The sequence below is a fragment of the Chryseobacterium piperi genome (assembly GCF_002285635.2).
In the GTDB taxonomy this organism is placed as follows: Bacteria; Bacteroidota; Bacteroidia; order Flavobacteriales; family Weeksellaceae; genus Chryseobacterium; species Chryseobacterium piperi.
The window spans coordinates 1,384,112-1,499,454 of record NZ_CP023049.2; the positions used below are offsets into that span (position 1 = coordinate 1,384,112).

At 36.3% G+C, this 115,343-nt stretch carries 87 protein-coding genes, 1 tRNA gene and 1 pseudogene (2 of these 89 running past the window's edge); 28 read left to right on the forward strand and 61 right to left on the reverse strand.

Annotated elements, in window-relative coordinates; genetic code table 11:
* A protein-coding gene (locus tag CJF12_RS06150; protein ID WP_034687682.1) for an NAD(P)-binding domain-containing protein crosses the window boundary here: on the forward strand, window positions 1-31 show its end. 467 nt of this gene lie to the left of the window's left edge; only the last 31 of its 498 coding nucleotides appear in the window; its start codon lies beyond the left edge, outside the window; the stop codon is at window positions 29-31.
* A complete protein-coding gene (locus CJF12_RS06155; protein ID WP_034687683.1) occupies window positions 12-398 on the forward strand; it encodes a DUF1932 domain-containing protein in 387 nt (128 codons plus the stop codon). Before CJF12_RS06150 ends, CJF12_RS06155 begins: the two co-directional genes overlap by 20 nt.
* A gap of 26 nt (window positions 399-424) precedes the next feature.
* On the opposite strand, the gene CJF12_RS06160 is transcribed toward CJF12_RS06155, so the two are convergent.
* Window positions 425-1,285, reverse strand: a complete 861-nt coding sequence (locus tag CJF12_RS06160; RefSeq protein WP_051887400.1) for a helix-turn-helix domain-containing protein — start codon at window positions 1,283-1,285, stop codon at window positions 425-427.
* Between the two features lie 285 nt (window positions 1,286-1,570).
* Here CJF12_RS06160 and moaA point away from each other — a divergent pair, with 285 nt between their 5' ends.
* From moaA to CJF12_RS06185, 5 genes are all read left to right on the forward strand, one after another.
* Window positions 1,571-2,557, forward strand: a complete 987-nt coding sequence (moaA, locus tag CJF12_RS06165) for a GTP 3',8-cyclase MoaA (RefSeq protein WP_034687685.1) — start codon at window positions 1,571-1,573, stop codon at window positions 2,555-2,557.
* A gap of 2 nt (window positions 2,558-2,559) precedes the next feature.
* Window positions 2,560-3,762 (forward strand): molybdopterin molybdotransferase MoeA, encoded by a 1,203-nt coding sequence (locus CJF12_RS06170; protein WP_051887401.1) that lies wholly within the window; start codon window positions 2,560-2,562, stop codon window positions 3,760-3,762.
* A gap of 653 nt (window positions 3,763-4,415) precedes the next feature.
* The gene (moaC, locus tag CJF12_RS06175; protein ID WP_034687687.1) at window positions 4,416-4,892 is read left to right on the forward strand and encodes a cyclic pyranopterin monophosphate synthase MoaC; all 477 of its coding nucleotides are present in this window, start codon (window positions 4,416-4,418) and stop codon (window positions 4,890-4,892) included.
* Window positions 4,873-5,481 carry an NTP transferase domain-containing protein gene (locus CJF12_RS06180; RefSeq protein WP_034687689.1) on the forward strand — a complete coding sequence of 203 codons (609 nt, stop codon included), beginning with the start codon at window positions 4,873-4,875 and terminating at the stop codon, window positions 5,479-5,481. Before moaC ends, CJF12_RS06180 begins: the two co-directional genes overlap by 20 nt.
* 3 nt (window positions 5,482-5,484) lie before the next feature.
* Complete coding sequence (locus tag CJF12_RS06185) at window positions 5,485-6,543, forward strand: HesA/MoeB/ThiF family protein (RefSeq protein WP_034687691.1); 1,059 nt, start codon at window positions 5,485-5,487, stop codon at window positions 6,541-6,543.
* Between the two features lie 26 nt (window positions 6,544-6,569).
* On the opposite strand, the gene CJF12_RS06190 is transcribed toward CJF12_RS06185, so the two are convergent.
* From CJF12_RS06190 to CJF12_RS06250, 13 genes are all read right to left on the reverse strand, one after another.
* Window positions 6,570-7,103: a DUF488 domain-containing protein gene (locus CJF12_RS06190; protein ID WP_034687693.1), complete on the reverse strand. Its 534-nt coding sequence runs from the start codon at window positions 7,101-7,103 to the stop codon at window positions 6,570-6,572.
* Window positions 7,104-7,126: 23 nt separating this feature from the next.
* A complete protein-coding gene (locus tag CJF12_RS06195) occupies window positions 7,127-8,044 on the reverse strand; it encodes a bestrophin family protein (RefSeq protein WP_034687695.1) in 918 nt (305 codons plus the stop codon).
* A gap of 12 nt (window positions 8,045-8,056) precedes the next feature.
* Window positions 8,057-9,307, reverse strand: a complete 1,251-nt coding sequence (locus CJF12_RS06200; protein WP_034687697.1) for an L-lactate MFS transporter — start codon at window positions 9,305-9,307, stop codon at window positions 8,057-8,059.
* A gap of 112 nt (window positions 9,308-9,419) precedes the next feature.
* The gene (locus CJF12_RS06205; RefSeq protein WP_034687699.1) at window positions 9,420-9,899 is read right to left on the reverse strand and encodes a molybdopterin-dependent oxidoreductase; all 480 of its coding nucleotides are present in this window, start codon (window positions 9,897-9,899) and stop codon (window positions 9,420-9,422) included.
* A 72-nt stretch (window positions 9,900-9,971) separates the two neighbouring features.
* On the reverse strand, window positions 9,972-12,374 hold the full coding sequence (locus tag CJF12_RS06210) for an FdhF/YdeP family oxidoreductase (RefSeq protein WP_034687701.1): 2,403 nt from the start codon (window positions 12,372-12,374) through the stop codon (window positions 9,972-9,974).
* A 23-nt stretch (window positions 12,375-12,397) separates the two neighbouring features.
* Window positions 12,398-12,748: a DUF7009 family protein gene (locus tag CJF12_RS06215; RefSeq protein ID WP_034687703.1), complete on the reverse strand. Its 351-nt coding sequence runs from the start codon at window positions 12,746-12,748 to the stop codon at window positions 12,398-12,400.
* A gap of 95 nt (window positions 12,749-12,843) precedes the next feature.
* The gene (gene fdhD / locus CJF12_RS06220) at window positions 12,844-13,728 is read right to left on the reverse strand and encodes a formate dehydrogenase accessory sulfurtransferase FdhD (RefSeq protein WP_034687705.1); all 885 of its coding nucleotides are present in this window, start codon (window positions 13,726-13,728) and stop codon (window positions 12,844-12,846) included.
* 55 nt (window positions 13,729-13,783) lie between these two features.
* Complete coding sequence (locus CJF12_RS06225; RefSeq protein WP_034687707.1) at window positions 13,784-14,200, reverse strand: molybdenum cofactor biosynthesis protein MoaE; 417 nt, start codon at window positions 14,198-14,200, stop codon at window positions 13,784-13,786.
* Between the two features lie 6 nt (window positions 14,201-14,206).
* The gene (locus CJF12_RS06230) at window positions 14,207-14,449 is read right to left on the reverse strand and encodes a MoaD/ThiS family protein (RefSeq protein WP_185097175.1); all 243 of its coding nucleotides are present in this window, start codon (window positions 14,447-14,449) and stop codon (window positions 14,207-14,209) included.
* A gap of 2 nt (window positions 14,450-14,451) precedes the next feature.
* Window positions 14,452-15,207 carry a sulfite exporter TauE/SafE family protein gene (locus tag CJF12_RS06235; RefSeq protein WP_034687709.1) on the reverse strand — a complete coding sequence of 252 codons (756 nt, stop codon included), beginning with the start codon at window positions 15,205-15,207 and terminating at the stop codon, window positions 14,452-14,454.
* A gap of 135 nt (window positions 15,208-15,342) precedes the next feature.
* Window positions 15,343-16,056 carry a sterol desaturase family protein gene (locus CJF12_RS06240; RefSeq protein WP_051887403.1) on the reverse strand — a complete coding sequence of 238 codons (714 nt, stop codon included), beginning with the start codon at window positions 16,054-16,056 and terminating at the stop codon, window positions 15,343-15,345.
* Window positions 16,057-16,172: 116 nt separating this feature from the next.
* Complete coding sequence (locus CJF12_RS06245; RefSeq protein ID WP_034687710.1) at window positions 16,173-17,171, reverse strand: SDR family oxidoreductase; 999 nt, start codon at window positions 17,169-17,171, stop codon at window positions 16,173-16,175.
* Between the two features lie 388 nt (window positions 17,172-17,559).
* Window positions 17,560-17,997, reverse strand: coding sequence for a M15 family metallopeptidase (locus CJF12_RS06250; protein ID WP_228423535.1), 438 nt, complete (start codon window positions 17,995-17,997; stop codon window positions 17,560-17,562).
* Here CJF12_RS06250 and istA point away from each other — a divergent pair.
* Together istA and istB are read left to right on the forward strand one after the other, a co-directional pair.
* Complete coding sequence (istA, locus tag CJF12_RS06255; protein ID WP_228423525.1) at window positions 17,974-19,632, forward strand: IS21 family transposase; 1,659 nt, start codon at window positions 17,974-17,976, stop codon at window positions 19,630-19,632. The two genes, CJF12_RS06250 and istA, sit on opposite strands and share 24 nt — an antisense overlap.
* A gap of 41 nt (window positions 19,633-19,673) precedes the next feature.
* The gene (istB, locus tag CJF12_RS06260; protein WP_095591070.1) at window positions 19,674-20,417 is read left to right on the forward strand and encodes an IS21-like element helper ATPase IstB; all 744 of its coding nucleotides are present in this window, start codon (window positions 19,674-19,676) and stop codon (window positions 20,415-20,417) included.
* A gap of 91 nt (window positions 20,418-20,508) precedes the next feature.
* Here the strand turns inward: istB and CJF12_RS06265 are convergent, their stop codons facing one another.
* The 14 genes from CJF12_RS06265 to CJF12_RS06330 form a co-directional block, all read right to left on the reverse strand.
* Complete coding sequence (locus CJF12_RS06265; RefSeq protein WP_034687883.1) at window positions 20,509-21,072, reverse strand: tetanus/botulinum neurotoxin; 564 nt, start codon at window positions 21,070-21,072, stop codon at window positions 20,509-20,511.
* Between the two features lie 247 nt (window positions 21,073-21,319).
* The gene (locus tag CJF12_RS06270; protein ID WP_034687881.1) at window positions 21,320-21,748 is read right to left on the reverse strand and encodes a M15 family metallopeptidase; all 429 of its coding nucleotides are present in this window, start codon (window positions 21,746-21,748) and stop codon (window positions 21,320-21,322) included.
* Window positions 21,749-21,925: 177 nt separating this feature from the next.
* Window positions 21,926-24,550 (reverse strand): RICIN domain-containing protein, encoded by a 2,625-nt coding sequence (locus tag CJF12_RS06275; protein WP_095591071.1) that lies wholly within the window; start codon window positions 24,548-24,550, stop codon window positions 21,926-21,928.
* A 403-nt stretch (window positions 24,551-24,953) separates the two neighbouring features.
* Complete coding sequence (locus CJF12_RS06280; protein WP_034687877.1) at window positions 24,954-26,120, reverse strand: hypothetical protein; 1,167 nt, start codon at window positions 26,118-26,120, stop codon at window positions 24,954-24,956.
* A gap of 17 nt (window positions 26,121-26,137) precedes the next feature.
* On the reverse strand, window positions 26,138-29,467 hold the full coding sequence (locus tag CJF12_RS06285) for a terpene synthase family protein (RefSeq protein WP_131329601.1): 3,330 nt from the start codon (window positions 29,465-29,467) through the stop codon (window positions 26,138-26,140).
* Between the two features lie 28 nt (window positions 29,468-29,495).
* The gene (locus CJF12_RS06290) at window positions 29,496-33,899 is read right to left on the reverse strand and encodes a hypothetical protein (RefSeq protein ID WP_034687872.1); all 4,404 of its coding nucleotides are present in this window, start codon (window positions 33,897-33,899) and stop codon (window positions 29,496-29,498) included.
* 681 nt (window positions 33,900-34,580) lie between these two features.
* Window positions 34,581-42,200 carry an RICIN domain-containing protein gene (locus tag CJF12_RS06295; protein ID WP_095591079.1) on the reverse strand — a complete coding sequence of 2,540 codons (7,620 nt, stop codon included), beginning with the start codon at window positions 42,198-42,200 and terminating at the stop codon, window positions 34,581-34,583.
* A 67-nt stretch (window positions 42,201-42,267) separates the two neighbouring features.
* Entirely contained in the window at window positions 42,268-46,758 is a 4,491-nt protein-coding gene (locus CJF12_RS06300) for a M91 family zinc metallopeptidase (RefSeq protein WP_034687193.1), read from the reverse strand.
* A gap of 637 nt (window positions 46,759-47,395) precedes the next feature.
* A complete protein-coding gene (locus CJF12_RS06305) occupies window positions 47,396-47,761 on the reverse strand; it encodes a response regulator (RefSeq protein ID WP_034687191.1) in 366 nt (121 codons plus the stop codon).
* Window positions 47,762-47,800: 39 nt separating this feature from the next.
* Complete coding sequence (locus CJF12_RS06310) at window positions 47,801-48,373, reverse strand: chemotaxis protein CheB (protein WP_034687189.1); 573 nt, start codon at window positions 48,371-48,373, stop codon at window positions 47,801-47,803.
* Window positions 48,360-49,208 carry a CheR family methyltransferase gene (locus CJF12_RS06315; RefSeq protein WP_034687186.1) on the reverse strand — a complete coding sequence of 283 codons (849 nt, stop codon included), beginning with the start codon at window positions 49,206-49,208 and terminating at the stop codon, window positions 48,360-48,362. The genes CJF12_RS06310 and CJF12_RS06315 overlap by 14 nt, the downstream gene beginning before the upstream one ends.
* Entirely contained in the window at window positions 49,209-49,574 is a 366-nt protein-coding gene (locus tag CJF12_RS06320; protein WP_034687183.1) for a response regulator, read from the reverse strand.
* A 14-nt stretch (window positions 49,575-49,588) separates the two neighbouring features.
* Entirely contained in the window at window positions 49,589-53,200 is a 3,612-nt protein-coding gene (locus tag CJF12_RS06325; protein WP_034687181.1) for a response regulator, read from the reverse strand.
* 6 nt (window positions 53,201-53,206) lie between these two features.
* A complete protein-coding gene (locus CJF12_RS06330) occupies window positions 53,207-54,673 on the reverse strand; it encodes a hybrid sensor histidine kinase/response regulator (RefSeq protein ID WP_034687179.1) in 1,467 nt (488 codons plus the stop codon).
* 419 nt (window positions 54,674-55,092) lie between these two features.
* On the opposite strand from CJF12_RS06330, the gene CJF12_RS06335 reads away from it, so the two are divergent.
* Entirely contained in the window at window positions 55,093-55,596 is a 504-nt protein-coding gene (locus CJF12_RS06335; protein WP_034687177.1) for a DinB family protein, read from the forward strand.
* Between the two features lie 153 nt (window positions 55,597-55,749).
* On the opposite strand, the gene CJF12_RS06340 is transcribed toward CJF12_RS06335, so the two are convergent.
* On the reverse strand, window positions 55,750-56,370 hold the full coding sequence (locus CJF12_RS06340) for a helix-turn-helix transcriptional regulator (protein ID WP_034687175.1): 621 nt from the start codon (window positions 56,368-56,370) through the stop codon (window positions 55,750-55,752).
* A 214-nt stretch (window positions 56,371-56,584) separates the two neighbouring features.
* Between CJF12_RS06340 and CJF12_RS06345 the strand changes: the two genes are divergently transcribed.
* The 3 genes from CJF12_RS06345 to CJF12_RS06355 all read left to right on the forward strand — a co-directional run bounded on the left by CJF12_RS06345 (window position 56,585) and on the right by CJF12_RS06355 (window position 58,072).
* On the forward strand, window positions 56,585-57,085 hold the full coding sequence (locus tag CJF12_RS06345; protein ID WP_034687172.1) for a DUF2480 family protein: 501 nt from the start codon (window positions 56,585-56,587) through the stop codon (window positions 57,083-57,085).
* A gap of 6 nt (window positions 57,086-57,091) precedes the next feature.
* The gene (locus tag CJF12_RS06350) at window positions 57,092-57,655 is read left to right on the forward strand and encodes an NADPH-dependent FMN reductase (protein WP_034687169.1); all 564 of its coding nucleotides are present in this window, start codon (window positions 57,092-57,094) and stop codon (window positions 57,653-57,655) included.
* Between the two features lie 66 nt (window positions 57,656-57,721).
* Complete coding sequence (locus CJF12_RS06355; protein WP_034687167.1) at window positions 57,722-58,072, forward strand: 4Fe-4S dicluster domain-containing protein; 351 nt, start codon at window positions 57,722-57,724, stop codon at window positions 58,070-58,072.
* 95 nt (window positions 58,073-58,167) lie between these two features.
* Here CJF12_RS06355 and CJF12_RS06360 read toward each other — a convergent pair whose 3' ends face one another.
* The 5 genes from CJF12_RS06360 to CJF12_RS06380 all read right to left on the reverse strand — a co-directional run bounded on the left by CJF12_RS06360 (window position 58,168) and on the right by CJF12_RS06380 (window position 71,118).
* Window positions 58,168-62,022, reverse strand: a complete 3,855-nt coding sequence (locus CJF12_RS06360) for a TIM-barrel domain-containing protein (RefSeq protein ID WP_034687165.1) — start codon at window positions 62,020-62,022, stop codon at window positions 58,168-58,170.
* Between the two features lie 260 nt (window positions 62,023-62,282).
* The gene (gene putP, locus CJF12_RS06365) at window positions 62,283-63,779 is read right to left on the reverse strand and encodes a sodium/proline symporter PutP (RefSeq protein ID WP_034687163.1); all 1,497 of its coding nucleotides are present in this window, start codon (window positions 63,777-63,779) and stop codon (window positions 62,283-62,285) included.
* A gap of 251 nt (window positions 63,780-64,030) precedes the next feature.
* Entirely contained in the window at window positions 64,031-65,833 is a 1,803-nt protein-coding gene (locus CJF12_RS06370) for an amidohydrolase (protein ID WP_051887380.1), read from the reverse strand.
* Between the two features lie 1,315 nt (window positions 65,834-67,148).
* Window positions 67,149-68,123 carry an IS110 family RNA-guided transposase gene (locus CJF12_RS06375; RefSeq protein WP_051887338.1) on the reverse strand — a complete coding sequence of 325 codons (975 nt, stop codon included), beginning with the start codon at window positions 68,121-68,123 and terminating at the stop codon, window positions 67,149-67,151.
* 430 nt (window positions 68,124-68,553) lie between these two features.
* Window positions 68,554-71,118, reverse strand: a complete 2,565-nt coding sequence (locus CJF12_RS06380) for a M1 family metallopeptidase (protein WP_034687745.1) — start codon at window positions 71,116-71,118, stop codon at window positions 68,554-68,556.
* Between the two features lie 390 nt (window positions 71,119-71,508).
* On the opposite strand from CJF12_RS06380, the gene CJF12_RS06385 reads away from it, so the two are divergent.
* Window positions 71,509-74,190 carry a M60 family metallopeptidase gene (locus CJF12_RS06385; RefSeq protein ID WP_051887405.1) on the forward strand — a complete coding sequence of 894 codons (2,682 nt, stop codon included), beginning with the start codon at window positions 71,509-71,511 and terminating at the stop codon, window positions 74,188-74,190.
* Window positions 74,191-74,860: 670 nt separating this feature from the next.
* Here the strand turns inward: CJF12_RS06385 and CJF12_RS06390 are convergent.
* From CJF12_RS06390 to CJF12_RS06405, 4 genes are all read right to left on the reverse strand, one after another.
* Complete coding sequence (locus tag CJF12_RS06390; protein WP_034687743.1) at window positions 74,861-75,298, reverse strand: hypothetical protein; 438 nt, start codon at window positions 75,296-75,298, stop codon at window positions 74,861-74,863.
* 297 nt (window positions 75,299-75,595) lie between these two features.
* The gene (locus tag CJF12_RS06395; RefSeq protein ID WP_084675692.1) at window positions 75,596-75,814 is read right to left on the reverse strand and encodes a nuclear transport factor 2 family protein; all 219 of its coding nucleotides are present in this window, start codon (window positions 75,812-75,814) and stop codon (window positions 75,596-75,598) included.
* Between the two features lie 24 nt (window positions 75,815-75,838).
* Entirely contained in the window at window positions 75,839-76,228 is a 390-nt protein-coding gene (locus CJF12_RS06400) for a helix-turn-helix domain-containing protein (RefSeq protein WP_034687739.1), read from the reverse strand.
* A 233-nt stretch (window positions 76,229-76,461) separates the two neighbouring features.
* Window positions 76,462-77,067 carry an REP-associated tyrosine transposase gene (locus CJF12_RS06405; protein WP_034687737.1) on the reverse strand — a complete coding sequence of 202 codons (606 nt, stop codon included), beginning with the start codon at window positions 77,065-77,067 and terminating at the stop codon, window positions 76,462-76,464.
* 749 nt (window positions 77,068-77,816) lie between these two features.
* Here CJF12_RS06405 and CJF12_RS06415 point away from each other — a divergent pair.
* Window positions 77,817-80,150: a TonB-dependent receptor gene (locus CJF12_RS06415; RefSeq protein WP_034687736.1), complete on the forward strand. Its 2,334-nt coding sequence runs from the start codon at window positions 77,817-77,819 to the stop codon at window positions 80,148-80,150.
* A gap of 3 nt (window positions 80,151-80,153) precedes the next feature.
* Window positions 80,154-80,963 (forward strand): DUF4249 domain-containing protein, encoded by an 810-nt coding sequence (locus tag CJF12_RS06420; protein ID WP_034687734.1) that lies wholly within the window; start codon window positions 80,154-80,156, stop codon window positions 80,961-80,963.
* A gap of 96 nt (window positions 80,964-81,059) precedes the next feature.
* On the opposite strand, the gene CJF12_RS06425 is transcribed toward CJF12_RS06420, so the two are convergent.
* From CJF12_RS06425 to CJF12_RS06475, 11 genes are all read right to left on the reverse strand, one after another.
* Complete coding sequence (locus CJF12_RS06425) at window positions 81,060-81,686, reverse strand: FMN-dependent NADH-azoreductase (RefSeq protein ID WP_034687732.1); 627 nt, start codon at window positions 81,684-81,686, stop codon at window positions 81,060-81,062.
* Between the two features lie 61 nt (window positions 81,687-81,747).
* Window positions 81,748-82,332: a Crp/Fnr family transcriptional regulator gene (locus CJF12_RS06430; RefSeq protein ID WP_034687730.1), complete on the reverse strand. Its 585-nt coding sequence runs from the start codon at window positions 82,330-82,332 to the stop codon at window positions 81,748-81,750.
* A gap of 196 nt (window positions 82,333-82,528) precedes the next feature.
* Window positions 82,529-83,509 (reverse strand): alpha/beta hydrolase, encoded by a 981-nt coding sequence (locus CJF12_RS06435; RefSeq protein ID WP_034687727.1) that lies wholly within the window; start codon window positions 83,507-83,509, stop codon window positions 82,529-82,531.
* 69 nt (window positions 83,510-83,578) lie between these two features.
* Window positions 83,579-84,265 carry a type 1 glutamine amidotransferase domain-containing protein gene (locus CJF12_RS06440; protein WP_034687725.1) on the reverse strand — a complete coding sequence of 229 codons (687 nt, stop codon included), beginning with the start codon at window positions 84,263-84,265 and terminating at the stop codon, window positions 83,579-83,581.
* Window positions 84,266-84,546: 281 nt separating this feature from the next.
* The gene (locus CJF12_RS06445) at window positions 84,547-85,548 is read right to left on the reverse strand and encodes an IS110 family RNA-guided transposase (protein ID WP_034683537.1); all 1,002 of its coding nucleotides are present in this window, start codon (window positions 85,546-85,548) and stop codon (window positions 84,547-84,549) included.
* Window positions 85,549-85,914: 366 nt separating this feature from the next.
* The gene (locus tag CJF12_RS06450; protein ID WP_034683331.1) at window positions 85,915-87,369 is read right to left on the reverse strand and encodes a SusD/RagB family nutrient-binding outer membrane lipoprotein; all 1,455 of its coding nucleotides are present in this window, start codon (window positions 87,367-87,369) and stop codon (window positions 85,915-85,917) included.
* Between the two features lie 17 nt (window positions 87,370-87,386).
* Window positions 87,387-90,350, reverse strand: coding sequence for a SusC/RagA family TonB-linked outer membrane protein (locus tag CJF12_RS06455; RefSeq protein WP_034683036.1), 2,964 nt, complete (start codon window positions 90,348-90,350; stop codon window positions 87,387-87,389).
* Between the two features lie 10 nt (window positions 90,351-90,360).
* The gene (locus CJF12_RS06460; protein ID WP_034683039.1) at window positions 90,361-91,617 is read right to left on the reverse strand and encodes an alkaline phosphatase family protein; all 1,257 of its coding nucleotides are present in this window, start codon (window positions 91,615-91,617) and stop codon (window positions 90,361-90,363) included.
* Between the two features lie 222 nt (window positions 91,618-91,839).
* Window positions 91,840-92,178, reverse strand: a complete 339-nt coding sequence (locus tag CJF12_RS06465; RefSeq protein ID WP_131329519.1) for a hypothetical protein — start codon at window positions 92,176-92,178, stop codon at window positions 91,840-91,842.
* Between the two features lie 47 nt (window positions 92,179-92,225).
* The gene (locus CJF12_RS06470; RefSeq protein ID WP_051887232.1) at window positions 92,226-93,263 is read right to left on the reverse strand and encodes a hypothetical protein; all 1,038 of its coding nucleotides are present in this window, start codon (window positions 93,261-93,263) and stop codon (window positions 92,226-92,228) included.
* A 69-nt stretch (window positions 93,264-93,332) separates the two neighbouring features.
* A complete protein-coding gene (locus CJF12_RS06475; protein WP_131329521.1) occupies window positions 93,333-94,001 on the reverse strand; it encodes a hypothetical protein in 669 nt (222 codons plus the stop codon).
* An 859-nt stretch (window positions 94,002-94,860) separates the two neighbouring features.
* Between CJF12_RS06475 and CJF12_RS06480 the strand changes: the two genes are divergently transcribed.
* Window positions 94,861-95,256 carry a VOC family protein gene (locus tag CJF12_RS06480; protein WP_034683048.1) on the forward strand — a complete coding sequence of 132 codons (396 nt, stop codon included), beginning with the start codon at window positions 94,861-94,863 and terminating at the stop codon, window positions 95,254-95,256.
* A 107-nt stretch (window positions 95,257-95,363) separates the two neighbouring features.
* On the opposite strand, the gene CJF12_RS06485 is transcribed toward CJF12_RS06480, so the two are convergent.
* A complete protein-coding gene (locus CJF12_RS06485; RefSeq protein ID WP_034683051.1) occupies window positions 95,364-95,738 on the reverse strand; it encodes a winged helix-turn-helix transcriptional regulator in 375 nt (124 codons plus the stop codon).
* Window positions 95,739-95,916: 178 nt separating this feature from the next.
* Between CJF12_RS06485 and CJF12_RS06490 the strand changes: the two are divergent.
* The 6 genes and pseudogenes from CJF12_RS06490 to CJF12_RS06515 all read left to right on the forward strand — a co-directional run bounded on the left by CJF12_RS06490 (window position 95,917) and on the right by CJF12_RS06515 (window position 102,352).
* Window positions 95,917-96,549, forward strand: a pseudogene (locus CJF12_RS06490) (NAD(P)H-dependent oxidoreductase).
* Between the two features lie 398 nt (window positions 96,550-96,947).
* Window positions 96,948-97,931, forward strand: a complete 984-nt coding sequence (locus CJF12_RS06495) for an aldo/keto reductase (RefSeq protein ID WP_034683055.1) — start codon at window positions 96,948-96,950, stop codon at window positions 97,929-97,931.
* Window positions 97,932-98,027: 96 nt separating this feature from the next.
* Complete coding sequence (locus CJF12_RS06500) at window positions 98,028-98,948, forward strand: helix-turn-helix domain-containing protein (RefSeq protein ID WP_034683060.1); 921 nt, start codon at window positions 98,028-98,030, stop codon at window positions 98,946-98,948.
* Between the two features lie 100 nt (window positions 98,949-99,048).
* Window positions 99,049-99,945, forward strand: a complete 897-nt coding sequence (locus CJF12_RS06505; protein WP_034683064.1) for an SDR family oxidoreductase — start codon at window positions 99,049-99,051, stop codon at window positions 99,943-99,945.
* 81 nt (window positions 99,946-100,026) lie between these two features.
* On the forward strand, window positions 100,027-100,944 hold the full coding sequence (locus CJF12_RS06510) for a helix-turn-helix domain-containing protein (protein ID WP_034683068.1): 918 nt from the start codon (window positions 100,027-100,029) through the stop codon (window positions 100,942-100,944).
* 373 nt (window positions 100,945-101,317) lie between these two features.
* Window positions 101,318-102,352 (forward strand): serine hydrolase domain-containing protein, encoded by a 1,035-nt coding sequence (locus tag CJF12_RS06515; protein WP_131329523.1) that lies wholly within the window; start codon window positions 101,318-101,320, stop codon window positions 102,350-102,352.
* 18 nt (window positions 102,353-102,370) lie between these two features.
* On the opposite strand, the gene CJF12_RS06520 is transcribed toward CJF12_RS06515, so the two are convergent.
* The 6 genes from CJF12_RS06520 to CJF12_RS06545 all read right to left on the reverse strand — a co-directional run bounded on the left by CJF12_RS06520 (window position 102,371) and on the right by CJF12_RS06545 (window position 108,150).
* Window positions 102,371-102,766, reverse strand: coding sequence for an ACT domain-containing protein (locus tag CJF12_RS06520; protein WP_034683071.1), 396 nt, complete (start codon window positions 102,764-102,766; stop codon window positions 102,371-102,373).
* Window positions 102,767-102,822: 56 nt separating this feature from the next.
* Entirely contained in the window at window positions 102,823-104,628 is a 1,806-nt protein-coding gene (locus tag CJF12_RS06525; protein WP_051887234.1) for a serine hydrolase, read from the reverse strand.
* A 95-nt stretch (window positions 104,629-104,723) separates the two neighbouring features.
* Window positions 104,724-105,149, reverse strand: a complete 426-nt coding sequence (locus CJF12_RS06530) for an HIT family protein (protein ID WP_034683076.1) — start codon at window positions 105,147-105,149, stop codon at window positions 104,724-104,726.
* A 54-nt stretch (window positions 105,150-105,203) separates the two neighbouring features.
* On the reverse strand, window positions 105,204-107,048 hold the full coding sequence (locus CJF12_RS06535) for a GMC family oxidoreductase (RefSeq protein ID WP_034683079.1): 1,845 nt from the start codon (window positions 107,046-107,048) through the stop codon (window positions 105,204-105,206).
* A 51-nt stretch (window positions 107,049-107,099) separates the two neighbouring features.
* Window positions 107,100-107,450, reverse strand: coding sequence for a UBP-type zinc finger domain-containing protein (locus CJF12_RS06540; RefSeq protein WP_034683082.1), 351 nt, complete (start codon window positions 107,448-107,450; stop codon window positions 107,100-107,102).
* Between the two features lie 100 nt (window positions 107,451-107,550).
* A complete protein-coding gene (locus CJF12_RS06545; protein ID WP_034683336.1) occupies window positions 107,551-108,150 on the reverse strand; it encodes a DUF6624 domain-containing protein in 600 nt (199 codons plus the stop codon).
* 193 nt (window positions 108,151-108,343) lie between these two features.
* On the opposite strand from CJF12_RS06545, the gene CJF12_RS06550 reads away from it, so the two are divergent.
* On the forward strand, window positions 108,344-109,372 hold the full coding sequence (locus CJF12_RS06550) for a rod shape-determining protein (protein ID WP_034683085.1): 1,029 nt from the start codon (window positions 108,344-108,346) through the stop codon (window positions 109,370-109,372).
* A gap of 294 nt (window positions 109,373-109,666) precedes the next feature.
* Here the strand turns inward: CJF12_RS06550 and CJF12_RS06555 are convergent, their stop codons facing one another.
* Window positions 109,667-110,260 carry a dihydrofolate reductase family protein gene (locus CJF12_RS06555; protein ID WP_034683088.1) on the reverse strand — a complete coding sequence of 198 codons (594 nt, stop codon included), beginning with the start codon at window positions 110,258-110,260 and terminating at the stop codon, window positions 109,667-109,669.
* A 34-nt stretch (window positions 110,261-110,294) separates the two neighbouring features.
* Complete coding sequence (locus CJF12_RS06560) at window positions 110,295-111,170, reverse strand: alpha/beta fold hydrolase (protein ID WP_051887235.1); 876 nt, start codon at window positions 111,168-111,170, stop codon at window positions 110,295-110,297.
* Between the two features lie 283 nt (window positions 111,171-111,453).
* On the opposite strand from CJF12_RS06560, the gene CJF12_RS19870 reads away from it, so the two are divergent.
* Together CJF12_RS19870 and CJF12_RS20015 are read left to right on the forward strand one after the other, a co-directional pair.
* The gene (locus CJF12_RS19870; RefSeq protein WP_157759844.1) at window positions 111,454-111,597 is read left to right on the forward strand and encodes a bacteriocin-like protein; all 144 of its coding nucleotides are present in this window, start codon (window positions 111,454-111,456) and stop codon (window positions 111,595-111,597) included.
* Window positions 111,598-111,621: 24 nt separating this feature from the next.
* On the forward strand, window positions 111,622-111,768 hold the full coding sequence (locus CJF12_RS20015) for a bacteriocin-like protein (protein WP_165569113.1): 147 nt from the start codon (window positions 111,622-111,624) through the stop codon (window positions 111,766-111,768).
* Between the two features lie 92 nt (window positions 111,769-111,860).
* Here CJF12_RS20015 and CJF12_RS06565 read toward each other — a convergent pair.
* The 3 genes from CJF12_RS06565 to holA form a co-directional block, all read right to left on the reverse strand.
* Window positions 111,861-111,945: transfer RNA gene (locus CJF12_RS06565), tRNA-Ser, on the reverse strand.
* Between the two features lie 216 nt (window positions 111,946-112,161).
* Complete coding sequence (gene trxB / locus CJF12_RS06570) at window positions 112,162-113,103, reverse strand: thioredoxin-disulfide reductase (protein WP_034683096.1); 942 nt, start codon at window positions 113,101-113,103, stop codon at window positions 112,162-112,164.
* A gap of 298 nt (window positions 113,104-113,401) precedes the next feature.
* On the reverse strand, window positions 113,402-114,439 hold the full coding sequence (gene holA, locus CJF12_RS06575) for a DNA polymerase III subunit delta (RefSeq protein WP_034683104.1): 1,038 nt from the start codon (window positions 114,437-114,439) through the stop codon (window positions 113,402-113,404).
* 6 nt (window positions 114,440-114,445) lie between these two features.
* On the opposite strand from holA, the gene CJF12_RS06580 reads away from it, so the two are divergent.
* Window positions 114,446-114,880: a type I restriction enzyme HsdR N-terminal domain-containing protein gene (locus CJF12_RS06580; protein WP_034683108.1), complete on the forward strand. Its 435-nt coding sequence runs from the start codon at window positions 114,446-114,448 to the stop codon at window positions 114,878-114,880.
* A 256-nt stretch (window positions 114,881-115,136) separates the two neighbouring features.
* Window positions 115,137-115,343, forward strand: the start of a protein-coding gene (locus tag CJF12_RS06585) for an HAD family hydrolase (protein WP_034683112.1). It continues 408 nt past the right edge of the window; the window shows 207 of its 615 coding nt (coding positions 1-207); its start codon is at window positions 115,137-115,139; its stop codon lies beyond the right edge, outside the window.

Consider the following 115,343-nt stretch of genomic DNA (forward strand, 5'->3'; position numbering starts at 1 on the left):
CACCATAAAGGATGCAGGCGAAAAAAAATGAAGCAGCATCTGCCTATAAACTATTATTCTCAATGGTCAACAAAGGGATGAATGCTTTATTTTTTGAAACCATGACTGCCGCAGCCCATTTTGGTATTCTCGATGAATTGAATGACAGTCTTCAGAAGTTTCTTCCGGGAACCTATGAGGATCTTATGAAGACCACACCTACCTATCCACAGCATATTTTCAGGAGAATAGACGAGATGAAAGGACTCACGGATATGCTCAATACAGAAAGCCAGCCTAATATCATAGCTGCTGCAACTGCAGAGACTTTTGAAAGGATATATCAATCCGGCATCTTTAAGAATGAAAAACCTGAAACCGTTGTTGAAACTTTTCAAAATTTCAAAAAATTGATTTAGAACTTAAGAAGCGAGTCGGATATCCACTAGCTTTTCTTCAACATTTCTCTATAAGCTTTAGGTGTAAGTTTTGTTCTTGACCTAAAGAAATAAGAAAAATAGGAGAAGTTCTGAAATCCTAATTCAAAAGCAATCTCTTTAATCGATTTGTCTGAACTGTACAGTAACCGCTTTGCTTCTAATAAAGTCCTTTCTTTTATAAATTCCAGCGGAGACATTTTATAATTTTTTCTGCATACAATCCCCAGGTAGTTCGGAGTAATGCATAATTCTTCTGCATAAAATCCGATACTCTTTTGAGTTTTAAAATGACGATCGACTAAAGAATGAAATTTAAACGCAAGACTTTCAGGGTCCGCTAAAGCAGAATCTCCGTATAAATGCTGAATCCATAAATTAACCATCAGCGCAATAAGCCTAACCCTTGCATTAAGCAATTCAGGAAAAACAACTTCGGAAAGCAACTCTTTTTTTATCGTCAGGAATTCTGCACTAAACTTTTCGTAGGTTTCATCATTCGGATGAATCATTTCACATTGATTAAATGATGAAAAAGTTTGTTTTAGAGGAGGTGAGAATGTCTCGATAATAGAATCTTTAATGATTAGCCTTCTCCCTTTGGAATTAGGAGATAAGCTCCACACAAATTTACGCCTGGGAAGATGGATAAAAAGCTGCTTAGGTTTTAAATGGTATTTATTGGTATCCGTAATGCATGTCCCTTCTCCTTCGTCAAGAAGGATAATCGTAAAAGAATTATCAGGAAAAATATTCAGTTCAGATGAGCTTACAATATCCTGATAAACCACATATAATCGTTGGGCCTGATCAGAAGACAGATTGGGGATAAAAGGGCTTGCATCAAATATATCTTTATTTTCACTCATTATAGCTCAATGACTAGGTATAATAATTTTATGGAATAAATGTACATTTTTTCTCTCAGTTTCTAAGGAATCCGGGGTACAGATCCTTTCCGACAAGAAATTGCAATAATAGCATTATTAAATCATAAAATCGGACACCATTTATATCACAAATTGTGAGATGTATATTGAATATTAAACATTATATTTCGTAATTTCATCAATCCAATAAACAATGATTACATTTGTAATGGTTCTTCTCTCATTAGAATTAAGAGAAACTTTTTTGATCAAAAATTAAATGTGATGCTAACGGACAAACACGGACGAAAAATTAATTATTTACGACTTGCAGTAACGGACCGCTGCAATCTTCGGTGCACCTACTGCATGCCGGAGGAAGGTCTCGACTGGCTTAGCCGTAAAGAATTAATGACTGATGAAGAGATGCTAAGAATTTGTTCTGTTTTTACGGAAATGGGAGTCGATAAAATAAGGATCACCGGAGGAGAGCCTTTCATCAGAAAAAACTTTATTTCACTTCTTGAAAATATTGCTCACCTGAACGGGCTTGATCAACTTACAATAACCACCAACGGTCTTCTGACAGAACCCCATGTTCCTAAATTAAAAGAACTGGGAATTACATCTGTTAATCTTAGTTTAGATACTCTTGATAAAGACCGGTTTTTTGCTATTACACGACGTAACAGCCTGGATAAAGTATTAAAAACCATAGATACTCTTTTGCAAAATGAGATCCATGTCAAAATCAATGCGGTAGTTATGGAAAACAGCAATATTGAAGATCTTATTCCGCTAGCAAAGCTTACGGAGGATCTCAATATCGATGTGCGATTCATAGAGGAAATGCCTTTTAACGGGGGAAGTCATGAGACTTCTTTAGAATGGAACTTCATTAGGATCTTAGAGCATTTAAAAGGCCATTTTCCTTCGATTGTGAAAATTAATGACCCAAAGCATTCCACTTCATATAATTACAAAATCCCTGGATTTAAAGGTGATATCGGAATTATTGCCGCCTATACCCGCTCTTTTTGCGGAGATTGTAACCGGATCCGTATTACTCCCTCCGGAGTGATGAGAACCTGTCTTTATGATGCAGGCACCCTAAACTTAAAAGATGCGATGCGTGAAGGTAAGACTGACGAAGAGCTGAAAGAGTTTATTGAACTTGCCATTCAAAATAAACCCAAAGACGGATGGGAAGCAGAGAAATTTAATTTAACAGAACAACAAAGCCATCAATCTATGGCAACAATAGGCGGTTAGTAATGGAAATGATTACAGTACAGGAAGCAGAAAACATACTTTTTTCAGAACTTCGGGATTTTGGTACCGAAGAAATTAGTTATGAACAGGCTTTAGGAAGAGTTCTGGCAGAAAACCTTTTGGCAGACCGGGATTTACCTCCCTTCGATCGGCCTACGGTTGATGGAATAGCGATTGATTATGATGCTTATCATAAAGGAGTTCATTCTTTTTCCATAAAAGCAACACAAGCAGCAGGAGATTCTCCAAATGCTATTACAGACCAGACAGATTGTATTGAAATAATGACCGGCGCTGCTTTAGATCAATCGGTAAATACAGTGATTCGCTATGAAGACCTGTCGATTGAAAATGGCATTGCCAGTATCCAAAATATAGAAGTAAAAAAAGGACAAAATATCCATCTTAAAGGAAAAGATAAAAAACAAGGAGACCTTCTCGTTAAAGCTAATCAACTCATCACTCCTGCCATAATCGGAGTTGCTGCGTCCATTGGTAAAATAAAACTATCCGTTAAAAAGGTTCCTCGTGTGATCATTATTTCAACCGGAGACGAAATGGTAGATCCTTCAACAGATCCTACCCCATTTCAATTACGCCGATCTAATGGAATTACCATCAAAGCGGCTTTAACAAAGTTTGGAATTCATGCAGAACTACTTCACCTCAATGACAATTACGAAATTATCAGACAAGAACTCAAACATTGCCTTAATGATTATGATGTATTGCTCATGAGCGGCGGTGTTTCAATGGGGAAATTTGATTATGTTCCTAAAGTCCTGGAAGAACTGGGAGTGCAGAAACTATTTCATAAAATAAAACAACGTCCGGGCAAACCGTTCTGGTTCGGAAAATCTCCCGAGCAAAAACTTATTTTTGCTTTTCCAGGAAACCCTGTTTCCGTCTTTATGTGTTTGCATCGCTATTTTGTCCCATGGCTTGAGCAGTCTTTACAAACAAATCCTTCCCCACAATATGCAATGCTGAACAATGATATTCAGTTCCCCTATTCCCTTCAATACTTTGCCCAGGTAAAGTTAAGGATTAACGAGACGGGACAATTGACTGCTGAATCCATTGATACAAACGGTTCAGGTGATTTTTCACACCTTCCGGAAACGGATGCTTTTATGGAGTTGCCACTGGAACAGGAGGTATTCAGAAAAGGAGAAATGTACCGGGTGTGGAAATACAATCTGTGATGCCACGAAGAATTGTTAAATTGAAAATGAATTATACTAGCCACGAATGCACGAATAAAGTGTTACCAGCAAAGCAAAATCATTCGTGCATTCGTGGCAAAAAATAAAAAATCAGATAGCCACAACACCTAATAAATTTGAAGCTAGAGCAAAGATTATGTGTGGATAGCAAAAAAATTGAAATGAATTATATTAGCCACGAATGCACGAATAAAGTGTTACCAGCAAAGCAAAATCATTCGTGCATTCGTGGCAAAAAATAAAAAATCAGATAGCCATAATACCTAATAAATTTGAAGCTAGAGCAAAGATTATGTGTGGATAGCAAAAAATTGAAATGAATTATGTTAGCCACGAATGCACGAATAAAAATGGTACCACAAAGCAAAATCATTCGTGCATTCGTGGCAAAAAATAAAAAATCAGATAGCCATAATACCTAATAAATTTGAAGCTAGAGCAAAGATTATGTGTGGATAGCAAAAAATTGAAATGAATTATGTTAGCCACGAATGCACGAATAAAAATGGTACCACAAAGCAAAATCATTCGTGCATTCGTGGTAAAAAATAAATTTTAGAAAAGACTACAACACTCTTACAAAATCTTAGAGACAAAGTGTAAGGGTTATGTAGCGAAAAAATGAAGAAACTATGTCAGAATTGACCCATTTAAATAAAGAAGGACAACCTGCAATTGTAGATGTAGGTGAAAAGAAAGTATCTCGTAGAAAAGCTGTGGCACAGGCCATTATCAGCTTACCACAAGCTGTTTTCGAAATACTGTACAATGAAGACTTTAAAACCAAAAAAGGTTCTGTATTTCAGATTGCAACTATTGCAGGAATTATGGGAGCTAAGAAAACAAGCGAACTGATTCCTCTTTGTCATCCGATTGGACTAGATAATTGTGAGCTTGACATTGAGCTGAACGAACAAAAGGAAATTATCATACATTGTACTGCAAGCCTCGAGGCTAAAACCGGAGTGGAAATGGAAGCTTTAACCGGAGCTTCTGTAGCCGCATTAACGATTTATGATATGTGTAAAGCATTAAGCCATGACATCGTTATTAAGGAGATTAAATTAATTGAAAAAACAGGTGGTAAAAATGACTTCAAAAGAGCATAAAACTTCCCCTATAAAAGGGTTGGTTCTAGCCGGAGGAAAAAGCCTGAGAATGGGAACTTCAAAGGACCAGATAGAATGGTATGGAAAAGAACAGCGTTATTTCGCGGCAGATCTTTTAAAAAATTTCTGCGAGGAAGTTTACATTTCCTGCCGTCAGGATCAACTGGAAAATTTTGACACAGACTATCATGCTCTGACAGATACTTTTCTAGGAATGGGACCGTTCGGAGGAATCCTTACAGCATTGCGGTCAGACAGAAATACCGCATGGCTTGTCGTAGCTTGTGATCTTCCATTATTGAATAAAGAAACTTTAGAGTTTCTGATCGATAACAGAGATGATACAAAAATAGCCACAACCTATGAAAGTCCTTTTGATGGACTTCCTGAACCTCTTATAACAATTTGGGAGCCTGGAAGCTATCCTGCACTGCTTCAGTTTCTGGGCATAGGAAACACGTGCCCAAGAAAGGTTTTAATCAATAGTGATACCCTTATCTTAAAGCCTGCCGATCCTGATACCTTAATGAACGTAAATACTCCAGAAGACGCTGCAAAAGCAAAGGAAATTCTTAATATCAAAAAATAAGCAATGAAGACGGAAGAAAATTGGGAACGCTATCACTGTCAAATAGCATTACCCGGCTTTGGAAAAGAATCTCAGCATTTACTTCACAATGCAAAGGTACTGATTGTAGGCGCCGGAGGTCTGGGCTGTCCCGTTGCCCAGTACCTTACAGCAGCAGGGATCGGAACTATTGGTATTGCTGATAACGATTTTGTTTCAATGAGTAATCTTCATCGTCAGATCCTTTATACTCCGGACGATATCGGTTCATTGAAAGTAAATGTATCCAGTGAAAAACTTCAACGGCAAAACCCCGGCATACAGATAAAAGCTCTTCCTTTAAGAGTTACTTCTGAAAATGTAATGGATCTTATTGCAGATTATGATCTTATCGTAGAAGGAACGGATAATTTTGAAACCAAGTGCCTGTTGAATGACGCTTGTGTCCTTGCAGGAAAGCCATTGGTATATGGGGCAATTTATCAATATGAGGGACAGGTAAGCATATGGAATGTTTTACAGGATGATGGCAGCTATTCACCTAATTACCGTGATGTATTTCCTGATGCAGAGAGCTCTCAGGTTCCGAACTGTTCGGAAGGTGGAGTTATTCCTACCCTGGCAGGAGTAGTAGGCTGCATGCAAGCTAATGAAGTGATTAAATATTTTACCCGATCCAAAGATCTTTTAGCCGGAAAATTATGGTTGATGGACATGATGAGCGGTAAAACGACCATTATTAAATTAAAAAAACAGACTTCAACACCCATAGTAAGTTTAAACGAATCTATCCAACCGATCACATGGGAGGAATTAGATAAAAAAAAGAATGAGCCTGCTACCCTGCTCATCGATGTCCGAAGTGAAGAAGAGCACCAAATATTCAATATTGGCGGCCAAAATTTACCTTTAGACAATCTGGAAAGTCATTGGGATGAAATAGCAGATTTTCAACAGATAATTCTATATTGTGCTTCAGGAAACCGAAGTTCTAAAGCTGCCCGAATGATTAAAAAGGCATTCCCTGATTCAGCTGTTTATTCATTAAAAAATGGAATAGAGCCACACAGAAACGGCTTGTAGAAATTTTGATTGAGTTATGGTTATGGTCAGCTGAATAAATTTTCGTCTGAATAATAAACCTGTCCGTTAACAATACGAGCTGGTGAAGTATAGGGATGTTCCTCCACTTTTCCTGTACTCAGTATATGAAGAACAGTCCATCCTTTTGCCTTTAGATAGTCCGAGATCATTGAGCGATGACAACTCCACCATACTGCCTCAGAACACATATATGCTACGCGTTTTTCGGATGCGATCTGTTCCAGCTTTTGAATAGCTTCCTCAAATTCTTGAATTTCCATATAATCTGCGTATCCCCTGAAAGATTCATTTCGCCACCGATCATTGTGAGAATTGGACTGTACTTTCCTTCTTCCTCCCAATTCTTCCATATGAATATAACCGATATCTTTCTTTTCCAATTCTTTCTCCAGATTTTCTTTATTAAACCAAGGATTGCTTCGTGATCCTGGAAACCTTCTTACATCAACCAGAACTTCAATCTCAAATGACTGAAGGGTCTTGATAAAATCATCAATATGGTGGGTAGAATGACCTATGGTATAGATAGTCGGTTTCATAAAAATGGGATCTGAGTAAATACTTAATTGATAATATTTTGCGTCGGCTTTTCTATTATAGCCGGATGTTCTCCAGCGAGTTCATGAATGGTATCTTCAATCATTTGACACATACTGTTCAACGCTAAGTCATTAGCTTCAGTGCCAAATGGCTCTTCAATTTCATCAGCAATCGCTTCAAATGCCACAAATGTATAGGCAACAAATACAACAATAAATGGAGTAAACCAACCTAAACTATCAACCAAACCAAACGGAAGCAGAAAACAGTAAATGTAAACGGTCCGGTGCAATAATACCCGGTAACTGTAAGGAATCGGTGTAGATACGATCCTTTCACATCCTCCTACAACATCCGCTAATCTATCCAGATTTTCATCAAACCTGGCCTGTTGAATGGAATCAACCCTATTTCCATCTCTTGCTCTTTCAACCCATTCTGCCAAAAATCTCATCAATATAATTGGCTTATAGTGAGATTGTTTCATGATTTCCAACTGCTCTCCATTCAGCCTCTTCTTTAGATCTTCATAAGGATCTGTATTTCTAAGCTGGTGTTTCAGCGCGTACAAAAATGAGCTCAGAATATTGATAAATTCAGTGATTGAAGTATGGTCTGCTTTTGGCGCTCCGATCGTTAATGCCTGACGTGTTAATACCCGTGAAATATTAAGCAAAGCGCCCCAAAGCTTTCGTCCTTCCCAGAATCGTTCATAGCTCGCATTATTACGGAAGCCTAAAAACAAGGCCAGTACAAATCCGAACAAAGTAAGAGGTGCTGGGTTTAGCGGCACTTTAAATGAAAAAATAATTCCGTGGAAATAAGTGACTCCCAAAGATAGGATAAAAAGTATCCCTAAACGGGGCAACAGTGCCGGTAATACCGACCCGTGCCATACAAAAAGCATTTTAAACCAATGTTCTTTTTTCCTGATAATCATGGTATAATAATTTTACATCGCTGAATCACTTTGTTTTTTCCTCAGCTTAATAATGGTATATTTCATTAATAATGAAACGACTAGGGCAATAAGAAATAATCCGGAAAATACACCCAGGGTGGCTGTTAATGATCCTGTTGATTCTTTCACCATATCATAAATTGTAGGCCCCGCAACTCCAGCCAGTGCCCAGGCTGTTAACACCATTCCATGAATAGCTCCCAGCTGTTTTGTTCCAAATAAATCTCCCAAAAATGCAGGGAGTGCAGAAAACCCTCCTCCATACATGGTAATGATAGTAAAGAGAATAATTAAAAATAATAATTCGATAGAAATACGGGGTAGCAAATAAAATGCAAAAATCTGGAATACAAAAAAGATAATATACATATTGGCTCGCCCTATATAATCTGATAAAGCGGACCAAAATAATCTTCCCAGGCCATTAAAAACGCCTATTAAACCCACAATAGCAGCTGCCTGCATAGGAGTGTAATTTAATTTTTCCTGCATCATAGGACTTGCCGCTGCGATTACTGCAATACCCGAAGTGATATTGATAAACATCATGATCCAGATATAATAAAAACGGGATGTTTTCAACGCCGCATTCGCGTCAATATTTGAAATATCAGGAGTAATCATTTTTCCTTCACCAGGATTAAAGCCTTCTGGTACATAATCTGCCGGAGGTTTCTCAATATAATTTGCCGAAGTTAAAATCAAAATCATATAGATAAGACCTAAAATATAAAATGTATTGCTTACGCCTACTTTTTCAAATAAAATTTGCATAACAGGGCCAAAAATCAAGGCAGAAAATCCAAACCCCATAATTGCCATTCCCGTTGCCAGCCCACGTTTATCAGGAAACCATTTCACCAAAGTACTTACCGGCGTTATATATCCAACCCCTAAACCAATACCTCCAATGACTCCATACGAAAAGAGAAACAAAGGCATGGATCCGATCTGTACTGCCAACCCTGAACCCAAAATTCCGACTCCATATAGCAAACCGGCTGTTATTCCGCTTTTCCTAGGGCCTACTTTTTCAACCCATTTCCCTAGAAAGGCAGCAGAAAGCCCTAAGAGCAGAATAGCAATCTTAAAGGACCATTTTACATCACTTTCATCAACACCAAAAATATCTTTTACAGGGTTCGTCATAACAGAATAGGCGTAAACGGAACCAATAGAGATGTGAATTCCTACAGCCGATGCAGCAATCAGCCATCGGTTTTTTTGTTTTTGTCTTCTCATAATATTTTGTGTTTTTTAGTGTTAAGTTTATAAAAAACTCAACTCAATACGCATAAATATACTACAATACAACAAAACTATTTAATAAATAATAATAAAAAAGAATTAACCTTTACTTTTTAACCGAACCAATGATAAGTTCTGTCACCTGAAAGCTGCTTCTTGCCGGCTTCTTTTCTCCCTCTGCAATAATTCGCAAAGGTCCTTTTGATTCAGGAAGCGGTTTTCCATCTATTGAATCTGCAATGATGACATTTTTATCCGTAAAATCCTTATCCAGCTCTGCCAATGAAAAAAGCACCTGATACCCATCTGCGCATTTTACCAGCACATATTTTGACAATCCGGTTCCATGTGCTTCCTTAGTCACATTCGCTTTAGCCAGAATTTCTACAACGGGAACTCCCTTGTACGTATGAGCATTTCCTTGTTTATCTTTTAAAACAGCATTTGCATGGGGCATCTTTGAAAGTTCTTCCAAAGAGATTTGTAATGGGTTAGACACTTCCCCGGAAACTTTTAGCTTAAAATCGGACTGGGCATACACAGCCCCGGAAAGAATCAACAAAAAACAGTATAGAATTTTTTTCATAAATAATTCAACAGTAAAAGATGAAATTTATGAATATAAGCTGCCTTAAACGACAGCTTATATTCATTACTATTAATAATGGTTATATTTTGCAGCTTCCCGATAAAGCATTTTATCTACTTTTTTGTATACTTCGGGATCATGCCTTTTGATTTTTATTTTCACATATTTAGAGGCCGGCATATTGCTTTCCTTGACAACATTATTCACAGAAACTAAAACGTTGGTTTCCGGAAAATAAGTAACGGTATTTTTTTCCGGGATCCGATACGCAACAATAATGAAGAGAGGCGCTATTCTTTCAATGTTATCGTCATAATTATAGAGATCTACTTTATCTCCGGCTTTCATGCCCAGGCGATCAATATCTTTCTTATTCATGAAAATAACACGGCGCTCATTTTTTATTCCCCGATAACGGTCATCAAGACCATAAATGGTCGTATTAAACTGATCATGAGTTCGCGTCGTTGCCATCATGTATTCATCATCATTGAGATGGTTTTCCGGAATTTCCGTAAGGGTAAACGGAGCACGGTCACCAAATTCTTTGGTGATAAATTTTCCATCCCGTGCTGCATTAGGAAGATAGAAACCTCCTTTTTCCCGCACTCTCACATTATAATCTTCAAACCCCGGAATACATTTTTCAATATCATCTCTTACGGCATCATAGCTGTCATGATAACGCTGCCAATTGACTACAGACTTTTCTCCCAGGGTTGCCATAGCCATACGGCATACAATCTGTGTTTCATTAATCAGATGATCTGAAACAGCATCCAGCATTCCTTTTGAAGACTGAACAACTCCCATAGAGTTTTCAGTAGTTACAATCTGTATTTCTCCATTAACGATATCTTTATCACTTCTTCCGTATGTTGGAAGGATTAAAGCTTCTTTTCCGTGAATGAGGTGCCCTCTATTAAGTTTTGTAGAAACGCAAACCAACAAATTAAGCTTTCTAAGAGCATTCGCTGTATATGTAGTATCCGGTGTTGCCGATAGAAAATTCCCGCCCATGCAGAAAAGCACTTTTATTTTTTCTTCATGAATGGCTTTAATCGCTCGTACAACATCATATCCATGCTCGCGTGGCATTTTAAAACCATAAAAATTTTCAAGGCGGTCCAATTGTTCATTGGTAGGTTTTTCATCAATCATCATGGTTCTGTTCCCTTGAACATTACTATGCCCGCGAACAGGACAAACTCCCGCGCCAGGTTTTCCGATACTTCCTTTTAATAACAGGATATTCAGAATTTCACGAATCATATCAACCCCATTCGGCTGTTGTGTAAGTCCCATTCCCCAACATACGATAATCCTCTTTTTGAAAGCAATCATTTTAGCAGCTTCATAAAGATCGGTAGCTGAAACGCCTGCTTCTTTCGCAAGGTCTTCAAGATTATAATTCTCAAATTGCTGAAGGAATACTTCATAACCCGTGGTTTTCTCTTCGATAAACTGACGGTCCAGCACTTCTCCCGGAGATTTCTTTTCAAACTCCAGAAGTAATAACTCAATGGCTTTTAAAAGTGCCATATCTCCGTTTATTTTTACAGGCAGATACAGGTCAGCAAGTTTTACCCCGCCACCAATCATCCCCTTTATACTCTGAGGGTCCTGGAATCCCATTAAACCGGCTTCCGGTAAAGGATTCACAGCAATTATCTTTGCCCCGTTTCTCTTACCTTTTGATAATGCACTCATCATTCGGGGTGCATTGGTTCCCGGATTCTGGCCGATAATAACAATCACATCCGTATCATAGAAATCTTCCAGTGTTACGGTTCCTTTTCCAATTCCAATCGTAGGCCTTAATGCTGAACCTGACGTCTCATGGCACATATTGGAACAGTCCGGCATATTATTCGTTCCAAATTCTTTTGCAAAAAGCTGATAGACAAATGAAGCTTCATTACTGGTTCTTCCAGAGGTGTAAAAAGCAGCCTCATGCGGAGACTCCAACGCATTAAAATGGGCTCCAATCTTCTTAAAAGCCTGATCCCAACTGATAGGCTGATAGTGGGTTCCTCCTTCAGGAAGATACATCGGCTCTGTAAGCCTTCCCATTTTACCGATCTGGTAATCATCTAATTGAGCCAGATCAAAAACTGAATTTTCTTCAAAGAATTTTGCCGTTACTCTTTTGGTAGTGGCTTCTTCTGCAAGAGCTTTAGCCCCATTTTCACAATACTCTCCTAAAACTGAGCGCTCGTCATCAGGATCGGGCCATGCGCAGCTAGGACAATCGAAACCATTGACCTGGTTCATTTTAAACAAGGCTCTGGTACCACGAATTAAAGTCTTTTCTTCAATCAAGTCCCCAAAAGCTGCCATCACAGCATGGATACCCGCTGCTGATTTTTCAACAGGAGTCAGCTTAAGATCTAAAAGATGGTACGGATTTTCGGCATCCGGCTCTTTTTTGATTTCTTCTTCAATTTCTTCTTTTTTATAATCCTCTTTCATAGCTCAATATTTTAGGATGTTTTTTAGCACTTCAAATTGGGATTCGGATAGTTGTCACTTTGATCTTCAACTGAATTATCAATACAGACAAAATCTTTTTCTACCAAAAGTTTAACCATTCCGGATTGTCCGTCAAAACCTACCCGGTCTGTAGTAACAAGCTCATCAATCATCGTTTTAGGCATTGTAACAACAATCCTGTTTTCAATAAAAGAGGCAGAAAGTTCTGTCTCGCCGGTAGCTTCTATAGAATACATAAAAGGTCGGTCTACAAATTCAGTAAAGCTTGTTATCATTCCTTTTTCACCCAATTCAGAAACTTCTGTTTGAGTGAGACGTAATCTTATAGAGTTATCTTTAATTCTTATCTTCATTTTGCTCTAATTTTTTCTTTGCCACGAATGCAATTGATCTACACATCATTCCTTATTCGTGCATTCGTGGCTTTTATTTTCAATGCACCAATAATTTAAATTGATGCTTTTATAGTTTTAAAATTATGATTGCTGCCCTTATGATAGACGTTCAACCTGTTTTCTTTTAGAAATCCTATCAGGGTCATATCAAATTCTTTTGCTAGGTCTACTGCAAGGCTGGAAGGAGCTCCAATTGCTGCAACAACAGAAATTCCGGCCATTGCCGCTTTTTGAATCAGCTCAAAACTCGCTCTGCCACTTAGTACCAAAATCTTGTGATCCAATGGCAAAAGTCCTACTGATAATGAATATCCTATCAATTTGTCCAAAGCATTATGTCTTCCTACATCCTCCCTTAAAGCCAGCAAATCTCCCTGAACTGTAAATAATCCGGAAGCATGAATTCCACCGGTAGAACTGAAGTTATTTTGAAAAGATCTTAATCGATCAGGTAACTGATATAAAACTTCAATATCTAATAGTATAGGCTCTTGATCTCTATCTTTAAAAGAGCTGACCGTTCTGATGGATTCTATTGAACCTTTTCCACAAACACCGCAGCTGGAAGTCGTATAAAAGTTGCGATCAGATTTCATCAACTGAGGTATAAAACCTTCAATAAGACTGACCATAACCACATTCTCTTGTGTTCGGGAACAGTCTGCATTCAGATGTTTACCTCCTTCAATCTGTTGATAATTATAAATAATCCCTTCCGTAAAAAGAAATCCTACTGCCAATTCAATATCATTGCCCGGCGTACGCATGGTGACAGAAATATTTTTGCTTTCACGTTTTCCAGCATCACCATACAACACCCTTATTTCTAAAGGCTCTTCTACAGAAACATCATCTGTAAAAGACCATGCTTCGCTATCTTTTACTCTGATAATATCAATCTGCTTTACGGCATTATTTTCCAAATCACTGGTTTTCATTTACTTGAAATTGATTATAGTAAATATAATAAGTTTATTTGTATTTTCCTACTGTTTAAGGATGGGCAGATACCCACTCCTCTCCATCTTCAAAAATTTCTTTTTTCCAGATCGGTACTGTTTCCTTTAAAGTATCAATACTAAAGCGGCATGCATCAAAGGCAGCATCTCGATGTCTTGCATTCACAATGATGATTACCGCTATATCACCAGGAAACAATATTCCAACACGATGATGGATCACGACATGTTTCACATCAAATAAAGAAATGGCTTTTTCTGCTATCTTTCTTATTTCTTTGACTGCCATTGATTCATAGCATTCATATTCCAAGCGAATGACCTTTTTGTTTCGGGTAGCATTTCGAACCACACCGATAAATGTTGCGATTCCTCCGCATTCAAGATCTGAAGCCGTTGTCAAGCATTCCGCTACATCTAAAGGTTCATCGGTTATTTTTATATCAATCATAAAGTCTTATCCTCCACTCACAGGTGGAATAATTGCAATTTCAATATTATTGTTCAATACCCAGTCATCTTCTGCATACTCATCATTGACTGCAATAAAGTATGATTTTAATTTTTTTATTTCCGGAAAAGTTTCCTCTAACTTATTTTTCAAATCTAAAACAGTTGCAGAGTCATGAAGTTCTATTTCTGTTTCAGATCCTTTAAAAAATTCCTTTACAATTCCGAATGCCAATATTTTCATTTTCATTTTTACAATATATGATACCAATATTTTATCAGTATATTCACTCCGGCTACAAATACGAGAATTGCCGTCATCCTTTTAATAATCAAAGGATTCCATTTTATAGACATCCTTGATCCAATTTGTCCACCAATAAATACAGATAAACATAAGGATAAAATTCTCAAAGAATCAATATTTCCTGACAATTTGGTTAATTGTCCGGCAATTCCGGAAATAGAATTTACCAATATAAAAACACTGGCCGTTGCTGCTATTTTTTTGGGAGTATCCCATTTCATTAAGTTCAATATGGGAGAAAGAAATATTCCGCCTCCAATTCCGACCATTCCTGATAAAAATCCGATTGAGCCACCTAATAGACTGTTTTTTACTACACCAGATTTATGATCCTTGTCTGCTACTTCTATACTTCCGGAAGTTTTGATCCATAGCAAAATAGCAGCAATGATCAAACTGATTCCCAAAATAATAAAAAACGTACTCTGACTGATCTTTACTATAGCTCCTAAATACGCCATCGGAACACTAATGATGGTAATGGGAAGTATTTTCTTCCAGTCGGTCTGCTTATTTTTAATATAAATATAAACGCCGCCGATCACCACAATGATATTGCATATTAAGGCGGTAAGACGGATTTCCTGATATGGAAGACTGTACATAGCCAATATAGCAAGGTAGCTCGAACCACCCCCAAAGCCTACGGATGAATAGATAAAGGAAATGAACAGAAAAAAGAAAAATATCTCCCAGTGCATGATTAAGTTTTTATTAAATAGCACTAATTTATGCCTATACAATAATACTCATTTTTGATGATTCAATACTAACCTGATCAAAAAATACACTATCATAAATCGTGAAAGAAATATCTATTCTTCAAAAATATTGCCCTAAGGTTTATAGGTCCCGAATACTCTATCCCAGATAGAAGTATAAAAACCAAAATTTTTAGTTTCATCTCTATGATGTTGATTATGAAACCGGGTTGTGCCTACAAAAAGCCGGTCAAACTTTTCTGGGAAAAACTCTTTGTTCAAATGCCCGATAGTTCCCCATACGAGATTAATCATAAGATAAAACGTTATAGAAACTACAGAAAAATTATAAAAGACCAGCAAGGCTAATATCATTAATCCAAAGCCTATGGTTTCTGCCGGATGTAGTACAAAAAGACTTAAAAAATTAGTATTTACATGTTCATGGTGTTTGCCATGGAGTAGTTTATATACCCAAGGTAAATGAGCTGCATAGTGAAAAAGATACATAAAAAAATCCATGAGAAGGATTAAAGCAAAGACTTCTGACAGCACCCAAACAGGTGAAAGGCTACTTCCAACCTCAATCCATCCATTTTTCCATAAAAAAACACCGATCAACATGACGAAACAATTGCAAGTAATCGTCAGAAAACTTACATATAAATCTGACCTTGAAACCGGATGATTAAGATCACTTAAACTTTGTTTATGACAGGTCTTATCAATGAATAGATAGAGGCCTATTGAAAACAGATAGAGAAAGATATTAACTGTCAAACCAAACACGATCCATTGTGTCCAGGTAAATTGTTCAAATAGTATTATATATTCGGAATTAGAATTCATAAACATCTTCCATATCAACTTAGTCGTATAAATGTATGGATTTCACATTGAAATCAGTTTACATTGTTTTCACAATATAAACTGATCTAATGTATTTATTTGATTTTATAAACTATTTATGATTTCTTATTTCCTGATTTAGCTCTTAGAATCATATAGGCTAAGCCAAGTCCAATTCCTGCCACGACAGCCATTTTTGTCTTTTTTGAAGGGACCGGAAACATGGTTTCACCATAGATTCTGTGAGGTTCAGGAGATGGTTCTAAAACATTTCCTGAATCGGAAGGTGCGTCTTTAACCTTCATCACCACTCGCATCCCTGCAGAAGCTATATTGATGATGCTCTTTGGAAATAAGCCATAGACATTTTTAAGAATGTATGATGCTGCATCCGGAAACAAATCTTTTTGTGGTCTTTTGGCTAGCTCTACAATTTTTTGCGCTGTATCCCTGGGATCTGCAGCGAATGGAGGTATTTTAAAATCCAGTCCGGAATATTTTGCCGAATGCATATTTCCTGTTGACCTTTGGATCTGGGGGTATATATTACAAATATGGACATCCGGGTAATCAGAAATTTCGCCCTGCAAGCACTCCATCATCCCGCGAATTCCAAATTTCGTAGATGAATATACTGCACTGTAAGGAGCCGGCATAAATCCGCCAATAGAAACATTATTAATAAGAATTCCTTCCTGTTGTCTTTTAAAAATTGGTAATGCACTATAAGCACCGTGCATGTATCCGAATAAATTGGTTTTAATCACCTGCTCATTAAGGTCCATTGGTATGTCTTCAAATTTTCCGCTTGCCATTACTCCTGCGTTATTGACCCAAATATCAATTCTGCCATTAAAGCGTATAGCCATTTCAGCAAGGTGAGCCACTTCCTCAGCTACAGAAACATCTGTAGGGACAGCCAATGCGGCCACTCCTAAATCTCTGCATAGGTTAACAGTTTCATCCAACGCTTCTTTACCTCTGGCAGCCACCACAATATTACATCCTTCCAATGCAAATGCTTCTGCCGTAGCCCTGCCAACTCCACTGCTTCCTCCTGTAATAACTACTGTTTTTCCTCTTAAGCTTTTCTGTAATTTATAAACTGATTTCATTTTTGTGGGTTTTGAGTTAAGTACTTAAAATCAACCTATTATTATGCCATACACCCCGAAACAATAAAAAAATACAGAATAAAAGCGTCGTATGAGTCTTAATATAATTCATAGATTTTAGAAGTTGAACGTATAAAGTTTAGAGATCATTCCTGGCAACAATAACCGACATATTGGGTATTATACAATTATTTCTAATATAGAATAACTATACTACAACTATATATTAATTATAAATAATATTTATAAAATTAATTTCAAACCCATAAAAAGACCTCTGCAATAGAGGTCCTTAATATGGAAAGCCATTCCCATCACCCCTTTATTTGAGTATTGAAAAAACTTTTCACCCATTATCTCAACTCAAAATGGGTGATCATAAAAAGCTTCACCAATCACCTCCCCAGCTTATCTCCAGGTTCAAGGATCTGGCTATTTTTTTAATGTGGTCAGCAATCAATCTCAGATTTTTAATCGTGTCCTTATGGTTCACCTGTACTTGTCCAAGGAAATAAGGATAAATATCCACTACATGTCCAAACCCATCAGGTTTAGCCTGGTGATTGGATCTCCTCTTTATTCCATCCACATTGGTGACCCTGGGACCGAACCGGGTTCTCCCCTGGGCAAAAAGCGCCTGCTGTCTTGCTCTAGTTCTAAGACCTTCTACCACGGTAAAGCTTACAGGACTATCGGTAATAGTGGTTTTAATGATCTTTTGTAAGTTCGGATGTACGCCTTCCAAATTACGGAGTGTAGAATCCTTCAAAATTGACCATCTCAATCCTGTGAAAATGATCAGTTGATTCCTGAGCAAATTGACCATGGTATTCCTGAGCAAATTGACCCCCAAAAAAAAGTCAGAAAACGTGTCTTGAATAACTTAGCCAAAAAATACCAAATGGCTAACAAAAGAATAGACATGTTGAACATTAAACAATTATTACGATTATACACCCAGGGGGTAAGTAAATTGCGGATAAGCAAACAACTGGGTATCTCACGCAATACTGCTAAAAAGTATATCAGCCTGTTCCATGAACACCAGCTTACATATGACGAGCTGATAGAGCTGAGTGATGAAGATTTAGATGATTTATTCGAGACTCCGCCAACCGATATAAGGGATAAGGCCAATATTAAAAAACAACTTGAATCGTTGTTTCCTTACATATCCAAAGAACTAAAACGTGTTGGGGTCACCCGTTATCTGCTATGGGAAGAATACATAGATAAATACCCTTCAGGCTACCAATATTCCCGCTTTTGCCATCATTACCGGGAATGGTGTAAAAAGGTGAACCCTTCCATGCATATTGAACATAAGGCTGGGGATAAACTTTTTGTGGATTATACAGGAAAAAAACTTCACATTATTAATAAAGAAACAGGAGAACAACAGGAAGTTGAGGTCTTCGTATCCATACTTGGAGCCAGTGGCATGACCTTCGTAGAAGCTACAAGAACCCAGGGGAAAGAAGATTTTCTTGGAAGTCTTACCAAAACCCTGCATTATTATGGAGGAGTTCCCGCAGCTATTGTTACCGATAACCTGCGTACAGCCGTAAAAAAGAGCCATAAGTACGAACCTGTCATCACTGATTCTCTTCTGGATTTTGCTTCCCACTATAGCACTACAATACTTCCTACGCGTACCTATCATCCCAAGGATAAGGCTTTGGTTGAAAATGCGGTACGCATTGTGTATACCCGCATTTTTGCTCCATTGCGTAAAGATCACTTCTTTAGCCTGGAAGCATTGAACAAAGCTATAGAAAACCTGCTGGAAGGATATAATGAAGCTCCCATGAAAAGAAAGAAGTATTCCAGGGCTGATGTTTTCCGTGAGGTTGAAAGACATGCATTATCCCCACTACCAGCTATGATGTACCAGCTCAAGCATTCTGCACGTGCTACCGTTCATAAGACCAGCCATGTATATTTAAGTAAAGACCAGCATTATTACAGTGTTCCGTTCAGCTATATTGGTAAAAAAGTAAACATTATTTTTAGTAAAAATACAGTCGAGATTTACTATGACCAGCGCAGAATAGCATTCCATAACAGAATCCTGGCTAAATATCAGTATACGACTGTAAAAGAACATATGCCTTCATCTTATCAGTTTATGACTGAATGGAATCCCTCCCGGTTTATCTCTTGGGGAAGGTCTGTCGGGGAATATTGTGAGCAGTACATCATCAAAATCCTGGAAAAGAAACAGCATCCTGAGCAGTCCTATAAAACCTGCCTGGGAATCCTTTCATTATCAAAAAAGATCGGCAACATAAGACTTGACAATGCCTGTAAAAGAGCGTTGGGATATGAAAAATACAGCCTTGCCATGATTAAAAGTATTCTGGAAAGAGGGCTGGATAATCTAACCGATGACGATGCATTTTTTGAAGAAAAGAAACTGCCTAAACACAAAAACATAAGGGGCGGAAAATACTATCAGTAACATCTACAATCATTAACAATTAAATCATTAATACAAAACCTATGAATCAGGCAACATTAGAAAAAATGAAACATTTAAAGCTCCACGGGATGCACAGGGCGTTTTCCACAACAATGGAAACAGGAAGTATCTCCTATACCAATGATGAACTTATAGCCTACTTGATTGAATCCGAGTATGACGACAGGGAAAGCAGAAAGGTAGAAAGATTGATTACCACAGCTAAGTTCAGATACAGGACATTTATGGAAGAGATTACGGCCTCTTCTTCCAGAAATATTGATAAGAATACTATTGGAAGATTATCTTCCTGCGATTTTATATCACAGAAACAGAATATTCTTATTACCGGCAGTACAGGAGTTGGAAAAAGTTTTATCGCAACTACCATTGGATACAAAGCCTGTACAATGGGATATAAAGTCATGTACTTCAGCATCAACAAACTCTTCTCAAAGCTTAAGATGGCTAAGGCAGACGGATCTTACCTTAAAGAGATAGACCGAATAGAAAAGCAGGATCTTATTATCCTTGATGATTTTGGATTACAATCCCTGGATAATCTTAAACGTCAGGATTTTATGGAGATTATAGAAGACAGACACGGAAAACGTTCCACTATTATTGCTTCGCAACTGCCTGTAAGTGCCTGGCATGAAGTCATTGCGGAACAAACAATAGCCGATGCAATACTTGACAGAATGGTTCACAACTCCCTGAGAATAGACCTTAAAGGAGAATCGATGAGAAGAAAAAAAGCTGATCAGAAAATCAGCTCAGAGTAAAGATTTATTTTATATTTTTAAACCATCTTTTAGACACCTTTTTTGACTTCATTCTTAGTGGTCAATTTAATCAGGAATTAGGTGGTCAATATCACTGGAATTTACAATAAGCATAACCTGAAATATTATCATGAGCCACTGACGGTGACTCGGCCATAATCAAAACATGTCCCCGTTTGACAGTACTTTCCGCCATTCCTCTGATTATTTTAATCCGATAAAAGCCTTCATCGGCATGAAATCTATTTATAGCTACTTGTATTAATCCTCTCATATTCACTTCCGCTTTATGACCCTCCAGATCAATTCCTTCTCTTCTTATCTGATCTCCTAAATCTAATAGTGGAGATAACTTTCCAATCTGTGTGATTAATAGTTCTCCTTTCTTACCGGTCACGATATTTTTCATATGGCTAATAATCGCTTGAATAAAACGATCTTTCTGACTATCCTCTTTATAATTAGATTCTCTATAATCTTCCCACTCCTGTACAGTATTAGTAATTATATTATGATGAGGTTCAGGCATGACGTAAATCTTCGGAGCGATTTGAAATGCTTTAACATAATCATCCATTCCCGGAATTTGCATCCGAACCACATTAATATCATCATAATCATCACTATACTTGAAATTTTTTACATCTATTGCCATAGTCTGTTTTTTTGAATTATTATATATTTAACGTACACTTATAAAAAATACAAACAAAATGTTTTGCTATTTTTAGTTAGTAAATTCAACTTTTTTATTCAACAACAGAGGAATTTATATCATACTTTTATCAGTAATTATTGATTTATTCTAATAATCTTCTAACTAATGAATCAGCAACTGCACCCTACTACAAACTATCCTAATTTATACTCCCTTCCTTTTCAACTCTTGAATATCTTCTCTACTATCTCAACTCAAAATGTGGCGGATCATAAAAACTACGCCAGTCGCCACCCCAGCTGATCTCCAGATTTAAGGATCGGGCTACTTTTTTAATGTGGCCAGCAATCAATCTCAGATTTTTAATCGTGTCCTTATGGTTCACCTGTACTTGCCCAAGGAAATAAGGATAAATATCTACCGCATGTCCAAATCCATCAGGCTTGGCCTGATGATTGGATCTTCTTCTTATTCCATCCACATTGGTGACCCTAGGACCGGGCTGAGTTCTCCCCTGAGCAAAAAGCGCCTGCTGTCTTGCTGTAGTTCTAAGACCTTCTACCACGGTAAAATCCACAGGACTGTCACTGATAGCGGTTTTAATGATCTTTTGTAAATTCGGGTGTACACCTTCCAAATTACGGAGACTTCTTGCTCCTAATCTGTATTTCATATTTTTACCATTTAAATATTATAAACTTGCAAAACAGTCGAAAACTACATGAATACTTCTTAAAGCTCATATCCTGATGATTTCCTACTCTTATATATATTCCCTATAAAATTTTGCACTCGTTTAGGAGCTATATAAAAAAGCAGTGGAAATTATTTTAATAAAATACTTTATAATTTAAGTGTATAGAATTGTCCATGCATGGATTGATAGATCAGGATTGTTATCTGTCCACCAGTTATCTAGTATTAATTCTTTTCCTTTTCCGTTGCCTTTTCTTGCCTCAATCACTTTATTACTAGATTTAGACATAATAACATAACCTTTTTTAGGTGCATCATATTTGAATTTCCATAATTGCTCTTCTCTTATCTCTCCTTTTCTATTTTCTAATGAAATAAATGCCTCGTAGTCTTTTCCTTTAGTATCCGTTAAGATTTTCCCTGTTTGTGCATGATGTATCGTATAAAAACTATCTCCGTAACGTTCAAAGCGCCATAAACTTTCGGAGTCTTTAAAAAAAGTGAGATCAGCAGTAAGAACATCACCTTGTTTTAGAAGTTTTTCTCCACTGGGAACATATATTTTTCTATTATTTTCATTGGAATATATCGTATGGTATACACCAGAAATGGGCATTTGATCAAAATCATTTGGGCTTGCTTCAATCAATTCCCATTCAAATAAATTATCGTCAGATTTGGATACCATTTGAAAATCAAAGGTTTCTTCAGCATAAATATCTTCAACTTCAGATTTTACAATTCCCAAATACTGTTTACCGTTGCCTCCCTCGTATACACTTACTAATGCAAATTTTCCACTTCCCAAATACTCCAATTTCCATTTGAATTCATCCCGATCTTCATAAGGACTAAGAATAGGATATTGTCCCCAATTAGCAATGCCGTGCATTTCTTTATCTTCTGTAATTACAATTTTGTATAAACCATTTTCTATCGGAGTAAATTTCCATCGAAAAGATGATGATCCATCATATCCAGCCTGTCTAACAGGCCAACCAAACGGCTCATTAAACCATTTATAAATTAGAGGAAGACCTGAGGAATTAAAATTGATTAGATATTCTTTATACCTCTTAGGTAAAAATAATTTTGATTCACTGAAAGGAATACCATTGTCTTTAATTTCAATATCTCTTATATCGGATTGTCCAAACCTGTACAAATAATGATAAGTAACCTTAGAAGAGATTTTATCTATCAATTTATCTTCTTCTGGTAAATTAATTGTAAAATACCAATTTGCGTCAAATTCTTCAAGTCCTTCCCATCTTGTTGGATCCGGTATGCGAATTCTTCCATCTGTAAAAGCAACATTTTTACGAACATCTGCTATGCCAGGATAATAACCATCTAAAGATGGGTAACTACTATTTATTTTTGCTCCATACGATACCGTAAATTGTATACCAACTCTTAATTGTTTTTGGAGTTCTGTGGGCAATGTTGATTGTACTTCCCAACTTGCTTCTAGTTCTCTCTCTCTCCAAGAACGAGTATTAATAAACTTGGCTTCTTTCAATACAATAGGCATATGAAAATAATTAATAAGATCAGGCCATAAAACCTCATTAAAGCACTCCTCTAGCCAAGAGTTATCTTCGAGAGAAAGAGGTGTTTTAATTACTATTTCTTTAATCTCATCAAAATTTGAAGCAGCTTCTTCATAGATCTTATTTTCGTCCAATGGAGAATATTGAGGAGCTATATCTCTTTTTCTCATATTAAAGTACCGCTCTACATAATCTTTTCTGTAGGCTTCAACAATCTTTTCAGAATCTTTAACAAAATTTTTGTCATAATAGTCTTTAACAATTTGTATTAATGTGGACTTCATCTCTCTGATCATTCTGGCGGCTATGGCTATCAAATGATCGTTATAGGCAGCATATAGATCTTCGGTATGTTCATCTAGCATATTTACTAGTTTATCCTTTTCTTTAGGATCTACAATACTTGTAAGAGATTCCTTCACTTTAAACTTCATCATTGCTATTGTTATTTCCAATGATTCCCGTGCTGATTGTTCGTACATTCTATACATCTTTAGCATGGCAGGAACTATTTTTTCACGAGCGTCTTTTAAAATCATTTTTTTCCAAGCTTCATCCCTATATCCTGTATATTGTTTGGTTGAATTGGCTATATTCATCGTAAATGAATCAATCTCACTTTGAATAAAATCTTTTACCAAAAAAATAAGTCCAGCAAATATGTCCAATATAATCCCTACCGGTCCACCTATAATGGATCCGGTAGCAATAACAGCCAATGTTGAAGCAGTAATCGCCAAATCGGTATAGTCCTCATTTCGTATATTTTCTAAGACCCCCAATATATCTCCCACTACGGGAATAACACTTAAGACAATACTAGTTTTAGTTAATGCATCCGAATCACCCTTAAAAGCTGCTGACACCCCTTCTATATAACCAATAAGACTTAATGCAGCCAAAGGCCCTTCATTGAGAAATTTATTCAGTGAATGTGCTGTACTTTCAAAAATGACAACTTTAGATCCCGGACTGGTTCTTAGTTCATCAAAAGAACTTACAAATTGCCCTTTGAATTTGTTTGGAATATTTTGATCTTTCATCAAATCCTCTATCATTTTTCTCGCTTCTTCCTTTATATTCATAACATTCTTATCTGAATGGGGAATGTTTATTTTTATTTGTTTATGGGTAGCCCGGGGGCGACACAAAAGCAAATGGTGATAAAGAATCAACATTTCTACAATGTTGATATTATCTATAGGAGTATTATAATCATATCTCATTTTGCTAATTTTTTATATTATAAATATTATTTCAATTCATGCTTTTTTATGAAATCTAGATTTTAATCTTTTTCTAAAATGTCCATTGTTTTTCTTTATTGAATTACAACAGTTATTTCTAAAGACTTTCTTAAATTGGATTCATGAATTCAATACGCTTTCTACATTTTAGGGACAATTTTTTTAACCAACCAATAACAGCATTTTCCAGAATTCATACCTATACTCTATAAAATTATTCCCGGGATAAAGATTTTTTTTATTTCGGGGGAAACTCAAATGGATTTTTAATAAAGTTGATTACATCAACTAATAAAAAATAGCTTCTACTACAACTCTTATCACTCCAACGATTATTGCTCCTACAATTCTACTTGCTGATCTTTTCCATTTTGTTCTCTTACTAACTACAGGGGCCCGCATCACCTATCAGTTTTGCTTCCTTATAGTTGGGGTTAATCACATTATCTACTTGATAAATCTTATAAGTATGATCTAGATAACCTTTTCTTATACATCTCCCAATATCTTCCATTGTATAGATAGGGTGACCTTCTTTATCACTAAGAGCTGTTAAAGAGTCAGCTATAATAGTATCTTCAATAGGCACTCTTTCATAAGAAAAAACCACCTCACTCCGATAAGACAATCTATCCTGCACCGCATTATATTTTGTTCTTTGGGTATCAATAGTGAAATTAGTTAATTCATAAGCAATACGATCAATAAGTTCTTGTTTTTTTTCAAATCCTGTTACAGATTCACTCCAATCAGTGTGCTCGTTGATCCAACTTCTTTCCTCTGAGTTTGCTACTCTCAATTCCGAAAGTTTTACCTCATAACCTAGAGGTTCCTCATCATTAGCATATTTCCATGGGATTACAAACTCATTATTTAGCCCTTCTTCCATATTGAGAAGACGCTGCCTACTGTGACATAACTCATGAGCTAGCGGCATAAAAATGGGAGCTAGAACCTTCGAATGCTCTATTTCCAATGTGACTTTCGGATCTAAAGCCACAATGGATCGTTCCGGATAACAACTCCCTGATGTTTCCTGTACAGAAGATTCATAAGAATAGTTTTTACGCTCCATCATCGTAGGACTTGGTGCCATAATCAATACATGTCCAACTTTTTTTATAGCATGGTCTACCTTCTTTATTTCAAAAAAGCCTTCATCGAGATTAAAGTCGTGATAGTTTTCACGCAATTTTTCTTCTTCCTTTCTTGCATCAAATGCTCCATTATCATCCAATGCATGAGGTATAGGCTTTAGATTACTAAGTTGCTCAAGTAATAAATGCCCTCCATGTCCTTCATTAATTTCATATAAAATATGTTGTATTTCTTTTAAAAATCTATCCCTTTGTTCATTTGAAGTGAATTGGTCAATCCAAGTTTCGGGGGTGTCGGTTTTTATAAAAAAATGAGAAACCGGCATTACAAAAATATTGGGTAATACCTGGAAAGCCTTTCTGTATAATTTACCAGGGTGATTAGGCAACTCCATCATTACAACATCAATATCATCTATCTCATTATTAAAATTTAAATCTTTAATAGCCATAGCTTGTATCTTAATTTCTATTTTATAGGATCTAATTCATATGATGAAGCATTATACCCTAATTTTGTAATCTTTGATATTTTCTTTGCAACAGGATCTGTAAAATAAACATTCCAATAAGTTTCTTCATTAGACAAAGGAAGATGGGGAATTATTTTAAGTTTTTTACGAGAAGCTTTTTCAGTAAACATATATTTACGATTCTGAAATCTATCAAACTCTTCAAAAACAATAGTAACCAATCCGAAAAGTGTTTCCGGAAAATCGTTTGGAGATTCCCATTCTACCTCTGCATAATCTATGTAACCGTCATTAATTTTATAATTAACATGTATAAATTTTGGTCCCTCTAGCTCTAAAGGTGTTACGTTCTCCGGCCACAATTTTTTTGCCTTATTTATAATAGTTTGGGCTTCAGTCTTCATCATCGCTTCACCGTCATTATCATCTGTCTTGGTGTCCGTGAGGTTGGATTCCTCTTTTAGATTCTTATCAAAAGACTTTTTCAATAATTTAAATAAATAAACAAGTCCATTCTCCATAGCCGGCTTTAGGCGCTCTGCCATATTCATTAGAAGCTGATCTTGCACCTTGTAGAGCTCTTTTTTTGCTTTATTGTACATATCGGTTACTTTAACGTTATGAGTGGAATCTTGTACTCCTATCAGCTGGCGGCAAATCATGTTTGTGTGATAGGTCACCATATGATGGAGCTGGGCGAATGAAACTTCAATGGATTGTACTAAACGCAAGTGAATTTCTTCAATGATAGGAATAAGGAGTTTCTCCATAGGTTTGGACACCAATTTTATCCAACTTAATTTTCTTGTTAGACTACCAGAATAATTTCTGTCTTTACTCTTTTTCATTTCATCGAAGTACCTTATTACAGAATCAGTGTGCATTATAGCATTCTTAATCCACTCTTCAGGATTTACTTCCGGGGCTCCACGAATCCCTATCAAAGCTATCACTCTCAAGGCCATTCTTCCGGAATTGGAAGATTCTTTACTCCCCAAATCTTTATAAATTCCCAGCATATCTGTTAGCCCGGAAGACAAAGTACTCAATTGAACCATATTTAAAATTGATTCAGTGTCCTCCATTAACTTTTTTTTGATCGATGCGAACCAAGTATCATACATTTCTATATTGGCTACTGATGCTGCCACAAAAATGTTAAGCTCATCTAATGTTTTTTTGAAAATATTATATACATCCGTACTATTAGTCTCCGAAATACTTCGTTGAGAAGTAAACTGGCCTGAAAATGCATTCGGCTGATGGGATATCCGAAACAAATCGTTGATACGAAAGCTTTCTTGATCAATAATCATATGCTTTTCCATCGATTTAAAACCTGTTGAAATGATCACGGGATTTTCAACTTTATCCGGATAATATAAATCATGACTTGATACAATTTCCAAATCCTTCACTTTTAGCAGCAATGAGTCATAACTTGGAATTTTGCCGGATGCTATATATTCCTTAGGATCAAGGGGATCATCTACTTTATAAATCAAACCGTCTACATCTAAAGTGCCATTTCGCAGATACTTGGGTATTTCGTTATCCGTCATTCCGTTGGCAGTCAAAAAATCACCGACAATCACATCTTCTGTAAAGGCGATTTCATTTCTTATTTCTTTATCTCTTGCATAAAGTGAGCTATTAAAAATTTTTCTCTTGGCCAAATTGGTAACCGCTATATCTGCTTTGGAAATTCGATAATTATTTTTTGAAGTCAAATCAGGTACGGTAAGCATCCCGTACGGAGTATTACCTACAAGGCTTTGTAAGCTATGGCATAATAAATGAGCCAGCCCAGCTAAACAGGGAAGATACTCTCCTTCAGCTTTTTTTAAAGTAATATAAGGATCAATACATATAATAGATCCCGTACCTTTCTTATTGAAAGCATCTTCCCATACGAGAGGTAGCTCAAACTGAAGATTATTTTTTTTCGTCTGTGCACTATCCGGAAGCATAATCAATACATTTCCTATTTTTTCTCCCTCTTTATTTTCGAAATAACCCACCTTATCGTTTCTCTTTGAGAGCCTTTCCACAAGATGCTTACCACTATTTCCCATTTTTATTTGAGAAAACAGGCCTTCAATAATAGAAACAAAGCTCTTTTTATCCGAATTATTTTCATTTTCTTCTCCAAAGCTATACCAGGGAAGTTTTAATGGCTCCGGCATTACATAAATATTGGGAGCGATTTCATAAGCTTCGGCATAAGACCATTCTCCGGTCTTTTGGGTATAGGGAATTTTTAACATGATTTTACGAGAAAGCCATACAGAATCCTCATCCTGTGGTGAGTCTATAAAACATGTATCCTTACCATTTATGGTAGAATAATCCTCCGAATCTTTTTCATTTTTTTCCTGACGAAGGTGAATCGTATTTCCTAATAATTTCCACGCATGATCATCATTTCCATATGTCCAGGCACCCAGCTTTTGCAGGTAAGACTCCACTTCTTCTTTTTGAATAGATTGATCCTTTCTTATTTCATCAATTTTATTATTAAAATCTGAAATGCGTTCCACAATCATTTGTATTGCATATTGATCAGAAGGCTTCGGCAGAAGTTTTTTATCTTCCCTTATGGCTAATAATAACCGATAATTACTTAACTGTTCCAGATGGTAAGAAAATACATAAAAATCTCTACTCCATGCTGCAATGTCTGCAGCAATTCTTCTTAGCTCAACAATAGAAGGTAATTGTTCCAACCCTATGGGTAATACTTCATGATACAATCTTTCCATAAGATGGATCTGAATCAACATGGCAGATGAGTTTCTTCGCTGGGTTTGATAGGCGTGAATTCCCATCACCTGATTCTTGGCACGTTCTTTTCTTGCCGGCTCGAAAGTAAAGAAATAGGCCTTAAAATATTCTCTAAATTCACTTTTCCATTGTTCGGACATCCCTTTGATTGTCTCTTCCCTTAATTTTTTAAAGCTATCTTTTAAAGGACCAGACTTTACAGGTGTCCATTCATTTCCTGATAAGCCGGAAAAATCACTGATTTCAGCACTTAATTGGTTTAAAGGAATATCATCCAGCCAGGCTTCAAAAATCAATATCCATGCTAGCCAGCCCACTGCTAACTCTGCCTCTTCCATACCAATATTTGGATAGGAAGACAAAACCTGCACTTCCATTTTCCAGGTATCAATATCCTCCCATTTAAATCCTAATTGTAAAAGTCTTTGTTCGTTTAACCAATTTTTCAATATTCCATGAAGATATTCTGGGTTCACTCTGACATTTCTTGAGCTTCCTTTACTTGTTGATACAAACCAACCAGGATAAATTCTTCTATTCATTTTTTTGCCTTGTGTTTCCATATTGATATTATTCTATTTTTGTAATATTCCAAATCTGATTTTTTATATTATCCTGAGATTCTTTAGCAAAAACGATATTTTCAGTGGAATCTTTATCCGGTATAAACGTAAGACAGTCTCCCGCATAGTCTTTTGAAAATAACTTATAGTGTCCTTTTTCGTAAACAAATATAAAATCTAACATAGTGATAAAAGGAGCCTCTTTTCCTAAATACTTAACAGGAAAAATTCTTGGTTCTATACTCATATCCAGAATGGAATGATTTATCTTATATATCTTTTCTCTCGCTGTTGAAGTAGATTCATCCCAAGATAAAACCATATCCTGTTCTCCATTTTCAATAGTGGCTACATATTTTTTTTCTGTTTCCAATCCAAAAGCTTCCGGCTCTACAATCAACCAACTTTGCCAGCCTGAATCTATTTCTGCACGTGATCCTAATTTTAAACCTTGATTTTCAAAATCTTCTGCTTGTATGGCCAGCTGTACTTCCTTATTGATAATCCTCCATGCTTTTCTTTCATCATCATAAGTAACTTTCCATAACTGCTTATTCCTATCCGATTTACTAAAGGGCTTTGGACTCACCCGAGTACGGTTTCCGGGAATAGGGCTTAACGTTAGAAGATTATTCATAGAATCATAAATAAAATAATACTCTGCTTCTTGCTTTTCAAATCGAAACAGGCATTCTCTGTTTTGATAGGACTCAATTTTCACCTCTTGATCTCCCTGAACTATATTGATATAGCGATCACTCTTAATTTTTCTAAAGTTTTCAAAAGCAACGATATTGTAATAAATACCCGGAGAAGGAAATTCACCAAATCTCCATCTTCGAAGCAGTATTTTTTCCTTAGGATTTCCACTTGGCATACCAGCTATTAATTCCCACCCTTCTTTATCTTCTTTAGAACTTCCTTCCATTATGCACGTTCTTTGTTCAAAAAACATCAGGAAACTATCCTCTCCTAAAGGATAAAGTTCAAACGGTATCTTGACAACCGAATTCTGGTATGCTTTACCATTGTTATTCCTTATAAAATAATTCGAAAAAATATTACTGAAACTAAAACTATTAAGAGATTCTTCAACAGTATTGGCTAACCATACTTGTGATGGATGTGAGGTTAATGACCATAATCCTAATGGTAATGATGTTGAATTACTCGCATAAAGAGAGGTTATACATCGATTGTCATATTCAGAAAAAATAGTGTATGCTTTTTTATCCTCTACACGACCTGCATCTGCTTTAATCAGATTAAACAGACAGTTCTTACCATCCGGAACAAGACTAAAAGTTTGTGAATGATCAGCTAATCCAATGAATCTATCCGGATATACTCCGCTTCTAAATTTTATATATCCTTCATCATCCAATACAACTTCCCATTTGTAAGCTTGATTTTCTTCTATATTTCCACTTTGTATCCCTATGGTTCCATCTAAATTGGACGTTAGCTTATTTTTAGTTTCAGCATTTATAATCATATAGAAATTATCTCTAAACTTTCTGAATATCCATCTTTGCTTTCCTTTTGAAGTGTACTTCTCCTGTATTAAGCTACCATCCGAACTACTTAAACTTAAGCTTGAACTAGCGTATTGAAATAAATATTCATTATAAGGTACCGGTAGAAGATAGTCTTTTAAATAGCTTTTCCGACCATTCACTTCAATATCAACATATCTGTCACCATTTTTATTCACCTTAACTTTAGCATAGGAGTGCTCACCTATTAATGCGGTAGGCGTTTTAATATAAACCATTATAGCATCCCAAGAATCAGTTATAGGGATCAAATGATCCGTTTTTTTATCTTTCATTTGTGTAGAAATCCAGTAACTTGGTATTTTAGTTTTTTTTGATAGTACATAGGCTTCTACTCTGAGTAAGGCTAAAAGTTCCTCTGGAAGATCTGGAAGATCCCAGGTCAAGGCATATTGTTCTTTTTGAGCTTCCCGTAAGTCAATATGAAGTAATGGTAGACTAAAAATAAGATCAGGCCAAAATTTACCTTGGAAACATTCATCTAGCCAGGACCATTGATCTTTTAAAATTTCAATTTTAGATACTCTGCTTTTTATTGTTTCAAATCTTTCATTTCCCTCTTTTCTATTTTGGATTCGATCACTTTCTAATGTTCCTTCATACGTTTTCCAACTGATGTACTGTGCTACATAATCTTTTTTATATTGTTCAAGAATATCTTTTGAATTCTTTTCATAGTTGTGGCTATGATACTCTTTTACTAACTGATAAACAGCTTCTTTACAGTCCCTAATTGTTTTGCCTGCAACATCTTTCAACATCTCATCATAGATATAATACATCTCTTCTACCCGCCCACAGGCAGTAGCCATTATTTCATTTTTAATATTAAGATCCTTTTCCGCATTTTTAGCTTCTTCTGCATTTTTTAGAATGAGATTAATGCTGATTTCTAATGATTCCCTAACCTGAGTTTCAAAAACCCTATATGAAGATTCCATCTCTGGAATTATTTGCTCTTTTACCTTTTTCACTACATCACTCTTCCAAACTCTATCCCGAAGTCTGGTATATTTTTGTACCTCTTCATTAAGATCCCGTGGAGCAAAATAGTGAATGATACCTTCAATAAGGTCTTTGAGGTAAATCCCTAAAAATATAATTCCTATAATAGCAGATATGGTCAATCCTATAGGTCCTCCAATAACAACAGCCCCTCCTAAGACAGCCAAAAGAGCGATTTGAGATGCAACGGCGTTATAATCTTCTTTTCTCAGAGCATCTGCGATTCCTAATAGATCACCAACAATAGGAACAATACCTAAAGCACTCGCTGTTTTAGTAAAATTATCTGCATCACTTTTAAAGACCTCAATTAAGCTTTTGCACCACCCATAAAATTCAAACACGTCCATCGGTACTGAGGTAAGTCCCCTATTCAAAACTTCAACAGAGTTTTTGAAATTAATAATTTTAGCCCGAGGATATTTTTCTGCACTTTTGAAAGAATTTACAAAATAGGGCTTGAATTGATCTGTATTTTTCTGTGAATCTAAAAATTCATTTACGACTTTAATTGAATTTCTACGAAGCTCATTGATCTCAACATCTTTAAAAAAACTATCCTTTTCCACAAAATTTGCAGGTTGGCTTGTAATAGATGGAATACATGAAATAAGTTTAGAAATACTTCTCTTGTATGCAGTAATAGACCTTTTTTTTCTGCTATGAATCAGATCACAAGAAACAACATTATTCAACTTCTGAATTTTTGAGTCCGAAGGGTCCAATTCTAATGACTCTACTTTGTAAGGTCCTTCAAAATCCAAATAACTTCCCCGTAGGAACCTTTGAATATAATCAATCGGATATCCTTTTGCAGTCAATGAATCAGCAATAATTTCTACTTCGGTCGGAAAATTGTAATAGATATTCCATATTCGATAATCAAGTCTTTTACGAAGTACATTTGCTTTATCACTAAATCCTACTAGCACTTCACTATCTAGATAATCAATCCTCCTCAGAAGATACTTCCAATAGTCGAAAGCATGCGATATTCCCACCACATCTACTATTCTTCTATAGAAATCACGCCATGCTGGATTCGTTACATTAACTTCAACAGCCCTAACTTCCTTTACGGGGTATTTCTCACGTCCTGTAAAATTGTCTATAATAATATTTCCTTCCTTATCTCTTAATGGTCCATGATATTGATCTTCTATATAAAACATCGTATTGGCCTTTTCTACTTCTATCAGTACTTGGAAGCTATGACAAAGTTCATGTGCCAGTACACCGAATGAAGGGATTATAGCTCCTGTACTCATAACCTTTCCTGTAACTGCAGGGTCTATTGAAATCATGGATCCCATTCCTCTTCCGTAACCTTCAACTGATCCTTGCATTTTTTGTTGATTATAGATCCCATTAGCAATAGCTCCTGGACTTAGCCCCATAATTATTACATGTCCCACCTTTCTATTTTTTCCTTCTTTGGTAGCTATATCAAAATAACCTTCTTCAGTGTCAAAATAAGCTATTTTTGTATTCTCAGGATCATATCCTATTAAATTCCCCCCTAAAGGCTCTCCTTCATAATATACTGGTAAGGGCTTTAAATTTTCAATTGCATCCAATAATGTTTTTCCCGCTCTACCTCTACTTATATCTTCTAAATGATCAGAGATTGTATTAAGAAACTCCTGTTTAGTTTCTATGGAATTGTATCTCGTAAAATTTAACCATGAGTCGGCCGTATCACCACTATCGAGATCAAACATCGCCTGAGGAAGAACATATATTCCTGGCTTTAGCTGAAAAGCTTTTTCATAAGAATCAAAGGGAGCATAAGGTATTTTCATACTTACCACATTGATATCATCAATAGGATCATTATAATTAAATGGCATAACAATAGATTTAAATTAATTATTTAGATAAGATTCAGAACTGCTTTTTTAATAGACTATTCTTGGGAACCTCTAAAATTATTTCAATGCATCAAAAGCCATTATTTTTTATACATTCGACAGCTAAAATAATACTTCCTAAAACTGACTTTCCCCGCTCCTATTTCTACCGGAACATCCAGGAGTATTAGTTAAAAAAGGATAAATTTTATCAGTTGTTTGATCGTATAATATTAATCAATGGCAAAATCTGCACGCTTCACATCAGTACTCTTCCATGAATCCGGATAGTATATTTCTCAGAAACCTAAATCAGCTTTCTAGGTAAGTATTGCTAACCCCGGAATAGTGATCTAAACTGGAGCTCTTGAGTTAAACATCATAAAGTATCGTACTATTTTTCTACTATCCCATGCTCTTCTCTCATACTTCTTTTTTGTTTTAAATGCCACATCAGCAAGCATATCATCATATTTTTTCACCTATTGCGAACTTCGATATTTCAATAACCTTCTTGCCTCATTGCATTCTAACTGATCAATTCTAGTATCAATCTAATTGTCTTAACCTTTTATTGTTAATTCAAGAAATTCTCTAGTTTTTAGTTTCCAGGTAGAATAATTAGGAACTATGTTTTTTTTGTACATATTTCTTTTATCATCTCTTTCCACACCTTATTCACTATTCATCATCAGGAAGATCACTAGGTTCAACAAGTTCCCATTCATACAAATTTTCATCAGATTTGGATACCATTTGAAAATCAAAGGTTCTTTCAGCATAAATATCTTCAACTTCAGATTTTACAATTCCTATATACTTATTATCATCATCTCCTGCGCTCACACTTACTATCCCAAATTTTCCACTTCCCAAATACTCTAGCTTCCATTTGAATGTATCCTGATTTTCATAAGAAACAATAACAGGGAGTTTTTCCCAATAAGCAATGGCACCTTCCATTCCAAAATATTCTTTAAATACAATATTATATAAGTCATTTTCTAAAGGAGTAAATTTCCATAGAAAAAGAGGGGTTCCGTTATATTTAACAGGTATAAGGGCTAAATGGCCGACCCCCGGGAGATTATAAATAATGGAAAGACCAGATGCACTAAAAGTGATAATGTAGCTCTTATTCCTCTTTGGAAGATATATATATTTTTCGTGCGGTTCAATAAGCTCCCATTCATACAAATTTCCATCAGATTTGGATACCATTTGAAAATCAAAGGTTTCTTCAGCATAAATATCTTCAACTTCAGATTTTACAATTCCCAAATACTGTTTACCGTTGCCTCCCTCGTATACACTTACTAATGCAAATTTTCCACTTCCCAAATACTCCAATTTCCATTTGAATTCATCCCGATCTTCATAAGGACTAAGAATAGGATATTCTCCCCAATTAGCAATGCCGTGCATTTCTTTATCTTGTGTAATTACAATTTTATATAAACCATTTTCTATCAGAGTAAATTTCCATCGAAAAGAAGATGACCCATCATATCCAGCCTGTCTAACAGGCCAACCAAACGGCTCATTAAACCATTTATAAATAAGAGGAAGACCTGAGGCATTAAAATTGATTAAATATTCCCTATTACCCTTTGGAAGATATATATATTTTTCACTAGGTTCAATAAGCTCCCATTCATACAGATTTCCATCAGATTTGGATACCATTTGAAAATCAAAGGTTCTTTCAGCATAAATATCTTCAACTTCAGATTTTACAATTCCCAAATACTGTTTGCCGTTGCCTCCCTCGTATACACTTACTAATGCAAATTTTCCACTTCCCAAATACTCCAATTTCCATTTGAATTCATCCCGATCTTCATAAGGACTAAGAATAGGATATTCTCCCCAATTAGCAATGCCGTGCATTTCTTTATCTTGTGTAATTACAATTTTGTATAAACCATTTTCTATCGGAGTAAATTTCCATCGAAAAGAAGATGATCCATCATATCCAGCCTGTCTAACAGGCCAACCAAACGGCTCATTAAACCATTTATAAATAAGAGGAAGACCTGAGGCATTAAAATTGATTAGATATTCCCTATTACCCTTTGGAAGATATATATATTTTTCACTAGGTTCAATAAGCTCCCATTCATACAGATTTCCATCAGATTTGGATACCATTTGAAAATTAAATTCTCGTTCAGTATAAATATCTGAAACTTCAGATTTTACAATTCCTATATATCTATTATCACTATCTCCAGCACTTACACTGACTAAACCAAATTTTCTATTTCCCAAATATTCCAATTTCCATTTGAACGCATCATTATCTTGATACTCTTTAATGATCGGATGATTCTCTGAGCTATTATTTGCAAGAGCCATTATAGATTGATCTTGTCCATCTTTGATGCTAATCCTATAGATATTACTTCCTAAAGGAGTGAATTTCCAACCGAAAGAAGAAACCCTTCCATCATATTTAGCTTGTCTAACCGGCCAACCTGAAAACCATTTATAAATAAGAGGAAGACCAGAGGCACTAAAATTGATTAAATACTCTTTATTCCTTCTAGGCAGATATATATATTTTTCACTAGGTTCAATAAGCTCCCATTCATACAGATTTCCATCAGATTTGGATACCATTTGAAAATTAAATTCTCGTTCAGTATAAATATCTGAAACTTCAGATTTTACAATTCCTATATATCTATTATCACTATCTCCGGCACTTACACTGACTAAACCAAATTTTCTATTTCCCAAATATTCCAATTTCCATTTGAACGCATCATTACCTTTATAATTATTAATGACGGGATGCGCTGAGCTATTATTTGCAAGAGCCATTAAAGGTTCATCTAGTCCATGTCTGATCCTAATGCCATAGATATTACTTCCTAAAGGAGTGAATTTCCAACCAAAAGAAGATGATCCATCATATATTGCTTGTCTAACTGGCCAACCAAAAGGTTCATTAAACCATTTATAAATAATAGAAAGCCCGGATGCACTAAAATTGATTAGATACTCTTTATTCCTTCTAGGCAGATATAAATCTTTCGGGCTTATTTTAATCTCATCATCTAGAATATTTTCAATGATCCATAATTGATTCTCATCACCTGTATCTTCATATTGAGTTAATGCTTTATTATGTCCATTAGATTGAAGCATTTTTTGGCTATGTTGTACCTGTAATTTCCATACCCCTTTATCTTCACCCTCCTTTATAAAATCCCACTCCTGATGTACTCCTCCTATCGCTTTAGATTGGATAGCGTTTGCTCCATTGCCTGTAAAAACGCCTTCAATTTGTATTAACTTTTTACTAAATACATTCTTAATTGTACATACGTTATTTTTTTTCTTTTCTATAATCCATTGTTGTTTAGGGTCATTTTTATTATAAGACATTAAAACCACTGAAGTCCACTCAATATTGTTTTGGACCCCTATAGCCGTAAAAGTATTTTTATAAGGTTTTATGGAGTAGTATTTTGTTACTCGCTCTATTTTCTTAGAGTGGATAATCTCTTTAAAAGTAAATGTTGAGCCAAGATTTTCGCCTATCATTAATGTATTATTCTCTATAGATAAGGCTTTCCCAGTATCTTCAGCAACAATCTTCCATCCTTTATCTTGAACAACCAATTTCCAGACAGTTTCATAATCTTTTTCTTTTACATTAGATGTCACTTGAATATAGGCAAATCCATCATTTGACCGTGCAAGTTTTAATGATTGGTTCATAATATAAACTCCTTTACCTTCGTCTGCAGCAACGATCTGCCATTGCATCATTGAACTTTCATCATTGATATCTTTTAATACTACTAAGTTACCATCACCATTGTGAGTAAGCCATTTTTCATTATCAAATGATATATAATAATATTTATCAATCATAGAAAAAGAAGTAAATTTCAGCCTATTCAAATAACTTCTTTCCTCCGCAGAAACAATAGGGAGAGCAGGGTGTGAGTCAGGGGTTACCCGGAGGGTACCATTATTAAATATATTCCACCCCTGACTATAATAAAAATTAAATTGTCCATAAAACTGACTTGGATTATTGACCAGTTCACAATAGTGCCGATCTTCTTCGGATGAAGAACCGAACATTACGTTCTCTGAAATATATTGTCCGTTATCCATGTTCATAAGCTTGATATGTCCAGGCTTAAATTCCTCTACTTTCCAAAGTTGTGAACTTATTCCATCAGCTTTGGGCCATTGCACCACCATCGCTCCATTTTCAACAGGTAGATCTTTATCCAGAAATAATCGATTAACATGAGAAGAAATTTTGTATACCTCTCCTACTACAGGGATTTCTACACTCGCTTCCACAAAAAACCAATCGGAAAGAGGATTGTTCTTTTCAATAGGAACAATAGATAAATTTCCATGTTCTTTGTACGTATTAGGATCATCTTTCTTAAAGCCTATACCTGAAGATTTATCAATATCTTGTAAGTGAAAAGCTCCCCAATTTTGTATTACTGGTTTTATGTAAGGATTTCCTGATTCTTCATCCGAGCAGAAAATAATCTTTTCACCATTCTTTAATGTATCTCGGTTTATAATCATGCCAGAAGCAAGGTTTTCAAAAATAAAGTAATCTTCATCAACAATTGTTACTGTACTATCAATTGTCTGATAGGATCTGCGTAACCTCCATAACTCATCTATACTAAGTCCCGGCAAGGACTGCAAAAGTTCTGCATAGACTATTTCTTTTTGAATACTATCTGGTATATTTTCGAATTCATTGTACTTTTTCATCATTGCTGCCCCGGGCTTCAAAACCATTTTACTCTCACTGGACATGATTCTGAAAATGCCTCCTACCCGAGGTCTAAAAATTGGAAGCTCTCCTTCTTTAATACGTTTAAAATCATATTGTAATTGTAAGTGATTATCCTCAAGCAAATATTTAATCTCTGTTTTTTCAGATATTTTCATACCCTGATTATTGATAAAATAAGATTTCCATACATAATGATCTTCGGCAAAAGGAAGCATTGGTAAGATTTCAATATGCTCATCCTGAACAGGAACAGATAGGGTTTGGATCACATTTCCCCAAGTATCATATTCTTCAAAAACTATTTTTATCCCATTGGTAAGTGCATAAGGTATATTAAGGGGAATCATCCATTGTACTTTGAGCTCATCAATATCTACATGACTTCTTTCTCTTTTTTGGGCATCAATATGGACAAAGAGAGGAGCTTCAATAGTAACAGGGATTAAGGTATTCGGCCATAACCGAACCATTTTATTCAATACCGCTGATACTATTTGTAGCCGGTCGCTATATTCCCATCCGTCTTCTTTCATCCGGGAGATATAATCATCGAAAAGTTTTGCTGCCTGTTCCGGTTCCTCATATTCCTCAAGAAAATTCGCTCTGCTTTTGTTCATAAATTGTTCTGTAAAGCCAGACCATTTCGAGTCATACACTTGCTGAAGCAACTCTAGTAGACTGTCATATAATACTTCCTTAATATTCACCGCCATTTTAATCAGTAGATCATCATGCAATCCCAAAAGGTCATCATACATTTTAGCTTGTATACTTCCCAATTTCTTCAGATCTTGTTTTGCTTCGGTTTCTATCAATATAGCTCTGTACTCTACCATCGCCAATATCTGTGCAAACGAAGCCTGAACAACCTGTTCCGCCCGAAGGTAGATTTCTTCCGCCATAGGAATTAGATGTTTTTCCAATTGTTCCGAAAGAAATTGTCGCCAGTTGATGTTGCGACGTCTTCTATATTCCTCCAGATCAAAACTAGGTGCCGATGTACCGCTTAAAAAAGAATTGACTTCAGCATCCACATAGATATGATTTAAAATCAGGCTTTCAAAATCATCTGGGTTTTTATGTGGAATTAAAAAAGCCAACACTGAAATCATAGTAGTTTCAGGGCTCTTAGATGTTACATTCTCATCAACAAGTCCGGGATGAATCCCTAATAAATCAGCTAGGGTTTTAGAAAGTCCGTTAAATTTACATACATTAGAAACCTTTAGACTATCTAGAGCAACATTTCGTGACAATTGAGCAATCCATTCCGAATGATTTGTCAATATTTCAGGGACATTTCCTATATGCTGGTTGAGAATCTGTACAACAGATGGAAAAACAGTATAGATTTCCCGCTCCTTATAGTACAAATCATTAAAGTCTCTAGTAAAATCTCCATGATACAAATTAGGCTTTTTAAACTCTTGAATCAAATTATTAATTTTTAGCCTTGCTTCACTCAAAATATTTGACCAACTTTTCTTTGTAAACGTACTAGTAAAAGGGGTAATCTCGTTTACTTCAGCTGGAAGGTATTGGTTGTTTTGAAAATTAAAACGATATTCATCTACCTTCACCAAAAGCTGATCATATGATGGCATTTCAAGGTTTTTGGGTTTATTAGCAGGGACTTTAAAACTGACCCCAAGGTTTTGTTGATATACAGAATCATCATATTTCCATTTTTCAGGTACCTCTACACTCGAATCTACTGATGCCATTTTACAATCCTGTACTATAAGCCCTAAAGATATTTCATTAAATTCCCAACCGATCCCGTTAAAAGCAGCTTCCGTTCGATTATTGATTAAAATATCACTCAGCATCAATCTATAGGAGCCATTGTATTTACGATCAATAGTAGCTGCAGTATCTGTATAGAAGCTTCCTTTTGCAAAAATATTCATCATATCATTGGTATAAGCCCCTTTAAGTGTTCTTAAACCATGGAGTAAGCTATGGATAAAATCTATAAGCCCTCCTTTTTCAACATAATTGGCATAAGAATAGGAGTTAACATGTGGATACATGGCCACCACCGAGCCAGTAGACCTTCCTGCTATCCCATCTTCCATGCTGTATGGTAATTCATAATGAAAAATTCCTTGATTTGTTTGATGATTAGAAGGCGCCATTATCAATACACCACCTACTTTAGAACCATCTTTAAGCTCTAGATGTTCTAAAGAATTATCACCAATATACTCTAGTAACTTCGCTCCACTATATCCGTCACTAATAAGCTTAACAAATACTTGAACTCCTTTTACAAAATCTTCTTTAGCTTGTTGTGTATCTATTATATCTGATGAGGTCCCATCCTCATCCAGCCAGGGTAAATTTAGGGCTTCCGGCATTACATAGATCCCGGAGAATATTTTATAGGCATCAGCATAAGCAGCATCACCTTTCAGCTGGGTATAGGGGATCTTCATTTTTACCTTTGTAGAAAGAACATCATCAGCTCTTACCTTATAAATACCCTCAGTATTTTCCATTAAGTCTTTTCCATTTCTATATCCTCGCCATTCTTTCAGAAAATCATCTTGATCAAAACGATTTGAATGAATCTTTAAAATCTTCCAGCTCCATACGTCAGTCCCATAAGCCCAAGCTGTCAATCTGAGTAGATAAACCCTCAGCTTCTCCTCACCATTTTCTTTAAAGTTTTTTTGTTGTTTTATAAAACCTTCTACACTTTTAATAATTTCTTCTTTTCCCCTCATTTCACAATCTAACGGTCTAAGCTTTTCTTTCTCACGAAGCACCAACAAAAGCCGGTAATTGCTTTTATGATACGAGTGGTAAGAAAGTCGATAATAGTCCCTACTCAAGATAAAAATTTCAGCTAAGGAAGTTCTGATTGCTTCTAATCCTTTTATTTCTTTTTGGGTAAGAGGTTCATCATAAAATTTTTCAATAAGGTTCATCCAAATTCTGGAGCCGGAAGTATCTAACCGCTGATTTTTGTAGGCATGTAGATCCGGATATACTCCAGTCTCATACAGACGCCTTTCTTCACTAAGGGCATTAAAATACGATTTGAAATCCTCTCTGAATCTTTTTATCCATTCTTCAGACATTTCTTTTTCTGACTCCCGTTGAAGTACTTTAAAACTTTTAGCCAACGGCTTATTTTTAAAATCTTCACTTACCCATAAATCATCAGCATAAGTCCGAAAAGGATCTATACTCGATTCCAGACTTCCTTCCTGAGTATTCAGCCATTCTTTAAAAGTAACAAACCAGGCCGACCAACAAACCGCGATTGAGGCGTGTCCGAAATCAATCCCGGGAAATGCATAACGAACATACCTTCCCAATTCCCATTCTTTTATATTTTCCCACGAATAATCCGTGGTTAGCTTCTCTCCTTTTACCCATTTTTCTAAGACTACGTAAAGTTTTTGAGCAGAATACGTTGCATCTTGTCCTATCATCTGCATTTCCTTTTCTGAAGGTTGAAACCAATAGGGGTATATGCTATTTTTTGATTCAGAATTTTCCATAATTTCAAAATTTAATTTGTTGATCAATAATTGTAATAAAAAGCTTTTATATATTCATAATTCTCCTCTATTTAAGGGGTATTCTTGTGACATTCCACTTTTGTATATAGTCCAGATTATTTGGATCTATTTCTTCAAAACTCATTGTTTTAGAATCTTTTGAATACGTCAAAATACGATTACCAGATTCTTGTGAGTGAATAACAAATAGCCCCTTATTGGCCGTTTGAAAAATATAATCAGAGATGTTAAACTGATACGATTCATCAGGATATTGACTAAATTCTTCCCTATTTACAAGATCACTAACTAGCGTCGCTGTATATCCTTTTTCTTTAGTGTAACCAACAATTTTATCTTCATGAGTTACAATATAACGTGTATAATCCTCTTTCTCTATGCCATAGGCTTCGGGTTCCGCAATCATCCAGCTTTGCGACAAGAAATCAGAATCTGTACCTTTAAAATCAGCTTGTATTAAATTTGTATTGACTCCCTCACTTGCTAAAGCCTGCACTGCTTTTCCAGAAATTTTATTAATTATATTCCAACCACCTCTTAATGTATCATAGCTCACTTCCCATAAAAACTCTTCTCTTAGTTCATTATTGAGTATTTCAAAAATAACTTCCCTCTGAAGGTAAGGAGCCCTAAGAAGTTTATTCTCATTATCTAAAACATAATATAACCCTTCCTCCTGTAGTTCAAAACGAAATAAACATTTTTCGTTTTTATAATAGTTAATTTCCGCTTTATTATCGCCTTGCTGAGCTTTTCCCTCCGTACTATTTATTTTTCTCCAATTGGCCATATTGAGAATATTGTAAAATATTCCGACAGTAGGAAAGGGCTCAAATCTCCATTCCTGATTTTTCGTTTCTTTTTTTTGATAACTAATCAATATTCTTCCTGGCTCTATTACATTTCCAGCAATATCAATAGCATAATTATTTTTTTTATTAGAAACAATCATAAAAACATTTCCCTTAATCATATTCATGTCTAAATCCATATGATCATGATGTACATCATTTTGGTGAATTAACTTATCTCCGGGTTCAAAATCAATAAACTTTCCCGAATGAATATTCCTAAGATACCATACCCCATTAGACCTTAGTTTTAAAATCCACAGTTCAGCATAATGATAATTACGCCAAATGCACAGAGCTTCATTTGTATATGATATTCCAAAAGGTAATGAAAGAACATAATCTCCAGCTTCAGAAAATAATCTATATATCCCTCCATCTTTTAACACGACAGAATCTTCTTTGATAAAATTAAAATAAGTGTTAGGATTTTCACTCTCTATCAAACCAAAAATTCCATCCAGCTTCATACTATCATTCATTCCGATAAAGCGATTATCGACTTCGTAATTTCTTATTTGGTATCCTTGATCATCTATTTCTATATTCCACCTTTCTTCCGCAAACTCTTCTGATGATTTCACTACAAATTTCACTTCCGTCTGACCTCTAGCACTAAGAATACCAATATTAGAAGTATTCCGAATGAGATAAGTACCATCATTATGTTTCTTAAATTTCCATTTCTGGCTTTGTTTCAGGAAATAATTAGAGGATACAAGCTCATTGCCTATACTATCCAAAACAAATTTCGATGGATTATAAGAAAGAATATATTCATAGTAAGACTTAGGAAGCAAATGAGCATATTTAGAATTAGCCCTGCCATTAGTATTAAAAGTGTAAGTATGATGGGATGTTTCCCCTATCTTTTTAATGTCATCATGAATAAACGTTTCATTATTTTCCACCCCTTGAGGACTCCTAATACGAAAATGAAGATCTGCTGAATAATTAAATATATTTCTCCTGTTTTTAATCTCTTTTCTTGGAATAACAATACGTTGAGCCATTATGGGAACGGAAAAGCTTTCATATCCGTTAGGTCTGCGATGCCATCCGGATTGAGAAAAATCCGTTTCCATAACAATTTCTACACGAAGCAGATTCAGCAACTCTGTCGGGAGGTCATCTAGCAAGCTCCAATCCACTGTATAGGTCCCTATTCTGTCTATGTTGGCTATATCCGGAAATTCTTCTTTGGCCCTAATATTACTGATATGAAGTAAGGGTAAAGAATAGTTAATAAATTCAGGCCAAAAAAGGCCCTCAAAACATTCATCTAACCAAGAAAGGTCTTCAAGAGACATAGAAGTATCTTTTACTTTTGTTTTGGCATTATCAAAAATCTCATTTGCTTTTCTATTAACAAGCTCTCTCTTTTGATCCGTTTTATGGGCTGAAAAAGCGAGATGGTGGTATTCTTCCACATACTTCGCTCTTCTTCCCTCAATAATCTCTTCAGAATCCTTTTTAAAGTTTTGATTGTAGTATTCCCTCACCATCTTATGCAATAAATCTTTCGAATCCCGTATCGACTTAGCTGCAACCTCTTTTAGCATATCATCATACCTATCATACATTTCCTCTATCTGCATATGGGCAGTATATAATATTTTCTTTTTTGCCTCCTCATCTGGTTCTTTTTCTACAGTAAGTCTTGCTTTTTCCTCCAAAACAGCAACTGCTATTTCAAGAGATTCTCTGGCATTAGATTCAAAAATCCTATACATTTCCTCCATCTTGGGAAGAATTTCTTTTTTAGCCACCTGCACAATATAATATTTCCAAGACTCGTTCCTATACCCTATAAAATCATTCACAGGATCTGCAAGATTTTGGAGTTTTTTCACATAGTTTATAAAGTCTTCAATAATACTTTTAATATTAATAATGGCAAAAACAATCCCTACTACAGCTCCTATAACCACTCCAACAGGTCCCCCTATAACCGCTCCCGTCACTAATGCACCCAAAACAAAGCTTCCTATAATGGCTTGCTCTGCATTTCCCAATCTGATATCATCGATAATTCCCAAAATATCTCCTACTACAGGAATAATCCCTAAAGCTGCTGAAGCCTTCGTAAAATCATCAGCATCACTGTCAAACACATGAATAAGGTTTTTACCCCAATTATATATTTCTAGAGCATCCATACGGCTCGGTTTTAGAGCTTGCTTTAATACTTTTGTCGTTTTTTTGAAAATAACAACTTGTGAGCGAGGCGTAATCTTTGCTATTCTATATGAGTCTACAAATTGAGGTTTAAAAATATTATCTACTTGCCTCTTCTTCATAAAGTCTTCAACCAAATTCTTTGCTTTACGCTTAACTATAGTTAAAGGCTCTTGTTTTTTTTTTCTGTATATTTTTAATTCATCATCCGAAATAACTCCAGGGCGACATAAAAATAATCCATTGAACAAGCTACTCCCAATTCCTCTTTTATTTCTACGCAAAGAACAGGAAGGGATACTTTCAAGCCGTTCTGCTTCAGTATAATCAGGATGAATCGGATTATTGACTCGGTATGTTATAAATTCGTTATCAAGGTAATTTCTCCTAAATGAGGCCATAATTCTTCTCTCAGTAAATACCTCATAAGTGGGTCTTCCGCTCAGTGCAGTTAATGAATCTGCCAATATCATATCCTCTGTTGTAATTTCTGTATAGGCATGACCAACTAAATTCTCACGATAAACCAAGCGGTTATGAATTTCTTGACTTTTTATGGACCAGCCCTCCGGATCAAGTTCTGCAAGTACAGAAACCATAGTCCGCATATAATCATAGTCCGATCTATGCATATCAAATAGAGTTTGTAAATTGTAGATAATAGGATCCTGAATACCAGGCAAATAAACTAAACCTTGCCCAGTATCTATTCTATAACGATCAACACTATTGGTAACATAAGCTTCCACAACAGGAACGTTACTTACCTCTACTCTACCAAACTGATCTATCCTTTGTAAAGCAGTTACCGCATTTTGATATTCGATATCCAGAAGGGCCTGACGACTATGGCAAAGCTCGTGCAACAAACCAGAAAAAGGAGGCTGAAAATTTTGTGTACGTTCCACTTTTATAGTTACAACAGGATCTATCGATATAATGGATCCACTTCCAAAACCATTGCCCCAAATTCCTTTTAGTGAAGAATGCTCATTATATGCTCCCCTGCTAATATTGCCCGGACTTAATCCCATAATAAGAACATGTCCTACTTTTTTATAACTATAAATAGGATTTTCAATGTCTCCAGAAGTATTGATCCTTATCTGAAAATAACCTTCATTCGGATCAAAATTCTGAATTGACAGTCCTAAATTAGTCCTACCTTCATCACCGAATGTGGTAGTTCCCTGCGCATTATCCGTATTGGGGATAGGGGCTAGATTAGATAACTGTTCAATTAATTTTTTACCTGCAACACCAGATTTTATTTGCTCCAATTGCCCATCTACATAATCCATAAATTGTTGCTGTGCCTGAACTGTACCATAACGATCAAAAGCCAGATAGTTTTCTATCACATCATAGCCTCCAAATCTTGCTTCAGGCATAATAAAAATATTAGGCTCTATTTGAAATGCTTTAGTATAAACATTGAGAGGATGATAAGGAATCAACATTTCTACAATGTTGATATTGTCTACGGGAGTATTGTAATCAAATCGCATATTGTTAAACTTATTATTATATTATTATAAAGACCTCAAGTCCATTTCAAAAAACAGAACACAAATAAATTATGAAACTGATTAATAAAATAAACTTTAAATATCAATTAATACTTGCAATATAAAATATTTTACATATAACACAAATTATATATATATTTTTCATATTTATCAAAAAAAATTTAAAATAAAATATTAATATCTCTTTTGAATAAATTAAATCACATAATAAATCACATAAAAAGGAATTAAAATATAAAATAATCTAGCTGCTTTCATTTTATAATCAATTCCACACAATACAATTATCATACACATATTAATAATATCATTATATACATAAGTAATTACCATAAATAATATAAAAACAATAAACAATTAATATAATTAAAGAATTATTAATCGATATATTTTTTTTAAAAATATATTTCATTTCAATAAAAAATTCAGCCAGAACACTATTTCATTAAATTAATTTCTTATTTTAAGCAAAATAAAATATACGACGTTCTACATTTTTAACATTGAAGTATCCATATTTTTAGAAAACCATGTTTTATTTTAAATATTGGAATAAAAAAAGACCTTCAAATGAAGATCCTTTTATCCATGCCTATGATGACTTGAGCAGCATGTTTCAAGCATTCATATAAGCAGCTACTTTCTCTTCCAGATCATCCAGATTGAATGGTTTGGCAATATAATCATCTGCCTGTGCTCTTTCTGCTAATGAGGTAATATCACTGTTGGCTGTGATATAAATGACCGGAATGTGCTTAAACTCTTCATGACCTTTCAGAAGCCTTGTTGCTTCTACTCCTCCGATATTTGGGATCCAGTTGTCCATCAAAATTAAATCAGGCTGGAATTCGGAAACCTTTTGTATAATATCATGTGAGGTTTCTGAGATTTCAACTTCATATCCGCTTTCTTCAAAAATGATGCTTATTACTTCTAGAATAATGGTATCATCATCAAAAATTAAAATTCTCTTTTTACTCATATCCGGTTATTTTTTATCTCTAGTTTAAATATTTAGTTTTTACAATTTATTGATCTGTCCTGGCAGATCATCAGGAGTAATAATAAGATCATATAATACCCCATCTACCGCATGTTTAGGCATATAATTCACTTCTGCTGTCTCAGGATCCTGAATCCAGACTGTTCCTTTATTTTTTTTGATATACTGCAACCCTTCTACCCCATCAGCATTAGCTCCTGATAAAAGAATACCAACCAGGCTTTCACCATACATCTCGGCGGCCGATTTAAACGTTACATCGATTGACGGACGGGAATAATTCATTTTTTCCGAACTGTCCAGAGATACCATTTTTTTGTTTTCAAATAATAAATGATAATCAGCCGGAACAATATATATTTTATTATTCTGAAGTTCTATTTTGTCTTCAACCTCAATCACATCCAAAGGTGAAAACTGTTGCAGTAAAGTGGGTAGAAGGCTAATAGATTGTGCCTTTCGATGTACAACCAACAGAATTGGAAAGCTGATGTCTTCGTTCAGATTTTTAATCAATTCCATAATGACCTGCAGGCTTCCCGCAGAGCCCCCTATCACGACTAATTCAGTATTCTTCTTATTCGTTTCCATAACTTTGACTGTGGTCTACTTTTTTCCAGATTCGCTGATCATCAACCTGATGGTAAAACTTATCCAGATTGGAGAATCGTAATGTTTCTTTCGAACCTAGCGCCAGATAGCCTAAGTTTTCCAGACTTGCATCAAAAAGATTGAATACCCGTTCCTGCAATTCTCTATCAAAATAAATCAGCACATTACGGCAAATAATCAGCTGAAAGCTATTAAAAGAACTATCTGAAACTAAGTTATGGGTCGATAAAATCAATTTTTCCTGCAGGCTTTTATCAAATCTCACACTGTTATAATTGGCAGTATAATAATCTGAAAAATCCTTTTTACCTCCGGAAAGGATATAGTTTTCCGAATATAATTTCATTTGCTGCAAAGGAAAAACACCTGCTCTTGCCGTTTCCAGAACTGATGGATTAATATCTGTTCCGTAAATCAGCGATTTATGATAAAGGTTAGCTTCTTTCAATAATATAGCTATAGAATAAGCTTCCTCACCTGTTGAGCACCCTGCCACCCAAATTCTTATTAAGGGATAGGTTCCCAACTGTGGTAATATGTTCTCCCGCAGTGCTTTGAAAAAATAAGGATCCCGAAACATTTCCGTTACATTCACCGTAATTTCTTCGATAAAATGCTTAAGATACTCCGGATCATTAAGCACTGTATACCGCAGTTCTGCAAAACTGGTAAACTTATCAATCAGGCATATCCGGTTAACTCTTCGTTTGAAAGATGCCCTGCTGTATAAAGAAAAATCATATCCATACAACTCATAAACATCTTTGATCAAACGCTCTACCTCTTCATCTTTTACAATACTTGGTTCCAGCATTTAGGATAGTTTTTGAATAGCATTGATTAACAAATCCACATCAATAGGCTTGGCAATATAATCCTGCGCTCCTGCATCCAGACATTTCTGACGGTCTTCAGGCATCGCCTGTGCTGTTACAGAAATAACAGGTATTTTACTAATCTCCGGAGTATTGCGTATAATCCTGATCGCTTCATAACCGTCCATTTCCGGCATCATCATATCCATGAGCACCACATCAATCTGGTGGTCATTCTGTAAAAGTTCAATAGCTTCTTTTGCCGCCGTACAGCTTTGCATTTGATAGCCTCGAGCCTTCAGTGTTAATTTAAGGGCAAATATATTGCGTGGATCATCATCCACAATTAAAATGTTTTTTTTCATCAGACTTGATCTGTTTAACTTTCATATAACCAAACACGCAGCAAAGATAACAATTGGTCCAGATCTACCGGCTTGGAGATATAATCTGACGCACCTGCTGTTATACATTTATCACGATCCCCAATCATCGATTTTGCTGTTACCGCAATAATAGGAAGTCTGGTAAACATTGGTTTTTTCCTGATTTCACGTATGGTTTCATAACCATCCATTTCAGGCATCATCATATCCATCAAAATAACATCGATATCGGGATGTTCTTTGATCTGTTCCAGTGCCTGTTTTCCATCCATGGCCAAAATAACCTCTACTTTATATTTTTCCAAAGCTTTGGTCAGAGAAAATATATTACGGACATCATCATCGGTAATCAGAATTTTCTTTCCACTTAAAACTTCGGTTAATGATCCTAAAGTCTTGCTTCTTACGGTTTCTACCGAGCTGTTTTTCTCTTCTACCAAGTGTAAAAACAAGCCCACCTCATCCAATATCCTTTGATAGGAATGTGCAGTTTTTACGACAATAGAATCTGCATATTGTTTAATTTTAAGCTCTTCTGATTTTGACAGGTTGTTTTCGGTAAAGATAATGATCGGGAGGTTTTCAAGTCCTTCAAAGCTCTTAATGGATTCAATAATCTGGTATCCGTTTTCTTTGGATGCTCCGATTTCTAAAATCACACAATCTACCTCATCGCTTGTTAAAGCCTTTACACTATCCTCTACATTATTTTCTATCGCTAAAGAAATATTAAAATTGCTTAAGAAATAAGACAGCGCACTCGCATGTTTGGCATTTTCCTCTACAATTAAAACTTTTTGAGGAGACTTTCTCAGTGCTTCTTCAATTTTTCTAAAGACATCTGTCATTTGCTCAAGAGCAACCGGTTTGTTGATAAAATCAATAGCCCCTTTCATCAGACTTTCTTCTTTTACATGTAATGCTGACATCATATGTACCGGAATATGCTTCGTCTGAGGATTTGATTTCAGCTCATCCATCACCTGCCAGCCATCTTTTACAGGAAGCTGAACATCCAGTAAAATAGCTAATGGATGGTATTGAAGTGCTGCAGATAATCCATAGTCTCCTCGTACTACTACCACCCCTTTATAATCTTGTCGATGGGCATATTTGAGTAAAGCTTTTGCAAAATTGGTATCATCTTCAATGATAAGAATCACTTTATCTCCTTCAGTAATAGTATCCCGGTCATCGACTACATCTTCCGGAATTTTCAGAACATTGACAGGCTCAGAAGCTTCAGGTTCATCATAATTAATGATATTTTTAATCTCCTCCACGTCTTCTTTGATGATTTCCACCAAATCCTCATCCTGCTGAAATTGTACAGGTTCCTCATTAGCGCTAATAGGGATAATCAGGCTAAATTCGCTGCCTTCATCCACTTTACTTTCCAATGTCAACTCTCCTCCGAATAATTTTGCTATTTCCCTGCTGATTGACAATCCTAATCCGGTACCACCAAATTTACGGCGGGTAGATCCATCAGCCTGCTGAAACGCTTCAAAAATAATTTTCTGCTTGTCTTCCGGAATTCCTATTCCCGTATCTTTTACGCTGAAAATAATGAAGTTTTTATTTTTAGGATCCTTTCTGATATGCAGACCTATACTTCCTTGTGAAGTAAATTTAAGAGCATTGGACAATAAATTAAGCAATACCTGATCCAGTCTTAAGCGGTCGGTTTCTATTTTGTGTTCAACATTTTCCTCTATCTGAATATCGAATTGAATACCCTTTTCCTGTACCAGTGGATTGAATAAATTACGCAGATCTTTCACCACATCTTCAATGATGACCTCATGATACTCCAAAGTCATCTTACCAGACTCTATCTTGGCAAGATCAAGTATTTCGTCAATTAGGGTTAAAAGACTGCTTCCCGAACTCTGAATCACTTTCGCAGATTCTATCTGATCTTCATTCAGGTTTTCATCAGGGTTTTCAGCCATTAAACGGGAAAGAAGAAGGATTGAATTCAACGGAGTACGCAATTCATGTGACATATTTGCTAAAAACTCAGACTTGTACTTGGTGCTTAAAGCCAACTCTTCTGCTTTTTTCTGAATCTCAATATTACGTTCTGCAATCAGATGATTTTTTTCCTCCAGCAGTTTAGAACGTTCTTCCAATTCGGCATTGGTCTGCATCAGTTCTTCCTGCTGAACTTTAAGTTCTTCTTCCGAAGCCTGTAATTTTTGTGTCTGAGCCTCTAACTCGGTATTCAGATTTTCCAGCTCAGCATGCTGTACCTGTAATTCTTCAGATTGAGCCTGGGTTTCTTCCAATAACCTTTGTTCTTTCTCCCGGCCTTTTGCTGCACCTAAAGCAATGGCAATATTCCGACAGCTTTCTACAAAATAATTAATTTTATCCTCATCAAAATGATCTGTAGTACTTAGTTCCAATACTCCGATACTTTCTCCGTGCAGAATAATAGGGATCAGCCCGATTCCATTTACTTTCACTTTGCTGCTTGCAAAAGTAAGAGCAAAATTATCGTCGTTAAGGTCATTATATACCTTCGGCTTTTTCTGTATCAATGTCTGTCCAACCATCCCTTCTCCCGGCTCGAAGAATTTTTTCATGTTTTGTTCAAGACCAAAAGCTGTATTGAGCTGCAGCTTACCATCGTCCATTAAATACATCGCTCCATTACTACAGTTTCCGTATTCGATCAGATGGTGTAGGGAATCAGTAGTTACTTCTTTTACCGATTTGTTTCCTACCAACGATTCGTTCAATAATGCCAACCCTTTCTGATGCCAGTCACTTTTATTGATTTTATCAAAAGATTTTTTTAATGAATCCGTCATATGATTCAGTGAATCGGCCAAGTCTCCAAGTTCATCCTGTGAATCATCTACTGCCCTCTGGCTGTAATCCCCATTGGAAACCCTGTTGGCAATCTGCTGAATGGCACTAACACGCTTGCTGATTTCTAAGTCTTTTGCTTTTAGCTCTTTTTCAAGTTTATCTCTGCGGATAAGATCCTCCCGTAGTTTAATATAGAAAAAAGTAGTGACTACTATGGCCGCCAAAGCAGAAAAAATGATGAATATAACCGTCATGTCAGATGAGCGGTTAAGGTCCTTATTCTTTACTTCCAGCTGGATTTCTTCATACTTTACAAAATCCCGGACAAGTTTCCGGCACCTGTCCATATAAGCCTTGCTCATTACAAGCTGCTCCTGGGTCATTTCTATTCCCTTCCCCTTATTTTCAACAAACTGCTTCAGGTTACGGATGTTACTGTTAACATTTTGCTCTAAACCGCTTAGCCGCTCCAGCTGAACAGGATCAGTGATCCCCAATGATTTTGCCCGCTCGATGGCTTTGGGATATTCGGCAATACTTCGGTTATAAGGTTGTAAAAAGTTTTTTCTACCCGTTAACTGATACCCTCTATTAGCCGTCTCAGCATCTAAAAGAGCAATTAAGACATCCTTAACAGCTGTGATTGATTTTCGGGTTTGAGATAAACTCTCCCTGTTCTCCATCTGTTTCTGGATACTCCAATAAGAAGCTATAGAACTGGCGATTAAGATCAGTAAGGAGATTCCAACTCCAAATTGTAGATTTCTTATGATTTTTTTCGGCATAAAAAATTAATTTAAAGGTAAGGTGAAATAAAACGTGGAACCTTCACCAACTATACTGGATAAACCAATTGTTCCGTGATGTTGTTTGATAATTTCCGAACAGATATACAATCCTATACCCATTCCCTGAAATTGTACGGATGATTCTTCCACACGATAAAATTTATGAAATACAGCTTCTTGTTTGAAATCAGGAATTCCGATACCAAAATCTGTAACGCTTACTTTTACTTCTTCGTCATCAGCAAATGTGGTAACAATAACCTGGTTATTCTGAGGAGAGTACTTGATGGCATTCGTTAAAAAGTTGATCAATACCTGCTCTATCCGGATTTCATCAAAAGGAATAAGAAGATCGGGTATACTTCCGTGATGCTGAATTTTAACTTTGCTCTCATGCGTCTGTAAAATAGTCTCTATCGCATTTCGAATGACCTTTTCCAGATTGGCTTGCTTTTTATTGATTTTGAGTTTACCGTTTTCGATTTTGGAGACATCCAACAGGTCACCGATCAGAATATTTAATTTTTCAACCTGGTTCTGAACTTTGCTTACATATCCTGCTTCCGGGCTGTCTTTTTCAAGTTTTAATTTGCGATCCAGCAACTGCATATAAGCTTTTATACTTGTCAATGGAGTTTTCAGCTCGTGGCTTGCTATACTCAGAAACTCGTCTTTTTCTTTTTCTACTTTCTTCTGATCGTCAATATCTGTAAAGGTACCCACCCAGTTTTTTATGGTATTTCCTTCAAAAATGGGAGACAACCTCAATAAATGATAGCGGTAATCTCCGGTTGCCAGATTTTTGATTCTGGCTTCCAGTTCTAATGCTTTTCCTTTCTTTCTGCATCGCTCGAACTCTTCTTTGATATTAAGATCGTCAGTATGGGTTTCAGGAAAATCCTGATTGCTTTTTGAATATTGATACCATCTGCCATTGACAAAGTCAACGATCCCATCTTCGTTTAAAGTGAAGGCAATTTGCGGAAGACCCTCCAGCATCAGGTGAAAATGATCAATCTTAGATTTCATGGTAACCTGAGATTCTCTTCTCCCCTGCACTTCCATCTGTAGGCTCTGTTGAGTTTTTTTCATCGCAAGATTTTGTTCCTGCAGATGATAGAATGTTTTTACTTTAAGCAAAAGAATTTCTGGATCCACCGGCTTCGTTACATAATCCATTCCACCGGAAGCATAGCCACGGGCAATAAATTTTTTCTCGGTATTAACAGCAGATAAAAATATAATAGGAATTTCTTTCGTTTTACTGTACCCTGCAAATGTTTCGGCCACTTCAAATCCATCCATGCCCGGCATCTGAACATCTAAAATAATTAGGGCATAATTATTTTTCAATGCTTTTCCCAACGCTTCTTCGCCCGAATTAGCCGTATCAACAGGAAAATCTTTGGATTCTAGTAATTTTTTTAACGAGTAAATATTGTTCTGGTTATCATCAACAATTAAGATCATAAAACATGAAAATCTAGTGAATAGTTTATATTTCCTTAAGACCTCAAAAATACTTACAAAATTCCAAAAAATAAGGTATTTTTTTAAGATTATTAAGCTGATAAAATAAAAAATCATTAGTATAACTAATTTCTCATTTAGATATTTTTAAAATAATGATTATTAAGCAGTTAATAATATTCTTTTTCTGTAGCTATGTTTACTTAATTTTAGTATTTAGAGCATAGATCTTTTTCAATGATAAAAATAAAATAAGATCTTCCCGGGTGTTTATTTTCAAAAAATTAAGATCTTTGGATAGAACAGTAATATGAATATCATCTATATAAAAGGTTTGGGTTTGAGGAAATTCCCCAGACTTCCCAAACACTACAAACAGACACAAATGTTGTCATGAAGTATATTAAAAATTAATAGATATGGAAATAAAACCTGTAGAAACGTTTATTGATTATTATGAAAAAATACGAGCAAGAACCATTCGGTTAATCGAAGTTGTTCCTTCGGAATATCTCGATTTCTCTTATAAACCGGGAAAGTTTAGTATCGGAGATCAGATCAGGCATATTGCTGCCATTGAACGGAATATGTACGGTGAAACTATTTCAGGGAGAAAAAGTGCCTACCAGGGCTGTGGAAAAGAATTAGCTGATGGATATGAAGACACCGTAAAGTATTTCAATGAAATGCATACACAAACCTTAGAAATCATTAAAGGACTTTCTGATGAAGATCTTAACCGAAAATGCCTGACCCCGGCCAATCACGAAATATCAATATGGAAATGGCTTCGAGCAATGGTTGAGCACGAAATTCATCACAGAGGAGAACTATACATTTACCTTAATCTTCTTGATGTAAAAACCCCTCAGATTTATGGTTTTTCTGCGGAAGAGGTACAAGAAATGAGTGTCAAGAAATAGAATTTTAGGGCCTCGAATTATATGTAGAAAATTTTATTGCCACGAATGCACGAATCTATATACATAAAAATATAACAAAATAAAGCATGCGCCTCTCTTATTCGTGCATTCGTGGCTATTATCTTAAAACAAATCTGTGTCACAGCCAATAGCTTATCCACTGATTCTATACACACAACGCTGTCCCCCCGAAAGAATATGCTTAATACGTTCTACTTTATACTCTGAACCTATTAAATTCTGAAAATTAGAAAGTTCTGCACGACAAAATCCCTGGCATTCCGTAGCCGCCGCACAAATCGGACAATGGTTTTCTATGAGAAAGTAGTCTTTATCTTCTTTCATCCACTCTGCCATATAGCCCTCTTCACTACGGATCTTTGCTAAAATATCCAACCGCTGTTCCAGAGTTGAAGCCTTATGTAAGGCTTTTTCATATCGTTGATACGTATTTTTTTCCCGGTCATTGATCAGTAAATCCAATGCATTTTCTCCTAACAGATTTTTTACAGATTTGAGAAGCTGTACGGTAATATCAGCGTGGGTATCCGGAAATTGCGATAATCCTTTTTCGGTAAGCATATAATACGTAGAAGGACGTCCAACGCCTTCACTTTTAGCAACGGATTCTATCAAACCTTCCTGCGCCAGGTTTAATAAATGCTTTCTCGCTCCCTCTTTTGTAATCTCTAATTCTTTAGCAATGAGTTGTGAAGTAGCCTCCCCTCTCATTTTTAAAAACATTAGAATACGATCCGCTGCCGGCTTCTTCATTTGACAATATTTAAGTTGTTTTATTTTCTTACAACAAATATAGTCATTTTCTATAATCTCAGATAAAACCCAATAAATACATCATATACAAGAATATATAAGCTTTTTATCAGCAGCAGCATTCATTTAATTAAACAACCTAAAAGTTGTTTAATTAAGAAATTATATTAACTTTGACAGACATTAATCAAGAAAAATAACATAATGAATCATCATGGATCAGAAAATTTTTGTCAATAAAGCAGAAGCCTCAGGAATTATTGCATTTGATCTTCTGGATTATCAACCTTCGATAGAAATCGTAGAACTCGATATCAAAGAACACCTTTTTATGGGAATGATCGTCAAGGAAAAAGAATTTAAAGAATCATTGACAACAATTGATTTCTCCGCCTATGACGGAAAAGCTATTGCGGTAGTTTGCTCTGCAGATGCTATCATCCCACCCTGGGCATATATGCTATTAACAGACAAGCTATCTTCACATGCCAGCTCTATTGATCTTAATAACACTAAGACGGTCCAGCTGGACTTCTGGAAAAAAAATCTAAACAATGCAGATCTTACACTTTATAAAAATCAAAAAGTAGTCATCAGAGCAAGTGCTGATATTGACCCCAGCCTTTATATCTTAGCTACGTCTTTACTAAAGCCATTTGTCAAAAGCCTAATGTATGGCGAAATAGGAATGCCGAAAGTCATCTTTAAAAATTAAAATAAAATGAAAGCAATTATATTTAACGGAGCACTGGAAAGAAGACCACAATCTACTTCAGGACTTATCTCCAGATATTTTACAGAAAAACTTGAAATGCTGGGAATTACCCATGACATTTTCGCCCTTGCAGATTCAGGAATTCCTCTCTATGATATAACCCTTACCAAGACACCTTTAGCCGTAGAGCGTATGGCTCAGCTTTTCCTGGATGCAGATATTCATTTCTGGCTTGCGCCGCTTTATCACGGCAGTATCCCCGGAGTAATGAAAAATTGCCTGGACTGGCTTGAGATCACTGCCGATCAGGAACAGCCTTATCTCACAGATAAAACGGTAGGATTGGTTTGCTGGGCAGATGGCCTGCAGGCTATGCAGGGAGTCAACACGATGGACGCTATTGCTAAATCGTTACGAGCATGGCCATTACCATTCAGCGTTCCGATGATCAGAACTTCTTTATTTGATCATGAAAATAAAATTTCTCCGTTCTATACTGATAAACTCGACAGACTGATTAGTATTGCAACGTCCAATAGGATTGAAAAAATACCTCACTCCAAAGTTTGATTAAAACAAGTGTATTAAGAGTATAAACTTTTGTACCTTTATTAAAGATTTCAAGTAATTGATATTATGGCCATAAGAATAACAGATGCATGCATTAACTGTGGAGCCTGTGAACCTGAGTGTCCCAACTCCGCCATCTATGAAGGTGCCATCGACTGGAGATGGCAGGATAAAACGAAACTTTCGGGAAAAACCATTTTTCCGGATGGAACGGAAGTAGATGCGAGCGCTTACAACGAAGCTATCGCAGATGATATTTATTATATTGTTTCCGGAAAATGTACGGAGTGCAAAGGCTTTCATGAAGAGCCTCAATGCAAAGCCGTATGTCCTGTAGATTGCTGTGTAGATGATCCGGATCACCGTGAAAGCGAAGAGGTACTATTCAGCCGTCAAAGGTTTTTACATCACGTGTAGGATCATTAAAATATGGTTGAGAAGCTATACCAATAAATAGGTTACTGACCTGTTATATTTAAAAACCCCGGAATTATCCGGGGTTTATTATTGATTTAAAAAGTTGCTGAATCCAGGTTTTTGTCGACTAAAATTCCTTTCTCCAGTTTCAGGTTGAATTTCAGATTTCGTTTCGCTTTAAATTTAATAATGAAAAGATTCTCACTCCCATTTAAAGCCTCCTGCTTCCCAATATTTACGAAGGTAGGATACAAAACCTTTTCCTTATCAGAGTGCAGCCTGTCATTGGTTAAATTCTCCATCTTCTTCATATTGAGTGGTTGTATCCCGACAAATTCATAATCCATCATATGATAAGGTATGGCAAAACTTAAAGCATTTACAGATTTCAAACCGGCTCCTTTAACCATTACCTCTATAATTTCATCTTTATTGTAATTCTGTTTGGTTGTGCTTATTTCTATCTTACCTGCAGCTTTTTCAATTTTATCATATCCGACACCTTCATCCAGTTGTGTCGCTACCACCGAAATATCATAAGCATCGATCAGGTTATTCTTATTCACATCACCATTACTCACATAGCCTTCAAAATCTGCATCTCCTTTGCGAAGTCCGGTGTAATTGATGTATGACGTAAGATCATTGCGATCTATCAGCTTGTCATTATTGATGTCTCCAGGCAGATAACTTTCCGTTCCCGGAACTTTGAATACGTACAACTCCCGGCCTGAGCCAAAGTTTCCTACCCCTTCACTTATCGAAATTTTGATAAAACCTGCAGTCGGATGCGTTGTAAAATTAAATACCTTTACTGTATTGTCATTATTCCAGCTGAAGTCTCCTGCCTCCGTCCAGTCTTGTTTATTATTGCTGAAATAGACTTTGCCTTTCAGCAGGTTTCCGTTTTTACCATCTGTCCTCGGTAAATACTCCAATTTATCCAGTTGATTGATTGTTTTCAAATTAATCATAATATCGAAAGGAGTTGCCTTTGCATCCCACTGGGTATGCCATAGATTGCTTTCATCCCTGTCGAATAAGTAGCGGATGCTGTACCCTTTTTCTGCAGGTACGGAAGCATTCCCGGAAATCCCTTTAATCGCAAATTCCAATGGATCGGCTTTTGTTTTTGCTGTAAAGGTTTCCCATCCTGAAAAGCCTTCTTTGTTTGCTGATCTGATTTTAAACGAATATTCAGTTTCCGGTGTTAGCTCATTGAAAAGAAGTTGGTTATTTTTTATCGTTGAATAAATTTGCTTGTCAAATTCGATCTCATAATAATCAGCATTGGGCACTTTATCCCATAATGGCTTAAGGGAATAAGCGGTCTGATCTGCCTCCGTAACGTGAATGTTCCGGGGAGCTGTCAATTGTCCGGCTTTAAGCTTCAAAAGGTTTTGCGGTTCAAAAATGAAACCCGACAGTAAAACGGAAACCGGTTGTGCAGTAATATCCGTTTTTTCCACCTTAACCAGAATCTGCGGATTTTTGATCATCTTCACTTTTTCAAATTCACTTGCTTTTGTAGAAAATTTATTGAGGTTAGGTGCTTTCTCGTAAAAAAACACATTATCTCTTTTCGCGAATTCTTCTTGAGTATCGACTTCCTGAAGTCTTATCCTTTTTTTTCCAACTCTGACTTCAATTTTTTCCGGCTTTCGGGTTACATTAATCCTGAACTCTGTTGTCTTTTCTTTGACCAATCCGTCAAAATCACCTATGGACTTTTCAACCGTAATGTTAACTCTATCTTTTTTGTCAACATTGGAAGTGATCAGCGTAGTAATTCCTTTACCGGATCGGTAGGCCTCTGTTTTCCCATCATCATCATACTCGGTAAAAGTAGATTTTCCAAAAGGATATATTTCATAAATGCGGTGCTTTCTGTCAATTTCCGAAGGGTTATTATTCGGATTAACCATCGGAATAATAGCTCCCCTTTTCACCAATACAGGCAACTTCCAGATAGGACTGTCTATATTATTAATAATCTGTCCACCTTCATATTGTTCCCCTGTCCAATAATCTACCCATAAGCCTTTGGGTAAATAAATGGCATTCCGGATATCATTTCCCCGATCATCAGATTGCGTTTCCTGATAAATGGGAGCAACCAGAAAATTAGGTCCGTACATGAACTGATATTGTGTCATTTTACCCTGTGTATAGCTATTTTGTTCTTCAAGGAACATGGCACGGATGATAGGTAACCCATTGACAGCTTCTTTTGCTATGCTATAGGAATAAGGAAGTAGTTCAGATTTTAGTTTCAGATAATTCCGGTTGATTGAAGTTGCTGGCTCACCCAGTGCTTGAGGATATTTTTCATTGGATCCCCAGCCATCCATATTAAGCTGTACCGGCGTGAAGGCTTTCCACTGAAAATCTCTGGTATTAATGATGGGCTTCTTCCCCCCAAATATTCCATCCATATCAGAAGAAATATTAGGTTGTCCCGAAAGCCCGGAACCAATATAGGTAGGAATATGGAACCGGATATATTCCCAGACTCCACCGGTTTGATCTCCAGACCAAATCCCGGCATAACGCTGTGTCCCTGCCCAGCCATCCAGTGAAATAATAAAAGGACGTGCACCATTACCATATTGGGGCATGATTTTGCCAACATCTGCTACACCGTTTAATCCAAATGAATACCCGGCTCCCACCCACGCGACATCGGTTTTAAGAACCCGGACACCGGCATCTTTTACCTCTTTGATGATATCCCGCTGCAATAAAGCACTGATACCTTCTTTAGGATGGAGATCCGACTGGGTCCACAAACCTATTTCTACGCCTTGCTTTCGAGCATAATCTCCAAAACTTTTGAGATTACTGATATTGCCATCTAACGTTTCGGTCTGCCCATACCCTGCTCCGTAGCCATCATTGGGTAAGATCCAGCCTAATGGCATGTCATTATTTTTATACCGATCTATAACCGCTCGTGCGGAAAACTGGTAATTATTCTTTTCGCCATTCAAGGATTCTTTGATACCACCATTATCTTTTTGACTTTCCACATAACGCTTTCCATCCTCAAAAGGAATCCCCTTTTCCGAATCTTCCTTCCAATAATCACGATTATAGGCATTAAGATGCCCTTCATAGAATCCAAATTTAGGTAACAAAACCGGCTTTCCGGTCAATTGATAGAAATCATTCAGAAGCGCTACAGTTCCATCATTCACCATAAAAAAAACATCCAGGTAGTCAGTATCATGAAAAAGGGTTACTTTTCCTTTTTCTTTTGACCCGAAATCATATCTTCCCTTTTTAAAGGTATACCACATCATCCCATAGCCATTCGATGACCAGTAGAAAGGATTCGGAGACGCTACTCCGCCGTCCGTCCAGCTGTTCTGATTTTCAATGGCAATAGCTTTGCCTTTATGGGAAAATCTTCCGTTCTGAACCCCACCTCCATAAAAATATTCTTCTGCTCCTTCCGATAGCGTTACACTGGTTTTTCCAGGATCGAAAGATATTGGCTCCACTGCTTCGGTAACCGTCTTTTTGGTTTGTAAATTGACTAATTTAAAAAGTGTATTCTTTTTATTGAAGATAACCTGGATTTTGTCTGTAGAAATAGATACTTCAGCATCATTCTGGTTGAGTATTAATTTTTCAATTGGTTTTCTCGGATTGTCAACTAAAATTTGAGCTTCAGGTTTAGCCTCAGGCGCTCTAAGTCCTTTCCCTGAATTGTCCCGGAATAGCCTGAACAGGTGATCACCATAAAAATCCAATATGATCTTTTGTTGATTGGAAAGCTTGACTTCAATTGTCGTAGGGCTCGTTTTTTTAGCATCAATGATACTTAGGTCTTCATTAGTTTTTCGGGTTGTCACTGTTTCCTGTGCCTGTACATAACCGGTTGAAACCATAGCTAAATTAAGTGTTAGCAAAGCTACCACAGCGGGTTTCCACATTTTTTTTTCCATGAGTCTGTGATTGTAAAGGTTCAAATTAACCTGAATCTGTTCAAGTTCTTACAAATATAATCCATGAATTAGGTAAAACATAATTAATCCATAATTTTATTAGAAAAAATACAACTATTAAGGCTCAGCTCCTTTTATTTAGAAAAACAATCTTAAAATCCAAGACCAGGATAACTCATTAAAAAATCCCTTACAAAGAATGTAAGGGATGCTTATTTTACAAATACAATAGAATCACAATTATTCCAAGCTCACAATAATTATTCATTAACTATTTTATTAACCTCATCAAACTCACTTTCAATAGCCTCGTCCGGTTTATAGGTTAATAACGAAACAATAATATTAGTAACCAGGGAAAGTATAAATCCTGGAATCATTTCGTACCAATCTTTGAATGAATGTTGAAGGTACACCCAAGCCAATACAGTAATTCCTCCTACCAACATCCCGGCAAGACCACCCTGCCATGTCGTTTTTTTCCATAAAAGCGAAAGGAGAATTAATGGTCCGAATGCAGAACCAAAACCTGCCCATGCATTCCCAACCAAATTAAGGATACTATCCTGAGGATTTAATGATAAAAGCATTGCCACAACAGCAACCAGCAAAACAGAGAGTCTGCTGGCAATCAGCAATTGCTTCGGTGTCGCTTTTTTATTCAAAAATGCTTTATAAATATCTTCTGTCAATGAGCTGGAAGTCACCAATAACTGGGAAGAAATCGTACTCATTACAGCCGCTAAAATTGCGGTAAGTAAAAACCCTGAAATAAACGGATGAAACAATACACGGGAAAAATAGATAAAAATAGTCTCTGCCTCCGTTTTTGATCCATCGAATTTAAGCATAGTCTGCGTATCAAATTTTTGCAGATAAGCAATACCAACCAGACCTATAGCTAAAGCTCCTGCTACAGTAAAAATCATCCATGTAATTCCTATTCTTCTTGCCTTAATCAAATCCTTAGGTTTGTCAATCGCCATAAAACGCACCAGGATGTGTGGTTGTCCACAGTATCCTAATCCCCATGCCAATAAAGACACAATGCTTACTGTAGTGGTCCCTTTGAATAAATCTAAATATTTAGGATCTTTAGCCTCAATCAATGAATATGTTTCCTGAACACTCCCTATTTGGGAAATAGCTACTATCGGAACAATAACCAACGCCAACACCATAATCGTTCCCTGTACAAAGTCTGTAAGGCTTACCGCCAGAAAACCTCCCAAAAAAGTATAGAGCACTACGACTAAACTTGTAAGTAGCAGACCAGTTGTATAGTCCATTCTGAAAGCTGATTCAAACAATTTTCCTCCGGAAACCATCCCCGCTGATGTATAAAGGGTAAAGAATACGAGAATAAAAATGGAAGAAGTAATCTTCAGAAGATGATTTTTATTTTTAAAACGGTTCTCAAAAAATACCGGTAAAGTGATTGCATTTTGTGCTACTTCCGTATAAATCCTGAGCCTCGGTGCTATAATAAGGTAATTGAGGTAGGCACCTATGGTCAAACCAATAGCGATCCATATACTGGAAATACCTGTAAAATACATGGCACCCGGAACACCCATCAGTAACCAGCCACTCATATCAGCCGCTCCTGCAGATAATGCGGTGACCGCTGCTCCCATTTTTCTTCCGCCTATTAAAAATTCCTCCGAATTACTGGTTGATTTTCTATAAGAATATATCCCTATTGCTATCATTAACAACAGGTATAACCCCACAGAAATCCCTTCATATACTTGCATATCATTTATTTTGTCACGCCGAATATAGCCATTTTCTCAGAAATAAAGAGGCTCACAGTCCTTAAAAGTAGTATTTAACAACTGACATCAATCTTTTATTCAAAGCATCAATCAAGTTTATTTCAATTGAAAAAAATAACACAATTACCAAAGTTTCAAATTTTAAGTATCCACTTGATATCATTTCATAATTATGGGTACTGAATCAGTACCCATAATCGTTAATATCATCACCTGTGTTTTTAGTAATTTTATTCTGTTCTATAAACAAATCGTCCGTCAAACATAGTCCAAAGCACTCGTGTACTTTCTATTTCTCCAGCAGGGATCACCGTTAAATCACGATCCAGCAATGCCATATCTGCCAATCTTCCCGGAGCAATTCTTCCTACACGATCTTCCATTCCCAATGCACGGGCAGCGTCACTGGTGAAAGAATACAACATCTCTTCGGGCGTGACAACTTCAGAGGCTGGATTATTCGCAATCATAGCAATAGAAGCAAAAGGATTAGGAGTGGACACCGGCCAGTCACTACCGCTAACTAATGTAGCTCCTGCATCCAACAATCTTCTTCCGGAATACATATTTGTTAGCAAACCAGGATTTACATAAGGTTGCAGCAATTCATTACTTTCCAATCCCGGCTCTTTCCACAACAATTGCATTCCTGCCAGTACATTAAGTTGTTTAAATCTGGGTCTGTCGGATGGATTCACAATTTGCAAATGGACAATGGTATGGGAAGGGCCAGATGGTCCATTCGATTGCCTGGCAGCTTCAATAGCATTAAGCGTTTCCCGTACTGCACGATCTCCTATTGCATGAGTGTGTACAATAAGTCCTCTGGCGTCAGCAGCAGTTACTAACCTTGCAAACTGAGCAGGCTCAAAGCCTAACGCTCCCAAACTTCCGCTGTTAATATAAGGTATACTGATCGCTGCTGTTTGTGCGGGATATTCTAAAACTCCGTCTCCCAAAATTTTAATTCCCGGTATAGTAAGATTAGGTACATTAGCATATCGTTGGCGCAAAGCTTCTACAACAGACAGCTCTGCCGGCTCGCTACGGGCATGCAATAATACCATTGCAGCTACCCTTCCGGTAAGCTCACCACTTTGAGAAAGACTTCTGTAAGTCGGTAATAATCCCTCATCATTTTGCGTAGGTCTCCACGAGAAAAGAGGGGCTACCGGACGCCCATTTCCCATAGGGTCCAACCAGGCAGTAATTCCATAACTGTTTAGAGTACGTATAGCAGCACGACCCGCTTCAAGCAAGGTACCGGCAGGAACCGGCGGAACATTAGCCAATACATAATCCCATCCATCATCTACAGTATAACCGTTAGGATTGAGCTGTGCATCAAATCCATAGAAACGACGCTGTTCCTGCGACAAAGATCCTATATAATTCTGATCAATGCCCGCTCTTGCAAGCATCGTACGGTTAGACCATCCGGTATGCGCATCCATACCTGCAATAATCACCGGAATATTTTCAAAAGGAGGATTATTGAATATATTGTCTAGTACGGAAAGGTCATTCCAATAGTCAAGATTGGCGTTCCCGATACGCAGAACATCTCCTACCAAACCCTGTCCGCTGGTTCGTGCCTGTTCTGCAAAAGAAGAAAGTTGCGCAGGTGGCAAAACCTGAAACGGCAACTCTGCCGCCAATGTAGCATAACCCGCAAAAAAAGCATGAACATGAGTATCTACAAGCCCTGGCACCAATAATCTTCCTCCAAGGTCAACTGTTTCCGGATCCTGAGCCTTTGATTTAACCTCATTTAGCGACCCCACTGCAACAATCCGTTTATCACGGACCAATACCGCTTCTGCATAAGGGTTATTTCTGTCTCCGGTAAATATCTTACCATTCATCATCAACATTTCATTGCTATCACCATTGGATGTCAATTCATTAATACTGGTTTTACATGAAGTAAATACTAATAAAAGAAAAAGGTATAAATACCTATAATTAAAGCGTTTGGAATAATTGCTCTTATTCGATTTCATCGCATGAAATGGAATCTTAAGAATTTTCATAATCAAGAAGTTTGTAAGTTTAAATGGTATTCTTTTAATTTAATTTGTGCCGATATACACCGATGTTCATCAACCGGGTATCTTTTCCGTCAAATACTTACTCCGTAAAACATTTTGTACAAAGAAATCAAGCTTGATTGTTTACTTTAAGAGTAATTCAAAATATTACTTAAGATAATATCAAACCTACAAATAATTTTATAATATCACAAGAAATCAATAATAAAATATTGTATTTAAATTAACAAACACACAATAATTAATTGATTTACAATAATTTATTTAAAAATTAATTTTATTTAGTATAAAAAGACTTTAATAAACAATATCATTCAAATAGTATCATAGATACTATTTAATTTTTTTAATAATCTTGATTGAGATTCTTTCGGTGAATTATGGTTTATTCCATATTCTGATTAACACTCATTTGTCATTTCGAACAAAGTGAGAAATCTCTTAATGATCTTAATAACTTACTGTGTTGAGATTCCTTCATTCCGCTTCGCTACTTTCCTGAAACCGAAGGTTCGACGTAGTCAATGACAAACTCAATCACGTTTCTCTTAGCCAAGCCAGAAATAACAGAACTACATCTCCTCTTTGCTAAGTGAAACGCCTTTGCGCCTTAGAAGCTCAGCACTCTAAAAACCCTTTGCGGCTTTGCGTTTGACTATATCCAAGTTGTTTTTAACGCAAAGAAGAATAAGGATGCTGCATATGTAGAGTTAGCAAAGACTAGCTTCGCTTATGAAGCTTATGTTTAATTACTCAGTTTAGATTCCTTCATTCCGCTTCGCTAAATTCCTCAATGACAAACTCAGGAATGGTAAAATCACATTTCTCTTAGCCAAGCCACAAATAACAGAACTACATCTCCTCTTTGCTAAATGAAACGTCTTTGCGACCGATCGACACTCATTTGTCATTTCGAACAAAGTGAGAAATCTCTTAATAACCTTAATAGCTTGCTGGGTTTAGATTCCTTCATTCCGCTTCGCTACATTTCTGAAACCGAAGGTTCGACGTAGTCAATGACAAACTGGAATGGTAAATCACCTCTCCCTCTTTGCTAAGTGAAACGCCTTTGCGCCTTAGAAACACAGCACTCTAAAAACCCTTTGCGGCTTTGCGTTGACTATTTTAAAGTGTTTTTTAACTCTCGCAGATTGAGCAGATTTTTATTTTCCAGCTATATTTAGATTCTTCATCCCGCTTCTGAACTACGTTCGCAAACTTATCGTCTGTATTCTGAAATCGAAGATTAGACGTAGTCAATGACAAATATTGTGTTTTAGCTTTGTCATTTCGATTTCTATGACATTTCCAATTGATTTTGATAAAAAGTTTTGTTTTTAATTAACGAATAAATTCGGTGTATAATTTTGTTTCGTACCGCATTTAAAACAGACATTTTATTTTTACCTTCTGACACTTTTCTTAGATAGTAGACAGCCAAATCATTTTTAAACCGAATAGCGCTCATTGCAGCGAGATGAAGAATTTTTTTTAATTCCTTATCTGCCAGGGGGGATACTTTTGATTTGTACTTCAATGAAGTACCAGATTGATACTCAAATGGCGCTACACCAGCATAGCAGGACATTTCTCTGGCAGATTGTATCTCGGTAAAGCCGTTGGTTTTAATAAGCATGTTAGCAGCCAAAACTTTGCCTACACCTGGTATCGTTTGAATTCGATGATATTGATCTTTCAAGACTTCGTCATTTTCAATAAGATAGAGGATTTTATCTTCAATGAATGAAATCTGTTTGTCTAATAAGGCAATGAAGTCCTTATTGAGTTTTAAAAGGTCTTTATCCTGCATTCCTTTTAGAAGCGACTGGTCTGCTAACTGGGTGAGTAAAGCTGCTCTTATTTTAACACGGAGTCTTCTCTCAGTATTTAAGAGTTTGATTTTTTGTAGTGTTTTACTGCAAGGACTCCAGATACGTAGATCAATATGGTGTTTTTCTAAGAATAAAGCGATTCTTTTACTGTCTATTTTGTCATTCTTACCTCTTACCAGGCCTATACTTCTCTTTATATGAAGTGGATTAATAACATAAACCTTAAATTCAAAAAGGGGTAAAACTTCATAAAGGTGATAATTATAACGGCCAGTATTCTCCATAGCTATCATCACTTGGTGTTCTTTAAATTCTTTAAAAAACTTTTTTAATGCTTTTACCGTGTTTTCTATCGTAAAAAACTGAAAGGTAGAATCAATAAGTACACTAATATCGAGAGTAAGCTTGCTCACATCAATGCCAATAATTACATTTTTCATAAATTTGTTTTTGCATATTAATAAGAAGAGATCTTATCATTAACTCAACTCCTTGATAATGGGTCATTAGCCCGAATTTCTATCTGAGATTGTGATAAGAAAGTGTTTAAGTCTTAATCGAAATATGAGTTTTACTCTAAGACAGGGTTAGTTTACTTAAACACTTTTCTCTTCTTTAATTCTATAAATTTAACTATTTACAAATCTAAAGGACGATAGGAGAAATCTCTTAATAATCTTAATAGCTTGCTGGGTTTAGATTCCTCCATTCCGCTTCGCTACATTTCTGAATGACAAACTGGAATGATAAAATCACGTTTCTCTTAGCTAAGTGAAACGCCTTTGCGCCTTAAAAGTATAACACTTTAAAAATCCTTTGCGGCTTTGCGTTTAACTATACTTTAAGTAAAGATAAATAAGAATAATACCTTTATTTTACCAACACCTGCGCTCTTCTCAGGTTTTCACTTGCCTGTAAAATTTTATTCTTCAGAATAGGATTATAATCCGGATTTTGCGAAAGAAACTCATTGACAATATGGAAAACTTTTGGATCCTGATAACTACTCAAAGAAGAACGAAGCCAGTTGTCCGGGAAGAAAATATCTCCTGTTTTTTGAATCTCCTGGAGAAGTTCTAAAGTCTTTGGAAGATATGCAATAGAAGTTTTTTGTCTTAGCGGATGATGCAAATAGCCCAATGCAGACCCAACAGCCGATTCATTAGCCCTATTCTTTTTTTCAATTAAACTGTTGAAAAAATCATCCCGGGTTTTCTGATCTGAAGAAGCAGCTTTCATAATGATCTTAAAACGATTGATCCGATCCGGATTCTTAATTCGGGTTAATTGCTCCTGTAATAAATCATTATTGTTGTTATTCCGTAAAGCTAATGAAAGAGCAAGACCTGTGAAATCTTCATCATTTAACGATACATCCTGTGGTGGAGTCTGAGATTTCCATATGGTGTAAAGACGATCATATGCCTTTTGAGACTGAAAAACTCCCTGATACCCGTTAAACAATATTTTCTTATTATTTTTAGTGGTCTGTACCTGTAGTGCTTTCCATACAATATCTTCTATACTTTCAGATTCTTTCAACCGTTGGGCTTCAGGTAAAAATGCCCAATAAATTCCAGAAATATATCCCATAATAAGACGAAGGTTCAGTTCCGTAGTTTCTCTTTCCAGCTGCCCTGCATAAAAATGTAATAGCTCTTTTGGTGTCACCCCTGTACCTGCCAGCATATTTTCATACAATGAAATATAAGTACTTGCACGGTTTATAGGATCTTTCACCATCGAAAAATCAGACATAGCCGATTGATCAACTTTGAATACTCCATATCCAATCCCTGATGAGTTAAGTATAATAAAAAGAGGTTTCATTTTTCCTTTCAATTCCGAAATCTCCTGACTCTTTCCGGTAAGCTTTATATCAACCTTCTCAATTCTATCAGGATAAAATAAGCTAACCTGGAACTCTTGAGGCCATAATTTTTGCTCCTTGCCATGTTCCGGATGTTGAGAGATGGTAAATCTATCTATTTTGTTCCCTTTATATTCCGTTTGGTAATCAATAACAGGCCTTCCGGGATCATTGACCCATACCTTATTCCAGCTTTGTAAATCTTCTTGCGTATGACTGTCCAGAATTGCAATAAGATCCGGCCATGTTGCATTACTGTATGCATATTTTTTAAGATATTCACTAATACCTTTTCTGAAATTATCCTCTCCGATCAATAACTCCAACTGGCGCATCATAATGGGTGCCTTGTTGTAAATAATAGGTCCATACATCATTCCTGCATTTTTCAGATTATCCAAAGTCTGTCGGATAGGGTTAGCCCCTAAAGTACGATCTACGGAGTAAGCCGCCGGAAAATGCCCCGTTAAAAACTTCAGATCATATACACTTTTATCCGAAGAAGCTCCGGTACTTTTATCTGCCATAAAATTGGCAAAGACCTCTTTCATCCAGACATCGTTAAACCAATCCATTGTCACCATATCTCCAAACCAGAGATGAGCTACTTCATGAGCCACAAGATTCGAACGATTGTTTAGCTGGTCTTGGGTAGCATTTTTATCTAGAAATAAGGTTGAATTTTGAAATAAGATCGCCCCGGGATGTTCCATTCCCCCGAACTGAAAGTCAGGAACAGCAATCATTCCGTGCTTTTGAAAAGGATGCGGAATACCGGTCCATTTCTCAAAGTAAGCAAGAGAATTCCGGTACAATGTGAAGATAGAATCCATGCTGTTTTTAATCTTCACAGAGTCTGTTTCACGGTATAAAATTCTGGAGTCCTGCTGATCGATTTTCTGTGTGTAATTTTTAAAATCACCGGCAGCAAAAGAAAACAGATACGTAGGAAGCAAATCTGATAATGCAAAACTCAATGTCTTTGTTCCTTTCTGTTGGGTTGTTTCTTTTAATTTTCCATTGGCTATGGCACTCCACTTTTCAGGAATGGTCAATACCAAAGAATAGTTAGCTTTTAGATTAGGCTGATCAAAACACGGAAAAACAGTTCGTGCACGATCCGGAACAAATAAAGCATATAAATATCCGTCACGTCTGTTTAACGCCCCATCACCGGCAAGAAACGTAAAATGAATCTGATTGGATCCTAATTTCAGGTATTTCCCATCAATAATTACATGTTCTTCTTTCAAAACAGGTTTTATCATCTTTCCATTTACCGATACAGATTTTAAAGAGGCAGCTTCTTCTTTGAAATCTATCTGTAAGGGAGTATCATTTTGTTTTTTATAATTGAAAGTAAGAGTTTCGGTTCCTAAAATCCTTTCTGATTTACTTTCGGGAATTTTTAAGTTGATATCATATTTGATCTCACTTAATGTACTTTTTCTCAACTGAGCCAGTTCATATGAGACACCAGATTCTACCCCAGGCCGGGATTGTACTTGTGCATGATAATAACTATTGAAAGCCACCAAAAATAATACTAATAACCCTTTTTTCATGAATCAAATATAAGAATAGAATCGGAATTGAAAAGATTATGCATAATACAATCAACTTTTTTATTTCAAATTTGAGCAGGAAAACTCCGAATAATTTTCCCCGTTCACCCTCTATCTACTATTTATGTTTCTTACATTCAGCACAATCATTAATGATCCCTTACATTTATTCCAAAAAAGAATAAAATAGAAATATTTTGATTTAAATATAAACAAAAATTAACATTGTATTCCAATTTCTACCTGAACATGCATAAATACTCACATCCTAGAATGGAAGGGGTTTTTGATGTAAAAAAAATAACACATAAGCTTTATTTTCAATATATTAGCAAGTAAGTAAAACAAAATTTGTTTTATTCTACACACCTAACTAAAATTTATACAAGTATGAAAAAGATTAATTATTTTCAGGGTATCATTCTATACCTTGTTGGTTCGTTTGCATTGAGCGCAAACAATCATGCCTCTATCTCACATCTTACTTCCGAACCTCAATCCGGAAAGGGTTTCCTGGAAGCTCCACCTCCCAGTAGCAATCAAGACTGTATTATTCCTGCTGATACGTACACCTCTGTTTCTTCTGATCAGAAAGTTAGTGTTAAGGCTATAGGAACCACTGCTTCCTCTTTCCAGCCGGGAACCAACATCGATAAGAGTTTCGACGGAAATCTCTCGACCATTTATCATTCTTTGTGGAACGCTACAGTTCTTCCCGTTGTGCTCAATTATCGTTTTGATGGAAATACTCGTATAGACTACCTGAGGTATATCCCCAGAACAGATGGTAATACGAATGGAAATTTTGGAAAAGTAAGGATTAGCTATAATACCAAAACGGTTAGTAATCTGATCACATTACTGGAATATGATTTTGAACAAAAAAGCAGCCCCACTAAAGTCGTATTTCCCAATGGTATTACTCCCTTGAATATACAGATAACAGTGACCAATGGCGCCGGAGGGTTCGTAAGCTGTGCAGAGATGGAGTTTTACCAGGCATCTTCTGACACCAATTCTTATGCTAATATTTTCGCTGACGATATTTATTCTCAACTAAAGCCCGGTGTGACTCAAGCAGATATCAACCAAATTACTTCTCCCTTTTACAAAGCATTGGCACAATGCCTGTTCAACAAAACCTACGATCTCACATACAGGGTTAAGAACTATGAGGTATATACCCCGGTAGATGTACTAGCTAAAGCTTTAAAAACTTCTACTTATAGTCCTTTTGAAAATCCTACCGGTATTTTCTTTAAAAAGGGAACCAAAGCTATTCTCTTTGTCAAAGACCTTCCTAATAATAACATTTCGTTGAGGGTCCGGGATTTTGCCAATGAAGCCAACTCTACAGACCGTTCCTACAAGCTGGAAAAAGGACTCAATATGATAGACATTACAGATGATGGCTTAGGCTACATCAACTATTATAACAACAATACTTCCCTTCCTCCGGTTACCATAAACATTGTATCCGGTACCATCAATGGTATTTTTAATGCAAACACTTCCACGAATGACGACTGGAAAACTTTACTTGCCAACAACGTATATCCAAAACTTGATATCATTGGCCAATATACCCATCTGGTATATGATAAGAAACCACTGCAACAAAATGTCCCTGATGATGGATTGGGTTTCATAACACTTTACAACAATATTGTTAAACTCCAGCACATCCAAAATGGATTATTCAAATACAATAAAGTTCCTAAAAACAGAATGTTTGCCTGGACAGAATCCAAAGGAGGCTGGTATGCATCCGGTATGGGTGCTCATTTTGATCTTAACTGGGGAACACCAAACAGCACCTCTATCAATAAACTTGACCTATGGGGAGTTGCCCATGAGTTTGGCCATGTGAATCAAATTCGTCCGGGACTTAAATGGGTTGGGACTTCTGATGTAACCAACAATATTTATTCGCTATGGACTACCCATTTATATGGAACAGGCCACTCCCGTTATCGCTTAGATACAGAAGTTATTAATGACACCTACGGCAATAAAGTAGCCGGCGGCAGAATGAATGCTTTTCTTAATAACGGAATTATCAACGGTGAGCTATGGCAATTCCAAAAAGGTCCGGATAAGATGACCAATTACCAAAACGGAGGAGATTTATTTGTAAAACTAGCCCCCATCTGGCAACTGATGTTATATTATCAACTGGCCGGAGAAGGCAACAGTTGGTATAAACCCGATTGGTCCGCCGATATGGCTGAGCGGGTAAGAAACATCAGCCCCGCAATAGAAGCAACGATGAGTAACGGAAGAATGCAGCTTGATTTTATGAAAAACTTCTGTGATATCGTGGGTGAAGACCTTACCGATTTCTTTAAAAAAGCAGGAATGCTAAAACCAGTCAACCGAAGAGTAGATGATTACACACCGGCACAACTCACCATAACACAAGCTGATTGTGATAATCTTGTTGCCTATGCTTCTAAGTATCCTAAACCTGCATCTCCGGTTATTTATTATTTAAGTATCAATAGTGTAGATGCTTACAAAAATAAAGCATCTATCATAGGTACTACCGGTGTAGGTGTAACGTTAGACGGTGATGTTCTTACTATCAATCATCAGCAATGGAAAAATGTAGCTGCCTTTGAAACCTATGACGGAAGTACACTCCTTCGTGCTGCCATTTACGGTACCGGTACCAGAGATAACAGTCTGACTAAAATTCAGCTGCCTGTGCAAAATGCCAGCGTATATGCTGTAGGCTGGGATGGTAATAAAATCCTGGTGTATCCTGAAGTTTCCTCTTCAGCAGCCAAAAGTGCAGAGGCTTCACCAGCTGAAAACCAACTTTCTCTTTATCCTAATCCTGCCAAGATATTGGATGAAGTCAAGATTAAATTAAACAATGCGAAAGGAAAATATAAGCTACAAGTCTTCTCCTATAACGGAAAAGCGGTTATAGAATCTTCCGGATCTATCGAAGAGCTCAATAATACTATGGGTAGATCTCTTTCTAAACTGACCTTAGGAACCTATCTTGTGAAATTGACCAGTGTAGATAGCGGAACTACCTACCAGACTAAGCTCATCAGACAATAACCTTTTCAAATTATTGATTTATAAAAAAGTCTGCCTCAGTTATGAGGCAGACTTCTCTCTTTATCGGATCCTATCTTGACGTTTTATTGGTTTAGATTTGCAGATTGGGCATATTAGAAAGATTTATAATAGTTTTTGATTTTATAGAACTCCTAGTATTTGTAAAAGCAAAATCGCTGGTTTACAAAATGGCAAATTCTGCGAGTGCTTGTCATTTCAACAGGAGAAATCTCTTAATGAGATGCTTAAAAATTTGTGGCTTAATTCTTTTGACCAGATTACTCTGATCTGCACCAATGTTTATAATTATTTTCACTCTCTCTGATTGAGCTGATTAGGCAAATCTTATAAAAATCTTTGATTTTTATAGACTTATGTGTACTTCTTATGTAATGTAATATTTATCTAACTTCAATAACTTAAGTGTTTAAAAACTTTTGTGTCTTTTGTGATTTTTTTTACCCACAGATTCCTCAGGTTAACACAGATGTTTATGGTTATTTTTTCGCTAGAGGATTTGTATTACTTTGTTTAGATTCCTAACAGACACTAAAAGTTCGACGAAGTCAATGACAAGGTGTTCGCACCAGCGTAGAGGACTTATTGAAGCTGCTAAATTTAAACATTGTACTTTTATAAAACCAAAGCCACTTAATGAGTGACTTTGGTTTTATAAAAATATTGATTCGTTTAAAATTTTTGATATTATCCCGCCAAGTTCAATCTCGTCTATTTTACCATAATCAAAATATTGAATTCTCTCAGAGTCTTCATCAAGTCCTTTTTCTGGATCTATACATTTGTAGGGTATAACCTCTAGTTTTTCTTTATCTAAAAAAAGCCCACAACTAATAGAGTTAGAATAAAGCTTTTTAAAAGAAGATTCTTTCATTTCCTTTAATACTTTTTTTGAGATATTCTCTTTTGGATATGATATCAATTTACTTGCTGCTAAAGATTCTGCAACTCGTTTGCCCAACTCTTCTGTGTCGTCTGAAATAGATATAATAAAAATGGGCGTATCTGATACATACGTTCCTGTATCCGTTTTATAGAGCGTTATGATTTTATAATTTTCTTTTGTCTTATATATTTTACACGCTTTCATAAACTGTTATTTTATAACTTTTATATTCATTTGAATATTCATTCTGGGCACGAGCTTCTAGCTCGTGCCAGCGAGGGGACTTTACTTACTATTTCAGAAAGGTATATACATGAGGAAACATATTTTTTAAATACCTATTCTTTACTATTGGATTATTACCATAACTTAACCCAACATCTAAACAAGACTTTATCAAATATTTTTGTTTTTTATTAACCCCCCGCTACTGCACGAATCATTTCGTATAGTCACATAAACATTTTACAAGTCCCGGAAACACTCTTTATTGATTTTTTATTATTTATGATGTGAACTATCATTATACTGCCAGAGAACATTAATAATTTTCCATGTACCATTCAACTTCACAAGATGCATATAGTCAATCCACTCATCCGCAATAAGTTTAACTGATGCCGTCTTATCTGAAACATCAAGAAATTTAATCTCTTTTTTGGGAACAATAGGGAATCTATCTTTTTTTCTATTGTAGCTTTTTTCAGCTAATAGAACCACAGATGTTTATGTTATATTAGCAGATTATTTCTTAGATTTAAATTTCTCCAATTCCTGTTTCAGAGCTTCAACCTGCTCTTTCAACAGGTCAATATATTCTTTATGGTTTTCCAACATATATTCCGGAATATTATAATATTGGTATTGGTTATAATTACCCGTTTGACTATTGGTACTTGTGTTAGAACTGCTATCATTAAATGTTAGATTTTGTACAACATTCCCTGTTCTTTCTTCTTTAATATCTTCCACCGGAACGTCTAAAGCTTTCGCCAACTTTTCCCACTCATCATCAAAGATTCTGACCTCCCCATTCTCCTTACGGCAATAATTGGAAACATCCGTTGACAGGATATTTGACATGTATTCCTGAGTATATCCTCTCCTTTTTCTTAGACTTCTTAGCTTTTCCATAGTGATTGTATATGTGCTTTGTACAAATATAAAAAAAATTGTTGTTTTTAATAGGATGTTTTTTAGTTCCCCCCTAAACAAAACTGATTGAAGTGTTTCTAGAATATGCTCTTTTCCTCTAGCTCTTATTATTTGTGAAACAGTAAAATGAGATAATAACAAAAGCCTAAAATAAACAAAGCCAGCTTTGCTTATGGTTGCTGCGCAAAGTCTCTGACTTTGAGCTATCATTTTCACTCATCATAATTATTATATTTCCAAAATTCATTTTTCTTATTAATATCTATAATAGGATTTTCAGCAATCTCAACCTCAATGAGCCCTTTTCCATAAGTATAATTACTAGCCGAAGAATAAAGATAACGATATCCTTTTTCAACAAGTCCAGCCCTTACAGGATTGAGATGAATATAATTCAATTTATCCCACATGAAGTATAAGGTAAATATTTCTTCTGCATGATTACCATATTGCCAAAACTGATAAGTCTTATTTCTATTATGCGTTTCCGTTGCTTTAGAAAACCTTTCTAACATCCATTCTCTTCTGCTTTCAGGTTCACTTTGAATTTTTTCAAGGATACTTTTAGCTGTAAACTTTTTAAAATCTCTTAATAAGCCTGATAAATTATTATCTTTTGATTGTACTATTAGATGAAGATGATTAGTCATCATTACATAACCATAAAGAATCATTCCCTTATTCTTAATACAGAAATCTAATGACTCTATGATGACATCCCTGTAGTTTTTTCGTGAAAAAATATCAATCCAGTCTATAACTGTACAGGTAACAAAATGCGGTTTCTCCTGATCTCTTATAATATAGCCTTCTTTCATCTTTACATGTGTTTATTTTAAATACATGCATTTTAAAGGAATCATTCAAAAAAGTTTTATATAAAAAACAAAATGTTTGCTATTAAATAAAAAATTACTTATTGCTCAAAGTCGCAGACTTTGAGCAGCTGGGGCAGCTGGGAGTCATTATACACCATGCATGAATTTCTAAGCCTTTCTCTTTCTGACAAAAACTAAGGCTTTCTAAAAAAAGGTCTTTATATTCGTTTCTTGTAAAAACATCTAGCCAACCTACAAATGCAAAACTCACAAAATACAACCCTTCCGGATTGTGAAATTTATAGCTCCTACTCATCCAAAATATATTAATACTTAAAGATAATAGTTATTATTAATATTTTTTATAATTTATTAAATTATTTTTCCAGTTTATCACAATTACAATAATCCTTATTCATCTATTAACTAGAAATCGTCTTTATCATTAAGCACTACCATTAATTATAATAAAATTCACACAATAAAAATAAAATATGAATTTTATAATACCAATAATTAATTTTACATCAATAAAAAACAATATTCTTATTATCATAGTATTTTTATAAAAACTTGCAGTTATCTTTGCCAGTGAAATTTTCGAAAATACCTGTTGATAAAGAAAAGTATTCTATTTTTTCAATTCAACATTTAAATTTTTCGTTTAATATCTCTTTGTAATTTATTATTTCAACACCAATAACATCAATATACTATTCAAAAAATTTACTACTTAAAAAATAAACTGAATGCAAACATCTTTTTTTAAAATTGCCGCTGCTTCAGCTGCACTCTGTTTCAGTACTCTGGCGATAGCACAACAGAAATACACCGTAAGCGGAACTGTAAAAGACCAGAAAAATGGTGAACTATTGATCGGAGTGGCAGTAAAAGTAGCTGAAAACCCATCAGTGAGTGTCGTTGCCAATGAATACGGCTTCTATTCTTTATCACTACCTGAAGGTAATTATACAATAATCATTTCGTATCCGGGTTACAAAGATTTTGAGCAAAACATCCAATTGGATCATAATATAAAACTGGATCTTCCCCTAAGCCAGGAAGAGCAAGAAAGAACAGGAAAGATTGACGAGGTCATCATATCCGGGGTTAAAAAAGATAAAAATCTTTCAACTGCACAAATGGGTACGGAAACTTTAAGTATCAAAAATATTGAAAAATTGCCGGTATTATTTGGAGAAAAGGATGTAATGAAGACCATACAGCTGTTACCGGGAATTAAAAGTAACGGTGAAGGAAGCAGCGGATTTAGTGTAAGAGGTGGAGCAACGGATCAGAACTTAATATTATTGGACGAAGCTCCTGTTTATAATGCTTCCCATTTACTTGGGTTCTTCAGTACATTCAACAGTGATGCTCTGAAAGATGCCAGCATCATCAAGGGAAACAGCCCTGCACAGTACGGCGGGCGTCTTTCTTCTGTAATGGATGTCAAAATGAAGGATGGAAATAATAAAGACTACAATATCAACGGAGGAATCGGTTTAATCAGCAGCAGGCTGAGTGTAGAAGGTCCCATTCAAAAAGAAAAATCTTCTTTTATCGTTTCCGGAAGAAGAACTTATGCCGATTTGTTCCTTAAAGGCAGTGATGATTTTAAAGACAGTAAGCTTTATTTTTATGATCTGAACCTGAAAGCCAATTATCAGATCAACGAAAATAACCGTCTTTATTTATCCGGATATTTTGGAAGAGATGTATTGGGAATCGGTAAAACATTTGCAACAGACTGGGGAAATACCACAGCCACTTTACGATGGAACAGTATCATCAACAGCAAATTATTCTCTAATACTTCATTAATTTACAGTGATTATAATTACAAAATCAGCCTGGAAAGTAATGACAATAAATTTGGGTTGAATTCAGAAATTCAGGACTGGAACCTTAAACAGGACTTTACCTGGTTTGCAGGAAATAAACATTCTGTTCGATTCGGACTCCAGTCTATTTACCATACCCTTACTCCCAGCAGTGCTTCAGGCACCAGTGTCAGTAGTTTTCCAAGAAATCCAAGATATTCATGGGAAAATGCAGTGTATATCAATGATGATTTTAAAGCAACGGAAAAGCTGACTGTTAATTATGGTTTAAGACTTTCTTCATTCAGTGTTTTGGGAGGTGATACATTCAATACCTACGAAAATGGAATTCTTACCGATAGCAGATTCTTAGAAAAGGGAAAATTCGGGAAAATATATATCAATCTTGAGCCCCGTATTACAGCCAATTATCGCATCAATGAAGTCAGCAGTGTAAAAGGAGGATATTCCCGTAATACCCAAAATCTACACCTTTTGAGTAACAGCAGCAGTGGAAATCCTACAGATCAATGGATTGGAAGCAGCTATACTGTAAAACCGGAAATTGCAGATCAGATAAGTGTAGGATACAGCAGAAATTTCAACAATAATAATTATGAATTGAATGCTGAAGTGTATTATAAATCTATGCAGAATCAGATCGATTTTAAAAATGGAGCCCAAATAACTTTTGATACGGCTGCAGATGTCGAAAGCGAGCTGTTATTCGGAAAAGGAAGAGCCTATGGTTTGGAGCTGATCGCTAAAAAGAAAAGCGGAAAACTAACAGGGTGGATCTCTTATACCTTATCCAAAACCGAAAGAAAAATCAATGGTATCAATGATAATGAATGGTACAATGCCAGAATGGATAAAACCCACAATCTATCTATAGTTGCTACCTACCAGCTCAATCCAAAATGGTCTTTCTCAGGATTATTTGTTTACAGCACCGGAAATGCGGTCACCTTCCCTACCGGAAAATATGAACTGAACGGAGAAACGGTCCTTCAATACAGCAGCCGAAATGCAGACAGAATGCCGGCTTACCACAGAATGGACTTAAGTGCCACTTACGAGCCAAGTTCTAATAAACGCTTCCGTGGGTCTTGGTCTTTCGGAATCTATAACGTATATGGACGTGAAAATGCTTATACCATTACTTTTGAAGACAATCCGAATAATCCGGGAACGACACGTGCTATGCAGACATCATTATTCCGATGGGTACCTAACATCACTTATAATTTCAAATTTTAAATCATGAAGAATACATTTTTTATCATATTATCTCTGTTTTTATTAGTTTCCTGTGAAAAAGAAATCGATTTAGATCTTGCAGACCAAAGCGGAAACATTGTTATTGAAGGAAACATCACTGACCAACCTGGCCCTTATATTGTGAGAATAACAAAATCCGTCGCTTTTACCCAAAACAACCAATATCCCGCTGTTACTGATGCACAGGTAATAGTCAGCGATAATACAGGACAAACAGAAACCTTGCAATATGTGGGCGATGGAAAATATCAGACGACGGCTTTCACCGGAGCAGCCGGCAGAATCTACACTTTAAAAGTACAGGCAGAAGGAAAACAGTATACTGCCCAAAGTACTATGCCTGAAGCTGTCCCTTTCGACGGATTGAAACAGGATTCTTTTGTGTTCGGAGGAGAAACAACTTATACGCTTTTACCCATCTTTACTGATCCGGCAACATTAGGAAACCGCTACCTCTTTAGTTTTACTATCAATAATAAACCGAAAAGAACAATTGAAGTTTTTTCAGATAACGTGAACAATGGATTAGTCAACCAAAGACCTTTATTTCTTCCTAACGATGATGAAGATGGAAATAGCCATAAAGTCGTTGTAGGAGATACGATTCATGTTGAAATGCAATCTATAGATCATACTATATTTACTTATTACAGTGCTTTGCTTCAAATTATTGGAGGTGGAGGTCCTGGTGGAGGGGTTACGCCTTCTAATCCACCAAGCAATATTAACAATGGTGCATTAGGATATTTCTCAGCACACACGCTTAGTAAAAGAAGTGCTGTAATCGAGTAACAATTGATTATTTATTAAAACGGTCAACCCATAAGATGAATCCCTGGATTTTGTTCTTTTAGGTTGACCGTTTTTATTATACTCCCAACCTATTATTTAACCAATTGACCTGATCGTCTCAAAAATTTCTTTTTTGGAGTTTTCAAATATTTCGCCACCGAATTCTTCGTTATCCAGAGAAAAAACTGTCAGATCTTTGACTCCCATAACTCCGAAGATAAATTTCAAATAGGTGGTCTGAAAATTCATGTGTTCATTTTTCTCGTTTTCGCCATAGCCTGTATCTCCTCTGCTTGATAGTATAAACATTTTTTTGTTTTCAAGTAAACCTACATAATCACCATCCGGAACTCCTGATCTGAATTTCCAGGTTTCATTAATTCTCATAACCTGGTCTATATAGGCTTTTAATCCACTTGGGATCGACCAATTATACATAGGAGTGGCCACAACATAAACATCATGTTCTTTCAACTCTTTGACCAATTCATTGCTTAACGCCAATGCCTTATGGTCATCTTCAGTTCTGCTTGCAGGTTTTATAAAAGCCCCGCCAATCCATGAGGCATCAATCCCCGGAATGATTTCGGTTCCCACTTCCCTGAACGTAAAAGTATCGTCGGGATATTTTACTTTCCAGTTATCTACAAAAAGTTGAGTAAGTTTTCGGCTGTAAGATCTTCCGTTTCTTACACTGGCGTTGATGATTAATACTTTTTTCATTTGCTTCGTAAATTATTGAAGCAAAATTCTCGATTATTAATTGTAGAAAAATTGATCTAGTTCAAGATGATTTATTTTTTTTTCGCAGTCTGCTGATGAATTCTGCTGAGACTCCCAGATAAGAAGCTATTAGATATTGAGGTACTCTGGAAGCAATATGGGGATACGTTTCCAAAAAGTCAAAGTACCGGTATTCTGCATCGTAGATATTATTATAAATAATTCTTTTTTGCAGTGTTCCGATGTATCCTTCCAATATGATCCGAAAATATTTATCCAGCTGAGGGATTTTAAGCAGCAGTTTCTGAAAAGAATGGTAATTGATCTGTAAAACCTTGGTCTCCTCAAGAGCCTGTATATTATAGATAGAGGGTTTTTGCCTGGAAAAACTATCAACATCAGAAGCCCACCAGTCATCAATAGAAAAATAAAGGATTTCTTCATTTCCGTTTTCCAAATTGATGTAAAATGCTTTTAACAATCCTGAAACCACATAATTATCATAGCGGCAAACATCTCCGTTTCTTAAAAGATATTCCCCTTTTTTCAATGTTTTCTCAAGCCAGAAACTTTCAAAGATGGATATTTCCTCTTCAGTCAAGCTGATATATCTGGAAATATTCCTGATCAGAGCATGGTTATTCATAAAACTGTCACTAATTAAGTATGCTATCAACAAATGTACAAGAATATTTTTATCCTGATGACCGATAATTAAGAGAAAGAAAGAGCTCCTTTAATAAAAACAAAAGGGATAGTCTTTCAACTATCCCCTATTCTATATAATGAGAATTACCAGTACGATATATTCTCCATTTGATATTTATAATTTGATCTTCGTATTACGAAAATAACGCCTTGCGTAATCCTAATGCTCCTTGCTCTGAAGAGAATTTCACTGCTTCAATATGATCCAAAGGATTTAATAATCCATAGTCGTGTATAAAGCCGTTAAAAGTCTGAATGGTAACAGGTACTCCAGCTTCATCCAGTTTACGGGCATAAGCAAGCCCTTCATCATGTAAAATATCATTTTCTGCCAATTGTACCAAAGCCGGTGGAAGTCCTTTCATTTTTTCCAATGGTGCCTGGAAAGGAGAAGCATAATATTCCTTTCTTTTTTCTAAATCAGGAAGGTAGTTATCCCACATCCATTTCATCATATTAGCCGTTAAGAATCTTCCTTCGGCATAATCCTGCCATGACTGACGGGTGAAATCAGCATCGGCTACCGGCCAAAGTAATAACTGGAACTTGATCTCCGGTCCGCCTTTATCTTTTGCCATCAAACACGTAACAGCAGTCATATTACCTCCAACACTGTTCCCGGCAATCGCTAGATTTTTACCATCAACACCAATTTCATCACCATTCTCAGATACCCATTTTGTCGCTGCATAAATCTGATTAATGGCAACCGGGTATTTAGCTTCAGGAGAAGGAGTATAGTCAACAAAAACAGCTGCTGCTCCACTGTTTACAACTAAATCTCTAACCAGTCTTTTATGAGTAGGATAATCTCCTAGTACCCAACCTCCACCATGCACATACATAAATACCGGAAGTTTTTCTGCTTTTGCATTTTCAGGCTTTATGATGTGGATATTTACTGTAATCCCGTCTTGTGTAATCTCTTTTTCGGATTCCGTAATCCCGGAAGTATCTACCTGCACAGATTTTTGGGCATCGATAAGTACCTGTCTTGCTTCCTGTGGGGTCATGGTTTCCATTGGTTTACCGCCACTATTATTAAGTCCGTTAAGGAATTCTCTGATTCCTACCAGAATTTGTGGGTCTTTTTCACCCGGAACTGTGTTTGCCATAATTAAAATTTTAATGATTTAATGATAGATTTGATTTTGAGTGCTCTACCAAATATATGTTTAGTTTTCTTATTTTTCAAGTTCTTGGGTCACAACTTTAGCCATTTCTTTAGAGCTGAAAGGATTTTGCCCTGTAATCAGATGTCCATCTACCACCACATTGGAAGTCATGGGAATGAATGCTTTTTTCAAATCAGCGCCTCTTTCTTTAATAGCAGCCTCCAGGTTAAACGGAACTTCTCTTTTTCGTCTTGCCAAAGTTTCTTCAAACCAATCAAATCCTGTCATTGACCGGCCTTCTATCAGATGTTTTCCATTGGAAAGTTTCACATTCAGAAGCCCACCTACTCCGTGGCAAATGGCAGCAACCATTTTATGTTTTTCATACTGATTCCTGATCATTATTTGTAAGATCTTATCATCCGGAAAGTCATACATTGTAGCGTGACCTCCGGCCAGATAAATACAATCGAAAGAGTCGTTTTGTATGCTTTTCAGACTTTGAGTATGAGCTAATTCGCTCATAAAGTCCGGATTTTCATAATAGTCTTTTGAAATTTTATCCAAAACCAAAGGTTTCAGACTTTCAGGATCAATGGGTACATTTCCCCCTTTCGGGCTTGCAATGGTAACCTCCCATCCTCTTTCTTTTGCACTGTGATACATGTGGGTAAGTTCACTCAGCCATAAGCCTGTTTTGAATTTACCGCTTTCATAAATCCCAATATTAGTGACTACCAAAAGAAGCTTCTTCATATTTTTTTGTGTTTTCTTATACTCAAAAGTCGTGAAAAAATTAAGATATATGGGTAACTTAATCCCTGAAAGTTGTAACCCAATCTCGGTTTTCGATATTTTAATCTATGAACTCCTTACATCAAATAAAAATACTGCCTCATTGAAGCAGTATTACTTTTATCTGATTTACCATTGTAAAGGTAAAATCTCAAAATCGCTGATTTGTTAAATTGTGAATTGTCATTTCGACGATATATATGATCTTTTACAACATAAACATCTGTGTTAATCTGAGTATTCTAAGACATATGCAAATTATATCTTGTTAAATTTACAAAAGGTTCTTCCCTTTTTACGACAGCAAATATTCTATATACAATTTTACAGCATACAGCATTGATAATAGAATTATGTGCTTTTCCCTGTTGTTTTTTTCTTTGGTAATAAGATTTTAATTCTTCATCATAAATTACGGCAGAATTAGCACCATTAAAAAGAATCGTTTTAATTCTTTTATTTCTAAGTTTACTTGTTTTAGTTTTGCCTTGAACACTTGTTCCTGATGTATGCTCAAAAGGAGCAATCCCTGCATAACAGTTGAATTTCCTTGGGTTTTGAAAACTTGTAAAATTATTCGTTAATACAATCATATAAGCTGCTGTGAGGAATCCAACCCCTTTCACTTTGGTTATTTTTTCAAAGTTTCGGTTGAGGTGTTGTTGATTATGGATTTCCTGTTTTATTTTTTCTTCAACTAATGCTATATTTTTATCCAGTTGCTGTATATGGCCCATAATATCATTAATTTCAAAACTTACATCAGCTATTTTATTGATCTGATAAAAAGCTTTTATCTCATTCTTGAACTGTGTTCTTACCTTTATCAAATGATTTCTGTAGGTAAGAAGATTTTTTATCTTAAGCAGTTCTTTACTGGGAAGGAGATAAGGTTTAAGTTCTTTGCAATATGTTTTTGCATACTTGGCAATCCTCCAGGCATCAACTCGATCATTCTTTCCTCTTTGTATTCCCTGACTTAATTTTATTTCGAGAGCCGGGACCTGATAATAGCTTATTTCTTGGCTTTCCAATATCCTGGCAAGGAGCAGCCCATAATTTCCTGTATTTTCAAAGCAATACCACAATTGAGCATTCTCTGGGATGTTTCTTGAAATCATACTTTCAATTCCTGATAGAGTATTTTCAACTTTAAAAAAAATGTCTTTCTCTTCAGAATCACTCATGATACAAACATCCAAGGTATCTTTGGAAATATCAATTCCTATAAAATAACTTTTCATAACTTTGGATTTAGGATTTATCCTGAATGAACCATTTTGAATAATGCTAAAACCTTTAATAAGCCTTAATGCTTAACATTCTAAATGGCAGATATTCAAAAGAGAAAATAAAGTCTGATACTCAGAATAGTTCTGTTCTGGAAATCTGTTTAGTTCACTTTATTTTCTCTGGTTCTTCAGAATATAATTATTATCTAATTTAATACTAATTCATTGTGTAAATCTAAAGGTAATCTGTGGTGAAAAAATAACCCTTTATTAAGAAATTTCTCCTGCGAAATGACAAACTCTCATAAAATTTGCCATTCTGCAAATCAGCCATTTTGCCTTTACCAACATAGCATCTATTCAATCTGTAGTAAGATTTTACTTAATCAGCCACATGGTTTCATTGATATTATCTCCTCCGGGATACTGTTTATTAATCGCATTCGTAAGATTCGTATTATTAGTATTTATTTCAGAGGCAGGATACATCCATCTTTTAGGAATCTTGCCATTATTCAGAATCCCTTTTCCATCTGTATTAAATTTAGGGAACCCAGTTCTTCTCTGATCATAAAATATGCGCCAGCCGGTATTAAAAAACAAAGCCGTATGCTTCTGATCCATAATCTGCTCTATTTCCTTTCCAGGCTGCAGGTTAATCCCCGACTGGCCTACATACATATTCGCATCATCCGGATTTACTTTATAAAAATTCATAGAAGCATTGATTCCTTTCAGATAATAGGTATTCGCATTTCCGGTGATCCAACCACGAACAGCTGCTTCGGCTAGAATAAACTGCAATTCTGCATACCCCATCAACAAAGTAGGTTCATTAACCGGATCATCAAAGTACCTTGGATTAATCCTTGATGCCAGACCATTGGATGCTTTTGTAGAGTTTTCTCCCAGATCCCCACTTCCATATAATCCATCATAAAAGCTAAATGGATCTGTTGGGGAGGTTCCTACTGTACTTGTCTTCCTTTCAGCCATCTTAAATAATCTTGGATCCTTTGATACTTTGAGTTTATCTACAAAGCTCTGCTCCATGTAATAAGCTGTTTTCAGCTCGTTGCTGTTAAAATAAGGATACCGGTTATTGACAAAGTTGAAGAAAGATAATGCCCCACTGTCTTCACCATTTTCCATAATAGGGTTTTGGGCAGGATTATTCACAATATCGGCAAAAGCCTGTTTCACATTTAAATCCGGATCATCGGTTCTTTTTGACAAATCCATTAAAATTCTTAATCGATAAGAATTGATCAGCTTTCTCCATTTAAGAGGCTGTCCTTTATAGATGAGATCCCCCAGTATCTCTTTATTAAAATCTGAAAGTTCTGTATTAGCCAATGCCAATTCTTTCAACACATCTTTATAAATACTTTTCTGGTCATCATATTTTGGATAAAAGTTATCTGTTTTCACCGCTTCGGTATAAGGAATATCACCGAAAGTCTCAGATAGTGAAATGAAATAATAAGACTTAAAGAAGCGGGCTAATGCCACATATTCCTTGCTTCCCCTTTTATTTGCTTCTTCTACCATTTTCCCGACCTGCTTGATCTGATCATAAACACCAAAAGATCCTCTTTGAAAGTCATAATACTGATCCCGGCTAACGCCGTTGATATATGCCAGTTGCCTGGATGCCAGAGCTGCATCAGCTCTAATATTGCTAAAGGCACTGATCTCAATTCCAGGCAGGAGATTCTGAGCATCTACTGTCTTAGGACGGTTAGGATCATCCTGTAAATTATCAACTCTGCTGCAACTTACTACGCTTACAGCTGTTATTATTGAGAATATATATGTTTTAACTGATTTCATTTCTATTGCTTTTATCATTAAAATTTCACGTTGAGATTCACCCCGAAGCTACTTGTCGCCGGAGTCTGAAGCTGATCCATACCGGAATCAGGGTCTACATTCTTAATCTTTGAAGCCAGCCAGAGATTTCTTGCAATCAGGGAAATACTTGCTGAAGACAGATCCAGTTTTTTGGTAAAGTCTTTTCCAAAATTATAGGTAACCGTTACCTCTCTCAGCTTGATAAAGGTTTGTTTATAGTAATGGTAATTGCTTTCAAAAGCATTACTCGTACTCTGCATAAAAGCATTATAGTTTACGGCAACATCGTTCTGAACAAAAACCCGTGTATCTGATTTTACATTACCATTTTGATCATAGGTAATTGCACCGCTTACTACCCTAACTCCCGGTGCGATATAAGTATTACTTCCGGCATTGGCATCATCCCTGTATTGGTTCACCGTTCCCGGAGCTATACCACCCCACCACATTTTCTGATTGGTTGTAGAATACATAGATCCTCCGATTCTGCCATCAAACAATAAAGACAGTGAGAAATTTTTATAATTAAAATTATTAGAGAACCCATATGTCCAGTCAGGATCAGAATATCCCATATTACTTTCGAATGGCGCTGTAGAATTCACCGGATATCCATTTCTCAGCACCAGCTGTCCGTCAGGTGAGGTCTCATAAGGCATCGTGGTAAGCTTATCCGCTCTTTCTCCAACTCTGATAAAGTTATTTCTACCGTTTGCCGGGTTAAAAAGTGTTGTATAATCCGCACCTCCGTAAGCCTCTTTCAGATATTTACGGTACTGGCTCAAATTAAGCTGAGCGCTCCATTTAAAATCTGATTTTTTGATAACGTCTGCGTTCAGGGTAAATTCTACTCCTCTTCTCTGATACACATTCCCATTCGTCAGATAATATTTATACCCCACTCCTTCTGACAAAGGAACGTACGTTAAGTTGTTATAATCTCTGGTTTGGAAATACGTCACATCCAAATTAATCCGGTTCTTCAATAAAGCAATATTAGTTCCTACTTCCCACGAATCTGTGGTTTCAGGTTTAATATTTGCATCGATCAGAATATCCTCAAAATAAAATGAAGGTACTCCATTCCAACTGGTGTTACTTCTTCTGAAAGCTGAAATATAACCATAGGTATCATTGGTCAGCTTACCACTGGAAACCCGGGCTAAGGATCCTCTCACCTTAGCAAAACTGACCCAATCCGGAAGGGTAAATAACTGATTCAGCAAAACCGACCCGGAAACCGATGGATAGAAATAGCCGTTATTTCCTTTAGGAAGTGTTGAAACTTTATCATGGCGTGCTGTCACGTTCAAGAAAAACGCTTTATAGAACTCCATATCCACATAGCCATAGACACTGTTAATTTGTTCGTATTCCTTTTTGTTTCTGTTACCATCTGTCGGTGCAAATAAAGGCCCCACACTATTGAAAAGGTTGTACCATCCCGGGACGATCAAGCCATCTGTACGAATCTCACTGTTCTTAAGTTCCCTGTAATAATTGGATACATAAGCCTCTCCGCTTAATGAAAAGTTATCAGAATACCGGTTTTGATATTTAAGCCCTAACTCCGAAGTGATATCAAAATAATTTCCATTTACCTGAGTATAATTTCCTAATGACTTGTTACCATATCCGATATAACTTTTAGGCTCCCTGAACTCACGGTTCAGACTGTAAATATTTGCACCTACACGGGCTTTGGCAGATAATTTAGGAACGATCTGGTACTCCAGGTTGACATTTCCCAGAACATTATCTTTATAATAAGGTCTCAGGTATTCATAAGCCTGAAAATACGGGTTATTGTAATAAGACACATTGTAATGCCTTTGCTGATATCCTTCTTTTCCGGCTACCCAGTAATTTCTCAGGTCTCGGATATCCACATCAGCCCCGGTCCATAAAACCAGGTTATACAGGTAATTGGTTGGTCCGTAGCCTACTTCCGGGAAGTTGGAAGTATATTCTTTATTGTAGGTTAATGTTGAATTGATCGTAAGGCCTTCAATAGGATGTACAGAACCTGCCAAGCTGATTGAGGTTGTTTTCAGATCCGTGTTCGGAACAATTCCTTTCTGGTAAATATTGGAAAGAGAAAGTCTGAAAGTTGCTTTCTCGCTGCCCCAATCCACACTGATATTATTAGACTGAATAATTCCGGTATCGAAGAAGTTTTTAATATTATTCTTTCCACGGGAGATCCATGGTAACGGAACCAGCTTTCCGGTTGCCGGATCAACCGGGCTGTTGTATTGGGGAGTTTCAAAATATCCGCTGGGCGTGGAAGGATCTCTCTGATCGAGTTTTGGGCCCCAGATCCATCCGCCTCCTTCACTTCCGGAGCCTTCACCATTGATATACGCATATTTTCCGTTATTACCCGCTCCGTAAACCGTCTGAACTTTAGGAATACGAATAAAAGAGGTCTGAAACATCGTAGAATTGTTAAAGGAAATACTCATTCTTCCCTTTTTCCCTTTTTTGGTGGTAATCATAATGGCTCCATCTTTTCCCACAGATCCATACAATGCAGAAGCCGTAGGACCTTTCAGTACGCTGATATTATCGATATCATCGGCATTAATTCTCCATAAATCAGCAGTCCTGTCCGGAACCCCATCGATTACAATAAGAGGCTTAGCCCCTCTCAGACTGATTCCCGGATCCTGAAAAAGATCTGTGCTGTTCTTGATATTCAATCCGGCTACACGTCCGGAAAGGGAGTTGATAAAATTAGGTTCTTTTACCTTTTCGAAAATTTCTCCCTTTACTTCCTGAACGGCATATCCTATCGTTTTTTTCTCTTTTTTGATTCCCAAGGCTGTAATAACAACCTCATCGATGTTTTTTTCATGGGTTTTCAAGCTGTCGGGGCCGCCTGTTTTCTGTACGTTTTGGCCATAGGCTTCCAGGCCGGTGATTAACCCCAGCCCAATTAAAAGGTGTAATTTCATAAGTAATTCCTTATTTAGTATGTTGCGAGATCCAAGTATTCAGAAAACCGTCTTTGGTTTTCAGGACGATCTTATAGAAATCGGAATGACCTGTTTTCAGACTGGAAGTAAACTTTCCGCTTCCCAGATTGGCTTTTCCCAATAATCGGTAGGAATCCTTCCCTCCGTCTTTGAAATGATTGGTATCTGTAATATATACTTCTGCCATTTCTTTAGACGGACCGGTTGTTTTCCAGGTAACTTCAAGTATTTTATCAGGTGATAACGAGGCTTGCAGATGATAAGCCGTTCTGTTCTTAAGTAAATCAACCCCATCTATTTCCTGTTGAACCGCTGCGGGTACTTTAAGATCCAGGAAATCGGTCATTGTAGGGAGTATATCTGTAACTGCTACACGGTTATTTTTTGCATAACTATTAATTGTTGGCTTATTGATCGCGATCCAGATATTACGCTCCCTGTCACTTTGTCCACCATGTCCTTTCCCATTACTTGCAGATCTTCCATGATCTGTAGTCACTACAAACAGCCAGTCTTCTCCATGTTTTGCTTCACGCTCTTTTACGGAATCATATATTTTCCCGATCAATCGATCTTCAAAAGAAATCGCTTTATATAAAATATCTCCATCCCCATGGCGATGTCCCATATCATCGGTAAACTCTAAATATACCCACGATACATCGGGTCCATTCTGTGCAATATAGCCCGCTGCTTTTTCTGCTACCAGGCTATCGATTTTACGGATGTAGCCGCTTTGCTTGTCGTGCGGGAACTTCAGGGTATCTTTTTCTAAGCCATCATAGGCAAAATCCATTTTTATGTTTCCCGTCGCTTTCAGATTTTCGCCGATCAGCTTGGTCCGGTTATCTTCCCATGTGGAAAAGACAGCAGCCTTCTTATCTGGAAACTGGTCCTTAAAAAGCCTGAAAATGGTAGGATAACTGTAATTAGGAGCCTTGATATCATTATCGAAAACATTATGTTTGTTCACCCATGTTCCAGTAAGCAGACTGTTATAGCCTACTGCAGAAATCGTTGGTGTCTCACTATATCCGTCTTTTTCACCACCTACATAAGCTTTCAGAAAAGCACCATCATTTTTAATCCTGTCCAGGTTTGGAGTTTCAGCTTTGCCCAGCATGTCTTCGGCAATACCATCTACAATGATAAACACCACTTTTTTCTGGGTCGAATTCTTTTGGCCAAATGTATAACAGCTCAAAAAAGAAAGAAGAATAAATACGTAATTTTTAGAAAAGTTCATCCGATGTTTTTTGTTCCGCAAAATTCAATAAAAAACGCAGAGTATCTTTTAATAAAACATTAACAAACAAGTCAAATATATTAATTTTAATTAAATTCATGCCTATTTATATCTTTATCCTACCGTTTTCCTTGTGAATCAATGATTCCTACAAAGGTATTTTTACAATAACACAAAACCCGGCAACATTTGTCGGGTTTGATTATTACAAGATGATTCAGTCTAATAAAGATAGACATGAAAATTAAACATATACTGTGTTCTATCGATGAGGGTGACATTCACATTATCCGGATGGGTAGGATCTGTATTCCTGAAGCCGAAGCTCCAGCCTCCCCCAGGATGAGTAATACACCAGGTTCTCAGATTATTGACATCTGCAGTACTCATCTGATTCCCGGCAAAACCACAATTGAAACGGGTTCCGTTGATTACACATTGAATTTGTATCGGTCCATTATCTGTAGTATTACAGATGAAATTTCCGATAGTACTGGTAACATATTTGTTGTAGGCGGCCATAATGCATTCTTCTACGGACCGCAAAGTTAAATGTGCCATGATTTAATTGGTTTTTAGGTTATTTTATTTTTATGGTGTTGATGGGTTTAAGCCCATTTAATGGTATAGAGTTCTGCAATATTTTTAGGCCGGGTTTCTTTTCCGTCTATACTATCATTAGTTTTAGACGTGCTGCTTGTATTAATAATAGTAGCGGCACCTTTATCTCCGATTAGAATCGGCTTATTAATAGAAAAGTCCAAACCATGATTGTGTTTCAGGAAAACATCTCCTTCAAAAGTACTCACATGATCTCCGGTAAGAGTTCCTGTGCCCGGTTTTGTCCGGTTATTGGCATCAGGATCCGCTTTAGCTCCGTTATTCCATGCCCGGCTAAAATAACCACGCATATCCAGCAACATAGAATTTCCTTTTTTCCCCGTTCCAAACCGTTGATTGATTACAGAATTTAGTCGGGTATAGTTATCATCCAATTCTATGGGCTCATTACATAGAGAGAGTTCTCCTTCGGGAGGAGCTTCAGTCGCTATATACTGCTTTCGTTCTCCTATTACTCCTTGTACCATACATGGTAAATTCTCCAGAGCCATGCTTCCTATATTGATATAACACCCTGAAATTCTGACCGTCATAAATGGTACGGCAGTTTCTATTGAGAATATTAGTCTGTCAGCTGCTACATCCATCGTCATTTGTAATCCGATTTCCATATTTCCTTTTGTCGACCGTGTTGTTGAAAAAGAATTGATCCCATCATACAAGCTTACTTTTATGTCGCCTGGTATATCTGTTGCCAATATGATCTTTGCTGTAATCATTTTCCCCGGGAGCATTTGTTTCCATCTTGGAAATTCATGAAGCGCCTGTGCAAATCTCATCCATTCACTTCCTCCACTTTTCTTAATGATACATTGCTTATTATCATTATCAAAGTTGATGCTGCCGTTAGATCCATTATCTTTATAGGTCCATCCATCCGGAATACCGTAAAGGATAGCATCTCCATTTTTGATCTGATTACTGAAATATCTGAAATCAAAATTATAAACAAGATTCCTTTGCTGGGCTACATATAAATAATCCTGTATTGTTTCTATATCTTCTTTAATGGCTTGGGTTTTCATGATCTAAAAATTTTATAAAATACAAGAGGCTGCTCACCAACCTCTTGTATTATCAATATGAATTTCGATTTAAAGATCTGCTTCAAGATAGAGAATTGACCCCTCAATCTGTTTAGCCTTCCCAGAATTGATGAATTTCCCAGAGTCAGAATCATACTGAACAGAAAATGTATTTATCCCGGCTCCATATTTTAATTGCGTCATCGGAGAAGTTACTGTGGTTACCACAGAATTACTTACCACGTCAGACTGAATCCAAATATATACCGTAGTATAAGGAGTCATATAAGCAGTACTTGCTTTAATCACCGCAGCAGCAGAAGTAGCGTTCCCCGCGATTTCCGTACCGTTTACCGTTGCATCCTGATACAGACCTACTGTCATGTAAGGTTTATCATATAAATTTTGTAAAGCAAAAGCATTAGCCTGTCCTCCGGATGCCGGTCCGGAAATAACTGCACTGGTTTCTAATGTATACAGCTTTGACATGGCTGCTCCGATCGGAACATTTGACAGCTGGCTTAGCTTAGCACCATTCACAACATCTGAAGTAGATGCGTAAATTCCATATTCTTCAGACCAGGCTAAAGTGTTTGCCTGCATAGGTCTGAATACCTGCCAAGCTACATTAGGTTTTGATCCTCCACTCTGTTTTGCAACGACAACGTTAGAACCTGTCATATACAATACTTGTAATTGTTCGTTAGTAAAAGCGACGTTTAAATTATAATCAGCCATTTTATTAGTTTTTGGTTTTCCTACTCTATTGATACAGGCTTTTCGGATTACGCCTTGTCCATATTCTTTTTGAAGCTTCAGTTAAATGAACAAGTCAAAGTAACAAAGAAAAAAAAGCCAATACTACAGTATAAATAACCAAATAGTGAATTACGTAAAAACACGGATTACAATTTAGACCATGTTTTCATCATGCAGCTCTTGATTGAACACTCAAAAGCTTTTTAAAAATTTAATAAAGAATTTCTTTTTTGTGTTTCTCGCAGATTGAGCTGATTTGGCAGATCTTATAATAATATTTGAACATAATGTAAGCGATATTATTCGTGCATTTGTGGCTAAAAAAATAAATTATAAAATTATAATAGCCACGAATGCACGAATCTTTTCTCTTTACGTGGTAGAATCTGCTAAATCTGCATGATCTGCGAGTAAAAAATAGTAAGCGTTTCAATGATGATGTAGATTTTTACAGAAAATGAAGTCAATGACAAAAACATAATGAGACTATTTAAGCTCTCTTTACCTCAAGTGATGTAGGGGAAGTTATTGAATCTACTTTTTATTATAATTCAATAGCAGGAAGTTCCCGATACAAAATCACTCTTCGTTTCACTACGAATGATTTCACTCGAACTGACGAATGATATTATCTTTATCATTGTCGTTTCGAGTAGGTTTTGTAAAAACCGTATCGAGAAATTTATTATTCAAAAGTCCTCATTATTCTTTTTTTGTCTCAATGCATAAAGTATTCTGCCTGATCAGCTTAAATAAAAACACCTGCTGACAAGCTATTGTCAACACTCTCCCCTACTTTTGTTTATAATTATTATATACCTCTAAATTTTAAAATTGTATGAAACTAATTTCATTAAGAATTATCACCAAAGACATTCAAAAATCAGTCTCATTTTACGAAAGCGTTATGAGATTAACAGCGCAATGGTATACAGAAGATTTTGCAGAACTTTCTACCGGCTCTATAACATTGGCCATCGGAAGTACCCGAACCATGAAACTTTTTAGTGAAACCCTGACAGAGTTAGGCGGCAGTAAAACAAATATTATAGAATTTCTTGTGACCAACGTCGATGAGGAGTACGAAAGGATTAAAAGCCTGACAAACGATATTGTTCAGGCACCCACCACCATGCCCTGGGGCAACCGCTCTCTCCTGTTTTGTGATCCGGACGGGAATCTCATTAACTTTTTCACGCCTGTAACTCCGGAAGCAATAAAGAAATTTAGTTAAGAATCTTCTTGAAAGAAAGGATAGCTTCCTCTTATTAATAAAAAATACTGCTTCGAATGAAGCAGTATTTTTTATTATAACCTCTTTTCCTAAAACAGGAACAGATTTTATGTTTCTTGTCCATCTGCTGTCTGCAACAAATCCTTCCTATACCTTATACCCCACTCACCCATGGTATCAATTATCGTATGCAGGCTTTCTCCAAAACAGGTCAATTCATAATCTACGGAAACCGGCATGGTGTTGTTCTGGGTTCTTTTGATCAGGTTATTCATCTCGAGATCCTTCAATTCTTTCGAAAGTGTTTTTGAAGCAATCCCCTCTACCTGTCTTTTTAAATCCATAAAACGCATTTTCCCAATATAGTACAAATGGCTTATAATTAAGGTTTTCCATTTTCCATCTAACAAATACATTGTATCCCTTACCCCACGGATGTGGTTTTTGCATTCTAAAGCGACTTCAATTTTATCTTTTTTCATACCCTGAAATTAGAATTCAAAATTACAAAATCTATCTGATAAAAAGCCACCTGGTTACTTTTTAGTAACTGGTTACCAACGGGTAACAGGTATATAATCGAAACCAAAACGCCCTAACTTTGTCCCATCAAAAGAGAGTTAATCTCAAGCAATTTTAAACTAAAAACATTTCAACATTATGTCACTACAAGAAGCATTACATTGGAGATTTGCTACCAAAAGCTACAACGGAAAAACAATAGAAAATGAAAAGATCAGCCAGATTCTGGAAGCTATTCGTCTGGCACCCTCCAGTTCCGGATTACAACCTTTTAAAGTATTTGTGATCACGAATAAGGAATTAAAAGAAAAACTACAGCCTATTGCATGCGACCAGAAGCAGATTGTTCAGGCCTCTCACCTATTGGTTTTTGCTGCCTGAGACGAGTATACGCCGGAAAGAATTAATTCATTTTTCGAATTCAGTAACAAGGAACGAAACCTGCCGTCCAGCGCTACCGACGATTACCGTTTAAATCTTCTGGACAGGCTGGATAAAAAAGATAAGGATCAGCATTTTATGAATACCTCACAGCAAACGTATATCGCATTGGGATTCGGAATGTTAGCTGCCGCTCATCTGAAAGTTGATGCCACTCCTTTGGAAGGGTTTGATAATATAGCTTTTGATGAATTCCTCAGCCTTCCTGCACAGGGTTTAAAAAGTACGGTTCTTTTGGCTTTAGGGTATAGAGATGAAGAGAACGACTGGCTGCTCAATCTTAAAAAAGTAAGAAGGTCTAATGATGAATTGTTTATTGAGCTTAGCTAGCGGTGAGACAGTTTTTGGATATTTGGTTAAACTCAAAGGCGCAAGGAGATTAAAATAAGAGGCTGTTTTTAAGGCGCTATAAAATCTAAGATTTTCGGTGAGGAGAATAATGTTTGTAAAATAATTAGAATCTTATTAAGTTTAATTAGAATTTTAGATCGTAAGACGGAAACCCTATTCAATTGATATTAATAGGGTTTCCGTTTATATTGCTCTCATATAAATTGCAGAGCTATTCTTTTGCAGATTCATTTTGTCTTTTGAAAAAATTCACAGCTTTAGTATCTGTTCCATTCAACTTATTTTCCGCAATCAGGCTACATGATCCCTCAATCCGGCTACGTGTAACTCTTGTTATAAGATGACCTTTGCTTAGTAAACTTTAAATAAGAAAAAAGATGAAATCAAGAAAATTAAGAGATATGGTAGTATCCGAAATAGGATATGGTAGTATGGGACTTAGCCAAGGGTATGGATCTGTACCAGATCGAAAAGAGTCTATTGAATTAATTCGCAGCATCTATGATCTTGGCTGTAACTTTTTTGATACTGCCGAAGCCTACGCAATGGGAGACAATGAAAGCTTGCTGGGCGAAGCTCTAACCGGCATCCGAAATAAAGTCACCATTGCGTCCAAGTTCTGGATTCAAGAAAGTACGGAAGATTATTCAATCGAAAAATTAATGGGTACCATTAAAAATAAAATAGAAAACTCATTAAAAAGGCTGAAAACAGACCATATCGAATTATACTATCAGCATCGTGTGAATAAAGATATTCCCGTTGAAGATATTGCGTATTGCATGGGTGAGCTGATTAAAGAAGGAAAAATACTAGGTTGGGGACAATCACAGGCAACAGAACAGGAAATCAGAAGAGCTCATGCGATTACACCAATCACTGCAATCCAAAGTGAATATTCTATCATGGCCCGGCAGTTCGAAAAAGACGTCATTCCAACTTGCGGGGAACTTGGAATTGGATTTGTGGCTTTTTCTCCTTTAGCTAATGGTTTCCTATCCGGCCAGATAAGTGCTGAAATACAGTTTAAAGGAATAGATGCCAGAAGGGTTATCACCCGTTTCGAGAATAATAATATTATTGCCAACCAGCCTTTACTGGAAGTACTGCATCGGTTTGCCAGATTAAAAGAAGCAACTCCCGCACAAATCTCTCTGGCCTGGATGCTGCATAAAAACAATTTTATAGTCCCTATTCCCGGTTCAAGAAACCTGAAAAGGGTTCAGGAGAATATGGGCTCAGCGGAACTTGTACTCAATGAGAATGAATTTAACCAAATAGAAACAGCATTGTCTTCCATTCAAATTCATGGTAATAGAGCGGATGAAGATCTTGCCAAACTCCGGACATTAAAAGATTAATTTTATGGCACAAGAATGGGCAGACCAAAGAGATTTATCCCTAAATTGTAAGTAAATTCACTGAATCAAAAAACAACATCAATACATTCATTCGAAATGGATAAAAATTTTCCGCAAAAATTTAATTCTTTATCTGAATTACATAAGGTGTTTGGGCTGCAAAAGCCCTTACATCCTTTGGTAAGTTTTATCAATATCAAAGACATCACATTGAGTCAAGATGAACTGGCTCCAACCATAATTCTCAATTTCTATAAAATTGCATTTAAAACAGATTTGTGTAGCCAGGCAAGATATGGACAGAATTATTATGATTTTGGAGAAGGTGGATTGGTATTCACGGCTCCTAATCAAATCTTTGAAAGCCCTAATAATAAAGCTAATTCCGGTTATATTCTTTTTTTCCATCCTGATTTTATTTTGGCTAATCCTTTGGCTAAAAAAATTAAAAAATATGGTTTCTTTTCGTATGCTGCCAATGAAGCTTTACATCTTTCCGAAAAAGAAAAGGAAACCATATTATCGGTTTTTACCATCATAGAGGAAGAATTGAATAACAGAATAGATGACTTTAGTCAGGATGTGATGATTGCACAAATAGAACTCTTATTGAGCTATAGCAACCGCTTTTACAAGCGACAATTTATTACCCGAAAAGCAGTCAATCATAATTTGCTGGAAAAATTTGAAGAGATACTAGACCATTATTTCAACACATCAACTTTATTGGAACAAGGAATTCCCACCGTGCATTTCCTTGCCGAAAAACTAAATCTTTCTCCCAGTTATCTGAGTGATTTAATGCGCTCTCTTACAGGGCAAAGCACGCAACAACACATTCATCATAAACTCAACGATCTCGCAAAGGAAAAGCTTTCGACAACCCAATTATCTATCAGCGAAATTGCATATGAACTAGGCTTTGAACACCCGCAATCTTTTAGTAAATTCTTCAAGAAAATGACAAAGAAGACTCCGCTTGAATTCAGGGAGTCATTTAATCAATACTTTTCTTGAAAACACCAGAATCTATTTTCCGGCTACAATAAAATGCGTTCCGGCTACATGAACCCTATACTTTCTGCTCAACTTTGTCATATAAAAAAATAAGCATACAATGAAAGTATTTGTAACAGGAGCCACAGGCTTTGTAGGCTCAGCAGTAGTAAAAGAATTACAATCCGCCGGACATGAAGTAATCGGATTAGCCCGGTCGGAAGAATCAGCAAAAAAATTAGAGGAATCAGGTGCAGAAGTATATTACGGAGACCTCAGCCAACCGGAGACATTAATAGACGCTGTAAAAAAAGCTGATGCGGTAATTCACCTTGGCTTTATTCACGACTTCAACAGGTTTAAGGAAATGTGTATCCTGGATGGACAGGTTATCGAAACCATTGGTTCAGCTCTGGAAGGAACTGAAAAACCGTTCGTTATCACTTCAGGAACCGGAATTATTAAAAAACAGGGAATAATTACCGAAGATGACCGTCCAGAAGGAGATGCCAATCCACGGACTCTAACGGAATTCGCTGCTGACAAGGTAGCTTCTAAAGGAGTTAAAGTGGCTGTAGTACGTCTTCCTATAGTTCATGACCTGGGAGACAAAATAGGCTTCCTTTCGTTACTGATTGGTATTGCAAAGACCAAAAGCTTTTCAGCTTTTATTGAAAATGGAACCAACACCTGGTCCGCTGTACATCGTCAGGATGCTGCAAAGTTGTTCCGTTTAGTAGCAGAAAAGCAGTTTGAAAGCGGAGTTCGTTATCACGCTGTCGCTGAAAAGGGAATAGAATTTAAAAAGATTGCCGAAACAATAGGTTCCCAACTCAATCTGCCTGTACAATCAGTAGCTGCCGACGATGCTGCGGAACATTTCACCTGGTTTACCCATTTTGCTCAAATGAATATGCTGGCTTCCAGCACTGCTACACAGCAGGAATTAGGATGGTCTCCTACTCAAATTGATTTGATCTCAGATTTACAAAGCGAAGCCTATTTCCCTGCTGAATAAATCGTAAATTTACTTTGTATCACTTCAGAAAAGAACAGGCAGAAATGGATCTGCCTATTCTTCTCTTTTATCCAAAAAATTATGGCCTCAAAAGAACTCATCAGAATTAAAACGATCTCCGAGTACCATGCTCTGCGTGGCCTGCCCAAGCCTAAGCATCCGCTGATCAGTGTTATTGATTTTGCTGACATGCAAAAACAATCTCAAAAAGGAAGTGAAACCCTGATATTCGATTTTTATTCGCTTTCTGTGAAAAGAAATATGAGCCATAAATACAAATATGGCCAAAAGGATTATGACTTTGATGAGGGTATTCTTTTTTTCATAGCCCCTAATCAGGTTCTGCGTATTGAAACCGAAGAAAACACACAGCCTCCGACAGGCTGGATGCTTATTATTCATCCTGATTTTCTATGGAATAAAACCTTGGCCAAAACCATCACCCAATATGAGTTTTTTGACTATTCCCTGCATGAAGCCTTATTCCTTTCAGGAGATGAAGAACAAATCCTTCAGCAGTTAATTGAAAACATTCGTCAGGAATACAATACCAATACGGATAAATTCAGCAGTGATATTATGGTTTCTTTATTGGAAGCTCTTTTCAACTATTCCAACCGTTTTTATCAACGTCAATTCATCACCCGGGACAAAGCCCACCACGAAATCCTCGAACGTCTTGAAATAGTTTTGAACAAGTATTTTAACAGTGAAATGATGATTAGCAATGGAATTCCTACAGTTCAGTACATTTCAGATCAGCTCAACATTTCTCCGGGATATCTCAGAACACTTCTCCACAACCTTACCGGACAGAACACCCAACAATTTATTCACCAGAAATTAACCGAAAAAGCTAAAGAAAAATTAAGTACAACCAGCCATAGCGTTAGTGAAATAGCTTATGAACTAGGGTTTGAACATCCACAGTCTTTCAGCAAATTTTTTAAAAAAATGACCAATACGACTCCGCTTGCGTTTAGGGAAATGTTTAACTAAAAGCTTTAAAACCTAAAGCTAATTCTTAAATGGTAAAGTTCTAGGCATTATGCTTTATTTAAACACAAAGTTTTTAGAGACGAATGCATCATTTTAGTAAGCAAAGGCGGATACATCTGTCTCGCAAAGCACAACGCTTCATCTAATCAACTTGTTAATTCAACCTTTGCTCTCTTTAAATAATACATATAAGTCTTTGCGTTATAATTTAATTCCTATTAACAAGCTTTTTAAAAAATGACCAATACGACTCCCTTTGCGTTTAGGGAAACTTTCAATTGACTTTTATTTTCTTAAGATATATCGGTAATGATCTTTTCAGTTTGAAAATTATATCGCAAATGAAATTATATTGTATATTGAAAAAAAAATCATGATCAGACCTCTTAACTGTAGTCTACTCCTTTTTATTGCTGTTTTTCTGCTGGGGACACAGACGTTTGCTCAGAAAAATAAAGCAACACTAATCAATGAATATTTAGATAAAACCCACCAGTCTGGCCTTTTCAATGGAAACATATTAATCGCTGATCACGGAAAAATAATTGTAAAAAAAGCAATCGGTTATGCAGATGCATCCAAAAAAAATCCACTGACAACACAGTATCGTTTTCATATAGGATCAATAGCAAAAGAATTTGATGCAGTCGGAATTATGATGCTTCATGAGCAAGGCAAATTAAACATCAACGATAAAGTATCTAAGTTTTTTCCGAACCTACATTCATGGGCCAGTGAGATCAGTATTAAAAATTTACTTCAATATACTAGCGGATTACCAGATATCAACTGGAAAACGGTGCATAGTGATGCAGATCATTGGAAAGATTTAGAATCTCTTCAAAAACTTGATTTTGAACCTGGAACGAGTTACGCTTACAATAATAACAACACTTTTTTACGCCGAAGAATCATTGAAAAAGTAACAAAAATACCTTTTAATGAATTTGTTTTACAAAACATTCTTAAAAAAGCAGGTATTACTAACGGATTGGTCGATCCAACTGATAATGATCCATTGATGGCAAGATCATTTGATAATAATTTTAAACAAGACGGATTAGAAGTTCCAATATCCGGCTGGACCTGCTTAAACCTGGATGATTTTTATAAATGGGCGCAATGTATAGATAACTTTTGTATCATCAATCCGACTTCAACGTATGAAATAATTATTCCTTTTAGTCCTGATAAGCAAGCCGGTCTGGGTAATGGAAGTATGGAAGCTGACAAAGTAATCAGTCATGTCCACGATGGCAGCGCCATACATTATCAGGCTCTCGTACAAACTGAAACCAAAAAAGGCAGAACAATCATCATTTTATCTAATCAGAAACAAGGAAATGTTTATGAAATCGCCGAAGCTACAGAAGCTATATTGGATGGCCACAAAAATGAGAACAATTAATTAAGTATTAAAAATAGACTACCTACTTAGCCTCACTAAAGCTTCCATTGCTTTTTTAGCATCTTCTTTCCCCACAAAAATATGATCATGAAAGTAAGCAGCCACCACATTACAGCTAATACCTTCCTGTTTCAGTGCATTGGCAAAAGCAGCAGTAAGCCCCACAGCTTCCAGAGAAGAATGGATATTTAAAGTAATCCATGAAGAAATATAACTGTATTCCAGATTCCATTCATCAGCAACCTTTTTTTCTACAACTATCGTAACAGCTTCCTTTTCACGAAAGAAAAACAAAAGTTTATCCAAATCCGGAACGTGATCTAACTTCTCAATGGTACAGAAGACGTATTCTCCAGCGTTCCATACAGGCTCCATGTTTTGCAGCAATATTGATAAATCTTTTTCTCCCGACATATTTTTTTATACAAAACTAGATTTTATGAAGCAGAATTCATAGTCATTGATATATTTTACAGTGTTTTTAAAACTTTAGCCGCACCCTCGTGTTTAGGATTAAGTTCCAGTACTTTTTGGTAATTCTGCTTCGCTTTATCTTTTTGTCCGGCTTTCAGATAATCTTCTCCCAGGCTGTCATATACATTATCGCTCTTAGGATACAATAGGGTATTCACACGGAAAACATCAATAGCTTTGGTAATATCTTTTTGCCGAAGCAAAGCATAGCCTGTTCCATTGATCGAACCTTCAGAAAGCTGTTCATTATCAGGATCTGCCATCCTGGCTTTTTGATATGCCACTAACCCCTGATCGAATTGTCCTTCCAGAATCAGTTCAAGAGGTGTTTTTTCATCTTTATCCATCTGCTCTCCTTTCAATCGAATCGTTTTATCGGACAAAACCTGTACAAATTCCTTCTTTCCTGTTTTAGTATTTGTTTTGAACATTACTTTATAGTCCCAGTTTCTCAGAGCATACGTGTTCTCTCCTACTTTAATAAGTTCTGCTGGTTCCTCTACATTATTAATCGCCATCAGCTTTCCTTTCTCTGTATAGATTTTATAAAAACCATATTTATCAAACTTATAACGTCCTGTATAACTGTTTAAGTCTTTTTGGGCCAAGGGTAAAATTTTATCGACAGGATTCATAAAGTTAGGCCATTGGTACACAGTCGCAACTGAACGAACCACTTCATTGATAAACTCAGGTTTATTGGTATTGGTTAAAACTACAATACCATCACCACTGGTTTTACTTCCCGAAAAATCGCTGCTGAAACCTTCATTCCAACCACCGTGATGAAAGTATACCTGTCCGTTTTTATTGGCAACAAAAATTCCTAACCCTATAAAAGGCTCAATAAACGGGCTCGTAAATTCTTCCGCCATCTTTTGAGAGATGATCGTATGACTTTTACCGCTTAATGTATTTTGAATATCAATCACAAACTTCGCATAATCTTCAGCAGTCGTCCACAAACCGGCCGGTGCCTGTTCAGGGTATGTATGATATCTTCCCGGAACTTTCGTCCCATTCTCGGCATAGGCTGTAGCAGCTAAAGAAGCCTTCGCTTCCGATAATGGCTGAACAAACGTGCTGTTTTTCATACCTAATGGGGTGAGAACTTTTTCATTCATAATAGTTGCAAAGTCCTTCCCTTCAATATCGATCAGCATCTGTTGCATCACACAATATCCGCCTCCTGAATACCGAAACGATTTTCCCGGTACTTTATCTACAAAAATAGCCGGAGTATTAGCCGGGCTTTGCCCATTTAAAAGCTGAATCAATGTCGGCAAAGGTTGACCTGGTTCATATCCTGGAAATCCTCCTACCGTAAGACCGGCAGTATGGCTGACTATATTTTTGAGCGTAACCTTTTTCTCTTTTGTAAATTCATTTTCTGGAATTTTCCATAATTTCAAATAGGAATTTATATCAGCATCCGGATCTATTTTCCCAAGCTCTACTTCTTTTAATGCTGCGTAAGCACTTACAGGTTTACTCATAGAGGCTACCTGAAATAACGTTTGGGGAGTTGCCGGAATTTTAGTTTCTACATCTGTCAGACCGTAAGCCTTACTCCAAATTACCTTAGAATTTTTGATCACAGCAATACTTACTGCGGGAACATTATAATACTTCATCCGGGACTCTAAAGTCCAGGTTGGTTCACCCTGAAATCTCACAGGAGGTACCAATCCGGATTCTACCTTTTCAATTTCTTTTTTTAGCTGAGCATCTGTCTGGGCAAATGCTGGATTACCCATTATTCCAAATAATAGGACTATATAAAGAGAGGTTTTGGTTTTCATAGTTTTTACATTTGAATACTTAAAAGTAGATAACTTTTACGAATATCAGAGAGCATTATTTTTTTATTTTGTTTAAGAATATTTGCTCGGCTTTGTTATTCAAGCAATGACCTGATCGTCCCGCAAATCTTATCCAGTTCCTCTCTTTCCGGCAGGCTTTTATAATTTTCATTAAATCTCAGCCCAAAGCCATCGTTACGGAATCTTGGAAAAATATGCAAGTGGGTATGGAAAACTTCCTGACCCGCCGCCTCTCCATCTGCAAGAAAATAATTAATCCCCTCAGATCTGATATCTGATTTCCTGATAGCCAGATTAATTTTAGCAGCAACATTGAACATTCTGGAAGTTAAGTCTTCATCCAATTCCGCGATAAACTCTCGGTGTACCTTGGGTACGACCAGAATATGCCCCGGATTGACCGGCTGAATGTCCATAAAAGCGATGACCTGATCATCCTCATGGATAATGCTTGCAGGCAATTCCCTATTAATTATTTTACAAAAAATGCAGTCGATCATAAGTATGGAAAGTTTTTATAAAAGTAACAAAATGTATGATTTGTAAAGATACTTTTATTTAGAACTGCTGTATTTCCGGATAATTACATCAGAAGCACGCTCACTTATCATATACACCGCACTCACGATAAAAAATCCAGGTATCTTTGGAAAAACACTGGCATCAACTACCCTTAACCCTTCTATTCCTCTAACGCAAAAGTCACCATCCAGGACAGCCATAGAGTCATGATCTTCTCCTATTTTACAAGTACAGGATGCGTGATGCCCCCATGCTTCTTTGTGCACAAATTCTGATAAAGCAACTCTACCTTGTATCTCATTGCCAGGAATCAATTCTTTCTTAATGATCCTATCCAAACGATCAGCAATTTCCCGTGCGATCTCTACACCTTCCACAACTCCCTGCATATCTTTTCCCTCTGTATCATTACCTTCCTCAAAGTATCTAAAATTAATTTGGGGGCGCTCACGTGGATCTGCCGAACGTAGATGTACAGACCCTGATTTATTTTTGGTGTGAGCTTTGAGAACGACAAAAGTAAGCCGGTCATGAAGATCTGCAGACTCAGCCGAATAGCCTGGATAGTACCCTTTGAAACTTATAGGTAATGCTAAAATAAAAACGTCCGGATCACCTTCAGCTATACTCGATTTTGTAATAAATGCCGCAAGTGACCCATTGGTAGAGTAAGGTCCTCCTTTGGTGCTATTCCATTCCTGGAATAAAGGATCTCCCGGTTCTCCATCCTTCGGCACATCCAATGTTGTATCTTTGAATAGAGAATAGTCTTCTTTTAACTGGTAGACCAATCCTACTTCATAGCGATCCTGTAAGTTCTCACCTACACCAGGTATGTCGAGTAAAACTTCTATACCATGGGATTCAAGTTCCTTACGCGGACCAATTCCAGATAATTTAAGGATTTGTGGAGTATTGAAAGCTCCTGCTGCAATAATAACTTCTTTACGAGCAAATGCCTTGAACGATTCTGGATCCTGCAATGCTTCCGAAGCTTTTGGGTCGGCATGATAGAGGTGTTGGCCTGAAAGATATTCAACACCACATGCCCGCTTACCTTCAAAAATTATTTTTTTGACAAGAGATCCGTAGCGTATAGTTAAACGTTCAGGATGTTTGTGAAGAGCTGATAAGATGCGTTCTCTGGCCCCATTTCTAGTACCATCTCCTACCGCTACAGGAACAAATGACATTCCTTCACCACCTTCACTAATAAAACGCCAGTCATTAGGATCATTGGGAAGAAGAATATCGTCTGGTGTATGGTATTTTTCACGGCTTACTTCTTCCATTGCATTGATAATATCCAAAAATCGAGGTTCACGTCCGGCAAGTTCCGGATTCGCCCGTGAAACCTTCAACCACCCATCAAAACCATGCCTTGACCCATCAGTAGGCACAGCTGGTTTTTGACGATCTGCATCAGGTCCCTGCCAGTTTTCAATGCGAATATACCATTTACGCATAGCTTCAGCATTCCAGTCTTCATCCCCGGTAAGTTTAGCAAGATAATCCCAGTCACTGTTATGCGGATAAACATTGACCATAGCATTGGTGGCAGTGCTTCCTCCCAGAGTTGCCCCCCGTGGATATAGCACTCCACCTTTATTTTTTATAAATTTACTGTCCTTTTCCTGTACTGCATCAGACGAATAATGGCGTACAAAAAAATCCCAACGCATTTCTTCATCTTCACTGGCTCTTCCCTGCATAATGGGAATATCATAATATGCACAGCTATGATCTGTTCCGGCTTCGAGGATCAGCACATGAAAGCCTGCTTCAACCAGATTTGCGGCTAACGGTCCTCCACCGGCTCCAGAACCGACAATAATAAAATCATATGTTTGTTGATCACTTTTATTATTTTCTTCCATTTCTAAACTTGATTTAGTTAGACAACCACATACTCCACAGGTATCATATAATTATTTAATCTTGCTTTGCCAGTCTGATGGTACCTTTCCTTCTGGTCCTGGCACAGGCTGCGAAAGCGGATGGCTCTGCGGATCTGCTAACTGAGGTCCCTCAAAAGAATCTTTAGTATCGTAATTATAAAACCAATTCTCGCCCGGTTCATAACTGGTAATAATGGGATGTCCGGTGAGATGGTAATGTTTGCTGGCATGTTGATTGGGTGAGCTGTCACAACATCCAACATGACCACATTCTGCACAACGGCGCAGATGTACCCACCATGTCCCGTTTTCTAAACATTCGACACAACCGGTTCCACTGGGTTCTACCTCCGGATTAATATTCTTTTTTTCAAAATCCATGATATCTAAATTTAAATTATGTGATTGCTTAAAACCCAAATCAAATCTATTATTCTATTCAACAAAAGCATGAGTTGGAGCTTCATGAACTTCTTCATTTTTATTTATCCCAGCCTGCCTTTTTTTTCCATTTTTCCATCTCAGCTTTCCTTCTATCAAAATCTTTAGGAGGAGTATGCTTTTCTTTTTTTGCACGATCTTGAATCAAAGACGTTTGCTCTTCCAGAGTATTCATTCCAATAGATTGTCTTCTTTTGTTAACTTTGACTACATCGTCGAAAGGATTCGGTACGAGTTCTCCATTCTCATTCCAGTCAAACTGAGTCCCATACAATTGGGATCTTCCTTCCAATACTGCAATCCGGTCAGTCAGGTATGCTAAATTTACAACATCTGCCTTTTGTTCGTCGACAGCATTTTTTAATAACTCTGCACATTTTTTCATAAAGGAGGGCTGTCCGATAGAATGCTGAATAATTAACCACGCTGCTTCACTGGCTTCTTTGCCAACTTTATCTATGGTGGGATATCCAATAGTTTCTATGATGCTATTTAAAGACTTTGCATTCTCATTATGCAGCTTTTCCATTTCTTCATCATATCCTTCCCCGATTTCCCCTTCTTTAACAAGCCGATCCCGAAGCTCCAGGTCTGCATTTTTCAGATCAAATATTTTTTGAGCAATACGTTGATAGTTCATAAATACATACATTAATCAGAAGAAACATTCTAAAATTACAAAAAAATTTCATCAGTATAGTACTAAGCGCTTACACCATTTCTACAGGTTAGCATGATAATTAACACAACTTTAACTTCTGTTTTGAAGTTTTGAAAGCCATATATCAATATATAATACAGTATTTTTGCAATCTAACAAAAGAATGCAAAAGATGGGGTTACTTGATATGTTTACACAAGAGATCGCAATGGATCTTGGAACTGCTAATACTTTAATCATACATAATAATAAAATCGTCATAGACCAGCCCTCCATTGTTGCTATGGACCGTACCACAGGTAAGCCTATAGCTGTTGGAGAACAGGCCAAGCTCATGCAGGGGAAAACCCATGAAAATATTAAAACAGTACGCCCGTTAAAAGATGGGGTTATTGCAGATTTTCATGCTTCTGAGCATATGATCAAGGAATTCATTAAACAGATACCGGGAATCAGAGGCAGGTTTATCCAGCCTGCACTTAGAATTGTCATATGCATCCCTTCGGGAATTACTGAAGTGGAGAAAAGAGCGGTTAAAGATTCCGCATTAAAAGTCAATGCTAAAGAGGTAAAACTAATCTATGAGCCAATGGCAGCTGCCATCGGAGCAGGTATTGATGTTCAGAATCCTGAAGGAAATATGATTATTGATATAGGCGGTGGAACTACGGAAATAGCAGTTATTGCGCTAGGAGGTATCGTAGTAGATAAATCTCTGAAAATAGCAGGCGATGTATTTACAAATGATATCGCATATTTTCTAAGATCATACTACAATTTATATGTTGGGGAAAGAACTGCTGAAAGAATAAAAATTGAGATAGGCTCAGCATTGGAAGAGCTGGATTATCCTTTAGAAGATATTCCTGTACAGGGAAGAGATATGATTACCGGTAAGCCAAAAGAAATTATGGTGAACTATAAGGAGGTTTTCAAAGCTCTGGATAAGTCTATTATGAGGATTGAAGATGCTGTGATGGAAACTCTTTCCATGACTCCTCCTGAACTTGCAGCAGATATCTACAAAACAGGTATTTATCTTGCCGGTGGTGGCGCTTTACTTAATGGGCTGGCTGACAGAATACACAGAAAAACAGGATTACCGGTATGCGTGGCGGAAGATCCTTTAAGAGCTGTTGTTCGTGGAACCGGTATTGCCCTTAAAAATATCAATAAGTTTAGATTCCTGATGAATAGCTAATTTTTATTTGAATAATTACAGTATACTCATATTCAAATAGCAAGTTTTAGCAGATCATATCGGCTAACTTATCATACTTTAATCAGTTCGGTGAAAATTCAGCGAACTGATATTACTTTTGTCTACAAATAAGCTCCAATTATTTTCATCCAATCAATACATAAGAAGAATTTTAAAATTATGTGGAATTAATCACCATCGATAATCCCCCACAAAAAATAATTTATCCATATTTAGAAAAATTTATTTACTTCAAATAATATAAAATCTCCTTAGCTTCTAATAATCAAACATTTAAACTTCAACATTCCCTGTGATAACCTTTCCTTTACGTTTGTAAGTGGCTACAATAACCCCTTTGGATGTCACCTGACTTTCTGTCAGTGAGAAAGCTGCAGAAAGTCCATGATTTTCAAACAGTTTTCTCCCATTACCAAGGATCAGCGGATAAATTTTAAGCCTGAGTTCATCTACCAGATCATGATCCAATAGCAAATGGACAAGCTCACTACTCCCCCAAACCTGGATAGTAGCTCCTTCCGAATTTTTAAGCATTTTAATAGCCTCCAGATCTTTGATAAAGTTGGTATTTTTCCAGTCTGATTGTTCTCTGGTTTGGGACAGAACGTATTTGGCACCGTCATTAATAGCTGGCCAAAATTCAGAATGCTGAGGCCAATAGGATTCAAAAATTTCAAATGTCTTTCTGCCTAAAAGATAATCTGCAGGTTTCATCTCTTCTTTCATGGCCTCTCCAAAAATCTCATCCCCATAAGATACGGTCCAGCCTCCGTATTTAAAATCTCCGGATGTATCTTCTTCAGTCCCGCCGGGAGCCTGCATAACACCATCTAATGTTAGCATTGACAAAACAGTTATAGTTCTCATTTTATTTAATTTTTTTAATGGAAATAAAGTGATGTTACTTTAAAAAATTATTCAGGTAAGATAAGATCGTTGCCGTTTGCATGATCAGGCTTACATGTCCCTGTCCGGGAACAATAGCCAGCTGAGACTTAGGCATTGGCCCCAGATCAGCGGAAACGCCACCACCCAATAGTTTGTACGTTTTCATCAGCTCTATTTTATCCAACCCGTCATTATCTCCTGCTATGATCAGTACAGGAGCAGTAATTTTTGAAATGTTGGAATCTCCCAGATCAACCGGTTCCGCTGCAGATGCCATCATCTGTTCCAAAAATGGGGTCCATTTTGTCTTATCGGGAGCAACAGCGTCATAAGCAGCATGCATAGGACTCTTGTCAAAAAGATCAGGCTTCATGTTCTTAAAAGCACCATTGACTTGCGGAAGCCAACCGCTACTTTTATATGTAGATGAAATGATGACCAAATTCTTTAACCTTTTCGGGCTCTGAATAGCAAACTGATAAGCCACAGTACCTCCAAAGCTATACCCCGCAACATCAGCACTCTCAACTTTAAGATAATCCATTACCTTCTCCACATCTTTTGCCAATGTAACGTGTGATAATTTTCTCTCAGAAAATGGTGTATGACCGTGTCCCTGTAATTCAATAGCAATTACTTTCCTGGTTTTTGACAGCTCAGGAATTAATTGCCCCCAGTTCATATCGATGGTCATAAAAGCACCATGCAATAAAACAATTGGCCTGCCTTCTCCGTATACTTCGTAATAAACTTTAGTATTACCAACAGGTACATAACCACTATTAGAAGGTTTAATCTGCTGTCCGTATAACTGTGATGTTATCAACATCATGATGATAACCATTCCCCATGCCTGACAAAGCTTATAGAATTTGAATGTATTTTTCATAATAATATTTGGATTTAGTTTTAATTTCTTTTGACCAAAATTATCAAGCCATTATCAAAATTAGCTTGCCATAAGGCAAGATTTTTATGGAATGAAATCAGTCTTTTCAATATTATACTTAAAGCCTCTTCTACATGCATTATGTTTTACTTAATATTATAAGTCCAGAAGTAAAAATCATATAATTAAATATATTAAATATATCAAATATAAATATTTTAAGAAAAACATACTTTAATTAATGAAATTTTTATTAATTTCGAACATAACTAAACCTATTATTATGAAAAATTTAAAAAAAATCAACAGACAAGAAATGAAAACAATTAAAGGCGCAATCAACTGTATGGGAGGTCAGCTGTGCCTAATCAACGGAAAATGGGAATGCAGACCATATGATGGATGCGGTGGCGGAAACCAACCTTAAACCTTAAGTCTAATCTTATTTATTATGAAAAATTTTAAGAAAGTTTCAAGAGATCATTTGAAAAATATTAACGGTGGGGCCGCAGGCTGCTCTGAAACATGCTGTCCACCTCCCGGAACCAAAAGATGTCCCTGGGTTATTTGTGTGGCACCATGTGAAATATTAAGTTAAAAGCTAAAAGTTATCCGAAACTGATAACTGATGTTATATTTTATAAAACAAAAAAGCTGTAATTGAATAATTACAGCTTTTTCTTGTACTTGCGGAGAGTGAGGGATTCGAACCCCCGGACCTGTTACAGTCAACAGTTTTCAAGACTGCCGCAATCGACCACTCTGCCAACTCTCCCTAAACTCTGGCAGTGCCTTCGTTTTCAGTGGTGCAAATATAGAACGTTTTTTGATTCTGGCAAAATAATTACCCTATAAATTTGAGTAAAATGAAATAATCCATTAGAAATCAACCTGATTATTTCTTTTATCATCCCTTATAAAGATCCCATATAACTAAGAAAAAAGGTGCAATCCTGATGGATGCACCTTTTGTTTATTTATAAAGCTCGAATTAGTGTAGCTCAGCCAGATACTTTTCAGCATCCATTGCTGCCATACATCCACTTCCTGCTGCTGTAATTGCTTGTCTGTAGATATGATCCTGAACATCTCCAGCAGCAAAAACTCCTGGTAAATTTGTTCTTGTAGATCCTTTTTCAGTTAAAATATATCCATTTTCATCCAGATTGATCTGTCCTGCAAAAATACCTGTATTTGGAGTGTGACCGATCGCAATAAAAATTCCATGGACATCAACTGTAGATTTTTCCTGAGTTTGGTTATTGATAACCACCGCTCTTTCTACTAAATTATTTTCACCTTCAATACCAATTAATTCATGGTGAAATTTCACTTCAATATTGGGTGTATTCTGTACTCTGTGGATCATTGCTTTTGAAGCTCTGAACTCATTCTTTCTTACCAACATCGTCACTTTATTAACTAATTTAGCAAGATAAGTAGCCTCTTCTGCTGCTGTATCTCCCGCTCCTACTACCACAACATCTTTTCCTCTGTAGAAAAATCCATCACAAGTAGCACATGCAGAAACCCCACCGCCATTATATTTTTTCTCATCATCAAGACCTAAATACTTTGCAGTAGCTCCAGTAGAAATAATTACAGTCTTAGCAAGGATTTCTTTGTTTCCGGCAAATAATTTGTGAACACCACCTACTTCTTTAGAAAACTCCACTCGGGTGATCATTTCATAATGAACTTTGGTATCAAATCTTTCTGCCTGTTTTTGCAAATCCATCATCATTTCAGGACCTGTAATACCAGCAGGATATCCCGGAAAGTTATCAACCTCCGTTGTTGTTGTTAATTGCCCGCCCGGCTCTAAACCTGTATACAATTCAGGTTTCAGGTCTGCTCTTGCTGCATAAATTGCCGCTGTGAAGCCAGATGGCCCTGATCCAACTATTACACAATCTAAAATGTTTTGCTCCATAATTTACTTTTCAAAAAGATTAAAATTAAAGTTCGCTAATTTCGTAATTTTTACTATTTTATTAAAAGAATTTTAATGATACTTGTCAATAATCAATATGTGAACTGTCGATTATGGTTGTAGATGGTTGTGGCTGAGGGATTAAAGGCTGTTTTTATGGCGGATTCGTAAAATCGCAGATTCGCAAAATTGCTTAATTGAAAGCTTCCTGATTTGATTACAGAACCATTAATTACTCTTTCTACTCTCAAACGTCTACACACCAACTCTCAAACTCTAAAACACTCCCACTCAAACCCTACACCTTCATTTTAATCTTGTCCACATTGATAATTTTATACACCAATTCTTTGATCAATTCACCTTCACTCATATTAACAGCTCCCAAACCTTTTCCTTTCATATCGAATTCCCTTAAAATAGAAACCACCCTTGTGGCATGTTTCAAGGGATACAGTCTTGCGCTCTCAGCATAATCTTTAATAAAATAAGGATTGATTCCCATTTGTGAAGCAATAACTTGCGGAGGCTGCCCAGCCATGGTCTGATAAATAATAATGTTGGAGAAATAGTTATATAAGCTTGCCAGCATCATAACAAAAGGGTTATTTTTAGGATTTTTACCCATAAAATGAGCTATTTTAAATGCTGCGTTAGCATTTTTTGTTCCTAAGGCCTTCTGTAATTCGAAAACATTATATTCCTTACTGATTCCGATATGGTTTTCAATGATGGTTCCGTCCAGGACTTCACCTTCTTTAAGAATAATTTTTAACTTCCCCAGTTCATTGGCAATTCTTGAAAGATCATTTCCAAGATATTCAGCTAAAAGGTGAGAAATATTCGGAGCTGTTTTAATCTTCAACTTGCTACATTCATCAGCAATCCATTTCGGAAGATTATTTTCCCTGATCGATTCACTGAGGAAAAGCGCTTTGGCTTTATCCAAAGCTTTCGTCACTTTCTTCCTGCTGTCCAGTTTTTTATGCTTGTGTGCAAAAACCAGTACCGTTGATGGAACCGGATTTTCAACATAGGCTTCAAGAATCCTGTTTTCTTCCTCATTAAGTTTCAGATCCTGAGCCTCTTTTACGATAATGACCTGCTTATCTCCCATCATAGGAAACTGTCTTGCCAAAGAAAGAACCTCTTGGTAAGAAGTGTCTTTTCCGTAAGTCACCGTTTGATTAAAAGCCTTTTCATCTTCTTCTAAAAACTCATGTTCAAGAGCTTTTACGGCAACATCAATAAAGTAGGGTTCATCTCCGTGGAAAAAATAAATCGGTAAAACTTCTTTATTTTTAATATTTTTGAGGATTAAATCTAATTCTTTCATCTTTTAATGGAACTTCCAAAACTGAATTTTCAGGAAACTTTTGATTTTAAATTCAAGAAAGACAAAGATAAGTTTTTTATTTATGATTTAGTTCGTAAAACTTACCTTTTGCTTACCCCTGAAGAATGGGTGAGACAACATTGGATACATTATTATCTTACCGTAAAATCTTATTCCGTATCTGCATTGATCACGGAAAAAAAGATCGTATTAAATGGCCTAACCAAACGAGTAGACCTACTTATTACAGAAAAAACCCAGCCAAAAATACTGATTGAGTGCAAGGCTCCTCATATTAAATTAACGGAAAAAACATTTGAGCAAACGGCAAGGTACAACTCGATTATTGGCGCAAAAGAAATTATTCTAACAAACGGTCTTCAACATATCAATGCCTATTTTGAAAATGACCAGTATCAGTTTTATAAAGCGAATAATTAATAAGTCCATTATTGTTAAGAATACCTTTATAGACATATGTTTTAGTTAACTAATAATTCACAATTTTTAAATACATCTGATAGGTCATATGATTTTAAATTTCTATAAATTTAAGGTACTTTAATTAAAGCCATAAACAAGGTACATAAGCATTTTGAAAACCTTTAATTTTCATCTTATATAACCTTCTCAAAATAGCAAACATAAAAAACTTTTATGTCTTTTGCAGTTAAATAATAATAATTCAATAATTACTATGAGCATCAAGAACATTATATTTGATTTCGGAGGCGTTTTAATGGATTGGAATCCCAGATATTTTTTCAAAGATTATTTCAATGATGATGATAAAATGGAATATTTTCTGACTCATATTGCCCAATCGGAATGGAATGAAGAACAAGACAGAGGAAGAAGCCTTGTTGAGGGGACAGAAATACAGGTTCAAAAATTTCCGGATTGG

What these genes read in the sequence shown, in the direction of transcription:
- CJF12_RS06240 (WP_051887403.1), bottom strand. Translation starts at nt 16,056, where the DNA reads ATGAATTCTAATTCCGAATATATAATACTATTTGAACAATTTACCTGG.
- CJF12_RS06435 (WP_034687727.1), bottom strand. Translation starts at nt 83,509, where the DNA reads ATGGCAAACACAGTTCCGGGTGAAAAAGACCCACAAATTCTGGTAGGA.
- CJF12_RS06505 (WP_034683064.1), top strand. Translation starts at nt 99,049, where the DNA reads ATGAAAGTATTTGTAACAGGAGCCACAGGCTTTGTAGGCTCAGCAGTA.
- CJF12_RS06460 (WP_034683039.1), bottom strand. Translation starts at nt 91,617, where the DNA reads ATGAACTTTTCTAAAAATTACGTATTTATTCTTCTTTCTTTTTTGAGC.
- CJF12_RS06320 (WP_034687183.1), bottom strand. Translation starts at nt 49,574, where the DNA reads ATGAAAAAAAACATTTTAATTGTGGATGATGATCCACGCAATATATTT.
- CJF12_RS06245 (WP_034687710.1), bottom strand. Translation starts at nt 17,171, where the DNA reads ATGAAATCAGTTTATAAATTACAGAAAAGCTTAAGAGGAAAAACAGTA.
- CJF12_RS06170 (WP_051887401.1), top strand. Translation starts at nt 2,560, where the DNA reads ATGGAAATGATTACAGTACAGGAAGCAGAAAACATACTTTTTTCAGAA.
- CJF12_RS06465 (WP_131329519.1), bottom strand. Translation starts at nt 92,178, where the DNA reads ATGGCACATTTAACTTTGCGGTCCGTAGAAGAATGCATTATGGCCGCC.
- CJF12_RS06515 (WP_131329523.1), top strand. Translation starts at nt 101,318, where the DNA reads ATGATCAGACCTCTTAACTGTAGTCTACTCCTTTTTATTGCTGTTTTT.
- CJF12_RS06470 (WP_051887232.1), bottom strand. Translation starts at nt 93,263, where the DNA reads ATGAAAACCCAAGCCATTAAAGAAGATATAGAAACAATACAGGATTAT.
- CJF12_RS06280 (WP_034687877.1), bottom strand. Translation starts at nt 26,120, where the DNA reads ATGGCTATTAAAGATTTAAATTTTAATAATGAGATAGATGATATTGAT.
- CJF12_RS06405 (WP_034687737.1), bottom strand. Translation starts at nt 77,067, where the DNA reads ATGAAAGAAGGCTATATTATAAGAGATCAGGAGAAACCGCATTTTGTT.
- CJF12_RS06535 (WP_034683079.1), bottom strand. Translation starts at nt 107,048, where the DNA reads ATGGAAGAAAATAATAAAAGTGATCAACAAACATATGATTTTATTATT.
- CJF12_RS20015 (WP_165569113.1), top strand. Translation starts at nt 111,622, where the DNA reads ATGAAAAATTTTAAGAAAGTTTCAAGAGATCATTTGAAAAATATTAAC.
- moaC (WP_034687687.1), top strand. Translation starts at nt 4,416, where the DNA reads ATGTCAGAATTGACCCATTTAAATAAAGAAGGACAACCTGCAATTGTA.
- CJF12_RS06295 (WP_095591079.1), bottom strand. Translation starts at nt 42,200, where the DNA reads ATGGAAAATTCTGAATCAAAAAATAGCATATACCCCTATTGGTTTCAA.
- CJF12_RS06555 (WP_034683088.1), bottom strand. Translation starts at nt 110,260, where the DNA reads ATGAGAACTATAACTGTTTTGTCAATGCTAACATTAGATGGTGTTATG.
- CJF12_RS06270 (WP_034687881.1), bottom strand. Translation starts at nt 21,748, where the DNA reads ATGAAATACAGATTAGGAGCAAGAAGTCTCCGTAATTTGGAAGGTGTA.
- CJF12_RS06385 (WP_051887405.1), top strand. Translation starts at nt 71,509, where the DNA reads ATGAAAAAGATTAATTATTTTCAGGGTATCATTCTATACCTTGTTGGT.
- CJF12_RS06225 (WP_034687707.1), bottom strand. Translation starts at nt 14,200, where the DNA reads ATGATTGATATAAAAATAACCGATGAACCTTTAGATGTAGCGGAATGC.
- CJF12_RS06205 (WP_034687699.1), bottom strand. Translation starts at nt 9,899, where the DNA reads ATGAAAAAAATTCTATACTGTTTTTTGTTGATTCTTTCCGGGGCTGTG.
- CJF12_RS06510 (WP_034683068.1), top strand. Translation starts at nt 100,027, where the DNA reads ATGGCCTCAAAAGAACTCATCAGAATTAAAACGATCTCCGAGTACCAT.
- CJF12_RS06520 (WP_034683071.1), bottom strand. Translation starts at nt 102,766, where the DNA reads ATGTCGGGAGAAAAAGATTTATCAATATTGCTGCAAAACATGGAGCCT.
- CJF12_RS06445 (WP_034683537.1), bottom strand. Translation starts at nt 85,548, where the DNA reads ATGAAAAGTTATTTTATAGGAATTGATATTTCCAAAGATACCTTGGAT.
- CJF12_RS06155 (WP_034687683.1), top strand. Translation starts at nt 12, where the DNA reads ATGCAGGCGAAAAAAAATGAAGCAGCATCTGCCTATAAACTATTATTC.
- CJF12_RS06345 (WP_034687172.1), top strand. Translation starts at nt 56,585, where the DNA reads ATGGATCAGAAAATTTTTGTCAATAAAGCAGAAGCCTCAGGAATTATT.
- CJF12_RS06315 (WP_034687186.1), bottom strand. Translation starts at nt 49,208, where the DNA reads ATGCTGGAACCAAGTATTGTAAAAGATGAAGAGGTAGAGCGTTTGATC.
- CJF12_RS06500 (WP_034683060.1), top strand. Translation starts at nt 98,028, where the DNA reads ATGGATAAAAATTTTCCGCAAAAATTTAATTCTTTATCTGAATTACAT.
- CJF12_RS06335 (WP_034687177.1), top strand. Translation starts at nt 55,093, where the DNA reads ATGGAAATAAAACCTGTAGAAACGTTTATTGATTATTATGAAAAAATA.
- moaA (WP_034687685.1), top strand. Translation starts at nt 1,571, where the DNA reads ATGCTAACGGACAAACACGGACGAAAAATTAATTATTTACGACTTGCA.
- CJF12_RS06310 (WP_034687189.1), bottom strand. Translation starts at nt 48,373, where the DNA reads ATGGAAACGAATAAGAAGAATACTGAATTAGTCGTGATAGGGGGCTCT.
- CJF12_RS06375 (WP_051887338.1), bottom strand. Translation starts at nt 68,123, where the DNA reads ATGAAAAATGTAATTATTGGCATTGATGTGAGCAAGCTTACTCTCGAT.
- CJF12_RS06265 (WP_034687883.1), bottom strand. Translation starts at nt 21,072, where the DNA reads ATGGCAATAGATGTAAAAAATTTCAAGTATAGTGATGATTATGATGAT.
- CJF12_RS06440 (WP_034687725.1), bottom strand. Translation starts at nt 84,265, where the DNA reads ATGAAGAAGCTTCTTTTGGTAGTCACTAATATTGGGATTTATGAAAGC.
- CJF12_RS06425 (WP_034687732.1), bottom strand. Translation starts at nt 81,686, where the DNA reads ATGAAAAAAGTATTAATCATCAACGCCAGTGTAAGAAACGGAAGATCT.
- CJF12_RS06160 (WP_051887400.1), bottom strand. Translation starts at nt 1,285, where the DNA reads ATGAGTGAAAATAAAGATATATTTGATGCAAGCCCTTTTATCCCCAAT.
- CJF12_RS06305 (WP_034687191.1), bottom strand. Translation starts at nt 47,761, where the DNA reads ATGAGTAAAAAGAGAATTTTAATTTTTGATGATGATACCATTATTCTA.
- CJF12_RS06480 (WP_034683048.1), top strand. Translation starts at nt 94,861, where the DNA reads ATGAAACTAATTTCATTAAGAATTATCACCAAAGACATTCAAAAATCA.
- CJF12_RS06340 (WP_034687175.1), bottom strand. Translation starts at nt 56,370, where the DNA reads ATGAAGAAGCCGGCAGCGGATCGTATTCTAATGTTTTTAAAAATGAGA.
- CJF12_RS06525 (WP_051887234.1), bottom strand. Translation starts at nt 104,628, where the DNA reads ATGAAAACCAAAACCTCTCTTTATATAGTCCTATTATTTGGAATAATG.
- CJF12_RS06545 (WP_034683336.1), bottom strand. Translation starts at nt 108,150, where the DNA reads ATGAACTATCAACGTATTGCTCAAAAAATATTTGATCTGAAAAATGCA.
- CJF12_RS06485 (WP_034683051.1), bottom strand. Translation starts at nt 95,738, where the DNA reads ATGAAAAAAGATAAAATTGAAGTCGCTTTAGAATGCAAAAACCACATC.
- CJF12_RS06495 (WP_034683055.1), top strand. Translation starts at nt 96,948, where the DNA reads ATGAAATCAAGAAAATTAAGAGATATGGTAGTATCCGAAATAGGATAT.
- holA (WP_034683104.1), bottom strand. Translation starts at nt 114,439, where the DNA reads ATGAAAGAATTAGATTTAATCCTCAAAAATATTAAAAATAAAGAAGTT.
- CJF12_RS06235 (WP_034687709.1), bottom strand. Translation starts at nt 15,207, where the DNA reads ATGCACTGGGAGATATTTTTCTTTTTTCTGTTCATTTCCTTTATCTAT.
- CJF12_RS06290 (WP_034687872.1), bottom strand. Translation starts at nt 33,899, where the DNA reads ATGCCATTTAATTATAATGATCCTATTGATGATATCAATGTGGTAAGT.
- CJF12_RS06325 (WP_034687181.1), bottom strand. Translation starts at nt 53,200, where the DNA reads ATGCCGAAAAAAATCATAAGAAATCTACAATTTGGAGTTGGAATCTCC.
- CJF12_RS06455 (WP_034683036.1), bottom strand. Translation starts at nt 90,350, where the DNA reads ATGAAATTACACCTTTTAATTGGGCTGGGGTTAATCACCGGCCTGGAA.
- CJF12_RS06250 (WP_228423535.1), bottom strand. Translation starts at nt 17,997, where the DNA reads ATGGTCAATTTGCTCAGGAATCAACTGATCATTTTCACAGGATTGAGA.
- CJF12_RS06185 (WP_034687691.1), top strand. Translation starts at nt 5,485, where the DNA reads ATGAAGACGGAAGAAAATTGGGAACGCTATCACTGTCAAATAGCATTA.
- CJF12_RS06560 (WP_051887235.1), bottom strand. Translation starts at nt 111,170, where the DNA reads ATGAAAAATACATTCAAATTCTATAAGCTTTGTCAGGCATGGGGAATG.
- CJF12_RS06390 (WP_034687743.1), bottom strand. Translation starts at nt 75,298, where the DNA reads ATGAAAGCGTGTAAAATATATAAGACAAAAGAAAATTATAAAATCATA.
- CJF12_RS06275 (WP_095591071.1), bottom strand. Translation starts at nt 24,550, where the DNA reads ATGAGATATGATTATAATACTCCTATAGATAATATCAACATTGTAGAA.
- CJF12_RS06210 (WP_034687701.1), bottom strand. Translation starts at nt 12,374, where the DNA reads ATGAAAGAGGATTATAAAAAAGAAGAAATTGAAGAAGAAATCAAAAAA.
- CJF12_RS06215 (WP_034687703.1), bottom strand. Translation starts at nt 12,748, where the DNA reads ATGAAGATAAGAATTAAAGATAACTCTATAAGATTACGTCTCACTCAA.
- CJF12_RS06580 (WP_034683108.1), top strand. Translation starts at nt 114,446, where the DNA reads ATGGAACTTCCAAAACTGAATTTTCAGGAAACTTTTGATTTTAAATTC.
- CJF12_RS06190 (WP_034687693.1), bottom strand. Translation starts at nt 7,103, where the DNA reads ATGAAACCGACTATCTATACCATAGGTCATTCTACCCACCATATTGAT.
- CJF12_RS06415 (WP_034687736.1), top strand. Translation starts at nt 77,817, where the DNA reads ATGCAAACATCTTTTTTTAAAATTGCCGCTGCTTCAGCTGCACTCTGT.
- fdhD (WP_034687705.1), bottom strand. Translation starts at nt 13,728, where the DNA reads ATGAAAACCAGTGATTTGGAAAATAATGCCGTAAAGCAGATTGATATT.
- CJF12_RS06355 (WP_034687167.1), top strand. Translation starts at nt 57,722, where the DNA reads ATGGCCATAAGAATAACAGATGCATGCATTAACTGTGGAGCCTGTGAA.
- CJF12_RS06285 (WP_131329601.1), bottom strand. Translation starts at nt 29,467, where the DNA reads ATGAATAGAAGAATTTATCCTGGTTGGTTTGTATCAACAAGTAAAGGA.
- CJF12_RS06475 (WP_131329521.1), bottom strand. Translation starts at nt 94,001, where the DNA reads ATGGCTGATTATAATTTAAACGTCGCTTTTACTAACGAACAATTACAA.
- CJF12_RS06360 (WP_034687165.1), bottom strand. Translation starts at nt 62,022, where the DNA reads ATGGAAAAAAAAATGTGGAAACCCGCTGTGGTAGCTTTGCTAACACTT.
- CJF12_RS06450 (WP_034683331.1), bottom strand. Translation starts at nt 87,369, where the DNA reads ATGAAATCAGTTAAAACATATATATTCTCAATAATAACAGCTGTAAGC.
- CJF12_RS06540 (WP_034683082.1), bottom strand. Translation starts at nt 107,450, where the DNA reads ATGGATTTTGAAAAAAAGAATATTAATCCGGAGGTAGAACCCAGTGGA.
- CJF12_RS19870 (WP_157759844.1), top strand. Translation starts at nt 111,454, where the DNA reads ATGAAAAATTTAAAAAAAATCAACAGACAAGAAATGAAAACAATTAAA.
- trxB (WP_034683096.1), bottom strand. Translation starts at nt 113,103, where the DNA reads ATGGAGCAAAACATTTTAGATTGTGTAATAGTTGGATCAGGGCCATCT.
- CJF12_RS06300 (WP_034687193.1), bottom strand. Translation starts at nt 46,758, where the DNA reads ATGCGATTTGATTACAATACTCCCGTAGACAATATCAACATTGTAGAA.
- CJF12_RS06380 (WP_034687745.1), bottom strand. Translation starts at nt 71,118, where the DNA reads ATGAAAAAAGGGTTATTAGTATTATTTTTGGTGGCTTTCAATAGTTAT.
- CJF12_RS06430 (WP_034687730.1), bottom strand. Translation starts at nt 82,332, where the DNA reads ATGAATAACCATGCTCTGATCAGGAATATTTCCAGATATATCAGCTTG.
- CJF12_RS06550 (WP_034683085.1), top strand. Translation starts at nt 108,344, where the DNA reads ATGGGGTTACTTGATATGTTTACACAAGAGATCGCAATGGATCTTGGA.
- CJF12_RS06530 (WP_034683076.1), bottom strand. Translation starts at nt 105,149, where the DNA reads ATGATCGACTGCATTTTTTGTAAAATAATTAATAGGGAATTGCCTGCA.
- CJF12_RS06180 (WP_034687689.1), top strand. Translation starts at nt 4,873, where the DNA reads ATGACTTCAAAAGAGCATAAAACTTCCCCTATAAAAGGGTTGGTTCTA.
- CJF12_RS06330 (WP_034687179.1), bottom strand. Translation starts at nt 54,673, where the DNA reads ATGATCTTAATTGTTGATGATAACCAGAACAATATTTACTCGTTAAAA.
- CJF12_RS06370 (WP_051887380.1), bottom strand. Translation starts at nt 65,833, where the DNA reads ATGAAAATTCTTAAGATTCCATTTCATGCGATGAAATCGAATAAGAGC.
- istB (WP_095591070.1), top strand. Translation starts at nt 19,674, where the DNA reads ATGAATCAGGCAACATTAGAAAAAATGAAACATTTAAAGCTCCACGGG.
- CJF12_RS06420 (WP_034687734.1), top strand. Translation starts at nt 80,154, where the DNA reads ATGAAGAATACATTTTTTATCATATTATCTCTGTTTTTATTAGTTTCC.
- CJF12_RS06400 (WP_034687739.1), bottom strand. Translation starts at nt 76,228, where the DNA reads ATGGAAAAGCTAAGAAGTCTAAGAAAAAGGAGAGGATATACTCAGGAA.
- putP (WP_034687163.1), bottom strand. Translation starts at nt 63,779, where the DNA reads ATGCAAGTATATGAAGGGATTTCTGTGGGGTTATACCTGTTGTTAATG.
- CJF12_RS06195 (WP_034687695.1), bottom strand. Translation starts at nt 8,044, where the DNA reads ATGATTATCAGGAAAAAAGAACATTGGTTTAAAATGCTTTTTGTATGG.
- CJF12_RS06230 (WP_185097175.1), bottom strand. Translation starts at nt 14,449, where the DNA reads ATGAAAATGAAAATATTGGCATTCGGAATTGTAAAGGAATTTTTTAAA.
- CJF12_RS06350 (WP_034687169.1), top strand. Translation starts at nt 57,092, where the DNA reads ATGAAAGCAATTATATTTAACGGAGCACTGGAAAGAAGACCACAATCT.
- CJF12_RS06200 (WP_034687697.1), bottom strand. Translation starts at nt 9,307, where the DNA reads ATGAGAAGACAAAAACAAAAAAACCGATGGCTGATTGCTGCATCGGCT.